The sequence below is a fragment of the Streptomyces sp. NPDC056452 genome (assembly GCF_042796085.1).
Lineage (GTDB): Bacteria > Actinomycetota > Actinomycetes > Streptomycetales > Streptomycetaceae > Streptomyces.
Window position 1 is genome coordinate 56,823 of record NZ_JBHTRI010000006.1, and the last position, 115,343, is coordinate 172,165.

Annotated in this window: 96 protein-coding genes, 1 tRNA gene, 1 pseudogene and 1 riboswitch (2 of these 99 cut by a window edge); of the genes and pseudogenes, 55 read left to right on the forward strand and 43 right to left on the reverse strand. The window is 70.5% G+C overall.

Going from position 1 to position 115,343, the window contains the following annotated elements:
• From ACFQ6X_RS08025 to ACFQ6X_RS08035, 3 genes and pseudogenes are all read right to left on the reverse strand, one after another.
• Nucleotides 1-2,613, reverse strand: the 5' portion of a protein-coding gene (locus ACFQ6X_RS08025; protein ID WP_383177622.1) for a caspase family protein. 1,905 nt of this gene lie to the left of the window's left edge; 2,613 of the gene's 4,518 nt are visible here — the first part of the coding sequence; the start codon lies at nt 2,611-2,613; the stop codon falls past the left edge of the window.
• Entirely contained in the window at nt 2,610-3,089 is a 480-nt protein-coding gene (locus ACFQ6X_RS08030; protein ID WP_383177625.1) for a hypothetical protein, read from the reverse strand. Before ACFQ6X_RS08030 ends, ACFQ6X_RS08025 begins: the two co-directional genes overlap by 4 nt.
• 151 nt (nt 3,090-3,240) lie before the next feature.
• A pseudogene (locus ACFQ6X_RS08035) lies at nt 3,241-3,408 on the reverse strand (SAM-dependent methyltransferase); the annotation flags it as partial.
• 257 nt (nt 3,409-3,665) lie between these two features.
• On the opposite strand from ACFQ6X_RS08035, the gene ACFQ6X_RS08040 reads away from it, so the two are divergent.
• Nucleotides 3,666-4,349 carry a DUF899 family protein gene (locus ACFQ6X_RS08040; RefSeq protein ID WP_383177628.1) on the forward strand — a complete coding sequence of 228 codons (684 nt, stop codon included), beginning with the start codon at nt 3,666-3,668 and terminating at the stop codon, nt 4,347-4,349.
• A 140-nt stretch (nt 4,350-4,489) separates the two neighbouring features.
• Here the strand turns inward: ACFQ6X_RS08040 and ACFQ6X_RS08045 are convergent, their stop codons facing one another.
• Nucleotides 4,490-5,767, reverse strand: a complete 1,278-nt coding sequence (locus ACFQ6X_RS08045) for a hypothetical protein (protein WP_383177631.1) — start codon at nt 5,765-5,767, stop codon at nt 4,490-4,492.
• Nucleotides 5,768-5,876: 109 nt separating this feature from the next.
• Complete coding sequence (locus tag ACFQ6X_RS08050) at nt 5,877-7,850, reverse strand: HEAT repeat domain-containing protein (protein ID WP_383177634.1); 1,974 nt, start codon at nt 7,848-7,850, stop codon at nt 5,877-5,879.
• Between the two features lie 304 nt (nt 7,851-8,154).
• Between ACFQ6X_RS08050 and ACFQ6X_RS08055 the strand changes: the two genes are divergently transcribed.
• The 3 genes from ACFQ6X_RS08055 (at nt 8,155) to ACFQ6X_RS08065 (ending at nt 10,432) form a co-directional block, all read left to right on the forward strand.
• The gene (locus ACFQ6X_RS08055; RefSeq protein WP_383177637.1) at nt 8,155-8,883 is read left to right on the forward strand and encodes a DUF4839 domain-containing protein; all 729 of its coding nucleotides are present in this window, start codon (nt 8,155-8,157) and stop codon (nt 8,881-8,883) included.
• 173 nt (nt 8,884-9,056) lie between these two features.
• Nucleotides 9,057-9,611, forward strand: a complete 555-nt coding sequence (locus ACFQ6X_RS08060; RefSeq protein WP_383177640.1) for a DUF6234 family protein — start codon at nt 9,057-9,059, stop codon at nt 9,609-9,611.
• Nucleotides 9,612-9,682: 71 nt separating this feature from the next.
• Nucleotides 9,683-10,432: a class I SAM-dependent DNA methyltransferase gene (locus tag ACFQ6X_RS08065; protein ID WP_383177643.1), complete on the forward strand. Its 750-nt coding sequence runs from the start codon at nt 9,683-9,685 to the stop codon at nt 10,430-10,432.
• A gap of 3 nt (nt 10,433-10,435) precedes the next feature.
• On the opposite strand, the gene ACFQ6X_RS08070 is transcribed toward ACFQ6X_RS08065, so the two are convergent.
• Nucleotides 10,436-11,251 carry an SAM-dependent methyltransferase gene (locus ACFQ6X_RS08070; protein WP_383177646.1) on the reverse strand — a complete coding sequence of 272 codons (816 nt, stop codon included), beginning with the start codon at nt 11,249-11,251 and terminating at the stop codon, nt 10,436-10,438.
• A 130-nt stretch (nt 11,252-11,381) separates the two neighbouring features.
• Nucleotides 11,382-11,978, reverse strand: a complete 597-nt coding sequence (locus ACFQ6X_RS08075; protein WP_383177649.1) for a TetR/AcrR family transcriptional regulator — start codon at nt 11,976-11,978, stop codon at nt 11,382-11,384.
• A gap of 109 nt (nt 11,979-12,087) precedes the next feature.
• Between ACFQ6X_RS08075 and ACFQ6X_RS08080 the strand changes: the two genes are divergently transcribed.
• On the forward strand, nt 12,088-12,516 hold the full coding sequence (locus ACFQ6X_RS08080) for a nuclear transport factor 2 family protein (protein ID WP_383177652.1): 429 nt from the start codon (nt 12,088-12,090) through the stop codon (nt 12,514-12,516).
• Between the two features lie 35 nt (nt 12,517-12,551).
• Complete coding sequence (locus ACFQ6X_RS08085) at nt 12,552-13,427, forward strand: NAD(P)H-binding protein (protein ID WP_383178153.1); 876 nt, start codon at nt 12,552-12,554, stop codon at nt 13,425-13,427.
• 52 nt (nt 13,428-13,479) lie between these two features.
• Here ACFQ6X_RS08085 and ACFQ6X_RS08090 read toward each other — a convergent pair whose 3' ends face one another.
• On the reverse strand, nt 13,480-16,008 hold the full coding sequence (locus tag ACFQ6X_RS08090) for an FtsX-like permease family protein (protein ID WP_383177655.1): 2,529 nt from the start codon (nt 16,006-16,008) through the stop codon (nt 13,480-13,482).
• Nucleotides 16,005-16,706 carry an ArsR/SmtB family transcription factor gene (locus ACFQ6X_RS08095; RefSeq protein WP_383177658.1) on the reverse strand — a complete coding sequence of 234 codons (702 nt, stop codon included), beginning with the start codon at nt 16,704-16,706 and terminating at the stop codon, nt 16,005-16,007. The genes ACFQ6X_RS08090 and ACFQ6X_RS08095 overlap by 4 nt, the downstream gene beginning before the upstream one ends.
• A gap of 197 nt (nt 16,707-16,903) precedes the next feature.
• Between ACFQ6X_RS08095 and ACFQ6X_RS08100 the strand changes: the two genes are divergently transcribed.
• Entirely contained in the window at nt 16,904-17,548 is a 645-nt protein-coding gene (locus ACFQ6X_RS08100) for an NADPH-dependent F420 reductase (protein ID WP_383177661.1), read from the forward strand.
• A gap of 543 nt (nt 17,549-18,091) precedes the next feature.
• Here the strand turns inward: ACFQ6X_RS08100 and ACFQ6X_RS08105 are convergent.
• The 6 genes from ACFQ6X_RS08105 to ACFQ6X_RS08130 all read right to left on the reverse strand — a co-directional run bounded on the left by ACFQ6X_RS08105 (nt 18,092) and on the right by ACFQ6X_RS08130 (nt 25,309).
• Nucleotides 18,092-18,364 (reverse strand): hypothetical protein, encoded by a 273-nt coding sequence (locus ACFQ6X_RS08105; RefSeq protein ID WP_383177664.1) that lies wholly within the window; start codon nt 18,362-18,364, stop codon nt 18,092-18,094.
• 107 nt (nt 18,365-18,471) lie between these two features.
• Nucleotides 18,472-23,076: a putative T7SS-secreted protein gene (locus ACFQ6X_RS08110; protein WP_383177667.1), complete on the reverse strand. Its 4,605-nt coding sequence runs from the start codon at nt 23,074-23,076 to the stop codon at nt 18,472-18,474.
• Complete coding sequence (locus ACFQ6X_RS08115; RefSeq protein WP_383177670.1) at nt 23,076-23,723, reverse strand: hypothetical protein; 648 nt, start codon at nt 23,721-23,723, stop codon at nt 23,076-23,078. Before ACFQ6X_RS08115 ends, ACFQ6X_RS08110 begins: the two co-directional genes overlap by 1 nt.
• On the reverse strand, nt 23,720-24,211 hold the full coding sequence (locus ACFQ6X_RS08120; protein WP_383177673.1) for an SseB family protein: 492 nt from the start codon (nt 24,209-24,211) through the stop codon (nt 23,720-23,722). Before ACFQ6X_RS08120 ends, ACFQ6X_RS08115 begins: the two co-directional genes overlap by 4 nt.
• Before the next feature lie 209 nt (nt 24,212-24,420).
• Nucleotides 24,421-24,831, reverse strand: a complete 411-nt coding sequence (locus ACFQ6X_RS08125; protein ID WP_383177676.1) for a VOC family protein — start codon at nt 24,829-24,831, stop codon at nt 24,421-24,423.
• A gap of 85 nt (nt 24,832-24,916) precedes the next feature.
• Entirely contained in the window at nt 24,917-25,309 is a 393-nt protein-coding gene (locus ACFQ6X_RS08130) for a helix-turn-helix domain-containing protein (RefSeq protein ID WP_383177679.1), read from the reverse strand.
• 127 nt (nt 25,310-25,436) lie between these two features.
• On the opposite strand from ACFQ6X_RS08130, the gene ACFQ6X_RS08135 reads away from it, so the two are divergent.
• A complete protein-coding gene (locus tag ACFQ6X_RS08135) occupies nt 25,437-25,817 on the forward strand; it encodes a hypothetical protein (protein ID WP_383177682.1) in 381 nt (126 codons plus the stop codon).
• Nucleotides 25,818-25,884: 67 nt separating this feature from the next.
• Entirely contained in the window at nt 25,885-26,472 is a 588-nt protein-coding gene (locus tag ACFQ6X_RS08140; RefSeq protein WP_383177685.1) for an Imm21 family immunity protein, read from the forward strand.
• Between the two features lie 64 nt (nt 26,473-26,536).
• Here ACFQ6X_RS08140 and ACFQ6X_RS08145 read toward each other — a convergent pair whose 3' ends face one another.
• Nucleotides 26,537-27,181: a YceI family protein gene (locus ACFQ6X_RS08145; protein ID WP_383177688.1), complete on the reverse strand. Its 645-nt coding sequence runs from the start codon at nt 27,179-27,181 to the stop codon at nt 26,537-26,539.
• Between the two features lie 199 nt (nt 27,182-27,380).
• Between ACFQ6X_RS08145 and ACFQ6X_RS08150 the strand changes: the two genes are divergently transcribed.
• The 17 genes from ACFQ6X_RS08150 to ACFQ6X_RS08230 all read left to right on the forward strand — a co-directional run bounded on the left by ACFQ6X_RS08150 (nt 27,381) and on the right by ACFQ6X_RS08230 (nt 50,055).
• The gene (locus tag ACFQ6X_RS08150) at nt 27,381-28,754 is read left to right on the forward strand and encodes a hypothetical protein (protein ID WP_383177691.1); all 1,374 of its coding nucleotides are present in this window, start codon (nt 27,381-27,383) and stop codon (nt 28,752-28,754) included.
• Between the two features lie 75 nt (nt 28,755-28,829).
• Nucleotides 28,830-28,902: transfer RNA gene (locus ACFQ6X_RS08155), tRNA-Gln, on the forward strand.
• Between the two features lie 368 nt (nt 28,903-29,270).
• Complete coding sequence (locus ACFQ6X_RS08160; protein ID WP_383177694.1) at nt 29,271-30,560, forward strand: cytochrome P450; 1,290 nt, start codon at nt 29,271-29,273, stop codon at nt 30,558-30,560.
• Entirely contained in the window at nt 30,557-31,780 is a 1,224-nt protein-coding gene (locus tag ACFQ6X_RS08165; RefSeq protein ID WP_383177697.1) for a cytochrome P450, read from the forward strand. Before ACFQ6X_RS08160 ends, ACFQ6X_RS08165 begins: the two co-directional genes overlap by 4 nt.
• Nucleotides 31,781-31,958: 178 nt before the next feature.
• Nucleotides 31,959-32,069: riboswitch (SAM riboswitch) on the forward strand.
• Nucleotides 32,070-32,118: 49 nt separating this feature from the next.
• On the forward strand, nt 32,119-32,529 hold the full coding sequence (locus tag ACFQ6X_RS08170) for a hypothetical protein (protein WP_383177700.1): 411 nt from the start codon (nt 32,119-32,121) through the stop codon (nt 32,527-32,529).
• A 277-nt stretch (nt 32,530-32,806) separates the two neighbouring features.
• A complete protein-coding gene (locus ACFQ6X_RS08175; protein ID WP_383177703.1) occupies nt 32,807-33,790 on the forward strand; it encodes an arabinan endo-1,5-alpha-L-arabinosidase in 984 nt (327 codons plus the stop codon).
• Nucleotides 33,772-35,256 (forward strand): family 43 glycosylhydrolase, encoded by a 1,485-nt coding sequence (locus ACFQ6X_RS08180; RefSeq protein WP_383177706.1) that lies wholly within the window; start codon nt 33,772-33,774, stop codon nt 35,254-35,256. The genes ACFQ6X_RS08175 and ACFQ6X_RS08180 overlap by 19 nt, the downstream gene beginning before the upstream one ends.
• Before the next feature lie 64 nt (nt 35,257-35,320).
• Nucleotides 35,321-36,118, forward strand: a complete 798-nt coding sequence (locus tag ACFQ6X_RS08185; RefSeq protein WP_383177708.1) for an ATP-grasp domain-containing protein — start codon at nt 35,321-35,323, stop codon at nt 36,116-36,118.
• A gap of 137 nt (nt 36,119-36,255) precedes the next feature.
• Nucleotides 36,256-37,347: a pectinesterase family protein gene (locus ACFQ6X_RS08190; protein ID WP_383177711.1), complete on the forward strand. Its 1,092-nt coding sequence runs from the start codon at nt 36,256-36,258 to the stop codon at nt 37,345-37,347.
• 191 nt (nt 37,348-37,538) lie between these two features.
• Entirely contained in the window at nt 37,539-38,546 is a 1,008-nt protein-coding gene (locus tag ACFQ6X_RS08195; RefSeq protein WP_383177714.1) for a LacI family DNA-binding transcriptional regulator, read from the forward strand.
• A gap of 191 nt (nt 38,547-38,737) precedes the next feature.
• Nucleotides 38,738-40,222, forward strand: a complete 1,485-nt coding sequence (locus ACFQ6X_RS08200; protein WP_383177717.1) for a hypothetical protein — start codon at nt 38,738-38,740, stop codon at nt 40,220-40,222.
• Nucleotides 40,219-41,268 (forward strand): AAA family ATPase, encoded by a 1,050-nt coding sequence (locus tag ACFQ6X_RS08205; protein WP_383177720.1) that lies wholly within the window; start codon nt 40,219-40,221, stop codon nt 41,266-41,268. Before ACFQ6X_RS08200 ends, ACFQ6X_RS08205 begins: the two co-directional genes overlap by 4 nt.
• Entirely contained in the window at nt 41,268-45,593 is a 4,326-nt protein-coding gene (fxsT, locus tag ACFQ6X_RS08210; RefSeq protein WP_383177723.1) for an FxSxx-COOH system tetratricopeptide repeat protein, read from the forward strand. Before ACFQ6X_RS08205 ends, fxsT begins: the two co-directional genes overlap by 1 nt.
• A gap of 96 nt (nt 45,594-45,689) precedes the next feature.
• Nucleotides 45,690-46,859: a hypothetical protein gene (locus tag ACFQ6X_RS08215; protein ID WP_383177726.1), complete on the forward strand. Its 1,170-nt coding sequence runs from the start codon at nt 45,690-45,692 to the stop codon at nt 46,857-46,859.
• The gene (locus tag ACFQ6X_RS08220; RefSeq protein WP_383177728.1) at nt 46,856-47,962 is read left to right on the forward strand and encodes a caspase family protein; all 1,107 of its coding nucleotides are present in this window, start codon (nt 46,856-46,858) and stop codon (nt 47,960-47,962) included. The genes ACFQ6X_RS08215 and ACFQ6X_RS08220 overlap by 4 nt, the downstream gene beginning before the upstream one ends.
• Nucleotides 47,963-48,063: 101 nt before the next feature.
• Nucleotides 48,064-48,252, forward strand: a complete 189-nt coding sequence (locus tag ACFQ6X_RS08225) for an aldo/keto reductase (RefSeq protein ID WP_329205552.1) — start codon at nt 48,064-48,066, stop codon at nt 48,250-48,252.
• Nucleotides 48,253-48,291: 39 nt separating this feature from the next.
• Complete coding sequence (locus ACFQ6X_RS08230) at nt 48,292-50,055, forward strand: HEXXH motif domain-containing protein (protein ID WP_383177733.1); 1,764 nt, start codon at nt 48,292-48,294, stop codon at nt 50,053-50,055.
• A gap of 57 nt (nt 50,056-50,112) precedes the next feature.
• Here the strand turns inward: ACFQ6X_RS08230 and ACFQ6X_RS08235 are convergent, their stop codons facing one another.
• The 7 genes from ACFQ6X_RS08235 to ACFQ6X_RS08265 all read right to left on the reverse strand — a co-directional run bounded on the left by ACFQ6X_RS08235 (nt 50,113) and on the right by ACFQ6X_RS08265 (nt 61,043).
• Complete coding sequence (locus ACFQ6X_RS08235; protein ID WP_383177736.1) at nt 50,113-50,823, reverse strand: hypothetical protein; 711 nt, start codon at nt 50,821-50,823, stop codon at nt 50,113-50,115.
• A 29-nt stretch (nt 50,824-50,852) separates the two neighbouring features.
• Nucleotides 50,853-53,072 (reverse strand): glycoside hydrolase N-terminal domain-containing protein, encoded by a 2,220-nt coding sequence (locus ACFQ6X_RS08240; protein WP_383177739.1) that lies wholly within the window; start codon nt 53,070-53,072, stop codon nt 50,853-50,855.
• Nucleotides 53,069-55,045 (reverse strand): beta-galactosidase, encoded by a 1,977-nt coding sequence (locus ACFQ6X_RS08245; RefSeq protein WP_383177742.1) that lies wholly within the window; start codon nt 55,043-55,045, stop codon nt 53,069-53,071. The genes ACFQ6X_RS08240 and ACFQ6X_RS08245 overlap by 4 nt, the downstream gene beginning before the upstream one ends.
• 14 nt (nt 55,046-55,059) lie before the next feature.
• Nucleotides 55,060-57,315, reverse strand: a complete 2,256-nt coding sequence (locus ACFQ6X_RS08250) for a WD40/YVTN/BNR-like repeat-containing protein (protein WP_383177745.1) — start codon at nt 57,313-57,315, stop codon at nt 55,060-55,062.
• Between the two features lie 89 nt (nt 57,316-57,404).
• Complete coding sequence (locus ACFQ6X_RS08255) at nt 57,405-58,328, reverse strand: carbohydrate ABC transporter permease (RefSeq protein ID WP_383178156.1); 924 nt, start codon at nt 58,326-58,328, stop codon at nt 57,405-57,407.
• A gap of 17 nt (nt 58,329-58,345) precedes the next feature.
• Entirely contained in the window at nt 58,346-59,368 is a 1,023-nt protein-coding gene (locus ACFQ6X_RS08260; protein ID WP_383177748.1) for an ABC transporter permease, read from the reverse strand.
• A 1-nt stretch (nt 59,369) separates the two neighbouring features.
• Nucleotides 59,370-61,043 carry an extracellular solute-binding protein gene (locus ACFQ6X_RS08265; RefSeq protein WP_383177751.1) on the reverse strand — a complete coding sequence of 558 codons (1,674 nt, stop codon included), beginning with the start codon at nt 61,041-61,043 and terminating at the stop codon, nt 59,370-59,372.
• A gap of 383 nt (nt 61,044-61,426) precedes the next feature.
• Between ACFQ6X_RS08265 and ACFQ6X_RS08270 the strand changes: the two genes are divergently transcribed.
• From ACFQ6X_RS08270 to ACFQ6X_RS08305, 8 genes are all read left to right on the forward strand, one after another.
• Nucleotides 61,427-64,285 (forward strand): glycoside hydrolase family 3 C-terminal domain-containing protein, encoded by a 2,859-nt coding sequence (locus tag ACFQ6X_RS08270; protein WP_383177754.1) that lies wholly within the window; start codon nt 61,427-61,429, stop codon nt 64,283-64,285.
• Between the two features lie 61 nt (nt 64,286-64,346).
• Nucleotides 64,347-66,614, forward strand: coding sequence for an alpha-xylosidase (yicI, locus tag ACFQ6X_RS08275; protein WP_383177757.1), 2,268 nt, complete (start codon nt 64,347-64,349; stop codon nt 66,612-66,614).
• Nucleotides 66,615-66,861: 247 nt separating this feature from the next.
• Nucleotides 66,862-68,394 (forward strand): aldehyde dehydrogenase family protein, encoded by a 1,533-nt coding sequence (locus ACFQ6X_RS08280; RefSeq protein WP_383177760.1) that lies wholly within the window; start codon nt 66,862-66,864, stop codon nt 68,392-68,394.
• 82 nt (nt 68,395-68,476) lie between these two features.
• A complete protein-coding gene (locus ACFQ6X_RS08285; RefSeq protein ID WP_383177763.1) occupies nt 68,477-70,048 on the forward strand; it encodes a GMC family oxidoreductase in 1,572 nt (523 codons plus the stop codon).
• The gene (locus ACFQ6X_RS08290) at nt 70,045-71,097 is read left to right on the forward strand and encodes a glycine betaine/L-proline ABC transporter ATP-binding protein (RefSeq protein ID WP_383177766.1); all 1,053 of its coding nucleotides are present in this window, start codon (nt 70,045-70,047) and stop codon (nt 71,095-71,097) included. Before ACFQ6X_RS08285 ends, ACFQ6X_RS08290 begins: the two co-directional genes overlap by 4 nt.
• Nucleotides 71,097-73,079, forward strand: coding sequence for an ABC transporter permease (locus ACFQ6X_RS08295; RefSeq protein ID WP_383177769.1), 1,983 nt, complete (start codon nt 71,097-71,099; stop codon nt 73,077-73,079). Before ACFQ6X_RS08290 ends, ACFQ6X_RS08295 begins: the two co-directional genes overlap by 1 nt.
• Before the next feature lies 1 nt (nt 73,080).
• Nucleotides 73,081-74,064: an ABC transporter substrate-binding protein gene (locus ACFQ6X_RS08300; RefSeq protein WP_383177772.1), complete on the forward strand. Its 984-nt coding sequence runs from the start codon at nt 73,081-73,083 to the stop codon at nt 74,062-74,064.
• A gap of 42 nt (nt 74,065-74,106) precedes the next feature.
• The gene (locus ACFQ6X_RS08305) at nt 74,107-74,901 is read left to right on the forward strand and encodes a hypothetical protein (RefSeq protein WP_383177775.1); all 795 of its coding nucleotides are present in this window, start codon (nt 74,107-74,109) and stop codon (nt 74,899-74,901) included.
• 51 nt (nt 74,902-74,952) lie between these two features.
• Here the strand turns inward: ACFQ6X_RS08305 and ACFQ6X_RS08310 are convergent, their stop codons facing one another.
• From ACFQ6X_RS08310 to ACFQ6X_RS08320, 3 genes are all read right to left on the reverse strand, one after another.
• Nucleotides 74,953-76,848 (reverse strand): ABC transporter ATP-binding protein, encoded by a 1,896-nt coding sequence (locus ACFQ6X_RS08310; RefSeq protein ID WP_383177778.1) that lies wholly within the window; start codon nt 76,846-76,848, stop codon nt 74,953-74,955.
• A gap of 61 nt (nt 76,849-76,909) precedes the next feature.
• On the reverse strand, nt 76,910-78,292 hold the full coding sequence (locus ACFQ6X_RS08315; protein ID WP_383177781.1) for a cytochrome P450: 1,383 nt from the start codon (nt 78,290-78,292) through the stop codon (nt 76,910-76,912).
• 84 nt (nt 78,293-78,376) lie between these two features.
• Entirely contained in the window at nt 78,377-80,161 is a 1,785-nt protein-coding gene (locus tag ACFQ6X_RS08320; RefSeq protein WP_383177785.1) for an ABC transporter ATP-binding protein, read from the reverse strand.
• A 103-nt stretch (nt 80,162-80,264) separates the two neighbouring features.
• Here ACFQ6X_RS08320 and ACFQ6X_RS08325 point away from each other — a divergent pair, with 103 nt between their 5' ends.
• Nucleotides 80,265-81,047, forward strand: a complete 783-nt coding sequence (locus ACFQ6X_RS08325) for a ThuA domain-containing protein (protein ID WP_383177788.1) — start codon at nt 80,265-80,267, stop codon at nt 81,045-81,047.
• Here the strand turns inward: ACFQ6X_RS08325 and ACFQ6X_RS08330 are convergent.
• The 3 genes from ACFQ6X_RS08330 to xylB form a co-directional block, all read right to left on the reverse strand.
• On the reverse strand, nt 80,993-81,844 hold the full coding sequence (locus ACFQ6X_RS08330; RefSeq protein WP_383177791.1) for a hypothetical protein: 852 nt from the start codon (nt 81,842-81,844) through the stop codon (nt 80,993-80,995). The genes ACFQ6X_RS08325 and ACFQ6X_RS08330 overlap by 55 nt on opposite strands.
• Nucleotides 81,844-83,121, reverse strand: a complete 1,278-nt coding sequence (locus tag ACFQ6X_RS08335; protein ID WP_383177794.1) for a VWA domain-containing protein — start codon at nt 83,119-83,121, stop codon at nt 81,844-81,846. The genes ACFQ6X_RS08330 and ACFQ6X_RS08335 overlap by 1 nt, the downstream gene beginning before the upstream one ends.
• Nucleotides 83,122-83,192: 71 nt before the next feature.
• A complete protein-coding gene (xylB, locus tag ACFQ6X_RS08340) occupies nt 83,193-84,674 on the reverse strand; it encodes a xylulokinase (RefSeq protein ID WP_383177797.1) in 1,482 nt (493 codons plus the stop codon).
• Nucleotides 84,675-84,909: 235 nt separating this feature from the next.
• On the opposite strand from xylB, the gene xylA reads away from it, so the two are divergent.
• Nucleotides 84,910-86,076: a xylose isomerase gene (xylA, locus tag ACFQ6X_RS08345; RefSeq protein ID WP_383177800.1), complete on the forward strand. Its 1,167-nt coding sequence runs from the start codon at nt 84,910-84,912 to the stop codon at nt 86,074-86,076.
• Nucleotides 86,077-86,167: 91 nt separating this feature from the next.
• Here xylA and ACFQ6X_RS08350 read toward each other — a convergent pair whose 3' ends face one another.
• Both ACFQ6X_RS08350 and ACFQ6X_RS08355 read right to left on the reverse strand, forming a co-directional pair.
• Complete coding sequence (locus ACFQ6X_RS08350) at nt 86,168-87,424, reverse strand: ROK family protein (RefSeq protein WP_383177803.1); 1,257 nt, start codon at nt 87,422-87,424, stop codon at nt 86,168-86,170.
• A gap of 70 nt (nt 87,425-87,494) precedes the next feature.
• Complete coding sequence (locus ACFQ6X_RS08355) at nt 87,495-88,292, reverse strand: IclR family transcriptional regulator C-terminal domain-containing protein (RefSeq protein ID WP_383177806.1); 798 nt, start codon at nt 88,290-88,292, stop codon at nt 87,495-87,497.
• A gap of 232 nt (nt 88,293-88,524) precedes the next feature.
• Here ACFQ6X_RS08355 and ACFQ6X_RS08360 point away from each other — a divergent pair, with 232 nt between their 5' ends.
• From ACFQ6X_RS08360 to ACFQ6X_RS08375, 4 genes are all read left to right on the forward strand, one after another.
• Nucleotides 88,525-89,481, forward strand: coding sequence for an ABC transporter substrate-binding protein (locus tag ACFQ6X_RS08360; RefSeq protein WP_383177809.1), 957 nt, complete (start codon nt 88,525-88,527; stop codon nt 89,479-89,481).
• 86 nt (nt 89,482-89,567) lie between these two features.
• Nucleotides 89,568-90,305, forward strand: a complete 738-nt coding sequence (locus ACFQ6X_RS08365; protein WP_383178159.1) for an ABC transporter permease — start codon at nt 89,568-89,570, stop codon at nt 90,303-90,305.
• The gene (locus ACFQ6X_RS08370; RefSeq protein WP_383177812.1) at nt 90,302-91,078 is read left to right on the forward strand and encodes an ABC transporter permease; all 777 of its coding nucleotides are present in this window, start codon (nt 90,302-90,304) and stop codon (nt 91,076-91,078) included. Before ACFQ6X_RS08365 ends, ACFQ6X_RS08370 begins: the two co-directional genes overlap by 4 nt.
• A gap of 74 nt (nt 91,079-91,152) precedes the next feature.
• Nucleotides 91,153-91,929 (forward strand): ABC transporter ATP-binding protein, encoded by a 777-nt coding sequence (locus ACFQ6X_RS08375; RefSeq protein WP_383178162.1) that lies wholly within the window; start codon nt 91,153-91,155, stop codon nt 91,927-91,929.
• A gap of 85 nt (nt 91,930-92,014) precedes the next feature.
• Here ACFQ6X_RS08375 and ACFQ6X_RS08380 read toward each other — a convergent pair whose 3' ends face one another.
• The 4 genes from ACFQ6X_RS08380 to ACFQ6X_RS08395 form a co-directional block, all read right to left on the reverse strand.
• Entirely contained in the window at nt 92,015-93,319 is a 1,305-nt protein-coding gene (locus ACFQ6X_RS08380; RefSeq protein ID WP_383177815.1) for a phytase, read from the reverse strand.
• 187 nt (nt 93,320-93,506) lie between these two features.
• Nucleotides 93,507-94,166, reverse strand: coding sequence for a DUF305 domain-containing protein (locus ACFQ6X_RS08385; protein ID WP_383177818.1), 660 nt, complete (start codon nt 94,164-94,166; stop codon nt 93,507-93,509).
• Complete coding sequence (locus ACFQ6X_RS08390) at nt 94,163-94,813, reverse strand: DUF3105 domain-containing protein (RefSeq protein ID WP_383177821.1); 651 nt, start codon at nt 94,811-94,813, stop codon at nt 94,163-94,165. The genes ACFQ6X_RS08385 and ACFQ6X_RS08390 overlap by 4 nt, the downstream gene beginning before the upstream one ends.
• A gap of 128 nt (nt 94,814-94,941) precedes the next feature.
• Entirely contained in the window at nt 94,942-95,364 is a 423-nt protein-coding gene (locus ACFQ6X_RS08395; protein WP_383177824.1) for a hypothetical protein, read from the reverse strand.
• 70 nt (nt 95,365-95,434) lie between these two features.
• On the opposite strand from ACFQ6X_RS08395, the gene ACFQ6X_RS08400 reads away from it, so the two are divergent.
• Complete coding sequence (locus ACFQ6X_RS08400) at nt 95,435-96,319, forward strand: phospholipid scramblase-related protein (RefSeq protein WP_383177826.1); 885 nt, start codon at nt 95,435-95,437, stop codon at nt 96,317-96,319.
• 63 nt (nt 96,320-96,382) lie between these two features.
• Here the strand turns inward: ACFQ6X_RS08400 and pcaD are convergent, their stop codons facing one another.
• The 4 genes from pcaD to pcaH are packed head-to-tail and all read right to left on the reverse strand — an operon-like array spanning nt 96,383 to nt 100,219.
• Complete coding sequence (gene pcaD / locus ACFQ6X_RS08405; protein ID WP_383177829.1) at nt 96,383-97,531, reverse strand: 3-oxoadipate enol-lactonase; 1,149 nt, start codon at nt 97,529-97,531, stop codon at nt 96,383-96,385.
• The gene (pcaB, locus tag ACFQ6X_RS08410) at nt 97,528-98,865 is read right to left on the reverse strand and encodes a 3-carboxy-cis,cis-muconate cycloisomerase (RefSeq protein ID WP_383177832.1); all 1,338 of its coding nucleotides are present in this window, start codon (nt 98,863-98,865) and stop codon (nt 97,528-97,530) included. The genes pcaD and pcaB overlap by 4 nt, the downstream gene beginning before the upstream one ends.
• Entirely contained in the window at nt 98,865-99,440 is a 576-nt protein-coding gene (gene pcaG, locus ACFQ6X_RS08415) for a protocatechuate 3,4-dioxygenase subunit alpha (protein ID WP_383177835.1), read from the reverse strand. The genes pcaB and pcaG overlap by 1 nt, the downstream gene beginning before the upstream one ends.
• Nucleotides 99,440-100,219, reverse strand: coding sequence for a protocatechuate 3,4-dioxygenase subunit beta (gene pcaH / locus ACFQ6X_RS08420; protein ID WP_383177838.1), 780 nt, complete (start codon nt 100,217-100,219; stop codon nt 99,440-99,442). The genes pcaG and pcaH overlap by 1 nt, the downstream gene beginning before the upstream one ends.
• 158 nt (nt 100,220-100,377) lie before the next feature.
• Here pcaH and ACFQ6X_RS08425 point away from each other — a divergent pair, with 158 nt between their 5' ends.
• The gene (locus tag ACFQ6X_RS08425) at nt 100,378-100,842 is read left to right on the forward strand and encodes a MarR family winged helix-turn-helix transcriptional regulator (protein WP_383177841.1); all 465 of its coding nucleotides are present in this window, start codon (nt 100,378-100,380) and stop codon (nt 100,840-100,842) included.
• 19 nt (nt 100,843-100,861) lie between these two features.
• Here ACFQ6X_RS08425 and ACFQ6X_RS08430 read toward each other — a convergent pair whose 3' ends face one another.
• Nucleotides 100,862-101,614: a VOC family protein gene (locus ACFQ6X_RS08430; RefSeq protein WP_383177844.1), complete on the reverse strand. Its 753-nt coding sequence runs from the start codon at nt 101,612-101,614 to the stop codon at nt 100,862-100,864.
• 127 nt (nt 101,615-101,741) lie between these two features.
• Between ACFQ6X_RS08430 and ACFQ6X_RS08435 the strand changes: the two genes are divergently transcribed.
• On the forward strand, nt 101,742-103,457 hold the full coding sequence (locus ACFQ6X_RS08435; RefSeq protein WP_383177847.1) for an FUSC family protein: 1,716 nt from the start codon (nt 101,742-101,744) through the stop codon (nt 103,455-103,457).
• Nucleotides 103,454-103,960, forward strand: a complete 507-nt coding sequence (locus tag ACFQ6X_RS08440; protein WP_383177850.1) for a MarR family winged helix-turn-helix transcriptional regulator — start codon at nt 103,454-103,456, stop codon at nt 103,958-103,960. The genes ACFQ6X_RS08435 and ACFQ6X_RS08440 overlap by 4 nt, the downstream gene beginning before the upstream one ends.
• A gap of 49 nt (nt 103,961-104,009) precedes the next feature.
• Here the strand turns inward: ACFQ6X_RS08440 and ACFQ6X_RS08445 are convergent, their stop codons facing one another.
• Nucleotides 104,010-104,810, reverse strand: a complete 801-nt coding sequence (locus ACFQ6X_RS08445) for an IclR family transcriptional regulator (RefSeq protein ID WP_383177853.1) — start codon at nt 104,808-104,810, stop codon at nt 104,010-104,012.
• A 430-nt stretch (nt 104,811-105,240) separates the two neighbouring features.
• Here ACFQ6X_RS08445 and ACFQ6X_RS08450 point away from each other — a divergent pair, with 430 nt between their 5' ends.
• From ACFQ6X_RS08450 to ACFQ6X_RS08475, 6 genes are all read left to right on the forward strand, one after another.
• Nucleotides 105,241-106,905 carry a sensor histidine kinase gene (locus tag ACFQ6X_RS08450; RefSeq protein WP_383177856.1) on the forward strand — a complete coding sequence of 555 codons (1,665 nt, stop codon included), beginning with the start codon at nt 105,241-105,243 and terminating at the stop codon, nt 106,903-106,905.
• A complete protein-coding gene (locus ACFQ6X_RS08455; RefSeq protein WP_329205480.1) occupies nt 106,902-107,309 on the forward strand; it encodes a roadblock/LC7 domain-containing protein in 408 nt (135 codons plus the stop codon). The genes ACFQ6X_RS08450 and ACFQ6X_RS08455 overlap by 4 nt, the downstream gene beginning before the upstream one ends.
• Entirely contained in the window at nt 107,306-107,674 is a 369-nt protein-coding gene (locus ACFQ6X_RS08460; protein WP_329205478.1) for a DUF742 domain-containing protein, read from the forward strand. The genes ACFQ6X_RS08455 and ACFQ6X_RS08460 overlap by 4 nt, the downstream gene beginning before the upstream one ends.
• A complete protein-coding gene (locus ACFQ6X_RS08465; protein ID WP_329205476.1) occupies nt 107,655-108,269 on the forward strand; it encodes an ATP/GTP-binding protein in 615 nt (204 codons plus the stop codon). Before ACFQ6X_RS08460 ends, ACFQ6X_RS08465 begins: the two co-directional genes overlap by 20 nt.
• 93 nt (nt 108,270-108,362) lie before the next feature.
• Nucleotides 108,363-109,925 (forward strand): cytochrome P450, encoded by a 1,563-nt coding sequence (locus ACFQ6X_RS08470; protein ID WP_383177861.1) that lies wholly within the window; start codon nt 108,363-108,365, stop codon nt 109,923-109,925.
• A gap of 76 nt (nt 109,926-110,001) precedes the next feature.
• A complete protein-coding gene (locus tag ACFQ6X_RS08475) occupies nt 110,002-111,348 on the forward strand; it encodes a 6-phospho-beta-glucosidase (protein WP_383177865.1) in 1,347 nt (448 codons plus the stop codon).
• 24 nt (nt 111,349-111,372) lie between these two features.
• On the opposite strand, the gene ACFQ6X_RS08480 is transcribed toward ACFQ6X_RS08475, so the two are convergent.
• Nucleotides 111,373-111,807: a hypothetical protein gene (locus ACFQ6X_RS08480; protein WP_383177868.1), complete on the reverse strand. Its 435-nt coding sequence runs from the start codon at nt 111,805-111,807 to the stop codon at nt 111,373-111,375.
• On the reverse strand, nt 111,801-112,259 hold the full coding sequence (locus ACFQ6X_RS08485; RefSeq protein WP_383177871.1) for an ATP-binding protein: 459 nt from the start codon (nt 112,257-112,259) through the stop codon (nt 111,801-111,803). The genes ACFQ6X_RS08480 and ACFQ6X_RS08485 overlap by 7 nt, the downstream gene beginning before the upstream one ends.
• A 205-nt stretch (nt 112,260-112,464) precedes the next feature.
• Here ACFQ6X_RS08485 and ACFQ6X_RS08490 point away from each other — a divergent pair, with 205 nt between their 5' ends.
• From ACFQ6X_RS08490 to ACFQ6X_RS08510, 5 genes are all read left to right on the forward strand, one after another.
• Nucleotides 112,465-113,325 (forward strand): helix-turn-helix domain-containing protein, encoded by an 861-nt coding sequence (locus ACFQ6X_RS08490; RefSeq protein ID WP_383177874.1) that lies wholly within the window; start codon nt 112,465-112,467, stop codon nt 113,323-113,325.
• Nucleotides 113,325-113,561 (forward strand): DUF397 domain-containing protein, encoded by a 237-nt coding sequence (locus ACFQ6X_RS08495; protein WP_030573999.1) that lies wholly within the window; start codon nt 113,325-113,327, stop codon nt 113,559-113,561. Before ACFQ6X_RS08490 ends, ACFQ6X_RS08495 begins: the two co-directional genes overlap by 1 nt.
• 64 nt (nt 113,562-113,625) lie before the next feature.
• Nucleotides 113,626-114,435, forward strand: coding sequence for an SAM-dependent methyltransferase (locus ACFQ6X_RS08500; RefSeq protein ID WP_383177878.1), 810 nt, complete (start codon nt 113,626-113,628; stop codon nt 114,433-114,435).
• A 59-nt stretch (nt 114,436-114,494) separates the two neighbouring features.
• A complete protein-coding gene (locus ACFQ6X_RS08505) occupies nt 114,495-114,944 on the forward strand; it encodes a YchJ family protein (RefSeq protein ID WP_383177881.1) in 450 nt (149 codons plus the stop codon).
• A gap of 44 nt (nt 114,945-114,988) precedes the next feature.
• Nucleotides 114,989-115,343: the 5' portion of a GNAT family N-acetyltransferase gene (locus ACFQ6X_RS08510; protein WP_383177884.1), read on the forward strand. The gene runs 230 nt beyond the window's last position; only the first 355 of its 585 coding nucleotides appear in the window; it begins with the start codon at nt 114,989-114,991; its stop codon lies beyond the right edge, outside the window.

Genomic DNA, 115,343 nt, shown 5'->3' on the forward strand with positions numbered 1-115,343 from the left:
CGAAATCGTGTCGTCCGGGCAAAGCGCGGCGAGAGTCCGCCCGTCCGGGCCGCCGAACGAAACCGTGTTGGCGTCGCAGTCCAGGCGGGCCAGTGCTGTCGACCGGGAGGATCTGTCGTTCACGTCCCACAGCGTCACGGAGTCCTCCTCGAACGAGGCGAGGGTCCGCCCGTCCGGCCCGAGAGCAGTTCCGGTCGCCTCGGACGGCAGCAGGACGGAGCCGCGGAACGGGCTCTCGGTGAGTGTCTGGAACATGCTTCGCCGGGCGTCCGCTCCCGGCCGCAGCGCGTGGGCGGCCAGGCCCAGCGTCAGCGAACTGCGCGGATCGGTGTCCCGCAGACTGTCCGCCTCCGCCAGCAGCGCACGGTAGGTGGCCAGTTCACGCTGGGCCTGGGCGGTGTTGCGCTGCTCCTCCGCCCTGCGCTCCTGGCGCAGGGCCATCGCGGCGAACCCGGCCGAGGCGAGCACCGCGACCACCAGGGTGACGACCGCGGCCTTCAGCACTCTGAGACGGCGCCGCTCACGCTGCTCCGTGCGGCGCTCCGCCGCCTCGCTCTCGGCCAGGAACAGGCGCTGCGTTTCGGTCAGCCGTGCACGGTCACCGGGAACGCGCAGATCCAGCGCGTTCTGCAACCGGCTGCCGTGCAGGAGGAAGGCCGAATCGCGCCCGGAAGCCTCCCATTCCTCTGCGGCGACACGCAGCCGTTGTCGCTGCAGCAAGGCCGCCGCGTCCTCGGTGACCCAGTCCCGTAGCCGCGACCACGCGCGCAGCAGGGAGTCGTGGGCAATCTGCGCAGTGTCCTCGTCGACGGTGATCAGCCGGTCCGTCGCCAGCCGGTCCCGTACGTTCCGGGCACTCGCGGGCAGCCCGTCCAGCAGGGAGGCGAGAGGGATCGGATGCCGGATCACCGCCCCCGCGCCGTTCGGGGGCAGGTGCACCATGCGCAGCAGCAGTTCCCGCAGCACCCACTGATCCTCGGCGGCCAGCTCGTTGTAGAGATTCTCCCCGGCCCGGGCCATCGATTTCCAGATGCCGCCGGTGGCGTGGTAGCCGGCCAGGGTGAGCCGGGCACCGGCGCGCCGCAGCCAGGTCTCGCGCAGTGCGTGTGCGAGGAACGGCAGCGCGCCCGTCCCGTTGTCACCGAGCCGGCCCTCGCCGAGGTCCTGCAGCAGCCGGTCGGTGAGTCCGACATCCAGCTGCAGACCGCCCGCGAGAGCGGGGCCCTCGATCGCCGCCCGCAATTCCTCTTCGCTCATCGGCGGGGCGTTCAACTGCCCGTTCCGCAAGGCCCTCTCGAGTGCGGAGTCGGCCAGACAACTGCCGTAGTGGTCCGCGCGGAGTCCGAGGACGACCTGCGGTCGCGGGCCAGGCCCGTCACCCACCAGAGCGTCGATGAACGCGGCACGCTCGGCGCCGTCGGTGCAGTGGGTGAACACCTCCTCGAACTGGTCGACCACGAGCAGCCGACACGCCGTTCGCCCGTCGCGCGGCGGAAGGAAACGGCCCCGCTCCAGCGCTCGACGCACCTTCGGGACCCGGCGCCCCGTGGCGCGTGCCCAGGCCTCGGCCAACGCGGCCATCGGGTGGGATCCGGGTGCGGGCAGCAGTAGCGCCGGCCACGGAACCCCTGCTTCGTCGGACGCGTGCCCGCGTGCGAGTCCGGCCAGCAGGCCGGCCCGCAGCAGGGACGACTTGCCCGCCCCGGAAGCGCCGACGACGACGACCGGACCGCTGTCGCGCACAGCGATCAACAGCCGCCGCACCAGGTCGTCCCGGCCGAAGTAGTGAGCGCTGTCCTCGGTCCGGAACGGCTCCAGGCCGGGATACGGGCAGGGAAGGTCGGCGGGCGGTTCGACGCCTGCCTCGTCGTCGGGGACGTGGTAGGCACGGTTGCGTACGAGGGCCAGAGCACCCAGAGTTCCCTCGCTCTGCCGGGTAGGCCGCACCCGCGTATCGTCGGCGAACTGGCGCGTCAGCGCGGCGTGCAGACGGTCGGCAGTCAGCCACAGCGGACCAGTCGGGTCGCCGTCGGTGAGCAGCCGCAGGAGCCGGCCGCTGAACAGGGTGTGGCGTTCCGCCTCCGGAGCGAACGACGCCGCGTAGAGGGAGGCCGATGTGAGCAGAAAGCTGCCTCGTGGTTGGACGGACACGAACGGATCCGGTGTCCCGCCGCCACTCGGCCGCTCCGCGATGCCTGAGAAGCAGCAGTCCAGCACCACCAGAGAGCCGTGCGCCGCCTCACCCAGCAGGTCCCGCACGGTGCGGTAGGGCACCGCCCCGGCGACACTGTGGGCCGACCGGCTGAAATGAGTGGCCAGGTACAGCTCATCGCCGGGCCCGAGCAGACCGTGTCCGACGTAATACAGCACCACCGGCCCCGTCGCGTCCGTCACTGCCGCTTCCACGGCGGCCACCACTTCGGTGGCGTCCGCGCCGGCCGGGACCCGCGTGACGCTGCCGACGTCCATACCGCATGCGTCGAGCAGTGCCTGCCGCAGATCATCCAACGTCGCGTCCACAGAGCTCAGTTCGGGGAGCTTCGAGCCCTTGTGGAACGTACCGGTGCCGATCAGTACGGCCCGGGCACCGCGTGCCGCCAGGCCGTCTGTCACCGTGCGGGGTCCTCAGGCGATCGCTCCGGTGCGCTCTGCCCTTCCCCCGGCGGCGCTTCCGCCGGCTCCGGCCGTGGCGGCAGTTCCGGCCGTGCCGCCGGCTCCGGCGGTGGCGTCAGCTCCGGCCGTGCCAGCCGCTCGGCCAGCTCGGCGAGTTCCTGGGGGCTCAGGCTGCGGGCCTGGCGTGTACTGATGGTGATCGAGGTGCCGTCCGCCCGGGTCACGGTGACCGTGTGGTTGCCGCGCCGCGTCTGCACCCAGGCGACGATCGCCCCGGCGAAGACCGCCGCCACCCCGCCCGGCTCCAGAAGGGCCACGAGGGCATCGGTCGCGGGCCCCATGGTCCCGGGCCGCGGCTCCGTCGACTCCCGTCGGACGCGGCCCCGCAGCTCCGGCTCGTTCAGCAGCCATCCCCGCAGTTGCTCCTCAACGGCTCCCGAAGGTCCTTCCGCCCGAACGGTCATGACGGTGTGCATGTCTCCCCCTCACTCTGCGCCCAGGCGTTCACCCACACCCACGGACGCCCCTGGAGGATCTGAGGCTACTCAGCCGGGCACCAGCGCTGCAGGGGATCACCGACGCCCGCCCCGAACCTTTGCCGCCCCATCGCATTCGCCCCTGGGCCGTGCCGCCCGCACCGATCTCCCAGCACCGCATGCCGGCACCGATCTCGAGCCGGTCGACGTGCCGGAACGTCACCGGATCGAACAGCTCGGCGAGGGCTCCGAAGCGGATACCCGCCTCCGACTGTTTGTTGTCCAGCAGGTGGCCGCGATCGCTGTCGTCCTCAGTCACCCGGCGATTCTCGGCAGACGGCCGCAGAGCGGGCTCGGCCCAGCCGCCAACCCCGTGATCTGTGCGTTTACCCCCAGCAGGTACCCCTTGCGCTCGCACGACGGCGGCCCACTCGCGGATGCACACCGGCCGGTCCTTGCTCGACTGTCGGTGGACCCGGAGCGCCCATAAACTTGGTGGCCTGGTTCGAGACGCGGGGACCGGGATCGCGGGAGCCGGTCCGGGCCACCGGAAGGAAGGCTACCCAGGAGGACGCGATGCCGCGGAAGACAAGGCCGGCGGGGGAGACAGCGGAGCACATCGCCGCCCGCGAAGCCCTGCGCCAGGCCGAGATCGACCTCATGCGCCAACGCGAGAAGGTCGCGGCCCAACGCCGGGCGCTGCCGCCGGGGCCGCCCGTCGACGACTACGTGTTCATCGAGGGCCCCGCCGACCTCGACGCCGGCGACACACCGGTCCGTGAGGTCACCCTGAGCGAACTGTTCACCGCCCCGGGGCGCCCGCTGATCGTCTACCAGTTCATGTACGGCAAGCTGCAGACCGAGCCCTGCCCGATGTGCACGATGTGGATCGACGGCTTCAACGGCATCGCCCCGCACATTGCCCGCAAGGCCGACTTCGTGATCGCCGCAGCCGCCGACCTGCCCGCCCTGCGGCAGCACGCCCGCAACCGCGGCTGGCACCGGCTCCGGTTCCTGAGCTGCGGCGACAGCACGTTCAAGTACGACACGGGCAGTGAGGACGAGGACGGCGAACAGGAATCCACCGTCTCCGTCTTCACTCGCGACGACGACGGCACGATCCGCCACTTCTACTCCGCCCACCCACGGATGTCCGACGACGTCGACGAGCGGGGCATCGACCTCCTGGCCCCCGCGTGGCACCTCCTCGACCTGACTCCGCGGGGCCGCGACGGCTGGGAGCCGAGCCTCGACTACTGACGGTTCCTTACGGCTGAGCGTGAACGAGTCCTGCAGTCGGTAGTCCAGGAATGGCGTGACGCCGATCGCCGAAGCTGTCCATCCAGGAGCGACAACAACACGTACCGATTCCCCGAAATGCGGGGCAGCTCATCCGGCAATCAGAGCCCTCGTCGGTGTTCGCGCACGTATGTGTAGCCCCGGGGCAGCTCGTGAGGGCCTGCCAACCCGGCTGTGGCGTGGTCGTGCCGGTAGGCGGCCTTCGCCTCCGTACTGGCCTCCTTGCCGAGATGACCGATGCGCATCAGGTGTCCGGCAACCCGATGCTCGCTCACGTCCGGAGTGGACACGTTGGCAGCCGCTTCGATGTCCTCCTGCTTGGCCGGGCGCATGGCAGGGACGAAGCAGAGCAGCGAAACGGACGATTCACCGTCGCGGGCGGGAAAGCGGAGGATGCCCCCAGCCCCGAGACTGCCCACGGCCCTGCTGAGTTCGCCTACGGACAGCAGGCGCTGAATGGCTGCACGGATCCTGCCTTCTGAAGGAGGGCTTGGTCTGCTGCGTTCGCCGGTGTTCCTGACCAGGGCCTCGTCCGGGAGGAAGGCCCTGCCCGCCTTGTCCAGGTAGCCGAGTTCGCGCAAGGTGAGCAGGACGGCTTCCTCGACTTGGTCGCTGCGCACACGCGAGGGCGCCAAGTCGCGCGTCATGATCCGAGGGTCGTAGTCGAAGCGGACGAAGTACCCGTCGACGAGGCGCGGTTGCTTCAGTGGGACGAAGAGGAGACGGACGTTGGTCCAGAGGTCCCACCGCACCGAGACGCGCGCGCCCGGCAACACGGGGCGGGGCCAGTCGAAATCGACAAGTGCAGCGGGCAGGGGCTGCAGTTCGGGCTGCACATCGTAGGGCTCCCAGAGGCTGCGGCTGAGTCTGCTGCCGCCGCCCTGCCAGAACTTGACGTGGAGTGCACGCTGCGGCAGCCCTCGGGCCATCTCTTGCGGTACCGGCAGGACTCTTCCGGCTATGTGCTCGGCGCGTACGGTCAGTTTCCACTCGACGGACTTGTCGGTGTGGACGATGTCGTACGGCGCATGGCCTTCCGGTTCCTCGATCCTGAGTCGGGCGCCGTTCGGCCTGTCCAGCGGGTCCGGCACCACCTCCGGCAGGGTCTGCTGGGGTGCAGCTCCAAGCGGTGCAGTGGTCTGCTGGGGTGCAGCTCCACGCGGCGCAGCGGACTCGCCGGAGCCGACGGCACTGGCAACAAGCTGCCCGTAACAGCCGTTGCAGAGCAACTGGTTGGGGTCCTTGATGTCTGTTGCGACGAGCTTCGAGGCTTTGCGCTCGTGACAGTGCGAGCAGATGAAGGAGGTCGCTGACTCCAGCCGATAGAGCTGCAAACCGCCCTTCGGCGGAAAGGTTTTCACGATCTTCGCGTTGAACACTGAGAGGCCCCCCGACACGTTCCCTACCCACCCTCATCGTACGAGCCCGTCCGCGAGGACGACGCTGAGTGGTGACGGCCACCTCGTCCCGATCGCGATACCTGGCGCGTCAGTCGCACGCGGCGAGCAGCTCGCTGGCGGCGGTGCTGAAGGATTCGTCCTGAGTGAAGCCCCGCCAGCCGCCGCTGCTGCGAAGCCGCTGATCGCGTGCCGGTACACCACGCACGAGCTCGACGGCGGGCCGGGCGGCGCCGCCGATTCGTGTCAGGTAGCGCATTGCGGGGAGCATCACCGGCAGGCAGGTGCCCTCGGCGAGCCCGCGCAAGGCCGTCATCAGGGCCGGTACGGTGACTTCGGTGTCACCGGTCACAGCCCACAGGGCGTGCGCTGCTTCGATACGGGTCCAGGGCTCGGCGGCGGAGGTCATGGTCCGGAGCCGGTCCGCGTAGGGGGCGGCGTGCGTGCCCAGGTCGGCGAGCATCTGCAGGGCAGGGCGTGGGAAGCCTCTCTCGGTGACGGTTCCTCCAAGTGCTTCCAGGGCCGGGCCGGGGTCGCCACCGACCTTCCAGTAGGCCCAGGCCGCGAGTTCCGTGTGTGCCCCGTGGGCGGCAGCTCGGGCCGACAGAAGTTCCAGCGCCCTGTTCCCGGCTCCGCCGATCCCTGCCAGCGCTCTCGCTGCCGCCGGCCAGGTTTGGTCGTTCTCCAGCAGGCCGAGCAGTTGTGGAACCGCCGCATCCGCAGCGGAGCCCCAGTCCGCCAGTACCGTGCAGTACGCGTTGAGTACGTGGTCGTCCGTAGCGGTATCGAGCCGCCCGCAGATCATGGGAAGGAGCAGTCCGGCATGGTCGGGAAGGTGGCCGACGACCTCATGGAGCGCGGGGAGGACCGCGTAATGCCAGTCGGCGGATGGGTAGTGAGCAGAATTGGAAGCGAAACCGGATCCTGGGTGAGCCGCCGCATCGATCAGGCCCGGCACGCAGCGAGGGTCGTTCATCCGGGCCAGCGCCCACACGGCTGCCTCGGCGACGGTCTCCCCTCTGCGTGTGGTCCGGGCATCGGTGTCGCCGATCAGCGCGGCGACCTCGTCGGCGTGAGCCGCGGCCGCCGGACCGAGGCAGGCCAGCAGCTCGGCCGCCCGGAAACGGACCTCGGCGGCGGGATCGTCCAGCCGTGCGACGAGGCGTGGAAGAAGCGCGGTGGTCGGTGAGCGCCACTGCGCCAGCAGCCCGCCCGCACGGGCCAGGCCGCCGATCCGCTGCTCGACGTCGGGGTGGTCATCCAGCAGGCCGAGTGTGAAAGAAGGAGAGGGGCCGGTGAGCAGCGCAGCCGTCCAGTGGTGAACACCCTGTACACCGGTCTCCACCGTGCTGGTGTGCTGCCACAACTCGACGCTCGGATCCCGTACCGCTTCCAGCAGCAGGCCCAGCTGTTGCGCCGGAAGGGCCGGGTCGGCCGGGGTGATCGCGTGCACCGCTGCCAGGCGTATCTGCGCCTCCGGAGCATCGAGCAGTTCGCGGAGCAAGTGGCGGACCCCGGTGCCGTGTTCGCCGGCCGGCTCCTGGAGCGCCGCTCGGCCGAGTGCGAGGATCAGGTCAAGACGCGTCGCCGGATCGTCCTCCGCCTGCCAGCGCCGTAGCAACGCAGGCAGAGTGAGCTCACCGGGACTCCCGCAGGAGCCGATCACGTCGGCTGCGGCTCGCCGTATCTCAGGCTCAGGGGCGTCGAGCAGGATCAGCACCTCCGGCAAGGCGCGCTCCCATGCCGATGGCCAGCCGGGGTCCACCCACTTCTCGGCGACCAGCCCGGCCTCGGACACCAGCCTCGACACGAGTTCCAGCAGCGTGCGCCGGCTCGGCACGTCCGGTGTCGCGGCCAGGCGCAGCAGAAACGGCAGCGTGGCCGGGGCGGCGGAGCAGATCCAGCCACCCTGATGGAAGAGGTGGTTGAGGAGGTCGTCCGCCGCGATCTCCGCATCTTTCGGATCCGGTCCCGCGCACCGGCGCAACAGGCCGGGCACGTCCTCGGCGGACCCGTAGTTGTGCCTCAGCGCTGCCCAGTCGATCAAGTCCACTTCCGTCCACATGCGCGCGACCCTACGTCGGATGGGCAGCCGTCGTCGCAGGGGAGGTGGTCCGTACCGGCAGAGAGTTCACGCTGCTCACCTCGTTGCCACGCTCGACGTTCCGCGCCACGCCATGGTGCACGCTCCTGCCTTCCGGCCGGGTACGGGCGGCGCATCGGCCCTCCGCGCGGAAATGAGGTCCTGCAGATCTCCGTCATGGAGCTGGGCGCGGACCACATCCGGTCGGGATGCCGAGTGACTGGCGAAGTCCCTTATGATCGCGAGGCAGTTGGTACGAAAAGTCCATCAGGGGGCGCGGAGCGGCATGGCCGACGAGATCAAGTACGAGTACAAGACCGTGAAGACAGTTCGCGGCACCAACGGCTTGGTGATCTCGAAGATGCAGAAGGACGGCTGGGAGCTCGTGGAGCAGGCCCAGGGAACGCTCCGCTCCACGCTCGACTTCCGCCGGCCGAGGAAGCCGCGGCCCTGGCTCCTGATCGGCACGGCGGCCGCCGTCCTTGTGATCCTGGCCGTCGTCATCGGCGTTGCCTCTGCACTCGGCAACGGAGGCGGGAAGAAGGACGAGTCGGACGGCGCGACTGCCGCTGCGAGCGAGACGAAGCCTTCCGCGACGCCGACTCCTACGGCGGCCGAGTCGCCTGCCGTCGAGGTGATCACACCTCAGGACAACCCGGCGTTCGCAGCGTTGCTGGAGGCGGATTCCTGCGACGACGCGAACCTGGACTTCGCGACCAGCCACGAGGGCCGGACGGTCGCGTTCGACGGCTCGATCGTGAACATGGCGCCGCACGGTGACTACGACACCCGTTACGACTTCCTCCTGGGCCCAGGCGACAAGGGACCGAACACGACGGTCGGCCCCGCCTTCACGTACGAGGACGTCAACATCTCTGAGCTGAAACTGACCGGCGAGAAGACCCCCGCCACCGTGGGCGAAGGCGACACTTTCCACTTCGTTGCGGAGGTCGGCGAATTCAACGCGGACCAGTGCCTCTTCTTCCTTGAACCGATCTCGACGGAAATCCGGTAGTCGAGGGCGTCCGGACCATCATGGACCCGAGTACGCGACCCAGTCCGCGCCGAAGGCCTGTGTTCCTGGCTTAGCCACCGGTCGTTGCCGCTCTCGCGCACGGGAGGGCACAACTCGGTCTCGCCTTGACGGACGGTGGCGTGGAGTGCGTGGTTCCATACGAAGGTTTGTTCATGACCACAGAACCGGGCTCCGGCACCCCGCTCCTGCCGGGGGTCGCGCACCCTCTCCCGGATGCCCCGGAACCCGGCGGCAACACTCTCGGGGGCGGGTGCCTGACCGTGCTGGCCCTGATCGTCGAGATCCCTGTCGCCTTCCTGATCGCCCTGTCGCTGGGCATGCGGGGCTGGGCCCAGTCGACGAGCCAGAAGATGGAATCGCCGGGGCACGTCGGACCGCCCCCGATGGACTGGGTTCCGGTCCTCTGGCTCGGCGCGTTCACTCTGGCGGTCCTCGTGGTCGCCGGGCTGTTTCTGCGCTCCGGGCATCCGATCGCGGGGGCGGTCCAATTGCTGGTCGGTGCCGTCGTACTGGCGGCCACGATCGCGGTGGGGACGACCGAGCACGAGCGGGCCCATCCTGCGCCGCTGCCGCAGTGCCCGACGCGGGCCGGTGTGCCGTGCGCCCCGCAGGATCCTGGTGCCCCGCCTGCGAACGACCGAGGTTCCCAGGGGCATCAGTGCCGCAGCGGCGGCAACAGTGACGAATGCGCGGACAGCGGCCGCTGATCGGTTCAGGCGGGGACGTAGCGCGAAATCCGGTGGCTAGCACACCACGCCGCCTGGCAGCCTTCGGCCGCATGGACCCGGACGTGTGGAACGAACAGGTGGCACTGGGCTACGACGAGTCATCGGCGCACATGTACACGCCCGAAGTCCTGGGCCCCACGGTCGATTTTCTCGAGCGCCGTGCCGGTCAGGGCCCGGCGCTGGAGTTCGCGGTGGGAACCGGGCGCGTCGCGCTTCCGCTGAGTGCGCGGGGCATTCGCGTCGCCGGGATCGAGAAGTCGGAGCCGATGGCCCGGGAGCTCGCCAGGAGGCCTGGTGGCAGCGATGTGGCGTTGACTGCAGGAGACATGACGACCTGCCGGGCGCCGGGAACGTTCAGCCTGGTCTACCTCGTCTACAACGCCATCACCTGCCTGCTCACCCAGGACGAACAGGTCGCGTGCTTCCGTAACGCCGCGCGGCATCTGGGGCCGGGCGGCCGGTTCGTGATCGAGGTCTTCGTCCCCGAACTCCAGCGGCTGCCACCCGGCGAGACCGCACGCCCGTTCCACATCGGCGAGCATCACGTCGGCTTCGATACGTACGACCTGGTGAACCAGCAGTTGGTCTCCCACCACTACACGATCGTCGACGGCCAGGGTTCCACTTTCCTCTCGCCCCACCGCTATGCCTGGCCCTCCGAACTCGACCTGATGGCGAAGCTCGCCGGGCTGGACCTGTCCGGACGGTGGGCCGACTGGAACGAGGCGCCTTTCACCGCGTCCAGCAGGTCACACGTCTCCGTATGGCAGAAGCCGGGAGGCCGTTCCGCGGAACGGTGATCGTCAGGGCTTGCGGGCCAGGCCGCCGTGCTCGCCGATGGGCTCCGGGGTGGGGGCGTCGGGGCTCGGGCGCCAGAGCGGGACCGAGACGACCCCGGGCTTCAGGAGTTCGAGGCCGTCGAAGAACGCCTCGATCCTGTCGACGGGGCGCAGGAAGTAGGGGACCGCACCGGTTTCGTTGTAGGCGTCCTGGGCCTGTTCGTAGTCGGCGTCGGTGCCCCGTGAACCGTCGTTGATGGAGAGGTAGCTGCCGGACGGCAGTCCGTCCATCAGGCGGGTGACGATGCTGCGCGCCTGGTCGTAGTCCGCGACGTGGCCCAGGATGTTGCTGAGGATCAGGGCGGTGGGGCGGGTGAGGTCCAGCGTCTCGGCGGCGACCGCGAGGATGCGGTCGGGGTCGGTCAATTCGGCGTCGATGTAGGCGGTCGCTCCCTCGGGGGTGGAGGTGAGCAGGGCGCGGGCGTGCGTGAGCACCATCGGGTCGTGGTCGACGTAGACGATCCTGGCCTCGGGGGCGAGTCGCTGGGCGACCTCGTGGGTGTTGTCCTCGGTCGGAAGGCCGGTACCGACGTCCAGGAACTGCCGGATGCCCGCCTCGGTGACCAGGTGGGTGATGTTGCGGCTCAGGAAGGCGCGGCTGCTGCGGGCGATCGTGACGATACCGGGGAAGACGGCGCTGTACGCGTCGCCGGCTGCCTCGTCGACGGGGTAGTTGTCCTTCCCGCCCAGCCAGTAGTTCCAGATCCGGGCGGAGTGCGGGACCGACGTGTCGATCTTCTGCTGCGCCGCCGGGCCGGGCGTTGTCGCGTGGTCCGTCATGGGTACCGTCCGTCTTTCAACCGAGGCGTGAACACTGAACACTTCAGCGCACCTACGACTCAACAGTACCGACACGCACACCAGTTCAGGTCCGCGGTGCTCTGCTGCCCGCGCGGGTCCGGGGCTACGGTCAGTCGTCGCTGTCGTGGTCGTCGGACAGGACCTTCGATACGTACGCAGCCAACTGTGACCTCATCAGATCCGCCGTCAAGTGCTCCTGGCCCGCCAGGTGTTCGACGAGGTCGGCGCGCGTCGCGGCCAGCAGGGCGTGGGCCGCGAAGTCGCCGGACGGGACCGAGGGGATCTGCCGCAGCGTGTCCCGGAGCGTGCGGTGCCACCACGTGTAGTGCTCCGCCCGGTAGGGACTGCCGCTGCCCGCCTCCTCCAGGGCCAGGGCGAGGTGGCGGTTGTCGAGCTTGAAGCGGAGTACGGCGTCGAGCAGGGCCGGTACGCGGTCGTGCGGCGGGGTCGAGGGGCCGAGCGGCGGCGGGCCTGAATCCACGGCGTCGCGCAAAGGCTGGATGCGGGCCTCGTACAGGGCCTGGATGAGGCCGGTGCGGTCGCCGAACCGGCGGAACAGCGTGCCCTTGCCGACTCCGGCAGCCGCCGCGACGTCGTCCATGGAGACGCTGCGAGGGCTCCGACTGCTCGCGAAGAGGTCGTCGGCCGCAGCGAGGACGGCCTCGCGGTTACGCAGGGCGTCGGCGCGCTCTTTGCGTTGGGTCATGACCTCTCCTCTTGCTGAATCCTGCCGGACCTTGATAAACGGACTGGCGGTCCGTATAGTTTCAACTGTTAAGCGGACTTGCAGTCCACATTCTAGGGGTGGCCGTCCGATGAGTGAAGTCATGAGCCCTGAGCGCCTGTACCGCCACAGCCTGCGGCTTCTGCTGGACAAGGACATCGACGGCTGGGTCGCGCTGTGCGACGACGACGTGGTGTTCGAGTTCCCGTACGCGCCGGACGGGTTCCCACCGCGGCTGGAGGGCAAGGCGGCCGTCGCCGCGTACATGCGCGACTATCCCGACTCCATCGACCTGCGGGAGATCCCGCAGCTGGAGATCCATCTGCTGCGCGATCCGGACACCCTCGTCGCCGAGTGGCGCGGCGTGGGCCGCATGGTCGCCTCCGGGGCTCCTTACGAGATGCCGTACGTCGCCGTCGTCACGGTCAAGGGCGGCCGCATCACCCACTACCGCGACTACTGGAACCCCCTCGCCATCCCCGGCTCCCCGGAGCACCTGAAGTTCGTTCCCACCACGTGAGCGTGGAGGGAGAGGAAGAGGAAGTGGAGGAGACAGTGACTCCCGCTGCATCTGTACTGGTCACCGGAGCGACCGGCAACACGGGCAGCCGTGTCGCCGCCCGGCTCTCCGCGCTCGGCCACGCCGTCACCCTGGCCTCCCGCCGACCCGCCGGGACGGCGGCCGGTGCGCACGAGGCCCGGTTCGACTGGTACGACGCCGAGACCTACGGTCCCGCACTGCGGGGTGTCGACCGTGCCTATCTCGTACCGCCCATCGGGGATCCGCAACCCGCCGCCGTCATGCTGCCCTTCCTGGAGCAGGCCCGCGCGGCAGGGGTGCGGCGGGTCGTGCTGCTCAGTTCCTCGGCCATTCCCGTGGGCGGACCCGGTGTCGGGCGGGTGCACGAGCTGCTGGCCGACGGGCTGTTCGGTGAGTGGGCCGTGCTGCGGCCCAGTTGGTTCATGCAGAACTTCACCGGCCTCCACCCGCATGCCGAGAGCATCCGCAAGGAAGGCGCCGTGTCGAGTGCGACCGGGAGCGGAAGAGTCGGATTCGTGGACGCCGACGACATCGCGGAGGTTGCCGTGAGGGCCCTCACCGACGTGGAGTCACCGGATACGGATCTGGTCATCACCGGTCCGGAGACGCTGAGTTACGACGAGGTGGCGGCCGTCATGGCCGAGGTCACCCGGCGACCCGTTGCGCACCGGCAGCTCACGTACGAGCAGATGCGCGACCGTCTGGCCGCCGACGGGATTCCCGAGGAGTTCGCCGCGATGCTGGCAGGGATGGACCTGGCCATCGCCGACGGTGCGGAGAACCGTGTCGCCGGGACCGTCGAGCGGATGACCGGCCGGCCTGCCCGCACGTTCCGTGCGCATGTGGAGAGGGTGTTCCGGGCGGAGCCGGGGTGTGGGCCGGAGGCGTAGAGCCGGTGGGCACCCGCTCTACGCCCGGCCACCGTTGCACCCGTGCCGGACGCTATTCCCTGGCCGTCGCCACGGTCACTGCCGGAACCCGCAGGGCGACGCGTCCGGGCACAGCGGTCGCGATGAGCGCGAGCACTCCGGCTCCGGCGACGACTGCGACGTAGACGAGAGGCGCGACGGTGGGCGCCGCCCGGCCCGTCATGCCGACGCTGAACGCGGTCAGGATGGCCAGAGCGATCGAGCTGCCGAGCGTGGTGGCCAGGAGAAGCACGGACAGAGCCTCGATACGCAGCATGCGCAGCACCTGGCGGCGTGTTGCGCCGGCGAGCCGCAGCAGTGCGAACTCCCGGATGCGCTCGGAGACGGACATGGCGAGTGTGTTGACGACGGCGATGGCCGTGAAGGCCAGGACGAGCCCCATGGCGATCAGGTTCAGCTCGGCGGCGGACTGCTGGCGTTGCGCCAGCAGGGTGTCCGCGGCGGCCGGTGAGAGTGCCGTGAGGCCCGGGAACTGCCTCAGTGTGGCCGCGACTTCTGCCTGCGTGCGGTCCGTGCCGACCAGGAGGGAGGTGGAGAGCGGGTTGTCCACGTGGCGTGCGACCAGTTCGTGCGCGAGGGTGAGGTCACCGAAGCCGAGGCCCCTGGCGTAGACGGCGGCGACGGTGAGGGTGGCGGGTGTGCCGTCGCCGAGTGTCAGCTTCAGGGTGCTTCCGGGCTTCACATGGAGTCGATCTGCCGCCAGTTCACTTACGGCGACAGTGTTCTGCGTGAGCCTGTCGAGCGAGCCGGCGGTGATGTCCGGGTCCCAGGTGCGGGAGAGGCCGGCCGGAGTGAGGCCCTGGGCCGTGTACTTGTCCAGGCCGACCCTGACCGTCGTACCGACCACTTCGGTGACGACGTCATCGTGCGTACGCAGTCGGTGTGCCGCCTCGGACGGGACGCCCGGCCCCTGGGAGGTGACGACCCAGTCGGCGCGGATGCCCTCGCGGGCCTCGGTGCGGGCGGCGTTGCCGAGCGTCGGCTGTCCGAAGAGCACCGTGCAGGTCATGCCGACGAAGAGAGTGAGCGGTGTGACGACGGAGGCCATACGGACGGCGTTGCCGCGGAGGTTGGCGGTGGCGAGTCTGCCGCCGTGGCCGGTCAGCCGCAGTGGTCCGGCGAGCAGAAGGGCTGCTCCCTTGACCAGGAAGGGCCCGAGGAGGGCGACGGAGGCGGACAGCACGACGACCGCGAGGAACGTCACCGGAGTCGAGGCGGGCTCCGTGTGCAGGACGCCGAGCAGGGCGACCAGGACGACTCCGCCGGTCATGAGCAACAGGCCGGCGACGAGGCGGCCCCACGCGGGCCGGGTGGACTCGACCTGGGCCTCGGCGAGTGCCTCGGCCGGCCGGATCCGGGACACGCGGCGGGACGCGATGCGTGCGGCGGCCCAGCCTCCGAACAGGGTCGCGACGACGGCGGCGAGCAACGGGAACACGCTGACGGTGTGCTGGAGGGTGGCGGGCACGGCGCCCAGGCTGATGAACCTGCTGTGCAGCCACCCTCCGAGCGGAAGCCCCATTACCGCTCCGGCAGTGCCCGCGGCCGCTCCGACGATCAGGGCCTCGCGTCCGAGCAGGCTGCGGATCTGCCCGGAGGTGGCGGCGATGGCGCGGAGCAGGGCGAGTTCGCGGTGGCGCTGCTGGACGGTGAGCGCGAACGTCCCGACGACCACGAGGACCGCGACGAGCAGTGAGGTGCCGGCCATCGCCCCGCCCATGCTGACCAGCTTGACGCGCCCGGCCGCGGCGTCCAGGAACTCCACCGGCCCCCGCGCGTCGCCGGTACTGACCTGGGCGCCGGTGCCACGCAGCGCCTCGGTCACGGTACGTGCGAGCGGTCCCGTACCCGTACCTGCGTCCGGGACGACGCCGAAGGCGGTGACCTGCCCCGGGCGGTCGGCGAGGCGGCGGGCCTCGGCGGCGGAGAAGAAGAGCGACGTCTGGTGGCGAACGGCTGTGGCGGGGGAGGCCACACCCGATACGCGGTAGGAGCGCGGGGCCTGCGTCGACTGGATGCTGAGGTGGTCCCCGGGTTCGAGGCGGGCGCGCTCGGCGAGGTAGCGGTCGATGACGACGTCGGTGACGGCCGTGGGGGCGGTGCCTGCGGTCAGCCTGTACGGGGTCAGCTCGGCAGAGGCCCAGTCGTGCCCGTACGCGGCCCGGCCGCCGGTACCGCCCGGGGTCAGTGGCTCGGCCAGGAAGGTCAGTTCGGGGATGACGCGGCTGACGCCGGGAGTTCCGGCGAGGGTCTGCCCGATGTCTGCGGGGAGCCAGGCACGTTCGGCGATGGGTTTGGCCTTGTGCTTGCCCTTGGTCTTGCCCTTCTTCTGCTTGAGGGTGGTCCGGTGGACGTTCTGGTCGGCGGACACCATGACCGGAGCGCCGGCGTAGCGTTCGGTGCGGATGGTGCCGCGCAGTCCCGTCTCCAGGAGGGTGCCGCACGCGGTGATCATCGCTGCGGCGCACATGAGGGCGACGAAGGAACCGGCGAAGCCTGCCTTGCGGGCGCGCACGGTCTTCAGGGCATAGCGCAGCATCATGAGGGGTCCGTCTCTCCGCTGTGGGATACGTGGGCGTCTTCCCGGCCGGCCCCGGTCGCGCCGCCGCCGGCCGTGGGCTCGGGAGCGGGGAAGGCGAGGAACCGCGTGAGCAGGGTGCGCGCGCCGGGCGGTGTCTCGGCCTCGGGCCGCTTGTACCGGTTGAGGAGGGCGATGTACTCCTCGAAGAACGCGTGGAGTTCGGCCAGTGTGAGCCGAACGGTGCCGCGTGAGTACGGGAACGCGTCCGCCCAGGGGCCGTCGTCCGCGACTCGCTGGAGCCGCTCGAAGAGGTCCAGGTCGGCGGCGTACGCGTGGTGGTTCAGCTCGTCCATGACGTGCCGCGTCTCAGGGCTCTGACGGCTGCGCGGCGGGAAGCGGCGGTCGCCGGGGACGGCCCGCCACCAGCGCTGCCGGCGCCCGGATGCCGCAACCTCCGCCCCGTCAGTGGAGTCCGCCTCCTCGGCGAAGCCGTACCTGGCCAGCTCGCGCAGGTGGTAGCTGGTCGACCCCGTGTTCAGCCCGAGGGCCCGGGCGAGCATCGCCGACGTGGCGGGGCCGTGCAGGGTCAGGTGCTCCAGCACACGCTGACGGCGCGGCTGGGCGAGCGCCTTGAGCGCGGCGAGATCACCGATCTCGACGGGCGCCGGGGACGGACGTTCCGGTTCTGCGGGCTGAGGTGCACCGGGTTGCTGTGGCATACGTACACAGTCGTCTGTGCACAGGTGTCTGTGCATTGCGGCAACCCGGCGTCCTGTGTGGGGGGTTATCCCTACCAGCCGGGCCGGGCGGGGCCGGGCGGGGCCGGGCGGGGCCGGAGACGTAGGGCTGATGGGGGAGTGCAGACCGGTCCTCGGGACGAGGCGACGGCAGGGCGGGCCGTCATAGCGTCACGACCATGAGAATCGGAATCTTAGGAACGGGCAATGTAGGGCGGGCGCTGGCCATGGGCTGGACCCGGGCGGGACACGACGTCGTACTCGGGTCGCGGCGGCCCGACAACGCGCGGCTGCGACCGGAACTGGCGTCAGCGGCGGGGAACGACATCCCGGTCGTGGACACGGCAGCGGCCGTGGCCGGTGCGGAGGTGGTGGTCAACGCGACACCGGGCACCGCGTCCGTAGAACTGCTCGCGGGAGTCGGCGCGCCTGCCCTGGACGGCAAGGTACTGATCGACGTCGCGGTCGGCTTCGGCGAGGACGGCTCGCTCTCGCACCCCTTGGAGAGCCTGGGCGAGGAGATCCAGCGGACGTTCCCGGACGTACGGGTCGTCAAGACGCTCTGCACAGTCGACGCCCGGCTGATGGTGGCACCGGACTCAGTTGAGGGCCCCAGCACCCTGTTCCTGTCGGGCGAGGACGCCGCGGCCAAGGCCACGGCCGTCGCCCTGCTGAACGACCTGGGCTGGCCCTCGGACTCACTGCTCGACCTCGGCGGCATCACCACCGCACGCGGCCAGGAGCACTACAGCCTGCTCTTCATGGGGATCGCCGAGGCTCTCGGCTCTTATGGCTTCGGGGTGCGGGTGGTGCCGCAGGTCTGATCCAGGTGGGCTGTGCGCCTCACACGCCGGCCTCACCAGGAACTCGCTCGACTCACCCGACCAGGACACGTACAGCCCGTCCCTGGCTCGGGTGCGTCGCAGTCCTGGTTGAACCGGGCGCTGAGCCCGATCTCGGTCGGCGCAGTCGGCTGTCGAGCCAGCCCCGTATCCGAGAGACGAGCGCGTCGAGTTCGGCAATCTCCGACGCGCCGCCGAACACCGATGGACCGCTGCCGTGCGGCGCCGAGGAGCGTCTCCTTAGGGGGCGTCGTTTGGCACCACTGTTGAGCTCCTCTCCGAGCTCGTGCCGCCCGGCGATCGGCTGTTCTGGCATTGCCCCGTGAGTGCATGCGCTGATGGCCGACGCGTATAGGTGCGCGGACCCGACGCACCCGACAGGGGCACGCCTCTCCGGGTGCGATCCTCAGTCCAGCGAAGCCGAGGGTGTGAGGGCAACGGAGAGGGCCCCCGCTCGGTCTCAGTGCCATCGAAACCCGTAAGGTGCGACGACCCGAGCGCCTGATAACAGAGCAGAGGTCATGTTCAGACGATATAAGGATAGATATCAATGCCATCGGCAATGACTTCCACGAACACTCCGGCCTGCAAGCGTTGCGCGTTCGACGGAGCGTCGATCAACATTATGTCTGTTCCGATTCGGATTCCAGCCACGCCGTCTTCATCCAGAGATTCGAGCTCGCCCCTGATGAGGACCGAACCCTTCTGGTAGTCGCCGAGGATCGCGGCGTTCCCCTCCGTTTTTGAAATGGATTCAATATCTCCTGGAATGTCGAACTCAACCACATGCGTGCCCATGGTAGGAGCACCCTTTCCGCGCCATCTGCCCCAGGCCCTACCGAGCGGGCAAGTGAAAGCGACAAACGTCCCTGACGTGTCAATTAGTTCTTCGACCCTGATGTCCATTACTTCAACCCAAGGGGTACTCGAACCATCGTATTGTCAATAATCCAGGTGTTTGTTGGTGATATGAAGGTCCACGTCTCCTTGTGGAAATGGAACCTCGTGGGCTTGCTATTCATTTCATGATCTCCGAGTCGGATGCTGCGACCCCCATCGGCTGATACTAGTCGATCCGGGTCCGGTAGGCCCGTTCGGGGGTGAATGTTCGTGTAAGGGCCCTCGCCGAGAAATTCTTCCCATTCCGCCATCGCCTGGTGCGGTTTGCGGGGTCTCGGGTCTTTCACCTCGGGTGTTGTTATTACTTTCTCCTGGGGTGGGCAGGAGAAAAGTCCCAAGGGGTCGACTTCTCGATTTGGGTTGTTTACGTAGGTCGCGTTATTAAATGATGGAGCGAGACCGAGGGGATCGGGGGTCAGATAACGGGCGGTTTCTGAATCATAGTGCCGATGGAAATTGTAATGGAGTTGCGTTTCTGAATCGAAGTATTGGCCTGGGTGACGCAGCGGGGTGTATGCGGTACTCGTTGCCGTCCACGCAGTCATCCCCCACAGCGTGCTGCGCGTTCTCCAGGCAATTTCCCCCGCCTCGGTGACCAGTTCGGTAGGTGAGCCGACGAGATCTGTGATAATCGAGAAAAAGCGTTCGTCGACGACCTTCTGTGGCAGGTCGGAAAGAAGTACGCGCTCCGTTTGGGCCAGAGGGTGCAGTCCCTGGTGCTCCCAGGTAAGAGCAATTTGGGTTTGGCGGGCTTCAAGCTCCGAGACTTCCTCGCACAGGATTGCTCCATCCCAGGTGAACGTGACGCGATCGAGGACGGTCACGCCGTCTTCCGCCAGCCGCTGCTTTGCCGTGCGTCTGCCAAGCGCGTCGTATTCGTAGCACCACATGGTGCCGTCCGGGGTGATGACCGAGCGCAAGCGGTCTTCGGAATCCCACGCGTAGCGCCAGGCTTCGGGCTTGCGCGAAAGGCGGGTTTTCTGGCGGAGGGTGACGCGGCCCAGTGGGTCGTGTTCGTAGCGGACGTTGCCCGCGCGGGTGATAGCAGTGCCTGCGTATTCTCGGGCACCGACTGCTTCTTGACCGGGGTGGGTTGCGGGCCAGGAGGCGCCGGTTTGGTTTCCTGCTGCGTCGTAGGCGTAACGCTCGGTCCAGTTCGTGGCGTGGACGGCCGTAACCCGTCCGTTTGGGTCGAGGTCGAAGGTGCGGGTGCCCCTGAGCTGATCAGCGAGGGCGACAAGGTTGCCGTCGGAGCGGTAGGTGTACTCGCGCCGTTGGATGCTGCATCCCGCCATCCCGGTGACTTGTTGATCGGTGAGGCGGCCGAGCAGGTCGTACTGGTTGCTGAAGGAGACGGAGTCGCCGAGCCGACGCGTGATCTCCTGCCCGCCCGCGTCGTGCTCGAAGGTGATGGTGCGCCCGGATGTGGTGAGAGAGACACGGCGACCTGCGGTGTCGTAGGTCCACGTGCTCGTGACCCTGCTGGGTGTGGTGCGCCCGGTGCGGCGTCCGAGCTGGTCGTACTCGTACGTCATTGTTCGGCCGTTGACCGTCTCGGACCGGAGACGTCCGTGCCGGTCGTGGAGGTAGGTGATGGTGGCGTCCGCGTTGACCGCCTCCGCGAGCTGGTCTGAGAAGTCGTAGGCGAAGGTGGTGACTGCGCCAGCGGCGTTCTTGGAAACGATCCGGTCCAGGGCATCCCGCTCGAAGCGGATGGTCTGGCCAAGGGCGTCGGTGCGAGCGGTCAAACGCCCTGCCACATCCCGCTGGTAGGCCAGGGCGCGGTTGTCGAAGTCTGTTTCGGAGGCGAGGTGCCCGGCGGCATCGTAGGCGTAGTTCCAGGTCATGCCCTGGGGGTTGAGGACCTGGGTAAGGCGGAGTTCGCGGTCGTATGCGAACTCGTAGCGCACGCCGTCCGGACCAGCTCGGGCGGCCAAGAGGTCGAAGTGGGTGTACTCAAAGCGGGAGACGGCGCCCATGGCGTCGGTGTGGGTGAGGCAGTTGCCCTCACCGTCGTACGTCCAGGACTGGGATGTGCCGTCCGCGTCGATGCGCCGCGATAGTTTGCCCTCAATGGTCCATTCGAGGCGGGTGATCGCACCGAGGGGATCGGTGAGCGAAGCAGGGCGGCCGAAGGCGTCCCTCGTGACCTGATTGGTTGCGCCGAGCGGGTCCGTGATTTCGACGGGAAGGCCAGCCGCGTTGTTGCGGATAAGGGTCGTGTTGCCGAGAGCGTCCGTCACGGAGGTCGGGTGACCGGCCTCGTTGTACGTGGTCCGGGTCGTGGCGCCGGCCGGGTCGGTGACGGCGAGGCGGTTGCCGCGCTCGTCGTACTCCTGGCGAACCACGGTGCGGTCCGGGTTAGTGACGAGGATCGGCAGCCGCAGGTTGTTGTACTGTGCGGAAGTTTCGCGGCCGTCCGGGCGTACTGCGGAAATCGGCTGTCCGGCGTCGTCGTATGCGAAGCGATTGGTGCGGCCGAGCGGGTCCGTGCGGGACAGAAGGCGGTTGTAGCGGTCGCGTTCGAAGCGGGTTGTCGCGCCCAGCGGATCGGTCTCGGCAACCACTTGGTAGTTGTCATTGACAACGTAGCGGTGGACGGCCCCGCTGCTGCTGGTGACGGTCGTGACACGCATCCCGCTCTCGGGATCCGTGCCGTCGTAGTCCAGCCGCAAGGCCATGTGGCCTGCGGCGCCGCCTTCCGCTATGCAGCGGTTCTGGTCGTCGTAGGTGTACTCATACCGGCTGTCGTTGGTGTCGGTCCAGGAGGTGACCCGGCCACGGCCGTCATAGGCGAACCGGAGCGGGAGCCCTGACGAGTTGATGACCTCGGTGAGATGGCCGTCGGTGTAGCGGTAGCGGAGGATCTCCTGGTCGGTACCATCCGCGGCAGCCCCTGTCAGGTGGAGTGCGGTGATCCGGCCCTCGCTCGTCGTGAGCTTCAGGTGATAGCCGCCACCGTGGACGATCGAGGCCGGTGCTCCGGTCTCGTCGTGCTCGAACTGGATCCAGTTGCCGTTGCGGTCGTCGATCTGTACCAGGAGTGCGATGTCTTCAGCAGGGCGCGGGCTGAAGTGCCGTACACGGCCGCTGTCCGGATCGGTGATCGTGTAGTCCCCGGCGGTGTCCAGATCGAGTGGCCAACGCGGGCCGTGACTCGGCATGACCGGCACACCTGGCGCGGGGTGCGGATAGGACAGCAACAGACCGTCCTCGCACACGAAGATGATGCCCTGGGAGTCGATCTCCAGCCGCTGGTCGGCCGTGGAAGACCAGGAGGGCCCGAACCAACGGCCCGCACGGTAGTCGGAGGCCACCCGGCGACGGAAGATCAACGGGAGCGTTCCCGGTAGAGCGATGTCCGTCTGTGGCAGGTACATCGTTCCGGTGGCCAGATCTACCGGATCCGTGGGGTCTTTCTCCACGCCCTTGTCAGGCTTCGATGTCTTCGCCGGATCGTCGACGCCCTTGCGGGCAGCACTTTCCGCCCCGTCCTTCAGCCCGTGGCGAACAAGGCCCTTGACGAAGCCCCCGCCCTTGGTGCCGACCAGCTCGGGGAGAAGTCTGCCGATGAATTCGGAGGGGTCTCCCTTGGCCGCGTCCCAGGCGTTCTTCAGCGCACGATCGGGGTTGGCGGCGGTGGACGCGAGGCCGGCGAGCGTCATGTTGACGCCCTTGTAGTACTCAGCCGGGTGGGTCAGGTTGTACGGGTCGGTGGGATTGACCGAGCGGACGAAGTTCACCAGCCCCGCGGTTCCCTTGATGACACCGGCACCGACGTGGGCGAGCTCGATGCTCTGGCCCACTCCGTAGTCGATGAGCTCCTGCTTGGCTCGGTCCAGGCCGGTCGGTTCCTTCGGGGCGTGGGCCATCGCTGCGGTGATCGCGCCCTTGGCCGCTTCGGCGGCCTCGTTGCGCGCACGCCGGGCGTGCTCAAGCATCTCCTGGGCATGCTGCCGCTTGGCGGCACCCGGATCGGAGAACGTCCCCGGATGGGGGAGCGGATGATCGGTGTTGCGGACCGCGTTGTACGCCTCCGCCTTCTCCTTGAACGCGGCAGCAGCCGTCTCGTAGTCCTGCTTGCCCTCCTTGTGGAGAGCGATCGCCTCACGGGCTTTCCCTTGCGCGCTGGTGACTGTCCCGGCGTACGTCTCCAGCGCCGTTGCGGCATCCTCGAACGCATCCGCCGCGCGTAGCCAGTCGGTGGGCAGGGTCTCGAACTTCGCCCGGAAGGCGTCGGCGGCCTCACCCTTCCAGTGACCGGAGTCGAGCCTCTTCATCCCGCCGCCGACGAGATCGAACGCCTTCTGGAAGTCCCGGAGGTTCTTCACCGCCGCGCTGATCTTCTCCGGCCTGCCATGGATCAGCTCGTTCGCTTCCTCGGTCTGGCCGAGTTGCTGCTCACCGACCTCTGCACCCAGCGAGGACGCGGTCTCGTCCCCCCAGTCCTCAACCTTGTCCGCCCACTCATCCGCACCGACCTTCTCCAAGCCGGAGCCGACAAAGTCGGTGCCCTTGTCGATCCCTGTGCCGACGATCTCCTTGCCCTTGTCGACCAGATTGCCGGCACCGTCGTAGAGGTCACCGCCGAGCTTTCCCCAGTCCACCATCAGCGACTTTCCCCCCATCGCGGCTGCTCAGCCTGATCGACCGTCTCCTGCGACGGATCGAGCTGCTCCTTGAGCCGCTCATCCGCCGCCGCCCGCACCGCAGGGTCCAGCAGCCCGTTCCGCTCCATCGAGTCGAGCGCGGAGTCCTCCACGTCGTAGGCGGTGTCCTTCCAGGTCTGGTTCACCTCGTCCTGGGCCTCGCTCATCGACTCCCAGCTGTAGTCCGGGTTGTCGTACGCGGACTGTGTGCTGATCGTGTCCCAGCTCTTCGTCTTGACCTCGTCCTCGGACAGGTGCGGATTCCCGTTCAGCGAGTTCACGCCGACCTTGATCGAGTCCTTGACGTACTGCTCCTGCTCCGCGTAGGAGCCCGCCGACAGGCCGACCCCGAGCGCGAAGCCGTTCCCTTTCTGAGTGAGGGCCCGCACACCCCACTCCCAGCGGTTGCAGAACGTCTCGAACTCCGACGTCAGCCCGCCATGCCCCAACTCAAGCCCCGACAGGGCGAGATCGGAGAATCCCCGGCCGGTCGATGCCTGGCCGATGAACCCGAGCTCTTTCAGCTCGGCATGCGCCAGATCGATCCCCTTCGCGATCGCAGCCAACGCCGCAGGCGGGACCTGGAGGTCAGAACTTTCCCCGCTCACTGCGTCCCCCCGAGATCCACCGCAACCGCATCCGGCACGATCCCCACCACCGGCGGGAACAACATCCCGCCGTCCACACTGCCCGCATCCAGGGCCACCCCCGCCGGGCCCGGCAGCATCGGCACCATCACATCCAGCAACCGCGCACCGAGAACGGTCCGGTAGGCCCACTCCCGCCCGGCCTCACCACGAGCCAGCGCGAACTGAGCCAACGCCTCTTCGTCGGAGAAGGCGCAGATCCAGCGAACGCCACCTTGGTCGGCGGACCACAAATCGCCGTTTGCATCGAGCGGAACCAGTACCGCCGTTCGCCGGAACTCACCCAGCAACGCAGCAAACTCTCGGCGAGCTGACAGCAGTTGATTCTTCTGGTTCTCCGCCGACGTAGCAGCGGGCACCTGTTCCTGCGGCCGGCCCGGCAGATCCGCCAGGTCTGCAAGCCGCGAGCGCCTCTGCTGCTCCGGTATGTCATCCCCACCCGTGGTCATGCGTAGGATCATCACACGCGTAAATTTCCGAGTGCAACGTGATACTGCCTACTGGCTGGAAACGCGCTTCTTCTGGCAGAAGACCTGTGGACACGGGCCCTGGCGCACGGCTTTGCTGCTGGGCTCGGCGGTCACCGGTCCAGGGCGGGGCGAGGGGTGCCGGTGGCGTGACCGCCGCCGCGATCCCGGCGCCCCGCTGCCCCGTTTCTTCAGGCCTTCAGCTGGGTGAAGCGGAGGTGGTTGCCGAAGGGATCGCGCAGGCCGCAGTCGATTCCGTACGGGCGCTCCGTCGGCTCATCGGTGAACTCCACGCCTCGGGCCAGCAGCGTCTCGTACGTCTTGCGGCAGTCGTCCGTGGTGAGGATGAGCGCGCTGCCCAGTGCGCCCTTGGTCAGGAGTTCGCGGACCTGCTCTGCCGTTTCCTCGGACATCGCCGGAGGGCCCGGCTTCTCCAGCAGGACCTGGCGGTCGGGGTGGCCGGGGACGCTGACCGTGAGCCAGCGCATGAAACCCATGTCGACGTCGGCGTTCACTTCGAGGCCGAGCTTGCCGACGTAGAAGTCGAGGGCCTCGTCCTGGTCGAGGACGAAGATCTGTGAGTGCGTGATTGCGTTGAACATGTGCATCACGCTAGTCGGGAGGCCGGGCGAAAACTTATCCAAAACTGCTCAGCCGTCGGCCCGGGTGGAGGGGCCGCACCGGCGTTCAGCCACTCGGCCGCGTCCACGCTTTCGTGAAGCACGTGGGTACGTTCATGGCCGCCGTCTCCTTGCGGTACGTCCTCGGCGAACGGCCGACGACGTCGCGGAAGGTGCGGCTGAAGGTACCCGTGCTGCCGAAGCCGACCTCGTAACAGATGTCCGTGATGCTGCGGTCGGTCTCCCGCAGCAGGAACATCGCGCGTTCGACACGGCGCCGCTGCAGATAGCGGTGCGGCGTCTCGCCGAAGGTGGCCCGGAAGGTGCGGGCGAAGTGCGCCGGTGACACATGGGCGATCCTGGCCAGCGCCGGTACGTCCAGTGGCTGCGCGTAGGCGCGGTCCATGGCGTCCCTTACCCGGAGCATGCGGCGATTGGTCTCTTCGGCGGTGCGGCTCACGGCGCCATCCCACCACAGGACTCCGGGCTTCCCGTCGACAGCTCAGCCGCTGATGGGCACGGCAGGCGCGAGCCGACCGGATGAGGTGTCCGACGACTCTGTCGTACCCCCTCAGTACGCTCGGACCATGAGTGTCTCTCTCTACTACTGCGCGAGCCGGGCGATGCCGCTGACGGATGCCGAGACGGCCGCGGTCGAGCGCATTGTCACCGCACACATGGCGTCCTTCCCGTACGAGGACCAGGAGAGTCTGTACCTGTACGACAGCGAGGACAGCCGACCGGACGAGGTGGTAGCCGGCTCCACCAAGATGCCGCTCGATCCTGACCGGGTGCTGACAGTGCTCGACCATGTGCTGGGCTCGGTCACCGAGTTGCGCCGTGCTCTCCCCGGAGCGGAGTGGCGCGTGCATCTGGACGACCTCGACGTCCCGTGGGAGGAGACCGAGGGTTACGCCTTCCCCGGCATGCGCGATGCGGACCTCGCGGCCGAACTGGGCGGTCTCTGAGGCCAGGTCCTTGCGGACTCGCATCCAGCGGCGCGGGGTTGTCAGTGGGTGGCGCCACACTCTCGGCATGAGCACTTCTTGGTCCGCCTCAGCCGCCACGTCCGACGCCGACCCTGTCTGGGTGGAGTCGATGGGCGGCCCTCTGGTCGTCGTTCCGGTCTCCGCGCTGGCTTCCTGGAACGGGTGCACCGAGGCCGGTGTCATCGTGGGGGACGCGAGCGCTCCGGACGATTACGACCGCGCCTGTGCGGTGGACGATCTGGCCGGCGTGATCGTCGTCGGCGACAGCGGGGCGCAGGCCCTTGTCCTGGCGGACGAGCCGGCCACCAGCTGTTTCCTGCCCGAGCATCGGGTCTTCCTGCGTTGGCTCGGCGCAGACTCCGAGGACGGGCTGAAGGCAGCAGCAGAGGCAGTCCTCGCGAACCCCGCCACCGAGTGGGAGGAGTGCGGCACGTGGGCGTCGGACGGCCCGGCCGTGCTCATGGACTCCGCGGAGGCGGGAGCCGATCTGGGCGTCGAGTATCCCGGCGGTGGGGTGCCCGCTCAGGCGCCGGTCCACCTGCCCGCGGGCCGCTGGACGGTTCGCGCCGTCCACACCGAGGCGGATGAGAGGAACTCGGTCGGGCTGGTCCAGTTGCTCCCCGTCGACGCCTGACCGGGGCAGTCGCTTCGTCCGGCTCGGGAAGCGGACCTGGCCACGAGCCTTTGGACTCCCTGGGTCAGCTCGTGGCGCGGATCGCGGCGATGTCGAACTGGAGGCGGAGCCTCTCGCTCACCATGGCGCCGCCCTCGGCCAGCCGCGCGTTGTACGTCAGGCCCCAGTCGGAACGGTTGATGGTGGTGGTGCCGTCGAAGCCGACGCGTTCGTACCCGAACGGGTCGGTCACGTAGCCGATGTAGGTGAGGTCCAGGACCACGGGGCGGGCGATTCCCCTGATGGCGAGGTCGCCCGTCATGCGGTAGACCTCCTTGCTCGCCATCTGCACAGCGGTGCTGGTGAAGGTGATCCGCGGGTGCCTCGCGGCGTCCAGGAAGTCTCGGCCGACCAGATGGGCGTCGCGCTGCTCCACGCCCGTGTCGACGCTCGCGGTGGCCAGTGCGATCTGGGCCCTGGAACGAGCCGGGTTCCGGCCGTCGAAGTAGAGGCGGCTCTCGTACTCCGCGAAGGAACCGCGCACCGTCGTCACCATGGCGTGCCGCACGGAGAATCCGATCCTGCTGTGCGCGGGGTCGATCATCCACTCTCCGGTGAGAGCCGCCAGGGCCGGATCCGGCACCACCGCAGCGGTGGGGGCCGTGGGGGCCACCGGGGCGGTCGGTGCCGCTGTGCGTCGGAGGGTGGAACTACGGCTGAAGAGGTTCATGATCATCTTGTTACTCGGGGGTAAGCAGCGCCCGCAAGGCCCGATGAGGAAACCCGACCATTCATGAGCAGACTTTCACAGGGTGGAGTTCCGGTCGGTACCATCGCCACGGAACGAACGACCTGCTGGTGGGAATCCGTGGTGGCGGCCTGCGGATATCCAGTTGGGCACGTGGCCGAGGAATGGCAAGGTGGCGCTCATGCCGTCGCCCACAGTCGAAGAAATCCTCCGTGAGCTGCACGCCTCGCTCATACTGCGCAGGCGTCCGGAGGATGTGGCCCGGCTCATCCAGGATCTGTACGCGGCCCAGGGCACCGAACTCGACGCGACCACGGAGGCGGCACTCGCGAAGGCTGCCGAGCATTCGCTGCGCAATCTCTGGCACGGTTACACCTCCATGCGCGAGGACTTCGCCCGCCCCGTCGGCGCGCAGCGTCAACTCACCCGTGTAGCAGGCCTGTTCACGGACGTCCCCGAGCTCGCCGACAGTGCGGGAGACGATCCGGACCGGATCGAGGCAGTCATCCGGCGTGCAGGCGGGTCCATAGGCCGCGCGTACGGACAGAACGACTTCGGCGTGGACCGTCTCGACCGGGCCGAGCGAGCTGCCGCCGGTCTCGGCGAGGTCTCCAAGCGCCAGTACAACAAGCGTTTCCGTCTCCTGCGCCGTACGGAGGCGAAGCTGGCGCGGCTGATTCACGAGCAACGCCGCCGCGAGGTGACCATGACGGGCAAGGGGGCGCTCGCCCACGCACTGCCGTACGGCCTCTTCGCCACGGATCCGGACACGGCGGCCTTCATCGCGTACTTCACAGCGCGGGGCTGCATGCGCAGTGTGTTCACCAACGGCCGGCAGCGCCAGGTCTACGACGAGGTCGCCGACGCCCTGTTCCAGCGCCTGCGCGCGCAGCCTGAGCGGACCTGCTGGTCCGCGGTCGCGCACGTGCATCCCACGTCGGAGGTGCTGGGCGCGGTGTCCGACGAGGACCTCACCCGCCTGCTGGTCCGGTGGAACGGCTTCCTGCGCCAGGTCGCGGAACTGTTGGAGGACGCCTGGAACCGGCATCCGTTGGAGCGCGACACGATGATCGTGCGCCGCGGCGACGACTCATCGACGTGGAACCAGGCCGCACAGGCGTGGAACGCGGCCCGGGCCCACTGGTTCGCGATCCTGTCCGAACTGGGCCAGGACAACATCCTGGATCGCGTCTGCCCGGGCAAGGTGCCCCGGCTGATGGCTGCCGATGTGGCGTACTGGCACCGCATGAGCGGCGGCGGGCTGCACCCTGACACCTACATCTGGGCCGAGCTGCCGTTGCCCTGGGAAGTGCTTCGGGGAGAGAGGGAATGCCCGCGCTCACTGGTCGAGGAAGTCTGCGCGCGGCATCGGATGGACCCGGTCGCCGGTGCCTGGACGGCTCCCAGGCCCACGGTCGAGGCTGTCGCCTTCCGCCGGACGCCCGAACTGGTCCACGGTGTCGCCGTGGGGGACCCGCTCATGGCCAGTGCCCTCCGGTCCGCCGGAGTGTTCTCCGGCAAGGGCAAACGCGCAGCGGCGAAGGAGTGGCTGTGATCGACGGCTACGGCTCCAGCACCTCGGGAAATCCGGTTGCCCGGGACGGCGCCCCCCGGCCATGATCGACGCGGCGACGAGGAAGCTCTGTGGAGGAGCGCCCGGCTCTGATCCCGGGTGGACGTAGGTTCGAATCCTGCCCTCGTCGCCGCCCTCGCTTCGCACCCGACCTGCTCAAACCGAACTTGGAATAGGCCCGTTGAGGCTTTCGGGAGTGCGCTCGTCGATTCCTCGCGAGCGAGCGCAGCAGCAACCAGCCGTCACCACTTCCCATCTGCCCGCCGGGCGCGGCGGCAGGTCCCGGCGCGCGCCGACCGACTCCGTACAGCCTCCCGGTACCCGGGAGCGCGATCCGTCCGTTTTCGATCATTCGTGAATCGATCCAGGTATGACGTGATCGTTAAAGGTCGGAAATCGGCGCGATTGGCGCCCGATGCTTCACCCAACCTCCTTATAGTGGTCCCGCGTTGATCGTATGGCCGCAACGCGCGAAGCCGTCTCCCAGGAGTCCGTACGATGACGACCCCTCGTCCGTCCGCCGCGCCCGCATCCGGCGGCGGCTGCCCCGCGCACGCAGCCACCGCTCCCGTACCGCTCAGCGGCCCGGAGTTCCACACCGCTCCGCAGGCCCTCTACCGGACCATGCGGCACGAGTACGGGCCCGTCGTGCCGGTCGAGCTCCCCGGCGGTTTCCCGGCCTGGCTGGTCGTCGGGTACCGCGAGCTCCACCAGGTCACCAGTGACGGCGAGCTGTTCCCGAGAGATGTCGGGCTGTGGAACCAGTGGGAGCACATACCCGAGGACTGGCCGCTGCTCCCCATGGTCGGCCGCCCCATGCCGTCCATCTACTTCACCGCGGGCGCCGAACACCGGCGGCATGCCGAGATGGTGGTGCCCGCGCTCGAGAGCGCCGATCCGTTCGAGATCCGGGGGCACTGCGAGCAGCTCGCCGACCGCCTCATCGACGACATCTGCAGCCGGGGCACGGCCGATCTCGTCGCCGAGTTCGCCGAACCGCTGCCCGTTCTCGTCCTCGCCCGGCTCGTCGGCTTCCCCGACGCCGAAGGAGCGGACATCGCCCGTGTCCTGAAGGACCTGGCCGACGGGGGGCCCGGCGCGCAGAAGGCGTACGGGCAGTTCGCCGAGCACATGCAGCGGCTCGTGGCGGTCAAGCGGGACGCTCCCGGGGACGACGTCACCTCCCGGATGCTCGCGAACCCGGAGCCGTTCACCGATCAGGAGTACGCGCTCGACCTCATGGCCATCACCGCCGCCGGCCATCTGACCACCGCCGACTGGATCGGCAACTCCCTGCGGCTGATGCTCACCGAGGACCAGTTCGCCGACTCGCTCTCCGGAGGCCGGCGCAGCATCGGCGACGCCATGAACGAGGTCCTCTGGGAGGAGAGCCCGACGCAGATCCTCGCCGGCCGCTGGGCGGTCCGCGACACCCAGCTCGGCGGACGGACGATCCGCGCCGGGGACATGCTGCTGCTCGGCCTGGGGGCGGCCAACACCGACCCCCTCGTACGCCAGGACCTGGGGTCCGACGGCGCGGCGAGGCACAGCAGCAACAGCGCGCACCTGGCCTTCAGCCACGGTGAGTACCGCTGCCCCTTCCCCGCGCAGGAGATCGCCGAGACCATCGCCCGTACCGGGATCGAGGTCATCCTCGACCGGCTGCCCGATCTCGAACTCGCCGTCCCCGAAAAGGACCTCGTCCGGCGGCCGTCCGCCTTCCTGCGCGGGATGAACGCGCTCCCCGTCCGGTTCGCTCCCGTACGTACGACAGGAGATCTGCTGTGAACTGCCCTCACGCGACCGTGGTCATCGACCCCATGGTCCAGAACCTCGACGGTGAGACCGAGCAGCTGCGCCAGGCGGGCCCGCTCGCGCGCATCGAGCTGCTGGGGGTCCCCGCGTGGACCGTCACACGCCACGCAGAAGCACGTCAACTGCTCGTCGACCCGCGGCTGGTGAAGGACCTGGACGCCTGGGGGCTGTGGAGGAGCGGGGAGGTCACCCATGCGTGGCCGCTGATCGGAATGATCGATGCCGGACGCTCCATGTTCACGGTCGACGGCGGCGAGCACCGGCGGCTGCGGACCAAGACCTCCCAGGCGCTCACCCCGCGCCGGCTCGAGGCAGTCCGCCCCGCCATCGAGAAGTTCACCGAGGAGCTCCTCGACGCCCTCGCCGAGCAGGGCAAGGACGGTGTCGTCGACCTCAAGGCCGTCTTCGCCCAGCCGCTGCCGATGCGGGTCGTCGGACTGCTGATGGGGGTGGACGAGGACCAGTTCCCGATGCTGACGAAGCAGTACAAGGCTTTCTTCTCCATGCTCACCCCGCAGGAGGAGCGGCTGGCACTGCTGCGGGAACTGGACGTCTTCTACACCGACCTCGTGCGCGAGAAGACGGCCCGGGCCACGGACGACCTCACCAGCGCCCTGATTCTGGCCGACGAGGGCGGCGAGCCCCTCACCGAGGAGGAGGTCGTCGGCAACCTCAAGGCCATGGTGGCCGCCGGGCACGAGACGACGATCGGGCTCATCCTCAACGCCGTACGCGCGCTGCTCGCCCACCCCGACCAGTTGCAGAAGGTGCTGGACGGGGAGATCCCGTGGGAGACGGTGGTGGAGGAGACGCTGCGCTGGGACACGCCCACCACGCACCTGCTGATGCGTTTCGCCACGGAGGACATCCAGGTCGGCGACCAGGTGATCGCCGCGGGAGAGGGTGTCGTCATCTCCTACCGGGTCATCGGACGCGATGCCGAACAGCACGGCGAGGACGCCGACTCCTTCGACATCACCCGCCCGACACCGATCCGGCACATGACCTTCGGTCACGGCCCCCACATCTGTCCCGGTGCCGCACTGTCACGGGTGGAGGCCGGCATCGCGCTCCCCGCCCTCTTCGCGCGCTTCCCCGCGCTCAAGCTCGCGATACCGGACGACGAGATCCGCAAGCTTCCGGTGATGACGCAGAACGACATGGAGGCCTTCCCCGTCCTGCTGCACGGCTGAGGCGCCGTGGACGAGGAGAACCTGCGCACGGCAAGAGATGTGGACGCGTAAGGGCGGGGCGGCGTCGTGCCCGTACGCGGGGCGGTGTCGTGCCCGTACGCGGGGCGGCGGCGCGCCCCTGCGCGGGGGTGGTGTGCGGGCCCCCGACCTCCTCCCGGCTCCTGTTACGCTTTTGACGGGTCATGAGTTCCAGTGGAAAGCCCCGGCTCGCTGGACGGCACCCCGCTCCGCTGCGGGTGCTCCGGGTGACGACCCGCCCCGCGCGGCACCGTGCGGGGAACAGCGGACCACCGGGGACGGGCCCCCGGGGTCCAGGACCCCGGAAGGCGACCACAGCCATGCTCCCTCACCTCATTCACCACGACGCCTGCTCGCGGTACGCGCCCGGCCACCACGTGCACTGGATCCATGCCAAGAAGTGCGTGCAGGAACCCGGCCAGGCCGTGGAACTCCTGCTGACCGCGGGCGATGTCCGCGACGACGGCTGGCTGGTGCTGCGCGCGGCCTTCGAACACCCCGGCGGCCTCCCCGAGGTATGGATGCACGCCCCCGCCGATCTGCGGGAGTTGCTCACGGACCACCGCGGCCGCGTGTACTGGCTGCCCCGCTGGCACGCGCTGCGGTTCGTCGGCCTCGGTGGTGAGGCGACCGGCCTCGTGAACGTCGGAACCGAGGGCGGTCCGCTGTGCGGGACCACCGCGCCCGATCCGCAGCACACGGGCCGCGGGAACTTCACCTACGGGCTGTAGCCAACAGGCCCCGGAATCAGTCGCGTTCGGCCGGTACCGCCCGATCCGGGCGGGCCGGTCCGTTCGCGATACCGGACGGAGTCCGGGTTTTCGTCGAATACGTGCTCAATCCGTTGACGCAAGACGTGTTCGATTCTACGGTCCCGTCCTGGTCGACCGTCCGAAGTTACGGGCGTCGTTCGATCAGCCGAACAGATGAATGTCATGCGCATGGCAACCTCCTGTCCCCTCGGTGACGACTGCCGGGTACCCCGACACGACCGAAGAAGGTCTCCTGATGAGCCGCATCCCGAGAAGAATCCGGCGAAGGACCCTCGCCGCCCTGCCCGCCGCACTCCTGCTGGCGCTCGTGCCGACCAGCGCGTCCGCGTACCCCAACCCCGGTGTCGTCAACGGCGACATCGTCGTCCACGACCCCTCCATGATCCGGAGCACGTCCGGCCAGTACCTGCTCTACTCCACCGGCGAGGGCCTCCAGCTCCGCACCTCCACCGACCGCACCGCCTTCGGCCGGTCGGGCAACGCCTTCACGACGAAGCCGAGCTGGTGGAAGAACTACTCGTCCGCATCGGACCCCTGGGCCCCGGACATCTCCTACCGCGGCGGCAAGTACCTGATGTACTACGCCGTTTCGTCCTTCGGCTCGAACACCTCGGCGATCGGCCTCGCGGCCTCCACCACCGGCCAGGCGGGCAGCTGGAGCGACTACGGGATCGTCCACACCTCGAACTCGTCGAGTGACTACAACGCCATCGACCCCAACCTCTTCGTGGACGACGACGGCAAGTGGTGGCTGTCCTTCGGCTCCTGGTGGACCGGGATCAAGATGATCCGCGTCGACCCGTCGACCGGCAAGCAGTACGCCGGAGACACCGCACGCCGCTCGCTCGCCTCCCGCCCCACCGGAACCAAGGCCGTCGAGGCGCCCTCCATCGTGAAGCGCAACGGCTACTACTACCTCTTCGCCTCGTACGACACCTGCTGCGCCGGCACCAGCTCCACGTACAAGATCAAGGTGGGCAGGGCGACGAGTGTCACCGGGCCCTACTACGACCGCAACGGCGTCAACATGCTCAGCAACGGCGGCACCCCCGTCATGGAGTCCCACGGCCGGTACATCGGCCCCGGCGGGCAGTCCATCCTCGCCGACTCCGACGGTGACCTGCTCGTCTACCACTACTACGACGGCCAGGACAACGGCACGCCGAAGCTCGGCGTCAACCTACTGAACTGGAGCAGCGGATGGCCCGTCGCCTACTGACCCTGCTGAGCGCCCTCCTGCTTGCCCTCGCGCTCGGGCAGCCGGCCGCCACACAGGCCGCGCCGTCCGAGACGTCCTCCGTGCAGGCCGCCGAGGGGCGTCCGTACACCAACCCCGTCAAGGCGCAGAAGGGAGCCGACCCCTGGATCTCCTACCACGACGGCAACTACTACCTGGTGTCGACGAGTTGGACCGACGTCATCACCATGCGCAAGTCGCCGACCCTCGCCGGGCTCGCGACCGCGCCGAGCGTGCAGGTCTGGAAGGGCGACGCCTCCTCGCGCTGCTGCAACATCTGGGCACCCGAGCTGCACTACTCGGGCGGCCGCTGGTACCTCTACTTCGTCGCCGGGCAGAACATCGCCGACTACAACCCCACGCAGCGGGTGCACGTGCTGGAGAGCGCCGGTACGGACCCGATGGGCCCCTACACGTACAGGAACCAGCTCGGCAGCACCTGGATGCTGGACCCGAGCGTGCTCACCCTCAACGGCTCGATGTACCTGCTGGGCAGTGCGAGCGGCGGCGGGACACAGAACCTGGTGATCGCGCCGATGTCGAACCCGTACACGCTCAGCGGGTCGTTCTCGACGATCTCCACGCCGACGTACGACTGGGAGAAGTCGGGCGGCACGGTGAACGAGGGCGCCGAGGTGCTCCAGCGGGGCGGGAAGACGTTCATCGTCTACTCCGCCAGCGGCTGCTGGACCCCCGACTACAAGCTCGGGCAGCTCACCCTGACCGGATCCAACCCGCTCTCCGCCTCCTCCTGGACCAAGAAGTCCACCCCGGTCTTCCAGCGCAACAACGCCGCCGGGGTGTACGGGCCGGGGCACAACGGCTTCTTCACCTCGCCCGACGGCACGGAGAGCTGGATCGTCTACCACGCCAACGACTCGGCGTCCGAGGGCTGCGACAACGGGAGGACCGCGCGGGCACAGAAGTTCACCTGGAACAGTGACGGGACACCGAACCTCGGCACGCCCGTCGCCCTCGGCACCACCCTGGCCGGGCCCTCGGGCGAGAGCGCGGCCACGCCGACCGCGTACACGGTGGTCAACAGGGCCACCGGAAAGTGCCTCGACGTGAACGGTTCCTCGACCGCCGACGGAGCGAACGTCCAGCAGTGGACGTGCAACGGCGGCACGCAGCAGAAATGGCGCATCGAGGACCAGGGCGACGACACGAGCCGCCTGGTCGACGTCGCTTCGGGCAAGGTGCTCGACACGGCGGACTGCTCCACCGCCGACGGCGCCGACCTGCGCCAGTGGTCGTGGCTGAACAACACCTGCCAGCGCTTCGGCCTCGTCACCACGGCGGCCGGCGGCTGGGTGCGCATCGTCAACCGGGCGAGCGGGAAGGTCGCCGACGTGGCCGACTGCTCGGCCGCCGACGGTGCGGACGTACGGCAGTGGTCCTGGCTGAACAACAACTGCCAGCAGTGGAAGCTCACTCCGGCAACCTGAGGACCTGGGGTCCGGGCCGCGCCCGGACCCCAGGGTTCCTGCGCCGCGAGAGGCCCTGGGCTGCATGCGTATGGTCCCTCTCCTGGCGCTCGCCCCGCACCGTTCCACCACGGCCGGGCTCCTGGCAGAAGCGGCGCGCGAACGTGGCATGGAGGTCGTGATCCTGTCCCGCGACGGGATTCCGGACCGGCTGCGGGGGAGCGGGAGCACGCACTACTACGGCGGCCCGCACTTCGCCTCCGATGCTGCCGGGCCCCTGGGGCTGGCACTCCTGGAGCCGGACGAGGGCTGGCTGGACGCTCTGCCGTACGCATTCACCGGACGCAGGATCAAGCGCGTCACGCTGTCCCAGGCCCGCCGCGAGAAGAGCCCCGTCTTCGTGAAGCCGCCCACCGACAAGAGCTTCCCGGCCGCGGTGTACGAGGACGGAAGCGCGCTCCAGGTGCTGACGCCCCGGAGCGACCCGGTGGTCCAGGTCAGTGAAGTGGTGACCTGGGCACAGGAGTTCAGGCTCTTCCTGCTCGACGGGGAGATACGGACCGGCTCCCAGTACGCCACCTTCGGCCGGCTGGACGCCGCACCGCTGGAGGGGCACCCGGACGAGGGCAGGATCCGGGACTTCGCGGGGCGGCTGACCGAGGCCTGCGGGGCCACGCTCCCCAGCGGGGTGGTGGTCGACATCGGGCGGATGCGGGGGCCGGGCGGCCGGGACGCCGAGCGGTGGGCGGTGGTCGAGGCCAATATGGCCTGGTTCAGCACCGGGTACGCGGCCGATCCGGCCGGTGCGCTCGACGTGGTGCTGCGGGCCGCGGGACCCCGCGGGCAGGTCCTCGGGCGGGACGCGCGGTTCTGCAGGCCCTGAGGCAGGGCGCCCGGCCCCGGCCCCGAACCGGCCGGTGACGCCACGAGCCGCGGGTCGCGGGTCGCGGCAACCTTTCGGGGCGCGGCGGCGACTACCTCCCGGAACCCCCACCTCTTCCCCACGGAACGGATCAAGCCATGGCAGCGAATCGACATGCCGCGCTCCGCCGAGGACGGCGCACCGGACTCGTGGCGGCGGCAGCGGCGACGGCGCTCGCGGCGGTCCTCCCGGTACAGGCGTACGCAGAGGCCTCCGGTGCGGCGGCCGCGGCCGCCGCACTCACCGTCGCCAAGGACGGCACGGGCCAGTACACCACCGTGCAGGCCGCCGTGAACGCGATCCCGGCGGGCAACACCGCACGCGTCATTGTCTCCATCAAGCCGGGTACCTACCGCGAGACGGTGAAGATCCCCGCCACCAAGCAGAACGTCACGCTCCTGGGCAGCGGATCCGGCCGCGGCGACACCGTCATCGTCTACAACAACGCCTCGGGCACGCAGAAACCCGACGGGTCGGGCACCTACGGGACGAGCGGCAGTGCCACCGTCGCCGCCGAGGCGGACGGCTTCCAGGCCCGCAACCTCACCGTCTCCAACGACTTCGACGAGGCCGCGCACCAGAACATGAGCGGACTGCAGGCCGTCGCCCTGCGCACCGCCGCGGACAAGGTCTTCCTCGACTCCGTGATCGTCACCGGAGACCAGGACACCCTGTTGCTCGACTCCGCGTCCAAGGCGACGCTCGGCCGTGTCTACATGACCAACTCCTACGTCGTCGGCAACGTCGACTTCATCTTCGGGCGGGCCAGCGCGGTGATCGACAAATCCGTCATCACCCTGAAGAAGCGATGGGACGGCAGTTCAGCCGGCTACATCGCCGCGCCCAGTACCGCCGCGGACCGCAAGGGCTTCCTGATCAACAACTCCACCGTCAACGGGGACGTCTCCGCGGCGAGCTTCTACCTCGGCCGGCCCTGGCACGCGGGCGGCGACGCCTCCCTCGACCCGATGGCCACCTTCCGCAACACCACGCTCAGTGCCGCGATCAAATCCGCCCCGTGGACCGACATGAGCGGCTTCTCCTGGAAGGACGACCGATTCGCCGAGTACAAGAACACCGGGCCGGGCGCGGGTTCGGCGAGCAGCAACCGGCCGCAGCTCTCGGACTCCGGGGCCGCGGAGCAGGAGACCGCCGACTGGCTGGCCGGGTGGACACCGTCGGCATCCTGAGTCACGGTGTGCTGGACGGAGCCGGGGATCGCATGATCGAAGCGCTTCGATGCCACTCTGGACAGTCCCTGTGAGCGAGTCTAGGCTCCACGGTGTCTATGCATGTCAGAGTGTAAAGGGAACCAGGAGTGGACGCTGTCGAAGCGCTTCACCAGGTCTCCTTTCGGTCCTCATCTGTAATGGAGAGCTGAATGGTCACGCTTGCCGAGGTCGCCCAGCACGCCGGAGTCTCCGCGAGCACGGTGAGCTACGTCCTCAGTGGGAAGCGGTCCATCTCCGCCTCCACCCGGGAGCGGGTGGAGCACAGCATCCAGCAGCTTGGCTACCACCCCAACGCCGGGGCGCGGGCCCTCGCCAGCAGCCGGTCCAACATCATCGCCCTGATGGTGCCGTTGCGCACCGACATGTACGTGCCGGTGATGATGGAGATCGCCATCGCGGTCGCCACGACCGCACGGACCCACGGCTACGACGTCCTCCTCCTCACCGGGGAGGAGGGGCCCGCCGCCGTCCGGCGGATCGCGGGCAGTTCGCTCGCGGACGCGATGATCCTGATGGACGTCGAACTCCACGACGAGCGGCTCCCGTTGCTGCGGGAGTCCGGGCGGACCGCCGTCCTCATCGGCCTGCCCGCGGACACCGCCGGACTGACCTGCGTAGACCTCGACTTCGAGGCCACCGGGGCGCTGTGCGTGGAACACCTCACGGGGCTCGGACACCGCGAGATCGCGGTGATCGGTGAGGCCGCCGCCGTCTACGAGCGGCACACCGGTTTCGCCGAGCGGACGGTGGACGGGATACGGGCCAAGGCGCAGGAGTCCGGGGCCAGGGTCCTGCACCGGCCCTGCGAGGGCGGGTACGCGGCGATGGCCGGCACCCTGGGCCGGATCTTCGACGAGCGGCCGGGCACGACCGGGTTCATCGTGCAGAACGAGGCCGCCGTCGAGCCGCTGCTCAACCTGCTTCAGCAGCAGGGCCGCGCCGTGCCGGAGGACGTGTCCGTCGTGGCCATCTGCCCCGAGCAGGTGGCCGCCCAGGCCTCCGTGCGTCTCACCTCGGTCGCCATTCCCGCACAGGAGATGGGCCGCCGTGCGGTCGAACAGGTGGTGGCCAAGCTTGCGGGCCGAGGCACGGACGAAGTGGAGCTGTTGGTACCGGAGTTGACGGTCCGCGCGAGCACCGGACCGGTTCCGGCCTGAGCGGTGCCGGGTCGCCTCACCCGTTCGGGTGGACGGTCTTCCGGCGCTCCGCGGTACGCGCGGGGCCTGCGGCGGCATAGGGGTCAACGGGGCTGGGAATGAACCTGGTTGCTCAAGATTCGGCGTGATAACTTCGCGATCAGTTGTGGATGATGATCCGGCTCGGCGGGGGTTGGTCGGTGGTGGCACATGTGCCGCAGAGGCCTGGGGAGGCCGATGCGTTCCTGATCAGGTCCCTGGTCGATGAGTTATGCGAGCTGGACTTCGTGCGCGATCCCGACCAGTGCGTTCTCTTCGTCGCCTATGTGAGCAAGCAGCTCGGCGTGGAGATCACCTACCTGCGGAGGAACCCGCGGGTGGAGATGCTGTCCCTCGTCATGATCGTGGTCAAGCGCGTGCGGGGTCTCGACGCGCTCGTCGACGGAGTGAGCGTCATCGCCGGCCGGGACTACTCGGCAGGGCTGGCCCGGCTGGTGGACATCGGCATGCCGGACGGGGCGGTGGCCGACCTGTCGGCGGAGTTCGACGACATCGCGGTGGAGCGGATCCGGCGGCTGCTCGCCGATGCGCGGACTGCCGACGAAGGCCGTCTGCACGCGGTCCTCGTCCACGAACTGGGCATCGTCGACCTTCCCTACGGCCAGTCACCCTCCCAGCGCTTCGACTACCTGCGCGAGCGCAACGCCCAGGCCGACGGCTTACCACCGGCCCTGGTGCTGGTCGAGATCACGGCACTCCAGGTGCAGCCGGCACTCCGCGAACAGCTCAGGGACTGGTCGGACCGATGGGCCCGGGAGGCAGGCCCCGAGGCCGTGAACGCCCTGGCCGACCGCAGGCGCGCGATCGCGGCTCTGCCGGTGTCCGATCCGGATGTGGCACGTTGCCTCGTCGTGATGGTGGAGCCCGCCGACGACAGTTCGGCCGATGTCTTCGTACGCCATTGGGTCAACCCTGCCCCGGGCTACTGGGAGCCGGTGGCCGGGCGCATCGAACGAGCGACCCTGGACACTCTGGCGCCTGCTGTCGGGCGCGCGATCGACGGCGGCGGATCACGCTGGGCGGGCGTCGCGAAGGACGAGAACAACCCGCCCGTGCAGGTCGAGTTCGTACTGCCCTTCGAATTCCTCAACCTCGACATGGCGCGGCTCGAACTGGGTACGCGGACTCGTGTCCCACTGCCGATCGGTCTTCGTTACCATATTCATCTGCGGAGCCTCGAGCGCATGAGGGACCGCAACACCGAGGAGCTCGGGCGCTGGCGGGCCCGTTGGAAGCAGCTCAAGGAGTCCGGTGCGGCCCAGGCCCACCGCTGGCAGGGGGAGCAGGGCGGCCGGCTCGACATCTGGCGTGCCGACCTGGAGGCGAACCCGCGGCTGACCGCGGTCATACTCGATGTTCCCGCCCTGCCCGACCGCGGTCTGGAAGCACTCATCACCGCAATCGAACTGGGAGTGGGCCTTGCAGCCTGGGACCGCAGACCTGAGAGCCCCGACCTGTCGGGTGAGGTACTGGCTCTGCTGCTCGCCAGTCCTCCGTCTCAACTGTCCGCGAGAATAAGTCAGTTGCGTAAAGACGCCGAGCGGCTGGGTCGCGACAGCCTGTCGTTGGGTAAGCACATTGCGTTCTTCTGGGACGACCCCAACCGCCTGGTCGACTGTGAGGAGTTGACAGCATGACCGAGCAGGACACGGCAGCGCAGCCTGTCACGCCGCTTTCCTGGAGGGTGTTCCACGCAACGGGGCAGCCCCCCGCGGGCGGGCTGCCCGAGCTTCCGGCGCCACCCCCCTGGAGAGTGTTCTCCGGAAGCCCGCTGCAGGACGCGCCGCCCGACGACGCCCAATCGGCGCTGCGCCGACTGGGTATCGTGCAGGAGGGCCCTCAGCTGCGCGACGAGGCGATCGACGCGGTCAATGCCGCCCTCCTCCTGCGACGTCCCCTGCTGATCACCGGGCCACCCGGTGTCGGCAAGTCGACCCTCGCCTATCTCATCGCACGGGAACTGGGCCTCGGCCGGGTGCTGCCGTGGAGCATCGTGAGCCGCTCGACCCTCCGCGGCGGCCTGTACGAGTACGACGCGATCGGACGGGCCCAGGCCATCGCCGCCTGGCGGGCGGGCGGCGACGGCGGGCCGGGAGAGGCCGGCAGTGCTCCCGACCTCGGGGACTTCCTGACCCTCGGCCCGCTGGGAACCGCGCTCCTCGCGTACGAACGGCCACGGGTCCTGCTCGTCGACGAGCTGGACAAGAGTGATATCGACCTGCCCAACGACCTCCTCCACGTACTGGAGAACGGCAGCTACGAGATTCCGGAACTGGTGCGCGCCGGTGCGGCCGACGTGTCCGTCTTCACCGACGACCCCCGCAGCCGGGCCGTCATCGAGTCCGGCCGCGTCGAGTGCTCCGAGTTCCCCGTCGTCGTGATCACGAGCAACGGCGAACGTGAGTTCCCGGCCGCGTTCCGGCGCCGCTGCCTGCCTCTGGAGATGCGCCCGCCCAGCCGCGAGCAGCTCGTCTCCATCGTCGTCAGCCACCTGCGCAGGCGGCCCGAGGGAATCGAGGCTCTCGTGGACGACTTCGTCAGGCGCCTGGACGGCGGCGGCACCCAGTCGGTCGATCAACTGCTGAACGCCGTGCAACTCACCACCGCTCATGGATTCCGGGCCGACAGCGACGGGCGTAAGCTCGTCGAGATGCTTCTCCGCGACCTCTCGAAAGGCCGCTGATGAACGGCTCGCCACGGGAACGCGCCCCGGACTCGACGGCCACGTCGAGCGGCACCGCCACCCATGACACGGACGGCGACGCGAGCTGGCGGGACCTCGGGGACGGTGTCTGGCTGGCGGCTGCGTGGCGCAGGGCGGGCCGGACCTCGCACGGGGATGCGGAGGCCACCCCGGAGGGCTTATCCGCCGAGCCGGAATCGCTTCCCGATGTCGATGCCCCGCCTTCGGACACCGGCGTGCAGGACGTCGTGCCCGCCGGGGCCACCGATGTCGACGCCCGGAACCTGGAGCTGCGCACCATCGAGGAGACCCGGGCCGGCCGGCCGGAGGGGCAGCTCCCCAAGTCACCGCGGCCCGCACGGCGCGCGGTGCCGCTCCGCCTGGCCAAGGCCCTGCGCGGGCTCGGCCGGCGTGTGCCGTCGCGGCATCTGAACCGGCTCGACGAGGCACGCACCGCCGAGAACGGTCTGGCCGACGGACTGTGGATCCCCTATCTCGAACCGGTTCAGGAGCGCGCCTTCGACCTGATGCTGCTCGTGGACCGGGCGCCCACCATGCCCGTCTGGGGCGGCACCGTACGCCAGTTGGCCGAGGAGGCCGTGCACAGCGGCGCCTTCCGTGACGTCCGTACGGTCGAAGTGTCCCTGCCCGGCGGGGGCGCTCCCGTACTGCGCTGGCCGGGCAACCGCCACGCCGACCCCGCGGAGCTGCTCGACGGCCGCGGGGCGCGGTTGTTCCTCGTCGTCACCGACGGACTGGCCGCCGGCTGGGCGGAGCGCGGAGCCGACGAGCTCATGGGACGGCTCTCCGCGGCGGGTCCCACGGCGCTCGTCCATCTGCTGCCCCCCTACCTCCGGCACCGGTCCTCGGTCTACCCCTTCAGGGCGCGGCTCGACGCCGCGGGGTTCGGCGCGCTCAACCGGCACTTCCTCTGCCATCCTCCGCACGGCGGGCCCGAGCGGAGCCACGTCCTGCCCGAGACGGGCGACGGCTCCGTGGCCGTACCCGTTCTCAGCCTCCGCCCCGGTTCGTTCCGCGCCTGGGCCGACCTCGTCACCGGCGAGCGCGGGGTGCGTCGGGCCCTGCCCGTCGTCCTGGCCGGCGCGATGGCCAAGGGCGTGTCCGCGCCCGGCCTCCGGACCCCCAGGATCGACGGACCCCGCGCGGCGGCGGACGCCGTACGGAGATTCATCTCGCTGGCCAGTCCGCTCGCCCAGCAGCTCGCGGTCCTGCTGGCCGTGGCGCCGATGCGCTTCGACGTCATCGAGGAACTGCGCGACCGGGCCTTCCCCGAGTCGGGCCCCGACCATCTGGCCGAGATCATGATGGGCGGCCTGATCGACTGGGAACGGGACGACGAGGACGGCCCCGACTTCGCCGACGGAGTACGCGAAGCACTGCTGGCCACCAGTAACCGCACCCAACTGGCCCGCGCCGTCGGCCTGCTGGCGGAGTCCCGGGCCAGTCAGGCGCAGGGCATCCGGCTCCGGGCGGCGCTGCGCGACCCCGCACAGGCGGCGCTCCCGGACCGCGAAGGCGGTCAGGCGTGGCTGCGCATCGAACTGGCCGTCCTGCGCGCCCTGGGAGGTCTGCCGTACAGACGCCGGGCAGTGCGCCTGAACGACGAACTGCTGCGCGGCGCGGTACCGGCAACGGAGGCGACCAGAGATGATAAAGAGGCCTTTGATGTGAATGACAATGCCCCCGCACCCCGGTCGCGTCCGACCGTTCCACCAGGAGGATCCGTGTCGCCCCAGACACCCGTAACCGTTGAAGAGGATGCCCGGAGGGCCGAGCAGGGCGGGGGAGCCTCAGCACCGGAGCTGCGCTTCGTGCGCACCGGCCAGCCGAAGATCATGGGCAACGTGCCCCCGAAGAACCCCAACTTCACCGGGCGCGAACGTCTTCTGGCGGCAGTCGAGAGGCAGTTGCAGGAGGACGAGACCACTGCCGTCCTCCCGCACGCGCTGCACGGCACGGGCGGGGTCGGGAAGTCGCAGATCGCCGTGGAGTACGTGTACCGGCACAGCGGCGAGTTCAACGTCATCTGGTGGATCCCCGCGGAGCAGGAGAACCTGATCCTCGGCGCTCTGGCCGACCTCGCGCGCAGGCTCGGCCTGGAGGTGGGCCCGCAGGCGAACGCCGCGGTGCCCGCCGTGCGTGAGGCTCTCCGTACGGGCAAACCCTTCGACAACTGGCTGCTGGTCTTCGACAACGCCGAGAACATCGAGACGGTGCGGTCCTACTTCCCCAACGGCGGCCCGGGGAAGATCATCGTCACCTCGCGCAACCGCGAGTGGGAACGCGTCGCCACACCCCTCAGCGTCGACGTCTTCGACCGGACCGAAAGCGTCGCGCTCCTCCAGCGCCGCGCGCGCGGTATGAGTGCCGAGGACGCGGGCAAACTCGCCGAGGCGCTGGGCGACCTGCCGCTCGCCGTCGAGCAGGCGGGCGCCTGGCACGCCGCGACGGGTATGCCGGTGAACGAGTACATCCGCCTGCTGGAGGAGCGCCGGCCCGAGATCCTCGAACTCGACCCCTCCCCCGACTATCCGCTGCCGGTCGCGGCCGTCTGGGACATCTCTCTGGGGCGCCTCTCGCAGGACAACCCCGCGGCACGGCAGATCCTCGAGATCTGCGCGTGCATGGCACCGGAGCCCATTCCGCTCAACCTGTTCAGGGGCGGCCGCAACGTCCAGATCACCCCGGAGCTCGACCCGGTCCTGCGCGACCCGCTGCTGCTCGCCCGCGCCACGCGTGACCTCAGCAAGCTGTCCCTCGTCAGGCTGGACCACAAGACCGCCACCCTGCAGATGCACCGGCTGATGCAGAACGTGATCGTGGCCAGGATGGATCCCGAGGAGCGGGCCAGGATGACGCGGGCCGCCCACCTGCTGCTCACGACGGCCAAGCCCGGGGCACCCGCTTCCGCGGACCAGTGGCCTGCCTACCAGGCGATCCTGCCCCATGTGATCGCCTCCGGAGCGGTGACGAGTTCCGATGCCTGGGTCCGTGACCTGGTGTACGACATGGTGTTCTTCCTCTACTACTGGGGCGCGCACGAGTCCGGCGCGGCGCAGGCCCGGCTGGCGTGGTCGGCATGGCGCGCCGAGTCCGGGGACGAGGATCTGCACGTCATCAGGATCACCAAGCTCCTCGGCTTCTACCTGAGGCTTCTGGGACGGCCCGACGAGGCGGTCGTGCACAACGAACGGGCTCTGGCGATCTCGCGCGGTGCGCAGATCCCGGACGAGGAACTCATCGACTCCATGTGGCAGATGGCGGGTGCGCTACGCCACCGGGGAGAGTTCGAGCAGGCGCGTGAACTCGCGGAGGAGGCGTTCACCCGGGCCAGCGACCTGTTCGGCCCCGAGGACCCCACCACCTTGAGTGCGGCGCACGACTACTGCATCGCGCTGCGGCTGAACGGCCGCTTCACCGGTGCGCGGGAGATCGACGAGGAGACGGTACGCCAGCGCGAGCTGCTGTACGGCCCGGCGAGCGGGCTCACCCTCAACACCTTGAACGGGCTGGCCATCGACGTACGCGAGGCCGGTGACTACCTGGGCGCGCGTGAGCTGCAGGAGTCCACCTACCTCTCCTACGTGACGCACTTCGGCGAGACGAATGCCGCCACCCTCCGGGCCTCTCTCAACCTTGCCGTGTGCCGGCGCAGGGCGGGTGTGGTCGAGGGAGGCTCCGCGCTCGCGGAGCAGATCCTCGAACGGTTCACCACCCGCTACGGCCTCAACAACACGGATGCCATGGGCGCCGCTGTCCACACCTTGGTGGAACGGCGGCTGAACGGCGACCTCACGGGCTCCCGCGAGCTCGGCGAGCAGGCGCTCGCCGCCTATCGCAAGGTGCTCGGGGAGCAGCACCCCTACACACAGTTCGTCAAGGTGAACCTGGCGGCGACACTGCGGGCGCAGGGGGACGTGGACAGGGCAGAGACCCTGGACGTCCAGGCGGTGCAGTTCCTGGAGAGCACCCTCGGCAGGACCCACGTCAGCACCCTCACGGCCGCGTTGTGCCGGGCCAACGACCATTACGCGCGGCTCGATTTCGCCCAGGCGAAGGCCGCCGACCAGGACGTCCTCCCGACGCTCACCGAGGCCGCGGGCGCCGACCACCCGCTGACTCTCGCCTGCACGGCCAACCTCGCCCTGGACCACCGTGGTCTCGGGGAGTCGGCGGAGGCCGACCGGCTCAACTCGACTGCAGTCGCGGGCCTTTCCCGTGTCCTCGGGGACAACCACCCCTGGCACACGGCCGCCAGACTGCACCAGCGCATCGAATGCGACATCACGCCGCTGCCGATGTGAGGCGGCAGCGCGGCTGAGGGAGGGCCGTCGGCCCGGTCCGCCGCCCGAAAGAGTGGCGGACCGGACCGACGGCAACACGGCAACGGGGGCGGACACATGACCACGGTGGTCTTCACACACGGCACAGGTGTGCGTGAACCACACCTCACCACACTGCTCGAACAGGTCACATCGGGGCTGGCGGCAACAGCTCCTGGCGCTCACCTGGTCGCCTACCGCTGGGGCGAGCGGTACGGCGCCCGGCTCGCCGCGGGCGGCGCGAGCATCCCGGAGGGCCCCGGCAGCGGGACGGGCCGCGGCGCCGGGCACCCCGACGAGCAGGGTGAGGAGGTGGAGGAGTGGGCCCGGCTGTACGACGACCCGACCGCCGAACTCGCCACGGCGGCGGCCGGAGCCACCGTGCGCGTCACGGCGCCCGGCGCGGCCTTCCCGGACGAGCGGCCCAGAGCCCTCCTGCTCGACGTGGCGGCGCACGGCGAACCCCTGGCCGATCCGCTCGGTCCAGGACTCCCGCAGGCTGCGGCCCGGCTCGCGCGCGACCCCCTGCTCGCGCCCGCGGCCGAGGCACTGGACCCGGACACGCTGGCCTGGGTGCTGGCGCGTGCGCTGGCCGCCACCGTCATCGCCGCGGCAGTCGAGGAGGACAGCCCCGTGCAGGGCGGCGGAGATGCCCGGGACGCTGCCGTCGGGGCCCTCGCCGGGCGCCTGGGCGCGGCTCCGGCAGGCACCGGGCGCGGCCCGCTGCTCCGGATGGCGGGGAAGCCGCTCGTACGACTCGGCTCCCGCTACGCGGTGCGGCGCCGCCGCGCTCTCACGGACGCTGCGCACCCGGCCGCCGGTGACATCCTCAAGTACCTGGCCCGCGGTGAGGACATGCGCCAGGGTCTGCGGGAGCTCGTCGCCCCGCTTGAGCCACCCGTGGTCCTGCTCGGCCACAGTCTCGGTGGCATCATCTGTCTCGACACCCTGGTATCGGGCCCCCTGCCCGGCGTCGAGCTGCTGGTCACCGTCGGTTCGCAAGGCCCCTTCCTGTACGAGACCGGCGCGCTGCCCACGCTCGCGCACCCGGATCCGCTCCCCGGCCACGTCCCGCCGTGGCTGAACCTCTACGACCGGCGCGATCTGCTCGGGTACGCGGCGGAGCCGCTCTTCGCCGGCCGTGCCCACGACATGGCCACCGACAGCCGGCAGCCCTTCCCCGTGGCGCACAGTGCCTACTGGACCGATCCGGCCGTCTACCGCGCCATCGGGGAGCGCCTGCCGTGACCCGGAGGCCTGTGGAACCGGAGCGCATCGTCGCCCTGGTGATCGGAATCGAACAGTATGCGGCCGGCGCGGACTGGAACCTCCCCGGCCCGGTGAGGGACGCCCTGCGCTTCCGCGACTGGCTGCTGGCCCGCGGTGTTCCGGAGGCCAACATCCTGCTCCATCTCGCACCGCTGCCCGGCACGGAGCCGGACCTCCCGTACCGGCCGGCCGACCACGACACCCTGCGACGCGCGTTCGTCACCGACATCCCCGCCCGCAGCGGTGACGCGCTGTGGGTGTGGTGGGGCGGACACGGTGTCCTGGACACGGACGAGCACCTGCGCCTCTACTGCGCCGACGCCACCGTGGCCGACCGGCGCAACATCGACGCCGAGTCCGCCCGCGGTGTGCTCAGGAGCGACGCGGTGACGGGATTCGGACGGCAGATGTGGATGATCGATGCCTGCCGGACCTTCGACGAACGGCACCACTTCCCCCAGTCGCTGCCCAGCGAGCGGCTGCCGACCGGGCAGCGGGTCGAGGCGCACGAGCAGATCCTGATGTTCGCGACCGGCCGGGGGCAGCGGGCGGCCAACGATCCGGTGCGCCGGCTCGGCGTGTTCTCGGACATCGTTCTGGACGAGCTGCCCGCCGATCCGCTGCCGGATCCTGAAGCTCTCTTCGAGGCCGTACGAGTGAGGATGAACGCTCTCCGGGCGGCAGGCGGCATCGACGGGCTCCCCGGCATCCACCTGATCCGACCGGAACGGACCGAGACCGTGCCGGGCGTCCTGCCGGCAGCGTCCGGCCCCGGAACCGCGTCGGCGGGCAGTCTCCTGGCCCGGCTGATCGAGGCCCTGCTGGCGTATCCGCTGATGAGCGACCGTGACGAACGCCAGGCACTGGTCAACGAGTTGCCCGCAAAGGTTGTCGAGCGGATGCCGAGGCACCCGATGCCGCGCACGGATGTGATCGGGATCGTACGCACACTCAGGGCGCAGCCGGACAGGCTGTGGGAGTTGTACGACGCGGTGACCCTGCTCGACGACGAACCCGGCCGGGCCGCCGAACTGAAGTCGGCCGTACAGGACTTCGTGGCGGGACCCGGGCCCGGAATGTGATCGGCTGGCGTGATCACACGGGTTTCGGGAAGGGGTCTCAATCATCATGATGGAGTAAACGGTGGCATCCTGTGCCGCCGCTCGCGAAGGGGGAGCGCGCCTTGTACCAGCCGGTACCCGCCGACGGCACACCCGATCACCTCGAGTCGGACCTCATGGATCTGACCTCCGTGCGCGTCGCCGATCTGCGACTGGTCCCGGACCCCGACATGGGGCCACGACTGCTCGCGGAGATCCGCCGCGCGCGCAGCAACGCGATGGGCGGATCGGAACCAGGGCGGGCCGAATAGAGCCCGTCCGCGCACCATCCGTCCACGACAGGGAGCGATGTGTACGCCCCGATCCGTATGCCGGGCCCGTTGTTCGACGAGATCGCCGCAGGCGGCGGCTCGCCGGAGGCCATCGCGTTCCTGGTCCAGGGCGAACGGACCCGCCGCCTGCTGCTGCTGCGTGAGCTCCTCGACCTGTTCGACGCGGATCCCGGCATCCTCGCCCCGCTGGACGCGGGGACGGTCTGGCCCACCCTGGAGGCCGCCGCCGAACAAGCACCCGAACCGGTCGAGGAGCTGCTGCTGAGCCCTCAGGTCGGCAGCTGGCTCGCCCACACGCTGCGCCGACTGCACGGAACGGCGTCCGGGCCGCCGCTGTGGGCCGATGCCGGGCAGATCGCGGTCGTGGCCGCGACGGCGGCCGTTCACGCGGGCACGGACACCGAGTTGCTCCTGCCCGCCCGGGGGCGGACCATCAGCCTGCCCGGACTCGGCCTGGTACGCCTGCCGCGTCCGGACAGCGACGATTTCCACGCGGTACGCACCGTGGTGTCCGGCGGATCGCTCACGGTCGCCACCGGCGACGGGCCCGACGTCGTCGTACTCCCGCTCACGGATCCGGAATCGGCACAGTGGCTGCCCGTGCACAGACTGGCCGCGGGGCACGGAACCCGCTCCGTACAGCTCGACGACCTCGACCCGTACCGTGATCTGGACGAGCCGATCGCCCCAGGCCGTCTCGACCCCGCAGAACTACGGTCCTGGCAGGTCCTGTTCCATGACGCCGTGGCCATCCTGCGGCGCGGCGGCACGGGTCCCGGCGGGCTGCGGCCCGAGGACGTCAGCCGGATCGTCCCCTGGCGCGCCCAGGACGGTGCGGCCGGGCTCCCGGTGCCGGCTGCCGGGCTCAGTGCCTCGACGGGTGACGCATTCGCCTCCATGGTGATGGCCCGTCCCCAGGACGGCCTTTCCCTGGCGGAAACCCTCGTCCACGAGTTTCAGCACAGCAAACTGGGGGCACTGCTCCACCTCTTCCCGCTGATGGAGGACGACCGCTCCGAGCTCTACTACGCACCCTGGCGCGCCGATCCACGCCATCTGCCCGGCCTCCTGCACGGCGCCTACGCCTTCGTCGGCGTCACCGGCTTCTGGCGTGACCGGATCGGGGACACCGCGGCCGACCCGGACGGACGGGCACCGTTCCTGTTCGCGCTGCGCCGCCTGCAGACCCGTATGGTGCTCCGCACCCTGGCCACGCGCGGACAGCTCACGGGTCCCGGACGGCGACTGGTCACCCGGCTGTCCGGGACGGTCGACGGCTGGCTGAGGGAACCGCTGGAGCCCGCGACCGAGGCCAGGGCCCGGGCGGCGGCGGTCAGCCACCGGGTGGAGTGGCGGCTGCGCAACCTGCGCTGCGCGGACGGTGAACGGGACACCCTCGTCAAGGCGTTGCGCTCGGGCGCCGATCCGGTGCCGGGCGGTGACCCGCTGGTCGCCCCGGACGCGGGCGGCGGGTACTGGCAGGACGACCGGGGCCGGCTGTACATGCGAAGGGAACCCCGTCGCGGGCCCGTGCCGACGGCCGACGAGCTGCTGACCGCGGGAGACACGGAGGCCGCGAGCGACGCGTACGCCCGACAGCTGAGGGGAACCGGACCGCTCGACCGGCACGCGCTGGCGGGCTGGCTGCTCGCGCACACGGAACTGCATCCGCGCGACAGACGCCTGCTCGCCCGACCCGAGCGCTTCGCGGCGGTGCTGGAGGCGGGGCGGCCCGAACGCTGGGCACAGACGGCCCGATGGCTGGCACGCACGGGGGAGTAGCGGAGCCGGAGCCGGCCCCCGCCAGAGGACCGGCTCCTTGGCCTGTGCGGATCAGGATCAGCTGGAGGAGACGCCGAATCCGTTGGTCACGAAGTCCAGACCGCCCGGCGACGAGGTGATCTCGTAGCCGAACTGGACGTCACCGATGGTCTCGTTGCCCCACCAGCCCTTGGTGTCCTTGATCCACTTCAGGATCGGCAGGATGTTCACGGTGCCGGACGAGGAGTCCGAGGTCCGCAGGAACGAGAAGACCTGGTTGGCGCCGTTGTCGCCCTTGTAGACGGCCCAGGTGTGGCCGCCCAGGGTCACGTTGCCCTGCGAGGTGCCGAGCGGGCCGACGGCACCGTTGTAGTTGACCCAGAGCATCACTTCGTAGTCGTAGTCCGTGTCCCAGATGTCGTACGACGTGTTGTAGGCGCCGGAGGACGGGACCGTGACGTTGTAGTTGCTCGTCAGCGACGACAGCGACGTGATCGGCTTGTTCACGATCTTCTTGGCGTTGGGGTACGACTTGATGCCGCCGGTGTTGGGGTGGTCGGCCCAGACGCCCCAGTTGCTCGAGGAGTTGGCCCAGACCGTCTGCGCGCCCGCTCCGGAGCCCCAGATGTTGTTGTAGAGGATGTAGCCGTCGGACGTGGTGTAGTTGCCCCACTGGTCCGACGAGGACCAGATCACGGCGTGAGCCGGTGCCGCGGCGAAGCCGATCAGGGCGGCCGCCGCTGTCACGGGGGCCAGCAGGAGCCTGGTCAGGGTGCGTCGTTGTGCCATGGTGTCCCTTCCATGGGTGGGGGGAATCGCTACCGCGGTCTCAGGGTGAGGACGCGGTCCACGCCGGCCGTGAGGACCAGCGGAGCCTCGGGGGTGTCGGCGCCGGTCTCGACGAGTACGAGCCCGTGTCCCGGGCGTACGTCGACGCGGGCGTCGCGGGTCGGGTGCAGGACCGCCGTCGCGCCCCGGGCGGACCAGCTGAGGTCGAGCCCCGCGCCGAACCGGGTGCGGACGCCCCGGAGTTCGCCGGCGGGGCAGGTCCCGGGAACGGCGGGAAGAAGGACCAGGCGGGCGGGCGTCGACTGGACGAGGGACTCGATGACGGCGGCCGGCAGCGCGTGCGCCGCGTCCGCGTTGTAGACGTTGCGCGCCGGATAGTGCGCGCTCATCAGCGAGTCGTGGAAGAAGTCGCCCGCCAGTACCGCGTCCAGAGCGGCGGACACCCGGGACGCGTCCCGGAGCCGTGCCGCGATCAGCGCATGGTGGAGATGTCCGTGGGCGGAGTCGTTCTCCGAGCCCCGCAGTTCCAGGGCGCGGTGCGCGGCAGCCGCCTGTCGCGGTGTGTCGTACGGGTTGATCTCGTCCAGCGGCCACACGGGGTAGAGATGGCTGAGGTGACGGTGGTCGTACGTCTCCTCCAGACCCGGCCACGTCCACTCGGCCAGTGCCCCGTCCTTGTTCACCAGATAGCCGGGGAGCCGGGCCGCGAGCTCCCGCCAGCGGCCCGCGGAGGGGTGGCCGGAGGCGCGGTCGGCGGCCGTGGTCAGGGCGTGGCGGGCCGCGGCGATGTCCATGGTGGCGTTGACGGTGCCCCAGCTCGCGTTCGCCGGGCGGTTCTCGGGTGAGTAGGACGGCACGATCGCGACGCGGCCGTCCCGGTCCTCGCGGGTGAGGAAGTCCTCGTAGAACAGGGCCGCTTCGACGAGCGCGGCGGTCAGGCGCGGATCCGTCGCGCCGCTCGTCACCTCGGCGTGTTCGAGCAGCGGCTGCAGCAGCCAGTCCGCTCCCGCCGTCCACAGATGCAGCGGATAGGCGCGCTGGTAGTGCCGGGTATGGCCCGACTCGCCGTCCGTATGGGACGGGGCGACGATCCCCCGGGCACCGAAGATCGCGCGCGCGTTGTCCTGCCAGTGGCCCAACTGGGCGTGCACCAGTGCGGCGTGGGCCTCGGTGACCTCAGGCAGGTCGGCCGTGGCGGCCGAGGAGATCTGGAGGTTCAGGTTGGCGTTCGTGGTGAACGCCCCCGACCACGCGGTGTCCCAGTCGCCGGTCCACAGCCCGGTGAGCCGGGGCGGCAGCAGCCCCGAGGAGGAGAGCAGATGGTAGCGGCCCGCCGCGAAGAGGCGCTCCAGGAGGGCCGGACTCCGGGGGCTGCCGAGCAGCTCGCTGCCTGGCAGCCCCCGGTCCTGGACCGCGTCCCGCAGCGTCAGTGTCGTGCGCCCGAACGCCTCGCGGTGCAGCGGCTGATGGCGGGCGAGCAAGGTGGCGTAGTCCTCGTCGGGCAGAGCCGCCCACAGGGCGCCGACGTCGAGGTGGCCGACCCCGCGCCGGACCCGGGTCGCCAGTGTGAGGCTCCGCGCCCCCTCGACCCGGATGCCTTCGCCCGCGACGGACACCTTGCCGCCGTCCACCGTGGCGACGGTCACCCCCGTATAGGTGCGGTCACTGCCCGGATAGCCCACCCGCAACGCCAGCTTGGCGCCGTCCGGGGTCAGCACGGTCGAGCGGCCGACCGCCAGGTGCGCCGGAGCGCCCGGCAGACCGTGGTCCAGGACCAGGTCGGCCGTCAGCCCGAGATCCGTGATGTGCTGGACGATCACGTCGTCGGCCCTCGACACGAAGACACGGCTGCGCCAGGCCTCGTAGGAGGCGTTGACCTCGCCCGTCGTGAAGTCGACCTCGCGCCGGTAGCCGGCGACCGCCTCGTGCAGCCCCCGGCTCCGGCGGACGCGGGTCTGGAACGCGGGATGGAAGGGTTGCACCCACGCCAGCGGACGCCCCGCCCCGAACTCCTCGGCCGCCGTGGTGTCCCCGGAGAGCAGCGCGTCCTGGAGGCGGCCGAGCCGGTCCGCGAGCTCGGGCGGCCGTATCCCCTCGCTGCCGTTCGGCCGGACCAGGGTGTGGTGGTTGACGATGACCCGGTCGTCCGCCGGATCGCCGTACACCATGGCCCCGTGATGGCCGTTGCCGCTGAGGAAGGCGTCCTCCCAGCGGGCGGCTGGGCGCGGCTCCCACGTACCGTCGATCATGCGGAGGCGTCTCTGAGGACGGCCACGCCGTACCGGCCCAGTTCCACCTTGCCGTCGGTCTCGGTACCCGTGAGGAGATCCGTGTGCCGGCCCGGAACCATGACCGTCACGGTGGACCGGCCGTGGTGGAGCAGGAAGAGCAGGGAGCCGCGGCGTACCGCCTCCACCCCCGCCGGCAGCCCCTCGAGCACGGGGCGTGCGCCCGACTTGGCCGCCACCCGGCCCAGCAGTTCGCGCAGGGCCTCCGGCTCGGGCAGCGTGGACACGTACCAGGCCGTGCCCTTGCGGAGCACCGCCGGCAACCCGTCCAACTCTCCGCCCCGGTAGGCGGAGACCGTCTCCGCCCTGCCGTCGGACTCCAGCTCCTCCGACCACAGGCTGCCGCTGAAGCCGTCGCACTCCACCGATGCGCCCGCGTCCAGCGGCCACCACTCGTGCACCGTACGGATCCCGAGCAGTTCGCGCAGCCGGCTGTCCATGCCGCCCGGCCTGATCCGGTCGTCGGCGTCCGCGATTCCGGTGAAGAACCCGCAGACGAGGGTGCCGCCACCCCGCACGTAGGAGACGAGGTTGTCGATCGCCGCATTGCTCAGCAGGTAGAGCTGCGGGACGACGACCATGCGGTAGGCGGTCAGGTTCGCCTCGGGGCGGGCGAACTCCGTCCTGGTCCCGTTCTCCCACAGTCCCCGGTGCCATGCCCGCACCACATCCGGGTACGACACGAGCGAGGACGGCCGGCCCTCCTGGGTGCTCGCCCACCACGCGTCCCAGTCGTGCAGCACCGCGACCTCGGCGGGTACCGCTGTGCCGGTCACCTCGCCGCCGATCAGGGCGAGTTCGGCTCCGAGCTGCTTGATCTCCCGGAACACGCGCCCCTGTTCGCCCGCGTGGGTGAGCATCCCGGAGTGGAACTTCTCCGATCCCTGCCGGGACTGCCGCCACTGGAAGTAGCAGACGGCATCCGCGCCCCGGGCCACCGCCTGCAGCGACCAGAGCCGGTTGAGGCCCGCGGGCTTGGGGTGGTTGACCCCGCGCCAGTTGACCGGGCCCGCCGCCTGCTCCATCAGCATCCACGGGCCCGAGGCCTGCGAGCGCGTCATGTCGGCCAGCATGGCGTTGTACTGGCCGCCCTGCGGGTCCTGGGGGTCGGGATAGATGTCGACGGAGACGACGTCCTCCTGCTCCGCCCACGCCCAGGCGTCCTGGCCCGACCACAGCGGCATGAAGTTGGTCGTCACAGGGATGTGCGGGGTGTGCCGGGCGACGATGTCCCGCTCGGCGATGTAGCACTCCATCAGGGCGTCGGAGGTGAACCGCTTGAAGTCCAGCACCTGCGCCGGGTTCTTCATGTACTGGGCGCGGCGGGGCGGCAGGATCTCCGACCAGCTGTCGTAGCGCTGGCTCCAGAAGGCCGTCCCCCACGCCTCGTTGAGCGCGTCGAGGCCGGGGTGACGGGCGGCAAGCCAGCGGCGGAAGTGGGCAGCCGTCCCGTCGCACCAGCAGTGCGTGCAGTACTCGTTGTTGATGTGCCACACGGTGAGCGCCGGATGATCCGCGTACCGTGCCGCGAGGTCCTCGGTGATCGCGGCGGCGTAGCGGCGGTAGACCGGCGAGCTCGGGCAGAAGTGCTGCCGCGAGCCGTACGAGACCAGTGTGCCGTCCTCGGCGCGCGGCAGGGTCTCCGGGTGCAGAGCGCCCATCCACGGCGGCGGCGACGCCGTCGGGGTGGCGAGGACGACACCGATGCCGTGCGCGTGCATCAGGTCCATCAGCCGGTCCAGCCAGCCGAACTCCCTTGCACCGCAGCGTGGTTCGATCTTCGCCCAGGAGAAGACGCCGACGGTGACGGAGTTGACCCCGGCCTCCTTCATCAGCCGGGCGTCGTCGGCCCATACCTCCTCGGGCCACTGCTCGGGGTTGTAGTCGCCTCCGAAGAGGATGCGGCCACGGGTGGCGTCGTGCAGGGACGGCATGGACGTCTCGTTCCTCATTCGGGGTCCGCGTACTGGATGCCGCGGCCGTTGGTGCCCAGGTACACGCGGCCGTGGATGCGGGGGTCACCGGTGATGACCTCACCGGTCCACCCCCATTGGTGCGAGTCGTCGTTGATGCGGACCCAGGTCCTGCCCGCGTCGTCCGAGCGCAGTACGGCGACACCGTCGTGCGTGGCGGACACCCGTCCGGTCTGGAAGACCGCGGGGTAGGGGGAACGGCCGCGCCGCTTCGGCCCGGCGGCGGCCCTGCCGAATCCGAGAGCGTGCGAGGCCTGGCAGCCGGCCACCGCGGTGAACGTCAGCCCGCCGTCGGTCGAGCGCAGCAGCCCGTTGTCCTTGGCCGACAGCCACAGGTCGCCGGAGCGGCCGGGCGCGGCGGCGATGCGGAACTGCACATCGCCCGAGGGGAGTCCGGAGGCGCCCCGGGTGAAGGTGACGCCCTCGTCCACGGAGACGAACACGGTGCCGGTGTCCGTGTCGTAGACGTAGAAGCGGGCGGGGTCGAGCGGGTCGGCGACCGGGGCGCCGCCCTTGGGGAACGTGGAGATCTCGGCCCAGGTGGCGCCATCGTCCGTGGAGCGGTGTGCGGCGTACTTCGTGCCGTCCCAGCGGATGAAGGACCACAGGAGCGTCGCCCCGTCGGCGGAAACCGCCACCGGTCCGGGAGCGGACGCGGCGATCGCGGGCTGGGCGGCGAACGGCTGCCAGCTCGCGCCCCCGTCGTGCGAGTACGCCCCTGCCGAGTCCGAGCCGGACGGCCAGCCCGTCCTCACGACGTACGAGGGTCTGAGCGCGGCCAGGGCGAGTCCCGTGGCCGTCCCGAAGACCGGGTTCGACGCCATGCCCCGCGAGGGGGAGGCGGTGAGGGAGTCGTGGTACATCACACCGATGTCACCGAGCCCGCTCAGCAGCCGGGCGCCCGACGGAGGTGCGATCAGCTGCCGCACCGCCGACTCCTCCAGGCCTCGGATCTCCGGCGCCCAGCGCACCAGGTCGCGCGTCCCGAAGATCGTCGCCCCGGTGCCGTACACGAGGTGCTCGGAGTCGAACGGGTCGACGGCCACGGCCTGGATCCACCAGCCGAACTTGGGGGTCTCACCGCCCCACTTCAGATAGGGCGTCTCCGACGCGTCCAGGACCGCCGTGTCCTTGAGCGAGGTCCAGCTCGCGCCGCCGTCCGTGGAGCGGAACAGGGTATCCACCGGCCCCCACCGGTTGTTCGTGGAGACGACGACCGTGCCGGGACGGGTGGCGTCGACCGCGACCCCGCCGTAGCCGAACGCGTCTGCGGCAGCCGGCGCTACCGGGGTGACGTCCGTCCAGGTGCCGGTGACCGTGTCCAGCCGGTGCACCGAGCCGTCCGTCTGGTTGTTGGGTCCGGGGCCGTTCGCGTAACTCACGTACAGCGCCCGGGTTCCGGCGTCGTACGCGGCACGGATCGGCACCTTCGACGAGGCCGTGCCGGCGGACGGCTGCCCGGGAACGGGCTCCCAGCCGCCGGAGGCGGCCGTACGGTACAGAGCCGTCCCCCCGTCACCCCAGCCCGCGTACACCGTGCGGCCCGCCGCCACCAGCAGCGTGACGCCCTGGCCGCTCGGCGACGCGGCCGCCGGGAACGAGGTGTCGGCGGCCCAGGTCGTCCCGCGGTCCGTGGAGCGCAGCAGCCCGTCGTGCCGCGTGCCGAGCCAGAGCGTCTCGCTGTCGCGCGGGTCGACGAGGAGCCGTTCGCCGGCGCCCCGGCCGTCCTCGTTGGCGCCCAGCCGTACCGTCAGGTCCGTACGCGCCCAGCTGGCACCCCGGTCCTCGGACCTGAGCACCGCGCCCGGACCTGCCCACGACTGCGCGTAGGTGCCGAGCGCCAGGTACAGCCGGTCCGGGTGGGCCGGATCGACGGCCATGGCCTCGACACCCAGCAGATTCCAGTCGTCCCAGCCGAGGTGGTCGGTCAGCGCCGTCCAGCGCGCCCGGTTGTCGTCCCACCGGTAGGCACCGCCGATGTCCGTACGGGCGTAGGCCAGGCCCCGGACGGCCGGGTGGAACAGGATGCCCGTCACGAAACCGGTCCCGCCGATCGCCGCCGTACGCCAGCGGTGCGGCTGGGACTTCCTGGGCCGCGCGGCCGCAACGGCCGGGGCGGCCAGGGGCAGCGCCGCGGCGGCTGTCACCGCGGCAGCACCGGCGAGCACGGTGCGGCGCCGGGGCGCGTTCTCCTGTGCGGGTTCGGGCTGCGGGACGGACGAAGCGCGCATGACGAACACACCTTCGGGTGGGAGTGGTGGAGTCCTGCTGTTCGGGAGTTCGGGAGTTCGGGTCGTGCGGGGAGTTCGGCGGGGCGGACTCAGCCCTTGATCGCGCCCGTGAGCATGCCTTCCTTGAAGTGCTTCTGCACGAAGGGCGAAAGGACCGCGACCGGCAGCAGCGCCAGCACCATGACCGCCATCTGGATGGCGAGCGGTGACAGATGACCCGTGTTGATGACCTGGGCCAGGCCGGTGGGCCTCTCCTGCTTGATGACCAGCTGGTTCATCACGTTCTGGAGCGGGAGCATGTCAGGGTCGCTGAGGTAGATCGACGCGTTGAACCAGGCGCTCCAGTAGCCGACCGCGTAGAACAGCGTGATCACCGCGATGACGGCCCGCGAGAGCGGCATCACGATCTGCCACAGGATGCGGACGTCGCCGGCCCCGTCGATACGGGCGCTCTCGATGAGCTCCTGCGCGGTGCTCATGAAGAAGGCGCGCAGGACCAGGATGTTGAACACATTCAGGGCACTCGGGAGGATCAGCGCCAGGTACGAGTCGGTGAGGCCGAGCCCCTGCACCACCAGATAGGTGGGAATCAGGCCGGCGCCGAAGAACATCGTGGCCAGCATGAACACCAGCAGCGGCCGGTGCAGTACGGACCCGGTGCGCGAGAGACCGTACGCGCACATGATCGACACCGTCATGCTGAAGAGCGTCCCGACGACGGTCACCCCGATGCTGACCAGCGCCGCCCGGGTCACCTGGCCGCCGCCCAGCAGCTCCTGGTAGGCGACGAACGTGATGCCGCGGGGGATCACGACCAGGCCGCCGGTCTCGGTGATGGTCCTCACCGAGGACAGGCTGGTGACGACGACGACCCAGAGCGGGAACAGGACGCCGAGGCAGACCAGTACGAGGACCACGCCCTTGGAGGCGAGTCCCGCCTTCGACGGCTCCTCCTCCCACGCCGGACGCAGACGGCCGCGCGTTCCGGGCTTCACCCCGGCGATGCCGGTGATACCGGCGAGCAGGCTGCTCACTTCTTGTACACCCCCTGCTCGCCCATGAGATGAGCGACCTTGTTGGCCCCGAGGACCAGCAGCAGACCGAAGATTCCCTTGATGATTCCGACGGCCGCCGCGTAGCTGAAGTTGCCGTAGGTGATGCCGACGTTCCAGACGTAGGTGTCGAGGACTTCGGAGGCTCCCGGGCCGACTGCCGTGCGCTGGAGCAGGATCTGCTCGAAGCCGACGGTCAGTGCGTTGCCGACCTGGAGCACGAGCAGCAGGGCGACGACCGGGCGCAGGGCCGGCAGCGTGATGTGCCACATCCTGCGCCAGCGGTTCGCGCCGTCCATCGCGCTCGCCTCGTACAGGTCGGGGCTGACGGAGGCCAGGGCGGCCAGGAAGACGATGACGCCCCAGCCGGCGTCCTTCCAGATCATCTCGAAGGTGATCAGGAACTTGAACAGTCCGGGGTTTGTCATCAGGTCGATGCCGTCGTGACCGTGGTCGCGCAGTGTCTGCGCGATCAGCCCCGCGCCGCCGAACATCTGCTGGAACACGGTGACGACCAGGACCCAGGAGAAGAAGTGCGGCAGGTACAGGATCGCCTGGGCGACCGCCCGGACCCGGGGGCGCACGAAGCTGTTGATGAACAGCGCGAGCAGGATCGGGGCCGGGAAGAACAGGGTCAGCTGCAACAGGAAGATCACCAGCGTGTTCTGCAGCGACGACCAGAACAGCCGGTCGTTCACCATCTGCTGGAACCACTCGAGGCCGACCCACGGGCTCTGCGCGATCGACTGGAACGCGTTGTCCGCGATGTACGGGTCGTAGTCCTGGAAGGCGACGACGTTGCCCGCCAGCGGGATGTACGCGAAGACCAGCAGGAGCAGCATCGCCGGCAGGGTCATCAGGATCAGCGTGCGGTCCCGGCGCAGCCGGTGACGCAGGGTGATGCCCCCGGCCTCCCGGCGCTTTCGGCGCTCCGCCCCGCCCGTCTTGACCGGCGGCGTCCGTGTTGCTCGCGCGCGCCGGTCCTCTGTGCTCAGTGACATGTCAGGAGGCCGACTCACCGGTCTCGTCGAGCAGCTTCTTGTACCAGTCGCGCAGCTTGTCGCCGCCCTTGGTCTTCCAGTCGGAGACGTTCTGCTGCATGTCGCTGATCTTCTTGCGGCCGCGGACGATGTCCTTCTCCAGGTCCTCGAACTGCGAGTTGAGTTCGGCGTACCGGGCGGGCTCCTGGATCTGCATCCCGTAGAAGAGCGGCTTCTTCACGTGGGCGCCCTGGCGCTGCTGCCACTCGACCATGCCCTTGGCCACGTCGGGCTGGTCGGCGAAGGCCCGGAAGGGAGCGGGGGAGGCGATGTACTCGTACGTCGCGAAGACCTGGTTGTTGCCCAGCTCCGTCTTGGTGAGGACACCGTCCTTGAGGGTGTGGTGGGTGCCCTCGACTCCGTACGCCCGCAGACGCTGCTCCTTGGTGCCGTACGGGGCGGCGGTGTAGTTGGCGAGCGCCAGGATGTCCTCGATGGTCTTCTTGTCGGCCTTCTCGTTGATGAAGCACCAGATGTTGGAGGGCGACGCCGCGTAGAGGACGGGGGTGCCGCCGTCGTGGGCGAAGATGTCCATCGCCGCCATCCTGAACTTCGGGTTGTCCAGGCGCTGGACCGCGGTCTTGCCGTACCAGTCGGAGATGTCGGCGTTGTACATGAGGACCTTGCCCGAGGCGAAGACGTTGCCCAGGTCCCCCTGCTCGGCCTTGGCGTCGGGGTGCACGAAGCCCGCCGAGTAGAGCGAGCGCGACCACTCCAGGGCCTCGAGGTACTCGTCCGTCTCGTAGCGGTTGACCAGCTTGCCGTCGACGAGCTTCCAGTAGTACGGCTTCTCCTGCAGCACCCCGAAGAAGTTGTACGCCGACCACGTCATGTCGGCGCACGCCCACACCTTGCTCTTCGGGGCGTTGATCTCCTTGCAGAGGTCGAAGAACTCCTGCGTGGTGGTGGGGACCGAGTAGCCCTTCTCCTCGAAGATGTCGGCCCGGTAGAACGGGGTGATGTTCGGCGTCGCCTCGGCCGGCATCGGCAGCCCGCGCAGCTTGCCGGCGAAGACCGCCCGCTGCCAGGCGCCGGTGGGGATGGCCGCGAGGTTCGGGTACGCCTTCACCTTGTCGCCGGAGAGGTACGGACCGAGGTCGGCGAACTTGTTGGCGATGGCGCTCGGTATCTTGCCGTTCAGTTCCCAGCCGGGGACGACGACGGCATCCGGGATGCTGCTGGACGCGAGGACCGCGCCGAGCTTCTGCCCGTAGGTGTTGCCGTCCTGGTTCTGCCACTTGACCTTGACGCCGGCGCCTTCGTCCATCGCCGTCCAGTACGGGTTGCCCTCACCCGGCGAGGTGCCCCACAGCGGTGCCAGGATGCTCAACTCGCTGCCCTTGCCGAGCTTCTTCGGCACGGAGACGGCGAGCTGAGCGGCGGGCAGCGCGGTGGTGAAACCGGCGGCCGAACCGTTCTTGCTGGGGATGTCCGGGGTGACCGCGTTCGACGGCACGTAGGCGGGAAGCACGTCCTTGAGCTTCTTGCCGGTGGTGGTGCCCTCGTTCTTCGAGCTGCTGCCCGAACCGCCGCAGGCGGCGAGGAGCGGGATCCCCCCGCCCACGGCTGCCGCGACGACCGCGGTCGAGGCGAGGAAACTCCTCCGGCTCGGGACGGAGGGGGAGTTCGGCGTCATTGCGTCAACCCTTCGTGGTGCACCAGGACAGTCCGGCGGTGGCAAGTGCCGTCCGGCTCCTGTGTCTGAGGTAAGCGGGCGTTACCGGCCGAGCCGGCAGCACTGCACCGGCTGAGGCGAAGCGGGTCGATCACGTGTGTCGTCGAAGCGCTTCGATGTTGCAGCGAGATTAAGTGAAGCCATCCGACCGCACAAGAGTCGGTTTCCAGATTCCTCGGACCTGTTTCCTAACTGTTTCCTGGTGGAACGAGCCCGGGAAGCCCGCAGCTCTGTGCTCGCACCCTTGACACCTGCGGATTGTGCACAGAGCATCGAAGCGCTTCGAAGATCCTTCGAAGCGCGCCTTCCCTGAATACCTCCCACCTTTCCAAGGGGACCCGCACGTGACGGACCATCCGCTTCCCTTCCGCGACCCGCAGCTGACCTTCGCCCAGCGCACCGCCGATCTCCTCGGGCGGCTCACGCTCGACGAGCGGATCGCGATGCTGCACCAGTTCGCACCCGCGGTGGAGCGGCTGGGCCTCGGGCCGTTCCGTACCGGACAGGAGGCCCTGCACGGAGTCGCCTGGATGGGCCCCGCCACGGTCTTCCCGCAGGCCGTCGGGCTCGGCGCGACCTGGAACGACGAACTGGTCCGGCGGGTCGGCGAGGCCGTCGGCAACGAGGTGCGGGCCAAGCGCGCCGAGGACAACCGGGTGGGGCTCAACGTCTGGGCCCCGACAGTGAATCTGCTGCGCCACCCGCTGTGGGGCCGGGGCGAGGAGGGGTACTCCGAGGACCCGGCGCTCACCTCCGCGATCGCCGTCGCCTACACCCGGGGGCTGCGGGGCGACGACCCCCTCTACTGGCGCACGGCCCCGGTCCTGAAGCACTGGCTCGCGCACAACAACGAGACCGACCGTGACACCGCCTCGTCCTCGGTGCGCCCGCGCGTCCTGCACGAATACGATCTGCGTGCCTTCCGCGGCGCGGTCCAGGCAGGTGCGGTGGCCGGTGTCATGCCCGCCTACAACCTGGTCAACGGCCGCCCCAACCACGTCTCCCCGCTCCTCTCGCAGGAGCTGCGCAGCTGGACCGAACAGCCGCTCGTCGTCTGCTCGGACGCGGGGGCGCCCTCCAACCTGGTCGACTCCGAGCACTACTTCGACACCCATGAGGAAGCCACTGCCGCCTCCCTGAAGGCCGGTGTCGACAGCTTCACCGACCACGGCCAGGACTCCGCCGTCATGACCGGACGCATCCGCGACGCGCTCGCCAAGGGCCTGCTCGACGAGGAGGACATCGACAACGCGGTCCGCAGGATCCTCGAACTGCGCTTCAGGCTCGGTGAGTTCGACCCCGAGCTCGACCCGTACGCGGCCGCCGCCGACTTCGACACGGCCGGGCACCGGGCCCTCGCGCTGGAGGCCGCGGAGCAGTCCGTCGTGCTGCTCCGGAACGACGGACTGCTGCCGCTCGAGCCGCGTGACGGCCGGACCGTCGCCGTCGTCGGGCTGCTCGCCGACGCCTGCAAGCTCGACTGGTACAGCGGCACACTCATGCACCGCTCGACCCCGCTCGACGGACTGCGTGAGCGGTACGGCGCCGAGAACGTCCTCTTCGCCGAAGGCGTGGACCGTGTCCGGCTGAAGTGCGCCGAGGGCTGGCTGAGGGTGCCCGAGGCCGGAGCGGCGACCGACGGCGAGGCCCGTGGCGCCGAGGGCGCCCTCGACCCCGCGCTCCTCGCCGGCCGCACCGATCTGCCGCCGCTGACCTGCGGCGGGACGGCCACCGAGCTCGCCCTCGTCGACTGGGGCGAGGGCGTCCTCACCTTCCGCACCGACGAAGGCCTGTATCTCTCCGTCGCCGACGACGGCTACGTACGGGCGTCCGCGGACGAGCCGGGCGGCTGGGTCGTCCAGGAGACGTTCCGCCTGGAAGCGGTGGAGGGACACGACGGCGGACACCGCCTTCTGCACATCGGGACGGGTGGGTACGTCACTGTCGCCGCCGACGGCGCAAAGGTTGCCGAGTCCGGCGAAAAGATTCCCGCGGCCCGCGCCACGGTCTTCGAGACCGAGACCGTCGAACGCGGTGAGGACGCCGTGGCCCGGGTCGCGGCGGCCGCCGACACGGTCGTCGTCGTCGCGGGGAACGACCCCCACATCAACGGCCGCGAGACCGAGGACCGTACGACACTCGCCCTCCCCGCCCAGCAGGACCGGCTGTGGCGCACCGCGCACGCCGCCAACCCGCGCACCGTCCTCGTCCTCACCTCCGCCTACCCGTACGCGGTCACCGACGCGGCGGCAGAGCTGCCCGCCCTGCTCTGGACCGCCCACGGCGGCCAGGCCGCGGGCACCGCTCTCGCCCGGACCCTCGCCGGCGACGTGTCCCCGGCCGGGCGGCTTCCGCAGACCTGGTACGCCTGCGACGGCGATCTCCCCGATCTGCTCGACTACGACATCATCGGCTCGCGGCAGACGTACCTCTACTTCGAGGGCACCCCGCTCTACCCGTTCGGACACGGGCTCGCCTACACCGACTTCACCTACTCCGCACTGAGGACGGTGCTGGAGGAAGGCGGCCTGCGGGTCTCGCTGACCGTCACCAACGACGGCGCCGTCGCCGCCGACGAGGTCCCCCAGATCTATGTCCGGGCGGCGGACTCCTCGGCGGACCTGCCGCTGCGCCGACTGGTGGGCCACCGCCGGGTGCACCTCGCGGCGGGTGCCGACGAACGCGTCGAGTTCCTCGTGCCCGTCGAGGAGCTGGGCCACTGGAGCGTGGCGCACGGCCGCTGGACCGTCGAGCCGGGCGCGTACGAGATCCTGGCCGGGGCCTCCAGCACCGACATCCGGCTCACCGCCACCGCGGTCGTCGACGGTGAGGGGTCCGGCCCGCGCCCCGTCGTGGAACGCGGGCTGGAGGCCGCCGACTACGACGAGCAGCAGGGTACGGAGATCCTCGACCGTACGAAGACGGCGGGCGACACCGTTGCGGCCGTCGAAGCCGTCGGCCAACTCCTCTTCCGGGAATGCGACTTCGGCGACGGCGTCCGGGGGATCACCGCGTCCGCCTCGGGCGCCGGATCCGTCACGGTGTCGGTGGACGGGCGGACCGCGGAGATCGTGGTCCCCGCCACCACGGGACCGTACGACTACCGCACCGTCGAGGCCGCGCTCGACGCCCGTGGGGTGCACGACGTGCGCGTCACCCTGCAGGGGTCCGTACGCCTCGCCGGACTCGGGTTCACCGCGTGACGACCGTGCCGCACGCCCCCGCCCCCCGACCGTTTCCCTGTGCCCCCGGCAAGGAGTCCTCATGAAGTTCACCGACGGCTTCTGGCTCATGCGTGAAGGCGTCCGCGCCTCCTACGCGACCGAGATCCGCGATCTGCGCGTCGAGCCCGACCGTTTCACCGCGTACGCCGCGGTCAAGCGGGTGGCCGCACGCGGCGACACGCTCAACACCCCTCTGATCACCGTCGACTGCTTCTCCCCGGCCGAGGGCGTCATCGGCGTACGCGTCACGCACCACGCCGGAAAGGCCCGGAAGGGGCCCGACTTCGCCCTCCTGGGCGGCGACAGCACCGCACCCGGCGCCCGTACCCGCAGGGACGGCGCGGTCACCGAACTCACCAGCGGACCCCTGACGTTGCGCATGGACGGCGACGGCCCCTGGGGCATGACCTTCCTCGACGCCGAAGGGCGGCGCCTCACCGGTGTCGATCCCAAGGGCACGGCGTTCGCCACGACACCCGACGGCGCCCACCACATGGTCACCCAACTGGCCCTGAGCGTCGGCGAGAACGTCTACGGGCTCGGTGAGCGCTTCACGCCGTACGTGAAGAACGGCCAGACCGTCGACATCTGGCAGGCCGACGGCGGCACCAGCAGCGACCTGGCGTACAAGAACATCCCGTTCTACCTCTCCTCGCGCGGCTACGGCGTCTTCGTCAACCACCCCGGCAAGGTCTCCTTCGAGATCGGCTCGGAGTCGGTCGGCCAGGTGCAGTTCAGCGTCGAGGACCAGTCGCTGGAGTACTACATCGTCGCCGGCCCGACCCCGAAGGAGGTCCTGGCCCGCTACACGGCCCTGACCGGCCGGCCCGCGCTGCCGCCCGCCTGGTCGTTCGGTCTCTGGCTCACGACCTCGTTCTGCACCTCGTACGACGAGGAGACCGTCACCTCGTTCGTCGACGGGATGGCCGAGCGGGACATCCCGCTCAGCGTCTTCCACTTCGACTGCTTCTGGATGCGCGAGTACCAGTGGTCGGACTTCCTGTGGGACCCCGAGGTCTTCCCCGACCCGGAGGGCATGCTGGCCCGGCTCAAGGAGCGCGGGCTGCGGATCAGCATGTGGATCAACCCGTACATCGCGCAGAAGTCCGTGCTCTTCGCGGAGGCCGCCGAACTCGGGTACCTGGTGCGGCGGCCCAACGGCGACATCTGGCAGTGGGACCTGTGGCAGCCCGGCATGGCGCTGGTCGACTTCACCGACCCGGCAGCCCGCGAGTGGTACAACAGCAAGCTGCGCGCGCTGCTCGACCAGGGTGTCGACTGCTTCAAGACGGACTTCGGCGAGCGCATACCGACCGATGTCGTCTGGCACGACGGCTCCGACCCCGAGCGGATGCACAACTACTACGCGCAGCTCTACAACCGGACCGTCTTCGAGCTCCTGGAGAAGGAGCGCGGAACGGGCGAGGCGGTGCTCTTCGCCCGCTCCGCGACGGCCGGTGGACAGCAGTTCCCTGTCCACTGGGGCGGCGACTGCTTCGCCTCGTTCACCGCGATGGCCGAGTCGCTGCGCGGCGGTCTGTCGCTGAGCCTGTCCGGCTTCGGCTTCTGGAGCCACGACATCGGCGGCTTCGAGGGCACCCCCGACCCGGCCGTGTTCAAACGCTGGCTCGCCTTCGGCCTGTTGTCCTCGCACAGCCGGCTGCACGGCAACGTCTCCTACCGGGTGCCGTGGGCGTTCGGCGAGGAAGCGGTCGACGTGACACGGAAGTTCACCCTGCTCAAGCACCGCCTGATGCCCTACCTGTACGGGGTGGCGGCCGAGGCCCACCGCACGGGCGTCCCGATGATGCGCCCCATGCTGGTCGAGTTCCCCGGCGACCCGGCCTCCCGCACTCTGGACCGGCAGTACATGCTCGGCCCGGACCTCCTGGTCGCGCCCGTCTTCACCGAGGACGGGGAGGCCGAGTACTACGTCCCCGAGGGCACCTGGACGTCGCTGCTCACCGGCGAACGGATCACCGGTCCCGCCTGGCGCCACGAGACCCACGGCTTCGACAGCCTGCCCCTGCTGGTCAGGGACGGGGCGGTGCTCCCGTGGGGCGCCGACGACCAGCGCCCGGACAGCGACTGGCTGGACGGCCTCACCCTGCGGGTGTTCGGTTCCGGTGACGGTGAGCGGACGGTCACCGTGCCGGACCTGACCGGTGCCCGCGCGGCGGCGTTCCGCGTGGTACGGGACGCCTCGGGCGTGCACGTCGTGGCGGAGGGCACCGACCGTCCGTACCGCGTCACCGTGGAGGAGTCCGGAGCGACGGGGGAGGGGACGGGGAGCGTGACAGTCCTCTGATCCGCCGCCCGCCCGCCCGTACGACGGCCCGCCGTCGGCCCCAGCCAGGGGCCGACGGCGGGCTTTTCCGTGTTACCAGGGGTACGGCAGTGAGTCATGTCACCCAGAGTGAATTTCTCGGCATACATTCCGCCGGGCCGGACAGGTGTCCAGGCCGCTGGTGCGCCCTCATCCCGGTGCACCCGCGCGGAACAGTGCTCGGCCGGACCGGTGCGGAGCGATTCAGGCACGGAAGGCAGATCACTACATGTCGGCTCACCCCTCGTCGGCTCATCCCGCGACGGTGCTGGACACCATCCACATCGACGGCGCCTGGCAGGCCGCGGCGTCGGGCGCGACGCGCGAGATCCTCGACCCTGCCGACGCCACCGTCCTGGCCCTCGTCGCCGAGGGCGGCCCCGACGACACCGACGCGGCCGTCGCCGCCGCCCGCCGCGCCTTCGACGACGGCCCCTGGCCGCACAGGCCGGTCGCCGAGCGCGCCGGGCTGCTGCGCCGGGTCGCCGACCTACTCCAGCGGGACCGCGAGGAGATCGCGATCACCGAGAGCCGCGACACCGGCAAGACCCTGGAGGAGGGGCGCGTCGACGTCGACGACGTGACCAACGCCTTCCGCTACTTCGCCGACCTCGTGATGAACGAGAGCGGCGGCCGGGTCGTCGACGCGGGCGACCCCGATGTGCACAGCGTCGTGGTCCACGAGCCCGTCGGTGTCTGCGCCCTGATCGCCCCGTGGAACTACCCGCTGCTCCAGGCCAGCTGGAAGATCGCCCCGGCGCTCGCCGCCGGCAACACCTTCGTGCTCAAGCCCAGCGAGGTCACACCGCTCTCGACCGTCCACCTCGTCCGGCTGCTCTCCGAGGCCGGTCTGCCGGACGGCGCGGCCAACCTCGTGACCGGCGCGGGCGACCCCGTCGGTGCCCGGCTCTCCGAGCACCCGGACGTGGACCTCGTCTCCTTCACGGGCGGCCTCGCCAGCGGTACGAAGGTCGCCCGGGCCGCCGCGCCCACGGTCAAGAAGGTCGCCCTGGAACTCGGCGGCAAGAACCCCAACGTCGTCTTCGCCGACGCGTGCGCCACCGACGAGGACTTCGACACCGCCGTCGACCAGGCACTGAACGCGGCGTTCTTCCACAGCGGCCAGGTCTGCTCCGCCGGGAGCCGGCTCATCATCCAGGAGTCCGTCTCCGAACGCTTCGTCACCGAGCTCGCGCGCCGCGCCGACGCGATCCGGCTCGGCCGAGGCACCGTGGACGGCGTCGAATGCGGCCCGCTCGTCTCCGCCCAGCAGCTCGCCAAGGTCGAGGCGTTCGTGGCCTCCGCCCGCGCGGAGGGCGCGATCGTGCGCTCGGGCGGCGCCCGCCCCGAACCCTCGGACGTACGGCCCGCGAGCGGGTACTTCTACCGTCCGACCGTCCTGGACGCCTGCCACCGGGAGATGCGGGTGGTCCGCGAGGAGACCTTCGGGCCGATCCTGACCGTCGAGACCTTCCGCACCGAGGAAGAGGCCGTCCGGCTCGCCAACGACACGGACTACGGGCTCGCGGGCGCCGTCTGGACCACCGACGCGGGACGCGCCCGACGCGTCGCGGGACGGCTGCGGCACGGCACCGTCTGGATCAACGACTACCACCCGTACCTCCCGCAGGCGGAGTGGGGCGGCTTCGGCAAGTCCGGTACGGGCCGTGAGCTCGGGCCCACCGGGCTCGCCGAGTACCGCGAGGCCAAGCACATCTACCAGAACCTCAACCCGCGGCCGCAGCGCTGGTTCGCGGGCTGAGCCGGTCGCCGTCCCCCGACGTATCCCCGGCTGTTCGCAGCACCACGCACACGCAAGCACCTTGCAGAAGGAGCAGTGACCGATGGCCCCGTCCTCCCGCACCGGACGCCCCGAACCTGTCGACTACGTGATCGTCGGCGGCGGCACCGCCGGCTCGGTGATCGCCTCCCGCCTCACCGAGGACCCCGACGTCACCGTCACGGTCATCGAGGGCGGCCCCACCGACATCGACCGCGACGACGTCCTCACCCTGCGCCGCTGGCTCGGACTCCTCGGCGGCGACCTCGACTACGACTACCCCACGACCGAACAGCCGCGCGGCAACTCCCACATCCGGCACAGCCGGGCCCGGGTCCTCGGCGGCTGCTCCTCGCACAACACGCTGATCAGCTTCAAGCCGCTGCCCGGCGACTGGGACGAGTGGGCCGAGGCGGGCGCCGAGGGCTGGGACGCGGCGTCCATGGACCCGTACTTCGCCCGGCTGCGCAACAACATCGTGCCGGTCGACGAGAAGGACAGGAACGCCATCGCCCGCGACTTCGTCGACGCGGCGCAGGCGGCGGCCGGGGTCCCGCGCGTCGACAGCTTCAACAAGAAGCCCTTCCACGAGGGTGCCGGCTTCTTCGACCTCGCCTACCACCCGGAGAACAACAAGCGGTCGTCGGCGTCCGTCGCCTACCTGCACCCGCACATCGAGGCCGGCGACCGCCCCAACCTCGAGATCCTGCTGGAGACCTGGGCGTACCGGCTGGAGTTCGATGGCAACCGCGCCACCGGCGTGCACGTGCGCACCGGGGACGGCGAGGAGGTGCTGCTGCGCGCGGCCCGTGAAGTCATCGTCTGCGCGGGCGCGGTGGACACCCCGCGGCTGCTCATGCACTCCGGCGTCGGACCTGCGAAGGACCTGAAGGACCTGGGCATCCCCGTCGTCCACGACCTCCCGGGCGTCGGCGAGAACCTGCTCGACCACCCGGAGTCGGTCATCGTCTGGGAGACCGACGGGCCCATCCCGGAGAACTCCGCCATGGACTCGGACGCGGGCCTCTTCGTCCGCAGGGATCCCGAATCCCGTGGCCCCGACCTGATGTTCCACTTCTACCAGATCCCCTTCACCGACAACCCGGAGCGCCTCGGCTACGAGAAGCCCGCGCACGGGGTGTCGATGACCCCGAACATCCCCAAGCCGCGCAGCCGCGGCCGGCTCTACCTCACGAGCGCCGACCCCGAGGTCAAACCCGCCCTGGACTTCCGCTACTTCACGGACGAGGACGACTACGACGGCCGCACGCTGGTCGACGGGATCAAGCTCGCCCGCGAGATCGCGAAGACCGAACCGCTGGCCCACTGGCTCACGCGCGAGGTGTGCCCGGGCCCCGAGGTGACCTCCGACGAGGACATCAGTGAGTACGCCCGCAAGGTCGCGCACACCGTCTACCACCCGGCCGGAACCTGCCGGATGGGCGCCCAGGAGGACGCCGCCGCGGTGGTCGACCCCCAGCTGCGCATCCGCGGCCTGCAGGGCATCCGTATCGCGGACGCGTCCGTCTTCCCGACCATGCCCGCCGTGAACCCCATGATCGGCGTGCTCATGGTGGGCGAGAAATGCGCCGAACTGCTCTCAGCAGCCCCGACCGCCGGAGGCGATGTCCGATGACCGAAACCAGTACCCCTGTGTTCAGCGTCCGCGACCTCTGGAAGGTCTTCGGCCCCAAGGCCGACCGCATCCCGGGCAGTGAGTACGCGGATCTGCCCGCCGCCGAACTGCGGGCACGCACCGGCTGCACCGCAGCCGTACGCAACGTCTCCTTCGACGTCAAGAAGGGTGAGGTCTTCGTCGTCATGGGCCTGTCGGGATCCGGCAAGTCCACCCTCGTCCGCTGTCTCACCCGGCTGATCGAGCCCACCAGCGGCACCGTCGCCATCGACGGCGAGGACGTCCTGGCCATGGACCGCACCCGGCTGCGCGAACTGCGCCGCCACCGTGCCGCGATGGTCTTCCAGCACTTCGGACTGCTGCCGCACCGCACCGTCCTGGACAACGTCGCCTACGGCCTGGAGATCCAGGGCCTCGGCAAGGCCGAACGCCGCGCCAAGGCGGCCGAACTGGTGGACAAGGTCGGCCTCACCGGTCTGGAGAGCCGCCGCCCGGCCCAGCTCTCCGGTGGCCAGCAGCAGCGCGTCGGGCTGGCCCGCGCACTCGCCGTCGACCCGTCCGTCCTCCTGTTCGACGAACCGTTCAGCGCACTCGACCCGCTGATCCGCAGGGAGATGCAGGACGAAGTCGTCCGGCTGCACAAGGACGAGGGCCGCACCATGGTCTTCATCACCCACGACCTCAGCGAGGCACTGCGCCTGGGCACCCGCATCGCCCTGATGCGCGACGGCGGCATCGTGCAGCTCGGCACCCCCGAGGAGATCGTCGGGTCGCCCGCCGACGACTACGTGCGCGAGTTCGTACGCGACGTACCGCGCGAACAGGTCCTCACCGTCTCCACCGCCATGCGGCCCCCCGCCGCCGGAGAGAGCGAACACGGCCCGGCACTGCGCCCCGAGGCCACCGTCTTCGAGGCCATAGAGGCGGTCGCCCGCTCCGGCGACCGGACAGCCCGGGTCATGGACGACGGCAGGCTGGTCGGCATCGTCGACCACGCCTGCCTGCTCGACGTGGTCGCGGGCACGGGGGCCCACGAGGTGAGCGTCTGATGGCAACCGCCCAGGCCGCCACCACGGCCGCAGCAGCCCCTCCGGGCAGCGGACCCCTCGCCGCCCTGCGCGGCCGCCCCGCACTCGGCAAGCTCCTGATCCTGCTGGCGGTCGCGGCAGTCGCCGTCCCGCTGCTCCACGCGCAGTGGGGCGGGGGCGTCTGGCCCGCCGCCCTGACCGTCGACCTGACCGAGCCGCTCGGCAAGGTCAACGACTGGATCATCGCCAACCGCGACAGCCACCCACTGTTCCTCTACTTCTTCGGCCACATCAGCAACGCCGTCGTCCTGTCCGTGCGCGGCGTCTACCTGGTGCTGCTCGCGCTCGGCTGGGCCGGTGTCACCGCCCTCGCCGCGGTCGTCGCCTGGCGGGTGGCCGGACCGCGGCTCGCGCTGACCGCCGCCCTCTGCTTCGGCGTCTGCGGACTGCTGGGCATGTGGGTGCCGACCATGCAGACGCTCGCGCTCATGATCGTCGCCGTGCTCGCCTCCGTGGTGCTCGGCATGCTCCTCGGGCTCGCCGCCGGACTGTCGGACCGCACGTTCCGGGTCCTGCGGCCCGTCCTGGACACCATGCAGGTGCTGCCCGCCTTCGCGTACCTGCTGCCCGTCGTCCTGGTCTTCGGCATCGGAGTGCCCGGCGCGGTGCTCGCGACCGTCGTCTACGCGGCTCCGCCGATGGCACGGCTCACGGCGCTCGGTCTGCGCGGCGCCGACTCCGGCGTCATGGAGGCCGTGGCCTCGCTGGGCGCGACCGGCAGGCAGCGACTGCTGACGGCGCGGCTGCCGCTGGCCCGCAAGGAACTGCTCCTCGGCCTCAACCAGACGATCATGATGGCCCTGTCGATGGCCGTCATCGCCTCCATCATCGGCGCCGGCGGTCTCGGCGACCGCGTCTACCAGGCGCTGTCCTCCGTCGACGTCGGTGCCGCGCTCGCCGCGGGCATCCCGATCGTGCTGCTGGCCGTCGTCCTGGACCGTACGACCGAGGCCGCCGGCCGGAGGATCGGCGCGGAACCCACCGGGCCCGTCGCCCTGCGCGGGCTGCGCGGCTGGGGACTCGCCGCGGTGATCGCCGCGGCCGTCGCCGTCGTCGGACGGTTCACCGGCGGCCGTATCTGGCCCGAGAGCGGGATCGTGGCCATCGCGGGCCCCGTCAACACCGCCAAGGACTGGATGGTCGACCACCTGTACACCGGTGTCCCCGTCATCGGCGGCACCGCCGACTGGGCCGCCCACTTCACCAGCTGGATCCTCAACCCGCTGCGCAGCGGACTGCAGGGCATGCCCTGGTGGTCGGTCCTGCTCGTCGTCGCCGCGCTCGCCTGGACCATCGGCACCTGGCGCACGGCGCTGACGGCCGTGCTGGCCATGGCGGCCATCGGGGTCCTCGGTGTCTGGGGGCCGTCGATGGACACGCTCAGCCAGGTCCTCGCCGCCGTCGCGGTCACCCTGGTCCTCGGCTTCGCCATCGCGATCGGCGCCGCACGCAGCCAACGCCTCGAACGGCTGCTGCGCCCCGTCCTGGACGTCTTCCAGACCATGCCGCAGTTCGTCTACCTCATCCCGGTCGTCGCCCTCTTCGGCGTCGGCCGCGCCCCCGCCGCCGCGGCAGCCGTCGTCTACGCCCTGCCCGCCGTCGTCCGCATCACCACGCAGGGGCTGCGGGGCGTCGACCCCGCCGCGATGGAGTGCGCCCGCTCGCTCGGCGCCACCCCCGGACAGCAACTGCGCCAGGTGCAGCTGCCGCTGGCCAGGCCCGCGCTGCTGCTCGCCGTCAACCAGGGCGTCGTCCTGGTCCTCGCGGTGGTCATCATCGGCGGTCTCGTCGGTTCCGGAGCACTCGGCTACGACGTCGTGTTCGGCCTCGCCCAGGGCGACCTGGCCACCGGCCTCGTCGCCGGTGCGGCCATCGTCTGCCTCGGGCTGATGCTCGACCGGGTCACCCAGCCCACCACCCGACGCCGCCGGAAGGAGAGCTGACATGGCTCGCACCCGTACCCGCGCACACCTGCGCACGTCCGCGACCGTCGCCTCGGCCGCAGCCCTGCTGGCCGTCACCGGCTGCGGAGCGGCGGACATGACCAAGCAGGCGTCCCCGTTCGCCGCCCCCGCCGACATCAAGACCGTCACGCTCTCCGTGCAGTCCTGGGTCGGCGCCCAGGCCAACGTGGCCGTCGCCCAGAAGCTCCTGGAGGACGAACTGGGCTACCGCGTCGACCTCGTCCAGACCGACGAGGTCCCCGCCTGGGACGCCCTCAGCCAGGGGCGTGTGGACGCCATCCTGGAGGACTGGGGCCACCCCGACCAGGAGAAGCTGTACATCCAGGACAAGAAGACCATCGTCCCCGGGGGCGACCTCGGCGTCACGGGTCACATCGGCTGGTACGTCCCCAAGTACTGGGCGGACGAGCACCCCGACGTCACCGAGTGGAAGAACCTCGACAAGTACGCCGACGAACTGCGCACCCCGGAGAGCGGTGACAAGGGCCAGCTGATGGACGGTTCGCCGTCCTACGTCACCAACGACAAGGCGCTGGTGAAGAACCTCGGCCTGGACTACAAGGTCGTCTTCGCCGGCTCCGAGGCCGCGCAGATCACCCAGATCCAGCAGTTCGCCAAGGAGAAGAAGCCCTTCCTCAGCTACTGGTACCAGCCGCAGTGGCTGTTCAACGAGGTGCCGATGGTCGAGGTGAAGCTCCCCGAGTACACCGACGCGTGCGGGGCCAAGGACCCGGCCGACATCGACTGCGCCTACCCGCAGACCCCGTTGCAGAAGTACCTCAACGCGGACTTCTCCAAGCGGGGCGGCGAGGCCGCGGCCTTCCTGAAGAAGTTCAACTGGTCGGAGAAGGACCAGAACAAGGTGTCCGAAATGATCGCCTCCGAACGGCTGGCGCCCGGCGAGGCAGCCGAGCGCTGGATCAAGGAGAACCCCGGCACCTGGAAGAAGTGGCTGGACCGGTGACGCCGCGCGGCCACCGGACCCCCGGTGGCCGCTGCTGCGATCATGGTGAGGACAGCAGAGGGCGCGACCGAGGGGGACGGGTTGATTTCCGAGCCGGAGATGGTGGGGGAGTTCGGTGCGGGCGAAACCCCTGAGGTGATGGGCGACTTCGACCGGGTGTCCGACAGCCCGCGGCGGAGGCCGTGGCTGTGGGCACTCGGCGGGGCGGCCATGGCGTCGGCTCTCTGGGCGGCGGCGCTGTTCTCCTACGGGGTGGGGGACCGGTCACCGGACCTGCACGGGTACCAGCTGGACCGCGATCCCTGCCCCTCGCTCCGGCTGAAGTCGACCGGCACGGCGATCGCACCGAGGGAAGCCGCGAACGCGACCGAGTCGGAGCTGTCGAAGCATGAGGCACTCGACCAGGTCACGTGCTTCATCCAGCTGAGGTCCCGGTCCGGGGAGGACCAGCCCGCGAGCGGCTGGTCCTTCGAGTACACCGTCGGGATAACCGTGGAACTGCACAAGAAGACCGACCCCGGCGCCGAGTTCGAAGCACGGCTGAGGACGGCCGGTCCCTGGATCGACCGTGAGGCGAAGCTGGAGAGCGTTCCGGACCTCGGCGGAACGGCGTATCTGAGGACCTCGGACGACGGTTACACCGACCTGTGGGTGCTCGAAGGCGGTGCGGTCCTCTCCCTGAGCCTCTCCGCGTCCCCGGAGTACTGGAGTGAGGACCAGGGGGAGATGGCCGGCGGGGACGAGAGCGGTGAGGAGCCGGACACCCCTGACCTGTCCCCTCACCACGCGGCCATGATCAGCGACATGCGCGACCTCATGTCCGGCCTCAAGAAGTGAACTCGGACCCTACGTCCCCCCGTACCTGAAACGCCTCCGGCCGGACGCCGGTCAGCCGGCCACGGGCCGGGCCGCCTCCTCGCTGCCCGGGCGCTCGAACTGGGTGCGGTACAGCTCCTCGTACCGTCCCCCGATGGCCAGCAGCTCCTCGTGCGTACCCCGTTCGGCGACCCGGCCCTCCTCGATGACCAGGATCAGGTCGGCGGCCCGCACCGTGGAGAGCCGGTGGGCGATCACCAGCGCGGTGCGGCCCTCCAGGGCTTCGGCCAGGGCCTCCTGGACGGCCGCCTCCGAGGTGGAGTCCAGGTGCGCGGTCGCCTCGTCGAGGATGACGACCCGCTGACGGGCCAGCAGCAGCCGGGCGATGGTGAGCCGTTGCCGCTCGCCGCCGGAGAGCCGGTAACCACGCTCGCCGACCACCGTGTCCAGGCCCTCGGGCAGGGATGCCACGAGGCCGTCCAGACGGGACCGGCGCAGTGCGTCCCAGATGTCCTCCTCCGTGGCCTCCGGACGGGCCAGGAGCAGATTGGCGCGCACCGACTCGTGGAAGAGGTGCCCGTCCTGGGTGACCATGCCGAGGGTCTCGCGGATGGAGTCGGCGGTCAGATCGCGCACGTCGACGCCGTTCAGCCGTACGGAGCCCGCATCGGCGTCGTACAGCCGCGGCAGCAGCTGCGCGATCGTCGACTTGCCCGCGCCGGACGAACCGACGAGCGCGACCATCCGTCCGGGCCGGGCGGTGAAGGAGACGTCGTGCAGTACCTGCGTACCGCCCCGTGAGTCGAGCGTGGCGACCTCCTCCAGCGAGGCGAGGGAGACCTTGTCGGCCGACGGATAGCCGAAGGACACTCCGTCGAACTCCACGGACACCGGCCCGTCCGGCACCCGGCGGGCATCCGGCTTCTCGGCGATGAGCGGCTTCAGGTCGAGGATCTCGAAGACCCGCTCGAAACTGACCAGGGCGCTCATCACCTCGACGCGGGCACCGGCCAGTGCCGTCAGCGGGGCGTAGAGGCGGGTGAGCAGCAGGGCGAGTGCGACGACCGCCCCGGGCTCGAGGCTGCCGCGCAGCGCGTAGTGGCCGCCGAGTCCGTAGACCAGCGCGAGGGCCAGGGCTGACACCAGGGTGAGCGCCGTGATGAACGTGGACTGGAGCATGGCCGTACGGATGCCGATGTCGCGGACCCGGCCCGCGCGGGCGGCGAATGCCGTGGACTCGTCCGCGGGGCGGCCGAAGAGCTTGACGAGGGTCGCGCCCGGCGCCGAGAAGCGCTCGGTCATCTGCGTGCCCATGGTGGCGTTGTGGCCGGCGGCCTCCCGCTGCAGCGCCGCCATCCGGGAACCCATCCGGCGGGCAGGGACGACGAACACCGGCAGCAGGACCAGGGCGAGCAGGGTGATCTGCCAGGAGATCGTGAGCATCACGGCCAGGGTCAGCAGCAGGGTGACGGAATTGGAGACCACACCGGAGAGGGTGCTGCTGAAGGCCCGCTGGGCGCCGATCACATCGTTGTTGAGCCGGCTGACCAGCGCACCGGTCCGGGTCCGGGTGAAGAAGGCGACCGGCATCCGCTGCACATGGTCGAACACGGCGGTACGCAGATCGAGGATCAGCCCCTCGCCGAGCGTGGCGGACAGCCACCGGGTGAGGAGGCCGAGCCCGGCCTCGGAAACGGCGATCAGAGCGATGAGCAGGGCGAGCCGCGTGACCGTCCCGGTGTCCCGGCCCTGCACGATCGCGTCGACGACGCGTCCGGCGAGCACGGGCGTGGCCACCGCGAGCAGCGCGGTGGCCACACTGAGGAGCAGGAAGCGCTGGATCCGCCCCCGGTGCGGCCGGGCGAACGCCGCGATGCGGCGCAGCGTCGCCCGGGAGAAGGGCCTGCGGTCCTGTTGCGCGTTCATCGTGCTGTGCAGCGATGTCCACGCCGTGACTTCCATGTCCATGCGAGTGCCTCCGGAGTCGGGTCCTACGCATGGAACGCTATGACCTCAAGTTAGCTTCAGGTCAACCCTGAGGGGCTCGGCGCGCCCGCACGGTCGCCATGACCTCCCGGTCCGGCTGCAGCGTCAGTGTCGGCATGGGGTTGATCACGCCCGGGTCCACCTCCAGTTCGAAACGGCGCGCCAGGACGGCGAGGACCAGAACCGCCTCGACCATCGCGAAGCGTGTACCGAGGCAGACCCGGGGGCCGCCGCCGAACGGATACCAGGCGTACTCATGGATCTCGTCCCCGTGCTCCGGGTCCCAGCGCTCCGGACGGAACACCTCCGGCCGGGGGAACCAGCGCTCGTCCCGGTGCGTGGCCCACTGGCTGCTCCACACGCGGGTGCCTTCCGGCATCGGAACGCCGCCGATCCGAGCCCCTTCCTTCGCGACGCCGGTGACGAGCCAGATCGTGGGGTACAGCCGCAGGGTCTCCTTCACCACCGCCTGGGCGTAGGTCAGTTGCGCGTAGTCGTCGATGCCGGGCTCCCGGTCGCCCAGCACCCGGTCCAGCTCCTCGGTGAGCGCCGCCCGTGCCTCGGGGTTGCGGGACAGCAGGTACCAGGCCCACACGAGCGTCGAACTGGTCGTCTCGTGCCCTCCGATGTACAGGGTGACCGTCTCGTCGCGTATCTCCTCGTCGGTGAGGTGCGCGCCGGTCTCGTCGACCGCGGTGAGCAGCCGGCTCAGCAGGTCGGGGCGCTCACCGTCCCCGTCGCGGTGGCGGGCCACCACCCGGCCGACCTCGGCGTCGATCACCGCGGCGGCCTTCTTGATCCTGGCCCGGCCGGGCGTCGGCACCCAGTCGGGCAGGATCGCGCCGAGGCCGCTGAACTCCTTGCCGATCTCCTGCTGGGCGATGTCCATCGCCCGGCCCATCGACTCCGCGTCCGCCGGGGTGTCCACCCCGAAGATGGTGCGGACCGCGATCTTCTGGGTCAGGGCCGCCATCTCCCTCTTGATGTCGATGCGTTCGCCCCCGGACCAGGTGTCCGCGAGGTCCACCGTGCAGCCCGTCATCGTCGACGCGTACGACTTCACCTGCTTGGGCCGCACCGACGGCTGCACCAGCGATCGCTTGCGCCGCCAGTCCGGACCGCGCGCGACGACCACGCCGTTGCCCATCACCGTGCGGAACGCGATCCCCAGCAGCGGCTGGTCGAAGGTGCGTTCCGTCTCGGTGAGCAGCTCGCCGATGCAGTCGGGGTCGGAGATGAACACGCACTTGTTGCGGCCGAAGCGCCAGCTCACCATGGACCCGTACCCGCGCAGCCGCTCGAAGAAGGCGAGCGGGTCCTTCCCGAACTGCGGCAGACTCCCCAGGAGGGGCAGTCCCTTCGGACCCGGTACGAGCGTATGGCCGCGCGGCTCGGCATCGACAGCCGCACCGGTTTCCGTGGACATGAGGGACTCCCGTCATCTGCCGTGTGGAGTACGTGAGTTGCTGAGGTTATCCCCCAGCCTGACAGGTGTTCGAACGTGACGGTCCTATGCCGGCCGCTTCGGCTGGAGCCCCGCGTACACCCCGCCCCCGACCACCAGCTCCTCGTGCGTACCCACCTCGGCTATGCGGCCCCGGTCCATCGCCACGATCCGGTCCGCCGCCCGGATCGTGGAGAGCCGGTGCGCCACCACGAACACCGTGCGGCCGTGCACCAGCCGGGCCAGCGCCTCCTGGACCAGCGCCTCCGACCGGGTGTCCAGGGCGGACGTCGCCTCGTCCAGAATCAGCACCCGCGGATCGCGGATCAGGGCCCGGGCAATGGCGAGACGCTGCTTCTGCCCGCCGGAGAGCCGTGCGCCGCGCTCACCCACGACCGTGTGGATGCCGTCGGGCAGTGCGTCGACGAACTCCAGCGCGTTGGCGTCCGCGAGCGCACGGCGGACCGCCCGCTCGTCCGTATCGCCCATGCCGTAGGTGACGTTGTCCCTGATGGTGCCCTCGAACAGGATCGACTCCTGCGGGACCACGGACAGGAACTGCCGGTAACTGCGCAGATCGAGCGTCGCCATGTCCGTGCCGTCGAGCAGGATCCGCCCCGATGTCGGCCGGATGAAGCCGATGAGGAGGTTCAGCACGGTCGACTTGCCCGCGCCCGAGGCTCCCACCAGCGCCACCGTCTCACCGGGGCGGGCGGACAGGGTGAAGTCCTCCACCGCGATGCCGCCCGAACCCTCGTACGCGAATCCGACCTGCTCGAAGTCGATGCGGCCTTCGACCCGCCCCACCAGGTCCTTGCCCGCGTTGTTCTCGAGGTCGGGTGCCTGGAGCACCTCGCCGGCCGAACGCACGGACTCCAGGCCCTTGCTGATGACCGGGGCCAGGCTCAGCAGCGTCGACATCGATCCGGTGAGGGTGGTGAAGAAGGCGCTCAGCATGACGACATCGCCCGCGGTGATCGGCAGCCAGCCGTGGTACGCGACGAGGGCCGAGCCCGCGAGACAGGCCACACCCAGGGAGTTCAGGAGGATCCAGGCGAGCGCGCCGAAGCGGCCGTTGAGCAGATCGAGGCGCAGACCCGCGAGCAGCACCTGGCGCAGCGAGCCGTCGACACGGCCCAGCGCCGCGTGCTCCAGGCCGTGGGCCCGGGTGATGGGGATCAGGCTCGTCATCTCGCTGACCCGCGCCGAGAGCTGCTCGACCTCCTGCCGGAACGACTCGTTGTGACTGCGCAGCCTGGACCGCAGTTTCATGACCAGGAGGGCGGCGAGCGGGACGACCACCAGGAACACCGGAAGGAAGGACGGGACCCGCATGGCGATGACGACGAGACCACCGGTCAGCGTGACGATGCCCGCCAGCCCCATGTCGGCGGACTGCTGGACCATCTGCTCGATGGTCTCCACGTCCCGCACCACCTTGGCCTGCAGGACCCCGGCGCTCGTCCTGGAGTGGTAGCCGATGGACAGCTGCTGCATCCGGCGGCAGAGCGCGTCGCGCAGCGAGGTGCCCATGCGCCGCACACTCCCGTTCAGGCAGCGCACGTACAGCAGGTGCAACGGGTAGTTGAGCACGAGGACGAAGAGCAGGGCGCCCGCGTTCGCCCACAGCTCTTGCTCCGGGCGGTGCTGGACGACGACGTCGATGATGTTCGCGGTGATCAGCGGAAGCAGCCAGATGGGGCTGTGCTTGACGATGAAGGCCGCGACACCGAGAGCGAGCCGGCGCCGGTCGGGGCGCAGGAGGTAGCCCAGGGTGCGGATGGGGTGTTCGCCCCGGTAGCGGTGGTCGAGGGCGGAGAGCTGCCGTGGCAGAGAAAGCGGTTGCTGCATACGATCAGCCAAACCCGGTCCGTCTCCCCGTGCAAGACCGTTTCGCATCATGGCGCACCGGGGCCGAAGAGCCGGCCGTGTCCGTTCGTCCGAGGAGCCGTCGATGCCCACCACCGGCCCGCCGGGCGTCCTGCTGTACACGCGCACCACCGACTACCGGCACGCATCGATCCCCGACGGCATCGCCGCGTTCCGGGAGCTGGGTGCGGAGCACGGGTTCGCCGTCGACGCGACGGAGAGCCCGGAGGTGTTCGAGAACGGCCTCGCGGCGTACGGGGCCGTGGTGTTCCTCTCCACCAGCGGCGACGTCCTCACCCCCGGGGGCCGCGAGGGGCTGCGGGCCCACTGCGCGGCGGGCGGCGGCTTCATGGGCGTGCACGCCGCGGCCTGCACCGAGTACGGCTGGCCGTTCTACGGCGAGCTCCTCGGCGCCCGCTTCGCACGCCATCCCGCGCTCCAGCCGGGCACCGTCCTCGTGGCGGACCGGGACCACCCGGCGACCCGGCACCTCGGGCCCCGCTGGGACTTCACCGACGAGTGGTACGACTTCCGGACGGTCCCGCGCGACACCGTGCGGGTGCTGGCCTCCGCCGACGAGTCCTCGTACGACGGAGGGGGCATGGGCACGGACCACCCGCTCGTCTGGACCCATGAGTACGGCGGCGCCAGGGTCTTCTACACCGCTCTCGGGCACACACGCGAGGCGTACCGCGACGCTGCGTTCCGGGCCCATCTCCTCGGCGGACTGCGCCAGGTGATGCCCGGACACGCCGGAGGGCCGCCGGCCGGGTCCTGGAGCCCGGGCCGGCAGCCCTCCGGTTGCGGAACGTGTCAGACGCCCGGGGGAACCCGGGACGGACGGCCGCCGCCGCGGGTCAGGCGGTAGCCGAACACGGCTGCCAGCGCCGCGAGTACGCCTCCGCCCACCGTCCACAGCCAGCGGTCGGTCCACCAGCCTGAGGTCCAGCCGTCCTCGGGCTCGCTGCCGAGCGAGACCCGGGGCTTGTCCGTGCCGTCGCCCGTGTCGGCGGCCTGTTCGACCGAGGACGCGCCCGGCACGAGAGGTTCGGCGAGTTCGCCGCCCACGTCGTGGGCACCGCCGCTGTCGACGGAGGTCACCTCGGTCTCGGCGTGGACCGGCAGGCCCAGGTCCTCCTCGGCCGCACCGACGACCGTCAGGCGCACGTAGTAGCTGCCGGGCAGCGGGTCGTCCGCCCACGGCTCGGACCAGGCCCGCACCGTACGCAGCACACAGGACAGCTCGACGGATTCCGCGTCCGCCTCCGCCTTCCTGGTCTGGTGGCCGTACATGCAGGCCTGGCGGCGGCGCAGCCCGTCGTACACATCGACCTGCCAGGTCGACGCACCGTGCCTGGCCGCGCTCTCGGGCAAGGTGACCTTCGCCCGGACGGTGGGGCGTTGACCGGTGTCGGCGGGGAACACCCAGTACAGGTAGTCGCCCGTGGAGGCGTCCGCGGTGGCGGTCATGTCCTGCTGGATCGCGGTGGCGGTACGGAACGTGGTGCCCGCCTCGGTAGGTCCGGCCCTGCCGTCCTCGGCGGGGCTCGCGCTCGCCGACGGGTCGTCGGCGACAGCACCGCCCGCCGAGGTGAACAGGGTGACTCCGGCGAGCAGCGCGACCGTGCAGGCGCGCATCACGGTGTTCCTGCGGGTGGTACGCATCAGTTGGTCCTCCATACGGCGACGCGCCAGCGTGAGATCCAGCCGGTCAGCAGGCCGGCGACCAGCCCGGTCAGGACCAGGACGCCCAGCAGCCACCAGCCACGGCCGAGTCCGAACGCGGCGGCGTCGGCGGCGTCGTCGGGCGCGGCCACCAGGTCGATGGTCAGCTCGACGGGCATGCCGGGGGTGGTCTTCACGGACGCGGGGGCCGAGAAGGAGTTACTGAGCTGGAGGCAGACGGTCTCGGCGGCGGGCTTCATGTCGCTGTCCGTGCCGTCCTGTTCGGCCTTCGGGTAGCGCAGGCCGGAAGAGATCACATCCGTACGCCCAGTGCCGGACTCCGCGCCCCGGACGATCTCGCGCCCGTGCACGGTCACCGCCCGCAGCAGCACGCCGTAGTCGTTGTTGACGGCACGGTCCGCGGCCACGCTCACCGAGGCACGCAGCTCCTCACCGGGCAGCACATCCACCCGGTACCAGCGGTGCTTGCCGAACTCCTGGCGGTCGGTGTACAGACCGGCCTTCAGCTGAGGGGCCGCGGAGCAGCTGCCCGCGCCCTCGGTCGCCACCGGGGTGACGACGGGCTCGGCGGCCCGGTCCACCAGCTGTTTGACGCGGCCGGAGAGTTCTTCGGTGTGCTGGACGGCTGTGTAGGTTCCGCCGGTGGCCTCGGCGATGCAGGTCAGCTGCTGCCTGATCTTGGCGTTGGGCACCAGGCCCAGCGTGTCGATGACCAGGTGGATTCCACGGGCCGCGATGTCGCGCGCGACCTCGCACGGGTCGAGCGGGCCGCAGGTGTCCTCGCCGTCGGTGATCAGGACGATCCGCCGGGTGGAGTCGCCGCCTTCGAGGTCGTCGGCCGCGCCGAGGAGGGCGGGGCCGATCGGGGTCCAGCCGGTCGGCGCCAGTGTGGCGACCGCGGCCTTGGCCTCGGTGCGGTCCAGGGGCCCGACCGGGTAGAGCTGCTTGGTGTCCTTGCAGCCGGTCTTCCGGTCGTCGCCCGGGTAGTCGGCGCCGAGCGTCCGGATGCCGAGCTGGACCTCCTCGGGGACCGCGTCGAGCACGTCGTTGAACGCCTGCTTGGCGGCGGATATCCGGGACTGGCCGTCAATGTCGCGGGCACGCATGGAACCGCTGACGTCAAGGACCAGTTCGACCTTGGGCGATGCGGGGGAGGAGGGTTCGTCGGCGGCGGCCGGGAGCGCGGTGCCGAGCCCGGCGGCCAGGGTGGCGAGCAGCACGCACACCCCGGCCGTCAGCCGTTTTCTTGTGATCATCGCCGGATCCTATTGAAGATCCGCAGTCATCCCCAAAAGCAGTCGGCGGGACGCCTGTTCACCTCACGGGCTCAGCCGCCGAGCAGCGGCCCGGACGCCCGTCCCAGCACCGAGCCGACGCGCTCCCACGTCTCCGTGTCGCGTTCCACGGGCGGGAGTTGAGTGTCCTCGGCCTTTTCGTTCCAGTGGCTCGCCACCGCGACGGGGTCCCCGCCGCCGGCTGCCGACGCGGCGAGAGCCGCCGCGCCGAGTGCGACCAGTTCGCCGCTGCCGGGCACGATCAGAGGCCGCCCGGAGAGGCGGCGCACGGTCTCCACCCAGGTACGGCCCTGGGCGCCGCCGCCGATGAGACGCAGCGGCCGGCCGGCGACATCGGGGTCGGCCGGGTCCAGACCGCACGACCGCAGCAGTTCGTCGAGCGCGCGCAGCACGGTGAAGGCCGCGCCCTCGTAGGCGGCGCCCAGCAGTTGCTGCGGGGTGGTGTCGTGCCGGAGGCCGGTGAGGAGACCGGACGCGGTGGGCAGATCCGGGGTGCGTTCGCCGTCCAGATAGGGGAGGAGCACGGTCGCGCCGCCCGGCGTCGCGTCGTCGCGGTGCAGGCCGAGCAGGGTGGCGACCTTGTCGACGGCGAGGGTGCAGTTGAGCGTGCAGGCCAGCGGGAGGTACGTGCCGTCCGCCGCGGCGAACCCGGAGAGGGCCGTGGACGCGGGCCTGGCCCTGGACGCGGCGAAGACCGTGCCGGAGGTGCCGAGGCTGAGGACGGGGTGGTCCAGGAGGCCGGCGCCGCCGAGGCCGAGGCCTACGGCGGCGGCCATGTTGTCACCGGTTCCGGCTGCGACGGCGATCCCGGCCGGCAGGCCGAGGGACTCGGCCGCGGCAGCCGTCAGCGAGCCGATCCGGGTCGCGCCGGTGGCGGCGACCGGGGGCAGCAGCGAGGCGTCCAGGCCGAGCAGGTCCAACAGCTCGGGGTCGTACGCGCCGGTGGCGGTCGAGTACCAGCAGGTGCCCGAGGCGTCGCCCGGGTCCGTCGCGGCCGTGCCCGCGAGCCGCTCGGTCAGGAAGTCGTGCGGCAGTCGTACGGCGGAGGCCGCGGCGGCGTTCGCCGGATCGTTCTCGCGCAGCCACTGCCACTTCGACGCGGTCATCGCCGCGACCGGTACGGAGCCGGTGCGGGCGGTCCAGGCCTCGGGTCCGCCGAGCGCGGCGGTGAGGGCGGCGGCCTGCGGGGCGGAGCGGGTGTCGTTCCACAGCAGGGCCGGGCGGAGCGGGCGGCCGGTCTCGTCGAGGACGACCAGACCGTGCTGCTGGCCGGCCACGGCGATACCGGTGACGGCGGACGCGGAGAGCCCGGACTCCTTGAGCCCGGCGGCGACGGCGTCGCACAGGGCACGCCACCAGACCTCGGGGTCGCTCTCGCGTGCCCCGCCCTCGCCGGTGACCACGTGCGGGGCGCGGCCGACGGCGAGCAGCTCGCCCGTCTCGGCGTCGGTGACGGCGGCCTTGGTGGACTGGGTGGAGCTGTCCACGCCGATGACGACGGTACGCGGCGGCATGGGCTACCTCTTCTCGTGCAGGGATTCCGGTCGTACGCAAGGGGTCGCGCAGATTTTGGTTGTGCGACAAACAAATTACGTGATCGATGGCGCCGGGAACAGAGGCGGCCCCCGTTTCGTCGTCCGAGGGGTTACGTCGGCGGGGTGCCCCGTGCATGATTAGTCATGCGACTGAACAAATTGATCCGGCCGGACGGCCGGTGCCGGACCCGACGCATGCGAAGGCGGACAGACGATGACGGAACGCTTCACGCCCACCCCTGCGGACAAGTTCAGCTTCGGCCTGTGGACCGTGGGCTGGCAGGGCCGCGACCCGTTCGGTGACGCCACCCGGGCCGCGCTCGACCCGGTCGAAACCGTCCAGCGACTGGCGGAGCTCGGCGCCTACGGTGTGACGTTCCACGACGACGACCTCATCCCGTTCGGCTCCACGGACACGGAGCGCGAGGGCCACGTCAAGAGGTTCCGCCAGGCTCTGGACGCCACCGGACTCATCGTGCCGATGGCCACCACCGACCTCTTCAAGCACCCCGTGTTCAAGGACGGCGCGTTCACCGCGAACGACCGCGACGTGCGCCGTTACGCGCTGCGCAAGGTCATCCGCAACATCGACCTGGCCGTCGAGCTGGGCGCCACCACCTATGTGGCCTGGGGCGGCCGTGAGGGCGCCGAGTCCGGCGCCGCCAAGGACGTCCGCGTGGCGCTGGACCGCATGAAGGAGGCCTTCGACCTGCTGGGCGACTACGTCACCGAGCAGGGCTACGACCTCCGCTTTGCGATCGAGCCGAAGCCGAACGAGCCCCGCGGCGACATCCTCCTGCCGACCATCGGGCACGCGCTGGCCTTCATCGAGCGCCTGGAGCGCCCGGAGCTGGTCGGCGTCAACCCGGAGACCGGCCACGAGCAGATGGCGGGCCTCAACTTCCCGCACGGCATCGCCCAGGCGATGTGGGCGGGCAAGCTCTTCCACATCGACCTCAACGGCCAGTCCGGCATCAAGTACGACCAGGACCTGCGCTTCGGCGCGGGCGACCTGCGTCAGGCGTTCTGGCTCGTCGACCTGCTGGAGAGCGGCTACGAGGGTCCGCGCCACTTCGACTTCAAGCCGCCGCGCACCGAGGGCTACGACGGTGTCTGGGCCTCCGCCGCGGGCTGCATGCGCAACTACCTGATCCTCAAGGAGCGCGCCGCGGCCTTCCGCGCCGACCCGGCCGTGCAGGAGGCCCTGACCGCCTCCCGCCTGGACGAGCTGGCCCTGCCCACCGCGGCCGACGGCGTCGCGGGGCTGCTCGCGGACCGCTCGGCGTACGAGGAGTTCGACGTCACCGCCGCGGCCGAGCGCGGCATGGCGTTCGAGGCTCTGGACCAGCTCGCGCTGGACCACCTGCTGGGCGTGCGCTGACGACGGCCGTGCACGGGGGCTGCCTCGGCCCCGTACGGGGCGGGCCCAGCCGTACGGGGGCGGGCCCGCCCCGTCCCCGTACAGCCGGTGGTCAGGCCTGCGGCGGGGCGGGCCGTGCGTACGCCACCGGATCCGCCAGCACGTCCTGCACCACCAGTGCCGCCGCGCCCCGCGCCGCGTCACCCGCGACGGACGACGCGCGCAGCCGGCCGCTGCCCCGCGACCACAGGCCCGACACCACGCGGCCCGTGAGCTCGTCGTCGGCCGGCGGCGAGAGCCACGGCATCAGGCTCCGGTAGATCCCGCCGAGCACCACCGCGTCCGGGTCGAAGAGATTCACCGCGCCGGACAGGACGCGCCCCAGCATCAGGCCCGCCTCGGCGATGGCGGCGAGCGCCCGGGCCTCGCCGGCCTGTGCGCGGCGCTCCAGCTCCATCACCCCGGCGGCCCCGCCGCCGGCCTCCTCGATCCCTGCCGAGCGGAGCAGCGCCGTCTGCCCGGCGTACTGCTCGAGGCAGCCGCGCGAGCCGCACCGGCACTCCGGACCGGCAGGGTCCAGGACCACGTGCCCGATCTCCCCGGCGAACCCGTGCGCACCGCGCAGCAGTTCGCCGTCGAGCACGAGGGCGCCGCCGACACCGATCTCGCCCGTCAGATACAGAAAGGTGCGGACCGTACCGAGCCCGCCGAACCACAGCTCCGCCAGCGCCGCCAGGTTCGCCTCGTTCTCCGAGCGCACCGGCAGCTCGGGCGCTCCGGGGCGCAGTCCGCTCAGGGCCTCGGCGAACAGGTCCTCCGCCGCGACCCGGTTCCAGCCCAGGTTGGGCGCCTGGCGGACCGAACCGCCCGAGACGAGTCCCGGCAGTGCGAGCGTCGCCCCGACCGGGTACAGATCCTGCTCCCGCGCCGAGTCCAGGGTGCGCGCGGCGATCGCGGCGGCCCTCGCCAGCACCTCGCCGGGCGGGGCGCCGCGGTTGTCCAGGTGCTCGGTCTGCCGGACACGTCCCGTCCCCGCCAGGTCCACGACGCACACCGACACATAGTCGATGTTGATCTCCACGCCGAGGCCCGCGGGACCGGTGCGGGCCACCTTCAGGGCGGTGCCTGGGCGCCCCGCCTGCCCGCTGAACGTCTTGCCGGACTCGGTGACGAAACCGCTGTCCAGCAGCTGCTCGACGAGGGAGGACACCGCGGCCCTGGTGAGCCCCACCCGGGCGGACACCCCGGCCCGGGTCGCCTCGCCGGCCTCACCCTCGTCCCGTACCGCGCGCAGCACGAGGCTCAGGTTGTGGCGTCGCACCGTGTCCTTGTCCGCCTTGGACCCCAGCGGTGTGAGGTAGCTCTTCATATCGTCGACGAGCCTATGCGATCGCGTACGTGCGTACGGACCTCAGGAGAGTTCGTCCGGCGGGCCGCGGTCAGCGGGTGCGCGCGGCACCCTGCGGTACGACCCTGAGGTCCGCCTCGATCCGGGCGGCCGTGGCCAGGAGCGGCGGCAGCAGGTCGCGCCGGATCGAATCGACCGAGTTCCGGCTCGCGTGCACGGGGATGTTCACCGCCGCGACCACTGTCCCCTCCCGGTCCCTGACGGGAGCCGCCACCGAACGCAGCCCCTCCTCCAGCTCCTGGTCGACGATGGCGTGGCCCTGCCTGCGGACACGGCGCAGCTCGTGGAGCAGCAGGTCGGGCCCCACGACCGTCCGGTCCGTGAAGGGTTCGATCTGCGCACGCCGCACCCGGGGCCCGATCTCGCTCTCCGGCAGGTGCGCGACGAGTACCCGGCCGACCGACGTCACCAGGGCGGGGAACCGGGTGCCCACCGTGATGGACGCCGTCATGATCCGGGTGGTCGGCACCCGTACCAGGTAGACGATGTCGTCCCCGTCCAGCACGCACAGCGACGACGACTCGCGGACCTCCGAGACGAGCCTCTCCAGATGGGGCTCGGCCACATGGGGCAAGGAGTAGCTGGAGATGTAGGCGTAGCCCAGTTCGAGGACGCGGGGGGTGAGCCGGAAGAGCCGTCCGTCGGTGTGCATGTAGCCGAGGTCGACGAGTGTCAGCAGGAACCGGCGGGCCGTGGCCCGCGTGATGTCGCAGACCCGCGCCACCTCGCTCAGGGTGAGCTCCGGACGGTCCGCGTCGAAGGCGCGGATGACGGCGAGGCCGCGCTCGAAGGACTGCACGAAGTACGGCTCACGTGCCTGCCCGTCCATCGGTCGCCCCTCTGTCGCGAGAGCGCGCACGACTGTGCGCCAGGTGCACGCTAGGGGGCGGCCACCGAGGCGTCAATGGACCTGATGCCTTCTCAGAAAGCAGCTGTGCCAAGGCAGAAGGGTCCGTGCACGGTGGTTGACCCCTCTCGGCGGGCAGCCCTATGTTCCCACCGGGAACCACTGTGCGTTCCCCGCACGCCATGTCGAGCGCCACCACCACTCCGGGGGCACCATGCGTCGTCTGCTTGTCGGGTTCACCGCCGCGCTCCTCGTCTCCACGACAGCGGCCTGTGGATCGTCGGACCCGTCCACCCCGTCGAAGGGCGGGAAGGCCGCCGTCAAGGTCGGAGTCATCCCGATCGTCGATGTCGCACCCGTCTACCTGGGCAAGGAGAAGGGCTTCTACAGCAAGCGGGGCATCGATCTGACGCTCGTGGGCGCCCAGGGAGGCGCGGCGATCGTGCCCGGTGTGGTCAGCGGCCAGTTCCAGTTCGGCTTCTCCAACGTCACCTCCCTGATGATCGCCGCCGACAAGAACGTCCCCGTCAAGGCCGTCGCCAACGGTGTCGCCTCGACCGGCAAGGACGGCGGGGACTTCGCGGGCATCGTGGTGAAGGGCAACAGCCCGCTGAAGACCGCCAAGGATCTCGAGGGCAGGAAGGTCGCCGTCAACACCCTCAAGAACATCGGTGACACCTCCGTGCGCGAGTCGGTCCGCAAGGCCGGCGGAGACCCCTCGAAGGTCGCATTCGTGGAGCTGCCCTTCGACCGGATGCCGGCCGCGCTCGACGGCGGACAGGTCGACGCCGCCTGGGTCGTCGAACCCGCGCTCGCCACCGTCAAGGGCAAGGGCGGCCGTGTCATCGCGTCCAACTTCGTCGACCTGGCGCCGGACCTGACGGTCGCCCTCTACTTCACCTCGCAGCAGTACGCCCAGAAGAACCCGGAGCTGGTGAAGAAGTTCCAGGAAGCGACCCGGGAGTCCCTGGCCTACGCCGACAGCCACCCCGACGAGGTCCGCAAGGTCCTCACCACCTACACCAAGATCCCCGAGTCGACGCTCCAGGCGATGACCCTGCCCGAGTGGCCGGCCGAACCGAACCGGGCATCCCTCGGCACCCTCGGCCGGCTCGGCGAGCGCGACGGTCTCCTCTCCGGCACCCCGGACCTGGACGCACTCCTGCCATGACGACCGACACCCCGACGAAAACTCCCACGGCACGCGGCCGAGGAGTCCGGCAGGGGCCGGTCGACGCCGCACTCGGCCTCGCCGGAATGGCCGGCTTCCTCGCCCTCCTCGAAGTCGTCCCGCGCACCGGCCTGGTGTCGCCCGACTACCTGCCGCCCACCAGCCGCATCGCCGTCGCGCTCGCGGACGAACTGGCCGACCCCGCGTTCTGGACGGCGCTCGGCGACACCCTCACCGGCTGGTCCGTCGGCCTGCTGATCGCCACGGTGCTGGGCGTCGCCGCCGGAACCGTCATCAGCGGCGTCCCGTACCTGCGCCGCGCCACCGCGTCCACGGTCGAGTTCCTTCGCCCCATACCCTCGGTGGCCCTGATCCCCCTCGCCGTCCTGCTCTACGGCACCGACCTGCGCTCCACGCTGCTCCTGGTCGTCTACGCCGCCTTCTGGCAGATCCTCGTCCAGGTGCTGTACGGGGCCCAGGACGTCGACCCGGTCGCCGACGAGACGGCCCGCAGCTACGGCCTCTCCGCCCGGGCACGCATCCGCCATGTCGTGTGGCCCACCGCCCTGCCGTACGTCATGACCGGCATCAGGCTCGCCGCCTCCGTCGCGCTGATCCTCGCCGTCACCGCCGAACTCGTCATCGGATCCCCGGGGCTGGGCGCACGGATCGCCGTCGCGCAGACCTCGCAGGCCGTCCCCGAGATGTACGCCCTGGTGGTCGTCACCGGTCTGCTCGGCCTGATCGTCAACGTCGGCGCGCGCGCCGTGGAGCGCCGGGCCCTCGCCTGGCACCAGTCCGTCCGCGGCGAGGCGGCCGTATGAGGCGCGCCCTCGCCCAGGTGCTGTTCGCCCTCGGGCTGCCGGCCGTTCTGCTTGCCGTCTGGTGGGTGGCCTCCGACGCGAGCACCCAGGTCTACTCGCCGCCCCTGCGCACCATCCTCACCGCATTCGGAGACGTCTGGACGGGGGACCGGATCACCGCCGACGTCCTGCCCAGCATCCTGCGCCTGCTCGCCGGATTCTCCGTCGCGGCCGTCCTGGGAGTGACCGCCGGGATCGTCATCGGCTCCTACAGGCGGGTGCGGGCCGCGACCGAGCCCGTGCTCGAATTCCTCCGGGCCGTGCCCCCACCGGTCCTCGTCCCCGTCATCATGCTGTTCGCCGGGATCGGGGACACGATGAAGATCTTCGTCATCGCGAGCGGCTGTGTCTGGCCCGTCCTGCTCAACACGGTCGAGGGTGTGCGGGCTGTCGATCCCGTCCTGAGCGAGACCGCACGTGCGTACGGCCTGCGGGGCGGCATCCGCCTCCGCCATCTGCTGCTGCGCTCCGCAAGTCCCCAGATCTTCACGGGACTTCGGCAGGCACTCTCGATCGGGATCATCCTGATGGTGATCAGCGAGATGTTCGCGGCCAGCAACGGCCTCGGCTTCGCCGTCGTGCAGTTCCAGCGCAGCTTCGCCATCCCCGAGATGTGGAGCGGCATCCTCCTGCTCGGCCTCCTCGGCTTCCTGCTCTCCGTGCTCTTCCAACTCGTCGAACGCCGCGCCCTCGCCTGGTACCACGGTCTGCGCGCGTCCCGGAGGCAGCCGTGAACGAACCGGTGACCGAGCCCGTGAACGAACTGAAGGACCCCGTGAAGGACCCCGTCGTGAAGGGACCGCAGCACATGCTCGATGTACGGGGCCTGCACAAGGTCTACGAGGGCCAGGGCCGCCGCGTGGAAGCCGTACGCGATCTGACCTTCACCCTCGCACCGGGCGAACTGGCCTGCCTGGTCGGCCCGTCCGGCTGCGGCAAGACGACCCTGCTCAAGTGCGTCGGCGGACTGCTCACGCCCACGTCCGGCGAGATCCACCTGAACGGCACCCGCGTCACAGGGCCGCCGCCCGGAATGGCCGTGGTCTTCCAGGAGTACGGGCGCAGCCTGTTCCCGTGGATGCGGGTACGGGACAACGTCGGCCTTCCCCTGCGGCAGAAGAGATCACTGGACAGGGCGCGGCGGCACCAGCTCGTCGAGCGCTCCCTCGCCGCGGTCGGTCTCGCGGACGCGGGCGGCGCCTATCCCTGGCAGCTCTCCGGCGGTATGCAGCAGCGCGTGGCGATCGCGCGGGCCATCGCCTACGAGCCGGAAGTCCTGCTGATGGACGAGCCGTTCGCCGCCGTGGACGCCCAGACCCGCGCCGATCTGGAGGACCTGGTGCGGGGGCTCTGGCAGGAGCTCGGGATCACCGTCCTCTTCGTCACGCACGACATCGACGAGGCGGTGTACCTGGGGCAGCGGGTGCTGGTCCTGTCCGGGGCGCCGACCGTGGTGCGGGAGCAGGTGAAGATCGATCTGCCCGAGGAGCGGGACCAGTTGACCACCCGTGTCCTGCCGCGCTTCGCGGAGCTGCGCACCCATGTGTACGAGCAGATCCAGGCGGCGAAGCGGGGGGAGACATGAGGCCGCTCCCGGCGGGCCGCGCGGGGCGGCGACGAGGGACGCGACGGCTCCCGCCGCCGCGTCCCTCCCGTGATGCCCGGCGGTCCTACATGTCCGCCGCGTCGGTCACCGCACCGAGGTCGACGAACTTGAATCCGGTGGTCTCCCGGCCTTCCTCGCCGCCCGACCCGGATGTCTCGTGCCCGTCCTGGACCACCAGCAGGCCGCGCGGGTAGCGGGCGCCCAGCGGCTCGTTCAGCACGGCGGCACCGTCGCACTCCTCACTGCCGTCGAGGTCGGCCGACACGGAGGTGATGCGGAACCCGCCCTCGTACTCGTTGTGCTCGGACACCTCGCGGTCGTACAGGGCGAAGGTGTTGTCGCCCTGGCTCGACGCCATGAGGTAGCCGTCGCCGTCCGCCTCCCTGAAGAGGGTCAGACCCTCCACGTCCGCGGCCAGTCGCTTGCCGCCGAAACCGGGGTCGGTGCCGGGCGCGCACTCCTCGGTCCCGGGGTCGTAGGTCCCGGGGACGCCGTACTCGCGGACCTTGTCGACCAGGACCGGGCGCCCGTCGAGACCGGCCGGGACGCGCCAGATGCCGACGTCCTCCTGGCCGGCGTAGAGCACACCGTTCGCCGGGTCGACGACCATGCCCTCCACCTGCGGCAGCTCGCCCGGCTCACCGCACGGGGTCCACGACGTGCCGTCGGGGAGCCGGAAGGACGAAGGGAGGGTGAGGGTGCGCACCGTGCGGTAGCCGACCGTGCCCGCGGCCGTCGGCCGCAGCTCCAGCAGCGCCAGCTCGGTGGCGTTGCGCCGGCTGACGACGGCGTACGAACGGCCCGTGCCGCGGTCCTGCCAGGCGGCCAGACCGTACGTGGTGCGCTGGTCGTTGATCTCGGCCTGGTCCGCCGAGAAGACCGGGGCGGCGGCCGGGTCCGTGATGTCGGTCAGCGGCTTGCCGGGGCGCGAGGGGTCGATGCGGTAGATGCGGAGGCGGTCGTTGCCCCGGTCGCTCACCACGGCCACGTCGGCACGGCCGGCCGGGGTGCGCAGTCCCGTGACGAGGTCGACGTTGTTGAACCGGCCCGGTGCGTCGTCCTCGGTCGCGGGCGACGGCGCCGGAATCGACTGGACCAGGGCGGCGTCGAGTCCGTAGACCCGGAGCCCGCCCTCCTTGGCGGTGGCGACGACCAGGCTGCGCCCCGGGTCGGCCGGGTTGCGCCAGATCGCCGGGTCGTCGGCGTTGGCGTTGCCGCCCGCCGCGTCGTCGTACAGCGCCGTCGTCTCCGACGTCGCCCCGACGGCCGGCAGGGACCGTGCCTGTGCGGGGGACAGCGGGGCGAGGGTGATCAGTGCCGTACCCAGGAGGGCGGTGACGGTCAGACGCGAGGAGCGGTGCATACGCACGGATGCTTCCTGTCGTGAGAGGGACATGTCCATGACTCGTCAGGAAGTGTCGGGTGACGGGGCGGTGCTCCGGTGTCGGGTTGATGAGCGGGGCATGGGCGGGAGGTGAATTCGCGCCCCGGCCGTGCGACGGCCGGGGCCCTGGCGGTGGTGCGCCACCGGGCCCCGGCCTCCGCTGCCCGCGGCCTCAGGGCTGTGCGCCCCGGGCCTTCAGCATGTCCGCCATGAGCGCGATCTCCGACTCCTGGGCGCGGGCCATACCCGCCGCCAGGTTCCTGATCTCCTCCGTGCCCGCCGCGTCCGCCGCGGCCTGCGCCATCTCGGCGCCCGCGCGGTGGTGGACGGTCATCAGCCGGAGGAACTGCACCTCGGCGTCCCTGCCTTCGGCCGCGCGCAGCCGGTCGAGCGCGGTGTCGGTGGCCATGCCGGGCATCAGGGCGCCGTCGGCCGCGGGTGCGGCGGTGTGCCCCATCCACGCCATCGGCGGCCGGTCCGAGCTCTTGGGCCGGCCCCACGTCTCCAGCCAGCCGAGCATCATGCCGCGCTGGTTGGCCTGCGTGTTGATGATGTCGTACGCGAGCCGCCGTACGTCCTCGTCGTCCGTGCGGTCCCGGACGATGAACGCCATCTCCACCGCCTGCTGATGGTGGATCGACATGTCCCGGGCGAACCCCACATCGGCCGAGTCCTCCGCGGGGGCGGACGCCCCGGAACCCGACGAGGCCTGCCCCGACGGGGACGCCGAGGACGGCCGTACGACCATCAGCAGCACCAGACCCACGGCCACCAGGAACACCACGGCGCCCGCCGCGACCAGCGATCGGGGGGCGCGCACGGGTGAGGTCACTTCGCGATCCCGCCGCTGCAGGCGGCACCCGGCTCCGGGGTCTGCGCACCCTGGACGTACTTGGTGAAGAACTGCCCGACGCGTGCGTCGGTGGCGCTCTTCACCGTGACCTGCTTGCCCCAGGCGCTGAGAACCAGCGGATCCTTCTGATCGGCCACCGGGCTCATCAGGGAGTACGGGGTCTTGGACACGCGCTCGGCGAGCGCCTCGACGTCGGCGCCCTCGGCCTTCTCGTTGTACGTGACCCAGACGGCGCCGTGCTCCAGGGAGTGGACCGCGTTCTCCTTCGGTATCGCCTCGGTGTAGACGTCGGCGTCGCAGTTCATCCAGACCGGATTGTGGTCACCGCCGACCGGCGGGTTCATCGGGTAGTCGACGGGCTTCTCGACGTGGTTCTGCTCCAGCTTGTCCCAGGACCGCTCACCCGTGACGGGGGAGGTCTTGGCCTTCTCCTCGGCCTTGTCCTGCTCGTCGGCGGCGGACATCAGGTACCCGCCACCCGCCACGAGTGCGGCGACCACGGCGACGGCGGCGCTGATGGTGATGATGCGGCTGCGGCGCTCGCGGGCCCGTTCCTTGCGGCGGGCCTCCTCGAGCTTGGCGCGGCGGGCGGAGGCAGGGCTGTTCTGGTTCTTGGCGGAAGCCATCTCGGGTCCTCGGGTTCATCGGGTTCACGGGGAACGGAACGCAGGCGCGGGACGCGCGCGATGCGGGGGAACGAGGCAGGGCAGTCCCCTCGGCGCCGTACGCGGCGGCGGGGAGGGAGCCCGGCCTCCTAGATCCGTTGGACCTGCAGACGGAGATGATCGACGGCGCCCGCACCGTCGTTGGAGGGCCCCCGGATGGCCGCGGCGCCGGTGAGGGGGCCGGCCGGGGGCAGGGCCGAGGTGCAGGGGAGGGCGGCGGGTGCGCCCGGGCCCGGGAGCACGACGGCCGTCGAGTGGTCCGTCACGCCGTGGCAGGAGCTGCCGAGTCCGCGCTCGCCCGGGGCGTCGGCCGTGACGACCGACAGGGATGCGGCGGGCACCGGGGTGAAGGCCCGGACGGCGGACGCGGCAGGTACGTCGGCGCGGGGAGCGGCCGTCACGGACGGCGAGCAGCAGAAGAACACGGCCACGAGGACGAGCACCCAGCCCAGCACGACGGACGGGGTGACTCCGCCCCGTCGCCGGTCCGTCCGCTCAGTCCGCCTGGTCATCGCCGCCATCGTACGGGTGCGTGAAATTTCAATGAGTGTGGCCCACAGCTTGGCAGGATAGTGTGCCCCGGTGACGACGCAATCGAACATACCTGCGGGTTGGCATCCGGATCCCCATGGCGCGCCCCAACTGCTGCGCTACTGGGACGGCTCGCAGTGGACCGAGCACACCCATCCGGCCCAGGCTCCCGCCGCCGGCCAGGCTCCCGCCGCCGGTCAGGCCGCCGTGCAGCCTCAGGCCGCGGTGCCGCAGCAGCAGGCGGCCCCCCAGCAGCAGATGGCCCCGCAGCAGCAGGTTCCCCAGCAGCAGGTACCTCAGCAGCAGGTGGCCCCCCAGCAGGGTGCTCCCGGCGCCGGGTCGCTGTTCAACCAGCAGGTCCTGGTCGTGAACCAGAAGGCCAAGCTGATCGAGGTCACGAACGAGTACCGCGTCTTCGACCAGCAGGGCAACACCGTCGGTTCCGTCGTCCAGGTCGGACAGAGCGCCTTCCGCAAGGTGCTCAGGTTCGTCTCCAGCATCGACCAGTACCTGACGCACCGGCTGGAGATCCGCGACGCCTACGGTCAGCCGCAGCTGCTCCTGACCCGGCCGGCGAAGTTCATCAAGTCCCGGGTCGTCGTGCAGCGTCCGGACGGACAGCCCGTCGGTGAGATCGTCCAGCAGAACGCCATCGGGAAGATCAACTTCGCCATGATGGTCAACGGCCAGAAGGTCGGCGCCATCAAGGCGGAGAACTGGCGCGCCTGGAACTTCGCCATCGTCGACCACAACGACGCCGAGATCGCCCGGATCACCAAGACCTGGGAAGGCCTCGCCAAGACGATGTTCACCACGGCGGACAACTACGTGCTGCAGATCCACTACCAGCTGCCCGAACCGCTGCTGAGCCTCGTCGTGGCGACCGCCCTGACCGTGGACACCGCACTCAAGCAGGACGCCCGCGGCTTCGGCTGACCAGGCCCTGAACGCCCCGCCCGCGCACACCCGGTGCGGGGCGGGGCGTTCTGCCGTGCCGCGTCACGCCCGGACGTCGTCCGGGCCCGCCATGTCCTCCAGCACCCGCTCGGCGACGGCGAACGCCGCATTCGCCGCGGGGACCCCGCAGTAGACCGCGGTCTGCAGGAGGGCGGCACCGATCTCCTCCGGGCCGAGCCCGTTGCGTACCGCCGCGCGGACGTGCATCGCCAGCTCGTCGTGGTGCCCGTGCGCGACGAGGGCGGTGAGGGTGATCAGGCTGCGCTCGCGCCGGGACAGCGTCGGGTCGGTCCAGATCTCGCCCCAGGCGTAGCGGGTGATGAAGTCCTGGAACCGGGCGGTGAACGGCGTCGTGGCGGCCTGCGCCCGGTCGACATGCGCATCGCCGAGCACCTCGCGCCGCACTTCCGTTCCGCTCCCGCGCTCCGCGGGAGCGAAGTGGGCGCGCATGGACTCCCGTACGGCCTGGGGGCGCTCGGCCGGTGCCAGGTGCGAGGCGTGCGGCAGCTCGACGAGCGTCGCGCCCGCCACCGCGTCTGCGATCTCCCGGGCGTGCGCGGGCGGGGTCGCGGGGTCCTCGCGGCCCGCGATCACCAGCGTCGGCGCCCGCACCTGGGAGAGCCGGGAGCGCAGATCGTACGAGGCGAGCGCGTCGCAGCACGCGGCGTACGCCGCGGGGTCGGTGCCCAGGAGGTCGTCGAGCAGCCCGGGTGCGGTGAACCCGGGGGTGAACCAGCGGGCCGCGGCGCCCTCCGCGACCGGGCCGATGCCCTCGGCACGCACACGGGCGGCCCGCTCGCGCCAGGCGCCGGGGTCGCCGAAGCGGGCGGAGGAGCAGACCACGGCCAGCCGGTCGATCCGCTCAGGACGGTGTACGGCGAGCCAGAGCCCCACGGCGCCGCCGAGCGAGACCCCCGCGTACGAGAACCGGTCCAGGGAAAGCGAGTCGGCCAGGGCGAGGACCAGTCCGGCCAGATCCGCGACGTCGGCCCCCGGTCCGATCAGCCCGGCGGGCGACCCGCCGTGTCCGGGCAGGTCCCACCGCACGACGCGGTGGGACGCGGAGAGTTCCGGCGCGACCCCGTCCCACAGAGCGGTGGACGTGCCGAGCGACGGGCCGAGCAGGAGCGGGGGAGCCGAGGCCGGCCCCTCGGCGCGGTGGTGCGGAAGGCGGGCGGGAGTCGTGGTCATCGGCGCTCCAGAGCACGGTCGGTGAGCGGACCGGCTGCGCCGGTGTACCGGGCCGGGTCGGTGAGTGCGGTGAGGTCCAGACCGGCGAAGGCGGGCTCGCCGGCCAGCACGTCCGCGAGGGATCTGCCCTCGTCCCGGGCGCGCCCGGCAGCCCCGGCCAGGATCTCCCCGGCGCGGGACCGGCCCACCCGGCCGGCGGCGACCGCGGCCAGCCGCTCCGAGACGATCAGCCCGCCGGTGACCGGCAGATGGGCCCGCATCACGGCGGGGAGAACCCTCAGCCCCTCGGCGAGTGCCGCGGCATCGCAGGCGGCCCCGCCGACCAGCCGCAGCAGGTCCCGCAACGGCTCCCACTCGGCGTGCCAGGCGCCGGCCGGCCGCTCGTCCTCCGCGGCGAGCGAACCGTAGAGGGTGGCGGCCGGGCCGGGAGCGCGCCGGGCGGCGGCGGCGATCAGGGTGGCGCGGACCGGGTTGGCCTTGTGCGGCATGGCGGACGAGCCCCCGCCCCGTCCTTCCGCGACTTCTCCGATCTCGGTACGGGACAGGACGAGGACATCGGCCGCCGCCTTGCCGAGAGCGCCCGCCGTGAAGGCGAGCGCACCTGCCAGATCGGCGATCGGGGTACGGAGTGTGTGCCAGGGCAACAGCGGCTCGGCAAGCCCCAGTTCCCGTGCGTACGCGGCGACGAGTGGCAGCCCCGCATCGCTGCGGCCCTCCGGGGAGAAGGCCCCGAAGGCGGCCAGGGTGCCTGCCGCGCCGCCGAGCTGGACGGGCAGCGAGTCGCGCACCGCCGTCAGCCGGTCCCGCGCGTCGAGCACCAGCGACCGCCAGCCCGCCGCCTTGAGACCGAACGTCGTGGGTACGGCGTGCTGGGTCAGGGTGCGGCCCGGCATGGGTGTGTCGCGGTGTGCGGCGGACAGCTCCTCCAGCGTGTCGGCCGTCCGCCGCAGGTCGTCGACGACGAGCGCCAGGGTCCTGGCCGCCACCAGCATCGCGGCCGTGTCGAGGATGTCCTGACTGGTCGCGCCCCGGTGCACGTACGGGCGGACATCCTCCTCGACCGCCGCGGTGAGATCGGCGACCAGGGGGATCACCGGGTTGCCGCCGGACCGGGCCCGCAGCGCCAGATCCCGCACGTCGAAGCGGTCCGCGTCGGCGGCCGCGGTCACCGCGCGGCCCGCCCCGGCGGGAGCGAGGCCGCAGACCGACTGGGCGCGGGTGAGCGCCGCCTCGGCATCCAGCATCGCCTGCAGGAAGGCACGGTCACCGGTGGCGGTCTCGGCGGGGGAGCCGGCCCGGCCGGGGGCGAGAAGCCCGGCATCACTCTCGTACATCAGCTGAACTCCAGAAAGACCGTCTCGCCCTCGCCCTGGAGACGGATGTCGAAGCGGTAGGTACGCGGGTCCGTGTGTGTCGCGATCAGTGTGGCGCGGCGCTCGGGCTCCAGCGACTCCAGCAGCGGGTCCGCGGTCCCCGTGCCCCGTTCGAGCAGGTCCGGGAGGTAGACGCGGGTGTGGAGGTGGTGCAGCAGACCACGGGCGAAGAGTGCGACACAGAGGTACGGGACGCCGCCGGGCGGCAGGGTCCGCACGGCCCAGTGCCCGTCCGCGTCGGTCGGCACCCGGCCGAAACCGGTGAAGTCCACGCCGTTGCGCCCGATGACCCGGCCGGTGGCCGGATCACGGCGGAGCGACCCGGGGCGCCCGGCACGCGAACCGTCCGGAGCGGGCTGCCACGTCTCGACGACGGCGTCGGGAACGGGGGCTCCGCTGCCGTCGCGCACGACGCCGTGCACGGTGACCGTGTCCGGGTGGCCGGCCGGGGCGATCTCGCCGCCCCCGGTGAAGGGCAGCGCGTATCCGTAGAAGGGGCCCACGGTCTGGGACGGTGTCGGGGGGAGGTACGTCATCAGGCGCGGCCTTCCTCGGTCCAGGTGGCGCCCGGACCGTCGAGGACGATGTCCCAGCGGTAGCCGAGCGACCACTCGGGGACGGACAGATCGTGGTCGTACGACGCGACGAGCCGCTCACGGGCAGCGGAGTCCGTGACCGAGCGGAGTACCGGGTCGTACGGGAAGAGCGGATCGCCCGGGAAGTACATCTGGGTGATCAGCCGCTGGCTGAACGCCGTACCGAACAGCGAGAAGTGGATGTGCGCGGGGCGCCAGGCGTTGACGTGGTTGCGCCAGGGGTAGGCGCCCGGCTTGATCGTCGTGAACGCGTAGCCGCCCTCGTCATCGGTCAGGCAGCGTCCGAAGCCGGTGAAGTTGGGGTCGAGCGGAGCAGGGTGCCGGTCGAGCTGGTGGGCGTACCTTCCGGAGGCGTTGGCCTGCCACAGTTCGACGAGCTGCCCGCGCACCGGGCGTCCCGCGCGGTCCAGGACCCGGCCCTGGACGGTGATGCGCTCGCCGAGCGGTTCGCCCAGGTGCTGCGCGGTCAGATCGCGGTCCAGCGCGGTGACGTCGGTGACGCCGAAGGCGGGTCCGGACAGCTCGACCGCCTCGGGGTCGCGGACGGGGACCGGCGGGCGGTGCGGATGGCGGTAGTGGCTGCTGCGGTACGGGGGGTAGTCGCGCGGCGGATGGTGCGCGCCCGCGGGGGCGGCCGCCTGGATCCCGGCCACCTCGGAGTCGATCTGCTGCTGGCTCAGCCCGTCGGGCAGCGGGCGGGTGGTGTCACGTGCGGTCATGTCACGGCTCCGTGAGAGTTGCGGCTCGGCCGATAATGCTCAGTACACTGATCAATGTGCGATGGGAGTGAAGCTAACCAAGGCGAGTTGTCGCGGTCAAGAGGCTCAGTACACTGTGTATCTCAGCGAAGAAGAGAAGCGCAGAAGAGGGCGGTGCCGTGTCCGCGGTCGACCTGAGCAGCCATCCCGGGCATCTGGCCCGGCGACTTCAGCAGGCGCACCATCTGCTGTGGAACACCATGGTCTCGGAGGAGATCACCTCTCCCCAGTTCGCCGTGCTCAACGCCCTGACCGCCGAGCCGGGGCTGGACCAGCGCACGGTGGGGGAGCGCGTCGGGCTCGACCGGTCCACCGTCGCCGAGGTGATCACCCGGCTGCTGCGCCGGGAGCTGCTGGACAAGGTGCGCGACCCGCACGACGGGCGGCGCTTCCTGCTGCGGCTCACCGACGACGGCGCCCGTACGCACCGGAGGCTCGCGGTGCGTACGGGGCGGATGAACCAGGTCTTCCTCGGCCCGCTCTCCGCCGATGAGCAGCAGCTGCTCCTCGACCTGATGCGGAGGGTGTCGGACGCGGCGGAGAGCCTGCGGGCGCCGGAGGACGTCCGGGCCGCCGGAGGTTGAGGGCGCGTGTGCCCGTGCGTTACGGCGTGTGGATGCCGAACGCCGCCGCCTGCGGATCGCGGAGTACGGCGATCCACCGCCCGCCCGGCAGGCGCATCGGCGGCATGAGCTGGTCGCCGTGCGCGCTCAGGGCGGTGGCGGCCGTCTTCTCGACGTCGGGGACCGCGAAGTAGGGCAGCCAGTGCGGGGGCGTCTCCTGTTCCTCCTCCCCGCTCATCGCCATCATGCCGCCGAAGTCGGCACCGTCCACACCCCAGTGCGTGTACTGCTCCGAGGCGTTGACCGTCCAGCCGAACACGGCCGGGTAGAAGGCGAGCGCGCCGGCCGGATCGGGTGTGCGGAGCTCGGCCCAGCCCAGCGTGCCCGGTTCGCCGAAGCGCGACGTGCCGGCGAAGGCGCGGGCCTGCCAGAGGGAGAACACGGCGCCCGAGGGATCGGCGACCACCGCGAACCGGCCCTGGTCGAACACGTCCATCGGCCCGATCAGCAGCGTGCCCCCGGCCGAGCGCACGGCGTCGGCCGTGGCGTCGACGTCCTCGGTCGCGAAGGACACGGTCCACGCGGGCGTCTGCTCCGGCCGGTAGGAGGGGGTGAGCGCGGCAACGGCGTCCTCGCCGAGGCGCGCCATCGTGTACCCGCCCGCTTCGGGGCGCGGGTCGGTCTCGGACCGCCAGCCGAACAGTGCGGCATAGAACGTCTGGGCGGCAGGAACGTCCGAGGTGCTCAGCTCCACCCAGCAGGGGCGACCGGGGACCGGTTCGACGAGCGTCATGCGATTCCTCCAGGGGCGAGCGGCAGGGCGCGTTCACGGCTGCTGTGCAGAACGCTATGGCCGCACGGTCGAGGGGGCTACCTGGGAAGGATTCGTTTACAGGTGTAATACCTGTTAACGTATTCAGGTGAGTGATACAGCAGTGCGCCCCCGGAAGCCGTCCGTCCGCAGGCTGCCGGTGACCGGCACCCTGCGGCTGAACAGCCCGGCGGAGATCTGGTTCAAGCCCGCGCTGAGCGTGGTGGTCGCCTCGGCGGCGCCGAATCTGCTGCTGTACTCGATGGACCGCCTCGACCTCGTGATGTACACGATGGCCGGCTCGCTCTGCGCGCTGTACGGGCACAGCCTGCCGTACGCGCGCAGGGCCCACACCGTCGTCCGCGTCGTCCTCGGCATGGTCGCCGGCCTCGCCGTCGCCCTGCTCGCCGCCTCGGCCACCGACTCGACCGCCGTGCTGATCACCGTCGGCGCGCTGCTCGCGGCCGTGCAGAAGACCTTCTGCGACGCCTCAAGGATCGGCCCGCCCGGCAACCTGATCTTCACCTTCGTCACCTCGGCCGCGCTCTTCGCTCCGCAGGAGCCCGGACAGATCCCCGGGCACCTCGCCCTGGCGCTGGCGGCGGGAGCCTTCTCCTGGCTGGTCGCCGTCGGGCCCGCACTGTGGCGCAGGGAAGGCCCCGAGCGACGCGCCACCGCCCGCGCACTCGACGCCGCCGCTGCCTACGCGGCCGGGCCCGGCCCGCGCACCCGTCATGCCGCGGTCGCCGCCGTCCACGCCGCCTGGCAGTCGCTGCTCGCCGCCGGTCGCCCCACCCCGGTACGACAGGAACTCGAACGTCTGGTGGTCCACGCGGAGCGGACCCTCGCCGGTACGCCCGCCGAAGGCTGCGACCCCGCTCCCGGCTCCGCTCCCGGCCCCGCAAAACTGAGCGCATGGGCGACGACGACGCGGGCACGCGGGCCGGTGCCGAGCCCTCCGCCCGCCCCCGGCACCGTCGATCAGCTCTTCGGAATCGGTGCCGAACGGGCGGGGCGGCGGACCGGACGGGGGAGGCGCGAGGCCCGGCGCGCGCTCCTGCGCGCACTCGCCCCCGGCTCCCCGGTCCTGCCGATCGCCCTCCGTACGCTGATCGGCTGCGCGTTCGCCGGCTACGCGTCCTCGGCACTCGGCGTGGGCCATCCGTACTGGGCCATCGTCACCGCGGCGTCCGTGTACCAGCCCAACGTGACGCTCTCCTGGAGCCGGGCCGTACAGCGCACCGTGGGCAACCTCGTCGGCGTCCTGGTCTTCGCCGCCGTCGTCCCCGTCGCCCGGATCGGTCCGCTCGCCCTCATCCTGTGCGTCCTGGCGTTCAATTTCGCCGCCGAGGCCCTGATCACCCGCAACTACTGGCTCGGTTCCATCGCCGTCACTCCGATGGCCCTGCTCGTCATGGAATTCGCGGACACCCACCCCGCCGGAGGGCTCATCGCCGACCGTGCCCTGGACACGCTCGTGGGAGCAGCGGTCGGACTGCTCGTCGCGATCGCCGTCCCCAACCGCCGTGCCGCGGGCCGCGTCGAACGGGCCCTCACCGCAACCGCGGAGGCGCGCGGCCGCGCCGAGGACCTGATCGCCGACCTGAACTCCGACGACCTCGCGCTCGACCTGGCCCGCAGGCGGCTGACGTCCTGCCTCGTCGAACTGCGCGACGCCGGTGACATCGCGGCGGGGGAGTGGTGGCAGCGCGCCCTGCCCGAGGAGGAGATGCTGGCGGCGGAGCACGCGGGACACCGTACGCTCGCGGCGACAGCACAACGGCGGGGAGCGAGCACCCCGCCCCCGGAGAACGGAGCGGTGTGACCGACGACATCGTGGCCTCGGTGGTACGGCAGTGGCACGCCGTCAATCCGGAGCTCGACACCGGACCGATGGAACTCATCGGCCGCATCAACCGATGTGCCGCCCTCCTCCAGCAGGCGGAGGACGCGCCGTTGCGCGCCGCGGGACTGACCCGTGCCGAATTCGATCTGCTGGGCGCGCTGCGCCGCACCGACCGTGAGCTCACCCCCGGGGACCTGGCCCGCGAGACCTTCTCCTCCGGCGCCGCGGTGACCAAGCGGCTCCGTGCCCTGCAGGAGAGCGGCCTGGTCGACCGCCGCGGCGACGACCGGGACCGCCGGGTCGCCCACGTCCGGCTGACCGGCGAGGGCCGCGAGCTGGTCGACCGGCTGCTGCCCCAACAGCTCGCCTACGAACGCACCGTCCTCTCCGGCCTCGACGAACGGACCCGTACACGGCTCAGCGGTCAGCTCAGCGAGCTGCTGGTGCAGCTGGAGGGCCGCATCGGCGGATCCCGCCGCTGACCCGCGCGGTGGCCGCGCCGGTCATCGCAGCCGGCCGCGCGCGGGCCGGTCAGGCCGCCTCCACGGGCGGTGGTGCCACCGACTGCCGCAGCTGCGCCGCCCGTTCGGCGAGTGCCGCGTCGCCGCCGCGGTCGGCGGGTGCGGACGCGCTCAGGGCGAGCCGGTCGCGCCGGCCAGGTACGGCCAGGGGTACCGCGACGGCGTTCAGGCCCAGGACCGACTCGCCCCGGCTGAAGGCCCTGCCGAGCTCACGGACCTCCGCCAGTTCGGTCAGCAGCCCGGTCCGGGAGACGAGGGTGTGTGCGGTGAGCGCGGGCAGCCGCTCCTGCGGGTAGAGGGCGCAGACCTGGTCGACGGTCATCCGGGAGAGCAGCACCTTTCCGGCGGCGGTGGCGTGGGCGGGGTGGGCCCGCCCCGTCTCCAGCATCACGCGCACCGGGTGCGGGGACTCGCGGCCGTCGGTGACGATCACCTGATCCCCGATCAGGGCGGCGCTCTGCACGGTCTCCCCGGTGCGCCGCACGGCTTCGTCGAGTACGGCTCCCAGCCGCGCGCGCACCTGCGTGCCGAAGCCCGCCGGCCGGCCCAGGCGGAACAGCTCCGGCCCTGCCTCGTACCCCCGGCCCGAGGGGTCGCGGACCGCGAATCCGCGGCCCTCCAAGGTGCTGAGCACGCGGTGCGCGGTGGACCTGCCGATACCCAGGCGACGAGCGGCTTCGGAGACGGTGAGGCTGTCCTGTGTGAGGAACAGCTGCATCAACCGGAGGCCGGTGTCCAGCGATTCGATGGTGTAGCCCCGTGCCGCCGGCACCGCCGCGGAGACCTCCCCGTACATCCGTCCGTCGATCACGAATCTGCTCCTTTCGATCTGATTCGATCGCATGTGCCCTTGTCCCGCCCTGCGGTATTCAGGGTTTCGTGTGCGTCTCGAATACTCGCCCGCATGTGCGTTTCGAATGCGTCGCTTCGGCTTTCCGGCGCGCACCGCACGAGCGGTCTGCCGGCGGGGTGTCCCGCACAGAAGGACGCAGGGGTCTGGTTTCGGCCGATTCCCGCATTCCGTTACTCCCTGCGCACGCACGACGGCGTTGAGTGCAAAACCTGGTGAGTGTATTACCGCCGGAGTGCTCGTGCAGGGGGTTGGGCGAATATGCCGAAGCGCTGTTCTGATCTGGCTAGGCTCACGCTCAGTGAAGTCGAGTTGATATGAATTCGAGCACTTGTTCACAGCTGTCCGTGCAAGTGCGTATACCTGCCGAATCAACCGCCAGAGGTTTTAGATGGTTCGTGTTGAATCACCGCCGACAAACAGAGACATTCCCGTTGTCCGCGCCGCGCTGTTGCCCGTACTGCTGATGGCCTGCGCCACCACCGCCGGTGCGGTGCCGCTGACCGGGGACGCGCGGACGGCAGTCGTCTGGTGCGGTGCGGTCGCCACGGTCGTGGTCGCCGTGCTCGCCGTCGCTCTCAACCGCCGCCGCCGCGCGATGCGGGTCCAGCGCGCGGAGTACGAACAGCGCATCGCCTTCCTGGAACACCGCCTCGCGGCCCACGACCAGGAGACCGTACGGCTGACCAAGGAGCTCCTGCCCGCCGCGATCCGCCGGCTGCGCGCGAGCAACTCGCCGCAGGAGGTGATGCGCGACGTCGTCGACGCGGACGAGACCTACCGCAACCTCCCCAAGGCGCAACGCGCCCTGGTCCTCCAGGTCCTCGACATCATCGACAACGAGGAGGCGATGCGTGACTCCGCGCAGCGCGCCTTCGTCAGTGTCGCCCGCCGCGTCCAGGCGATCGTCCACCGACAGGCCAGTGAGCTGCGGGAGATGGAGGACCATCACGGGCGCAACCCCGAGGTCTTCGACGACCTGCTCCGCATCGACCACGGCACCGCGCTGATCGGGCGGCTCGCCGACTCCATCGCCGTGCTCGGCGGTGCCCGCCCCAGCCGCCAGTGGCCCAAGCCCGTACCGCTGTTCAGCGTGCTGCGCGGCGCGATGTCCCGGATCCTCGAGTACCAGCGCGTCGACCTGCACTCGATCGCCAAGGTCGCCATCGTCGGCACGTCCGTCGAACCGCTCATCCACGCCTGTGCCGAACTCCTCGACAACGCGACCCGCTACTCCCCGCCCCAGACCCGGGTGCACGTCACCGCGGTCGAGGTGCAGACCGGCATCGCCATCGAGATCGAGGACGGCGGCGTCAGCCTCAGCGAGGAGGCCCGCGCCAGGGCCGAGAACATGCTCGCCCAGGCCCAGGCCGGCATCAACATGAACGACCTGGGGGAGTCCCCCCGACTGGGCATGGCCGTCGTCGGCCGGCTCTCGAGGATGTACCAACTCCAGGTCTCCCTGCGGCAGTCCGCGTACGGCGGTGTCCGCGCCGTTCTCATCGTGCCGCGCGACATGATCACCACCGGGCCCGCTCCCGGTATCGCGCACGGCATCGGCGCCACCTCCCGGCCCCAGAGCTCGCTCGACATGTCGCAGCTCCAGCACGTCGTACCGCCGCCCGGCAAGCGCAGGGCACGCCCCGCGGCCACCGGACCCGTACCGTCGGTCGGCGCGCCCCTGGCCGGATCCGCGTCCGCAGCGGGATCCTCCTCCGCGTCCGCCTCGCGTCCCGCCGCCGCGGCGTCCGCGATGGGTGAGGACGACATCGTGGTCACCGAGTGGACCGAGGGCGGGCTTCCCCAGCGCCGCAGCCGCGGTCGCGCCCCGCTCGGCTCGCACAACCTCCCGCAGCAGCACGCGGCTCCGGCCGCCGAGCCCGCCGCCGGAGCGCACAACGGATCGGGCGGGCACGGCGGCGGACGGCCGGGCGGACAGGAACCGCCGCCCGGTCTCTGGCTGGAGGCCTTCACCCAGGCCGTCAACGGCGTGCCTCAGGAACCGAAGACCGGCGAAGACTCTGACGATGCGTGGGACAAGGGAGACCTGAAGTGATCCAGCAGCGGGGAAACATGGACTGGATGCTCAAGGAACTGGCCGACGACGTACCGAGCATCCACCAGATCGTGGTGCTCTCCTCGGACGGCCTGCGCATCGCCCGGCACGGCGGCGACCCCGACGTGGCCGACCGCCTCGCGGCGGCCTGCGCAGGACTGCAGAGCCTGGCAGCCGCGGTCGCCACCGAGATCCCCTACAGCGACGGCCTGATGAAGCTCGTCGTCATCGAGGTCACCGGCGGATTCTTCTACCTGATGGCCGCGGGCACCGGCGCGTACCTCGCGGTGCTGGCCGGTGAGACCGTCGACGCCGGACTGGTCGGAGCCCGCATGCGGGACATGGTCGTCCGGATCGGAGCCCACCTGACGAGCCCGCCCCGACATGACGGGCAGGCCGGATGAGTGCTCCCCGACGAGAACGCCGAAAGGCCGATCCGGCACTGAACGACCCGGAACGGCTGTATGTGATCACCGGCGACACCGACGGTGAGAGGGCGGCGCTCGACCTGGTCACCATGGTCGTCGCGCAGGCCGAACCGTCGCCCACGGTCCAGCCCGAGCAGGCCGCGATCCTGCGGCTCTGCAGGGCGCCGTTGTCCGTCGCCGAGATCTCGGCCTATCTGAGCCTGCCCTTCAGCGTGGTCACCTCCCTCCTGACGGAACTCCTGGCGACCGAACTGATCGAATCGCGCGCGCCCATCGTCCGCGCCGCACTTCCGGACCGGTCCCTCCTCGAAGCGGTGATGCATGGACTTCAGAAGCTCTGACACGATCACGGGCCCCCGCAGCGAGGACGTCCTCCCCACCACGGCCACGGCCGCGGTGAAGGTCGTCATCGTCGGAGGCTTCGGGGTCGGCAAGACGACCATGGTCGGCTCGGTGAGCGAGATCCGGCCCCTGACGACCGAAGAGACCATGACGCAGGCCGGCGTCGGCGTGGACGACAACGTCGGGGTGGAGAGCAAGACCGCGACGACGGTCGCCATGGACTTCGGACGGATCAGCCTCAGCGAGGAACTGATCCTCTATCTGTTCGGCACCCCCGGCCAGGAACGCTTCTGGTTCCTGTGGAACGGACTGTTCGAAGGAGCACTCGGAGCCGTCGTCCTGATCGACACCCGCAGGCTCCAGGTCAGCTTCGACGTGATCGGCCGGCTGGAGGAGCGCGGTGTGCCCTTCGTCGTGGCCGTCAACACCTTCCCCGACGCGCCCCACCACCCGGTCGAGGCGCTGCGCAACGCCCTCGACCTGCCGGACGAGGTTCCGATAATCGACTGCGACGCCCGCCTGCGTGCCTCCAGCCGCGATGTGCTGATGACCCTGATGCGCTATCTGCACAGCCTGGCCGTTCCCCTCGCCTGACGGCGGTACGCGGCTGCCCCAGGCCCCCACCTGTGCGCATCCCGTTCCGCACCCCCCGCGCCCGACCTTGGAAGCCCGATCCCTGGAGCGACTGTGACAACCCCCTTCCACTACGAACCCGGAGCGGCCACGGGGCCGGTGCCCCCGCCGGAGTGCCCGGCCCACGGGATGGGCCGAGGACCGGGCGGACTGCGCCGGTTCTACGGGCCCGAGGCGGAGAACGACCCCGCGGGCCTCTACGACAAGCTGCGTGCCGAACACGGCGCGGTGGCACCGGTGCTGCTGCACGGGGACGTACCCGCCTGGCTCGTGCTCGGCCACAGCGAGAACCTCCACATGACCAGGACGCCCTCGCAGTTCTCCCGTGACTCGCGGCGCTGGAGCGCGCTGCAGGACGGCAGTGTCGCTCCGGACCACCCGCTCGCCCCGATCTTCACCTGGCAGCCGGTCTGCGTGTTCGCCGACGGCGACGCCCATGAACGACTGCGCGGCGCGGTCACGGACAGCATGGCGCGGATCGACACCCGCGGCGTCCGCCGGCACGTCAACCGCTTCAGTAACCGGCTCGTCAACGACTTCTGCCAGAAGGGCTCCGCCGAGCTCGTCGGCCAGTTCGCCGACCATCTGCCGATGATGGTGATGTGCGCGATCTTCGGCATGCCCGAGGAGTACAACGACCGGCTGGTGCAGGCCGCCCGCGACATGACCCGGGGCACCGCCACGGCCGTGGAGAGCAACGCCTACGTGCTCTCCGCGCTGACGAGGCTCGTCGAGCGGCGGCGCGTCGCCCCTGACCACGACTTCGCCGGCTGGCTCGTCGAGCACCCCGCCGGGCTCAGCGACGTGGAGGTCGCGGAACACCTGCGGCTCATCCTCATCGCCGCGTACGAATCGACCGCGAACCTGATCGCCAACGTCGTACGCATGGTGCTGACCGATCCGCGCTTCCGCGCCCGGCTCAGCGGTGGGCACATGACCGTGCCGGAAGCGGTGGAGCAGACCCTGTGGGACGAGCCGCCGTTCACCGCCGTCTTCGGCCGCTGGGCCGTGGGCGACACGGAGCTCGGAGGCCAGCAGATCAAGGCGGGTGACGCCCTCCTCGTCGGGATCGCACCGGCCAACACCGATCCGTCGGTCCGGCCCGACCTCACCGCCAACATGGAGGGCAACCGCGCCCACCTGGCCTTCAGCGGCGGCCCGCACGAATGCCCCGGCCAGGACATCGGGCGTGCCATCGCGGATGTCGGGGTCGACGCCCTGCTGATGCGGCTGCCCGACCTCGAGCTCGCCGTCGACGAGAGTGAGCTGGACTGGATCGGCAACATCATGGGCCGCCATCTGGTGGAGCTGCCGGTGAAGTTCGCGCCGAGCCCGCAGCAGGAGGTCGACAAGGACCCGCAGACATCGATGTCGGCCAGGCCGCGGCCCCGCACCGACTGGGAGGTGTCGTCCCCGGCCGTTCCGAGGCCCGCGACCGTCGGCGGGCCGGGACCGCGACCCGGCTACGCCCCCGGCGCGGGCCCGGTTGCCGAACCGGCCGCCGTGCACCGGGACGAACCGTCGGCCGCACCGGTCGCCGCCCCCGCGATTCCCGCACAGCGGAGCGGGCCGACGAGGATCTGGCGGGCCGTGACCCGCTGGTGGAACGGCTACTGACGCATCGGACGCCCCGGGCCTCCCGGCCCGGGGCGTCGCGCCCCGGGCGGCAGCCGCCCCCGTACCATCGAGCAGCGTGAAGCTGACAATTCTTGGCGGTGGCGGATTCCGTGTGCCCCTCGTGTACGGGGCGCTGCTCGGCGATCATGCCGAGGGCCGCGTATCCAGGGTGACCCTGTACGACACGGACACCGGCCGGCTCACCGCCGTCGCCAGGGTCCTCGCCGAACAGGCCCGCGGCATCCATGACGCGCCCGCGGTCGTCGCCACCGACGACCTCGACGAGGCCCTGCGCGGTGCGGACTTCGTCTTCTCGGCCATCCGCGTCGGCGGCCTCGAAGGCCGCGCCGCCGACGAACGCGTCGCGCTCGACGAGGGCGTCCTGGGCCAGGAGACGGTCGGAGCCGGCGGTATCGCGTACGGGCTGCGCACCGTCCCCGTCGCGGTCGAGCTCGCCCGGCGCATCGCCCGGCTCGCACCGCACGCGTGGGTCATCAACTTCACCAATCCAGCTGGCCTGGTCACCGAGGCCATGTCCCGGCACCTCGGCGACCGGGTCATCGGGATCTGCGACTCGCCGGTGGGACTCGGCCGCCGGATCGCCCGTGTCCTCGGCGCCGACCCGGACCGGGCGTGGATCGACTACGTCGGGCTCAACCACCTCGGGTGGGTCCGCGGGCTGCACGTCGAGGGCCGCGACGAACTCCCCCGGCTGCTCGCCGATCCGGCGCTGCTGGGTTCGTTCGAGGAGGGCAGGCTGTTCGGCCCGGACTGGCTGCGCTCCCTCGGTGCCGTTCCCAACGAGTACCTGCACTACTACTACTTCAACCGGGAAGCGGTCCGCGCCTACCAGGAGGCCGAACAGACCCGCGGCGCGTTCCTCCGCGACCAGCAGGAGGGCTTCTACGCGCGCATGAAGGACCCTGCCGCACCGGCGCTGACCACCTGGGACCGCACGCGCGCCGAACGCGAGGCGACGTACATGGCGGAGAACCGGGACGTGGCGGGGGCCGGCGAACGCGAGGAGAGCGATCTGGGGTCCGGCGGCTACGAACAGGTCGCGCTCGCCCTCATGCGGGCCGTCGCCCGTAACGAGCGGACCTCGCTGATCCTCAACGTCCGCAACCGCGGGACCCTCTCGGTGCTCGACCCGGACGCCGTCATCGAGGTGCCCTGCCTGGTCGACGCCAACGGCGCCCACCCCGTCGCCGTCGACCCGCTCCCGTACCACGCGGTCGGCCTGGTCACGGCGGTCAAGGCCGTGGAACGCGCGGTCCTCGAAGCGGCGGAGACAGGTTCACGCGCCGCGGCCGTGCGGGCCTTCGCACTGCATCCGCTGGTCGACTCCGTATCGGTGGCCCGCCGCCTCGTCGACGGGTACACCCGGGTCCACCCGGGGCTCGCCTACCTCGACCGTCCCTGACCCGCTCCTCCAAGGACTCCGAACTCAGGGAGCGGGTACGGCCCTCGGTCGGCCGGCCGGTGCCCAGGACGGTGCGACCCCGGTGACCTGGCAAACCATGAGGAAAAGCGGAATGGGCGGCGTATAGGGCGTACGGCTGTCCGGTGCGTGGATCAGCCGGGGGCGGCCGGCCGGAACGTAGGCGCCGGTGGCGTACGAAGCCTGTTCCGGCCAGTCCAGATCCAGGTCCGAACCCGACGGCACGATCCACCACCACTGGTCCGCGTCGGCGAACACGCACCCGGCGCGGGGCAGATGTGACATCAACCGGAATCCGTACCGCGCGGGCACGCCCACGGCGTCGCAGCCGAGGCTCGCCGAGAGCGCGGGCGGCAGCGGCAGCTTGACCCGGCCGTCGGCGTCCTCACCGATCCGGGACCTACGGGCCCCGAGGAACTGGGACAGGGCGTTCTTCAGCATGGCTGCTCCGAGCTGTGCGGCAGTTCCGCCCAGACGATGCGGCCCGATGCGTTTCCCGTGTCGTACGAACCCCAGGCGGCGCTCATGGAGTCGACGAGCAGCAGTCCTCGTCCGTGCTCGTCGTCGGCCTGCAGCGACAGCCGTGGTCCGCCCGGCTGGTGTCCCTGGTCCTGTACGGATATGCGCAACCGGCCGTCGGCGCAGCGGAGCTCGCAGACGACGCGTGCGCTGGCGGTGTGCACCACGGCGTTGGTGACCAGTTCGGAGACGATGAGGACCGCGGCGTCGTAGGCGTCACCGCTCAGCCGCCACTCGGCCAGCCGGGCCCGTGTCAGCCGCCGCGCACCCGCCACCGATTCGGGGTGCGCCGACAGCGCGAAGCAGTAACGGAGCGCTTCCGTCCCGGGGCTGAGGTCCACGAGCCGGGGGATGAGCGCACTGCCAGGTGCCACGACCAATTCCTCACAGTGGGGGCTGCGTCACGCTTCGCACCGTGGTGGATCGAGGTCGGGCGCGACAACGTGAACTGGTTCACCCCCAACTCTCCCTCTGACATGAACACTTGGCAAGAGGCACTCTGAAAAATTCAGAGTGCCTGTGTCCATGGAGCCATGCGCATGGCACACTGCTCGCAAACAGCGCATCGGGAGGTCTGAAGTGAGCGAACCGCGGTCCGCCCCGACCGTGGGCCAGGTCGTTCTCGGCAAACGTCTGCAGGATCTGCGGGAGCGCGTCGGTCTGAGCCGCGACCAGGCTGCCAAGGTGCTTCGTGTCGCTCCCGGGACGATACGCAGGATGGAGACGGCCGAGGTCGGGCTGAAGATCCCCTACGTCCAGCTCCTCCTGAAGGCCTACGGCATCGCCGATGACGAGACCGACGCCTTCGTCGAGCTCGCGGAGGAGGCCAACAAACCGGGCTGGTGGCAGCGCTTCCACGATGTGCTGCCCGACTGGTTCAGCATGTACGTCAGCCTGGAGGGCGCCGCGAGCCTCCTGCGCACCTACGAGCCGCACTTCGTTCCCGGTCTGCTCCAGACCGAGGACTACGCGCGCTCCGTGATGCGTACCGGAGCGGTCGGCCAGACCAGGCCCGAGGACATCGAGCGCCATGTGGCGCTGCGGATGGAGCGGCAGTCGCTGCTCACCAGGGAGGACGCGCCGAAGCTGTGGGTGGTCATGGACGAGACCGTCCTGCGCCGTCCCGTCGGCAGTCCCGAAGCCATGCGGGGCCAGATCGACCGGCTGCTCGAGGCGACGGCCCTGCCCAACGTGACGCTGCAGATCGCGGAGTTCGCGACCGGCCATCACCCGGGCACCTACGGGCCGTTCGTCCTCTTCCGCTTCGCCGTCCCCGAACTGCCCGACATGGTGTACAGCGAGTACCTGACCGGCGCCGTCTACTTCGACGCGCGCCCCGAGGTGGCTTCCTACCTCGAGGTCATGGACCGTATGGCGGCTCAGGCCGCAACTGCACAACGCACGAAGGAAATCCTCAGGGACTTCCGCAAGGAGCTGTGATGAACCATATATACAACGGCATGCCGGCCGCCGATCTCGGCTCCGAAGGCTGGTACAAGCCGTGGAGCGGTGGTAACGGGGGCAACTGCATCGAGGCCATGAAGCTGGCCGACGGCAGAGTGGCGGTCCGCCAGTCCGCGGATCCCGACGGCCCCGCCCTCATCTACTCCAACGGCGAGATCGCCGCCTTCATCCAAGGGGCCAAGGCGGGTCAGGCCGACTTCCTTCTCACCTGACATACCGCCATATACCCTCGCACCACCTGCTGTTCGCCGTTACCGCCGACCAACGGAGCGCGCCATGACCGGGATCGAGCCCCCAGCCATCGAGATCGACACCAGTAAGCCGCATCCCGCGCGAATGTACGACTGGTTCCTCGGCGGCAAGGACAACTATCCGGTCGACGAGCAGATGGCCAAGCAGCTCCTCGCGCTGGACTCCCGCGGCCGCGACATGGCCCGGGTCAACCGGGCCTTCATGCACCGTGCCACCCGCTGGCTCGCCGAGAACGGCGTACACCAGTTCCTCGACATCGGTTCGGGCATACCCACCGAGCCGAACCTCCACCAGATCGCCCAGCAGGCCGTCCCGGCCGCGCGCGTCGTCTACTGCGACAACGACCCGATCGTGCTCGCGCACGCGGCGGCCCTGCTGCGCTCCACCCCCGAGGGCGCCACCGAATACATCCAGGCCGACGCCCGCCGGCCCGAGTCCATCCTGGAAGCGGCCGGCAAGGTCCTCGACTTCACCGAGCCGATCGCCCTGTCACTGCTCGCGCTGCTCCACTTCCTGGACGACGAGGACGGCGCCGCCGAGCTCGTCGACCGACTGGTGGAACAGCTCCCCTCCGGCAGCTACCTGGTGCTCTCGCAGACCACGGGCGACTTCAACCCGGAGGGCGCCGCCCAGGCCCGTGCCATGTACAAGGCGCGCGGCATGACCCTGCGGCCCCGCTCGCGCGCCGAACTCACGGAGTTCTTCCACGGGCTCGAGCTCGTGGAGCCGGGCGTCTCGCTCTCCGCCGACTGGCATCCGGAGCTCGGCGAGGTCATCGACGTCCCGGGCGACGAGCCGATCCCCGGCTACGCGGGCGTGGCGCGCAAGCCCTGACGGCGGGACCCGCCGCCCCGGTCCGGGAGGCACTCCGGAAGGCGGGTCACAATGGAGGCATGTCACGACGTCCCTCACGCCCGCGGCGAACGGTCGCCCCCGGAGCCGGTGCCCCGGAGATCACCCCCGCCTCCCCGTGCCCGTGCGGCCTGGGGGCCACCTACGGGGACTGCTGCGGCCGCCTGCACGCAGGCACGGCCAAGGCCCGGTCCTGCGAGGAGCTGATGCGCAGCCGGTACACGGCGTTCGTCGTCCGCGACGCCTCGTACCTGCTGCGCACCTGGCACCCCGACACCCGGCCGCCCGCCATCGACTTCGACCCGGCGATGCGCTGGGCGGGCCTGGACATCCTGGACACGGCCGAAGGCAGCGCCTTCCACTCCACCGGCACGGTCACCTTCCGCGCCCACTACACGTACGACGGCAGTCCCGACTCGCTCCACGAGCAGAGCCGCTTCGTCCGCCACGAGGGCTTGTGGGTGTACTCGGCCGCGGTCTTCGTCGACTGAGAAACCGTTGTACGCGGCCGCGCCGCCGCCCGTACGATCCGCGCATGAGCGAGGACACGACGGACCCGGACGACGCACGAGCACGCTGCTGGCGCGGCCGGAACCTCGCGTTCACCCCGCTGGAGATCGAGGACGCCGAGCTCATCCAGCACTGGCGCTCCGACCCGGCGGCCGCACATGAGACGGGTGCCTGGCCCACCTCGCTGTACGGGCTCCGCGAGCGCATCGAGCGCAACCTCGACGACGACTCACGTGACGACTTCCTGGTCCTCCTCCCGGACGGCACCCCGATCGGCCTCATAGCCCTGCACGACCAGCAGCCGGCCGACAGCACCGCCGAGGCATATCTGATGCTGGCCCCCGAGCACCGGGCCAAGGGCCACGGCGTGGCCGCCCTCG

Coding starts and splice junctions, on each gene's coding strand:
- ACFQ6X_RS08375 (WP_383178162.1), top strand. CDS start 91,153: ATGCTCGATGTACGGGGCCTGCACAAGGTCTACGAGGGCCAGGGCCGC.
- ACFQ6X_RS08250 (WP_383177745.1), bottom strand. CDS start 57,315: ATGCGCGCTTCGTCCGTCCCGCAGCCCGAACCCGCACAGGAGAACGCG.
- ACFQ6X_RS08310 (WP_383177778.1), bottom strand. CDS start 76,848: ATGGACATGGAAGTCACGGCGTGGACATCGCTGCACAGCACGATGAAC.
- ACFQ6X_RS08325 (WP_383177788.1), top strand. CDS start 80,265: ATGCCCACCACCGGCCCGCCGGGCGTCCTGCTGTACACGCGCACCACC.
- ACFQ6X_RS08245 (WP_383177742.1), bottom strand. CDS start 55,045: ATGCCGTCCCTGCACGACGCCACCCGTGGCCGCATCCTCTTCGGAGGC.
- ACFQ6X_RS08285 (WP_383177763.1), top strand. CDS start 68,477: ATGGCCCCGTCCTCCCGCACCGGACGCCCCGAACCTGTCGACTACGTG.
- ACFQ6X_RS08105 (WP_383177664.1), bottom strand. CDS start 18,364: ATGGGCACGCATGTGGTTGAGTTCGACATTCCAGGAGATATTGAATCC.
- ACFQ6X_RS08195 (WP_383177714.1), top strand. CDS start 37,539: ATGGTCACGCTTGCCGAGGTCGCCCAGCACGCCGGAGTCTCCGCGAGC.
- ACFQ6X_RS08140 (WP_383177685.1), top strand. CDS start 25,885: ATGAGCACTTCTTGGTCCGCCTCAGCCGCCACGTCCGACGCCGACCCT.
- ACFQ6X_RS08175 (WP_383177703.1), top strand. CDS start 32,807: ATGAGCCGCATCCCGAGAAGAATCCGGCGAAGGACCCTCGCCGCCCTG.
- fxsT (WP_383177723.1), top strand. CDS start 41,268: ATGAACGGCTCGCCACGGGAACGCGCCCCGGACTCGACGGCCACGTCG.
- ACFQ6X_RS08300 (WP_383177772.1), top strand. CDS start 73,081: ATGGCTCGCACCCGTACCCGCGCACACCTGCGCACGTCCGCGACCGTC.
- ACFQ6X_RS08350 (WP_383177803.1), bottom strand. CDS start 87,424: ATGAAGAGCTACCTCACACCGCTGGGGTCCAAGGCGGACAAGGACACG.
- ACFQ6X_RS08080 (WP_383177652.1), top strand. CDS start 12,088: ATGAGTGAAGTCATGAGCCCTGAGCGCCTGTACCGCCACAGCCTGCGG.
- ACFQ6X_RS08075 (WP_383177649.1), bottom strand. CDS start 11,978: ATGACCCAACGCAAAGAGCGCGCCGACGCCCTGCGTAACCGCGAGGCC.
- ACFQ6X_RS08290 (WP_383177766.1), top strand. CDS start 70,045: ATGACCGAAACCAGTACCCCTGTGTTCAGCGTCCGCGACCTCTGGAAG.
- ACFQ6X_RS08125 (WP_383177676.1), bottom strand. CDS start 24,831: ATGTTCAACGCAATCACGCACTCACAGATCTTCGTCCTCGACCAGGAC.
- ACFQ6X_RS08060 (WP_383177640.1), top strand. CDS start 9,057: ATGACCACAGAACCGGGCTCCGGCACCCCGCTCCTGCCGGGGGTCGCG.
- ACFQ6X_RS08180 (WP_383177706.1), top strand. CDS start 33,772: ATGGCCCGTCGCCTACTGACCCTGCTGAGCGCCCTCCTGCTTGCCCTC.
- ACFQ6X_RS08295 (WP_383177769.1), top strand. CDS start 71,097: ATGGCAACCGCCCAGGCCGCCACCACGGCCGCAGCAGCCCCTCCGGGC.
- ACFQ6X_RS08355 (WP_383177806.1), bottom strand. CDS start 88,292: ATGGACGGGCAGGCACGTGAGCCGTACTTCGTGCAGTCCTTCGAGCGC.
- ACFQ6X_RS08120 (WP_383177673.1), bottom strand. CDS start 24,211: ATGACCACGGGTGGGGATGACATACCGGAGCAGCAGAGGCGCTCGCGG.
- pcaH (WP_383177838.1), bottom strand. CDS start 100,219: ATGACCGCACGTGACACCACCCGCCCGCTGCCCGACGGGCTGAGCCAG.
- ACFQ6X_RS08150 (WP_383177691.1), top strand. CDS start 27,381: ATGCCGTCGCCCACAGTCGAAGAAATCCTCCGTGAGCTGCACGCCTCG.
- ACFQ6X_RS08505 (WP_383177881.1), top strand. CDS start 114,495: ATGTCACGACGTCCCTCACGCCCGCGGCGAACGGTCGCCCCCGGAGCC.
- ACFQ6X_RS08065 (WP_383177643.1), top strand. CDS start 9,683: ATGGACCCGGACGTGTGGAACGAACAGGTGGCACTGGGCTACGACGAG.
- yicI (WP_383177757.1), top strand. CDS start 64,347: ATGAAGTTCACCGACGGCTTCTGGCTCATGCGTGAAGGCGTCCGCGCC.
- ACFQ6X_RS08145 (WP_383177688.1), bottom strand. CDS start 27,181: ATGAACCTCTTCAGCCGTAGTTCCACCCTCCGACGCACAGCGGCACCG.
- ACFQ6X_RS08320 (WP_383177785.1), bottom strand. CDS start 80,161: ATGCAGCAACCGCTTTCTCTGCCACGGCAGCTCTCCGCCCTCGACCAC.
- ACFQ6X_RS08365 (WP_383178159.1), top strand. CDS start 89,568: ATGGCCGGCTTCCTCGCCCTCCTCGAAGTCGTCCCGCGCACCGGCCTG.
- ACFQ6X_RS08305 (WP_383177775.1), top strand. CDS start 74,107: ATGGTGAGGACAGCAGAGGGCGCGACCGAGGGGGACGGGTTGATTTCC.
- ACFQ6X_RS08465 (WP_329205476.1), top strand. CDS start 107,655: ATGGACTTCAGAAGCTCTGACACGATCACGGGCCCCCGCAGCGAGGAC.
- ACFQ6X_RS08090 (WP_383177655.1), bottom strand. CDS start 16,008: ATGATGCTGCGCTATGCCCTGAAGACCGTGCGCGCCCGCAAGGCAGGC.
- ACFQ6X_RS08390 (WP_383177821.1), bottom strand. CDS start 94,813: ATGGCTTCCGCCAAGAACCAGAACAGCCCTGCCTCCGCCCGCCGCGCC.
- ACFQ6X_RS08135 (WP_383177682.1), top strand. CDS start 25,437: ATGAGTGTCTCTCTCTACTACTGCGCGAGCCGGGCGATGCCGCTGACG.
- pcaD (WP_383177829.1), bottom strand. CDS start 97,531: ATGACCACGACTCCCGCCCGCCTTCCGCACCACCGCGCCGAGGGGCCG.
- ACFQ6X_RS08095 (WP_383177658.1), bottom strand. CDS start 16,706: ATGCCACAGCAACCCGGTGCACCTCAGCCCGCAGAACCGGAACGTCCG.
- ACFQ6X_RS08265 (WP_383177751.1), bottom strand. CDS start 61,043: ATGACGCCGAACTCCCCCTCCGTCCCGAGCCGGAGGAGTTTCCTCGCC.
- ACFQ6X_RS08110 (WP_383177667.1), bottom strand. CDS start 23,076: ATGGTGGACTGGGGAAAGCTCGGCGGTGACCTCTACGACGGTGCCGGC.
- ACFQ6X_RS08185 (WP_383177708.1), top strand. CDS start 35,321: ATGCGTATGGTCCCTCTCCTGGCGCTCGCCCCGCACCGTTCCACCACG.
- pcaG (WP_383177835.1), bottom strand. CDS start 99,440: ATGACGTACCTCCCCCCGACACCGTCCCAGACCGTGGGCCCCTTCTAC.
- ACFQ6X_RS08215 (WP_383177726.1), top strand. CDS start 45,690: ATGACCACGGTGGTCTTCACACACGGCACAGGTGTGCGTGAACCACAC.
- ACFQ6X_RS08160 (WP_383177694.1), top strand. CDS start 29,271: ATGACGACCCCTCGTCCGTCCGCCGCGCCCGCATCCGGCGGCGGCTGC.
- ACFQ6X_RS08360 (WP_383177809.1), top strand. CDS start 88,525: ATGCGTCGTCTGCTTGTCGGGTTCACCGCCGCGCTCCTCGTCTCCACG.
- xylA (WP_383177800.1), top strand. CDS start 84,910: ATGACGGAACGCTTCACGCCCACCCCTGCGGACAAGTTCAGCTTCGGC.
- pcaB (WP_383177832.1), bottom strand. CDS start 98,865: ATGTACGAGAGTGATGCCGGGCTTCTCGCCCCCGGCCGGGCCGGCTCC.
- ACFQ6X_RS08055 (WP_383177637.1), top strand. CDS start 8,155: ATGGCCGACGAGATCAAGTACGAGTACAAGACCGTGAAGACAGTTCGC.
- ACFQ6X_RS08190 (WP_383177711.1), top strand. CDS start 36,256: ATGGCAGCGAATCGACATGCCGCGCTCCGCCGAGGACGGCGCACCGGA.
- ACFQ6X_RS08070 (WP_383177646.1), bottom strand. CDS start 11,251: ATGACGGACCACGCGACAACGCCCGGCCCGGCGGCGCAGCAGAAGATC.
- ACFQ6X_RS08335 (WP_383177794.1), bottom strand. CDS start 83,121: ATGATCACAAGAAAACGGCTGACGGCCGGGGTGTGCGTGCTGCTCGCC.
- ACFQ6X_RS08030 (WP_383177625.1), bottom strand. CDS start 3,089: ATGCACACCGTCATGACCGTTCGGGCGGAAGGACCTTCGGGAGCCGTT.
- ACFQ6X_RS08050 (WP_383177634.1), bottom strand. CDS start 7,850: ATGTGGACGGAAGTGGACTTGATCGACTGGGCAGCGCTGAGGCACAAC.
- ACFQ6X_RS08100 (WP_383177661.1), top strand. CDS start 16,904: ATGAGAATCGGAATCTTAGGAACGGGCAATGTAGGGCGGGCGCTGGCC.
- ACFQ6X_RS08370 (WP_383177812.1), top strand. CDS start 90,302: ATGAGGCGCGCCCTCGCCCAGGTGCTGTTCGCCCTCGGGCTGCCGGCC.
- ACFQ6X_RS08240 (WP_383177739.1), bottom strand. CDS start 53,072: ATGATCGACGGTACGTGGGAGCCGCGCCCAGCCGCCCGCTGGGAGGAC.
- ACFQ6X_RS08430 (WP_383177844.1), bottom strand. CDS start 101,614: ATGACGCTCGTCGAACCGGTCCCCGGTCGCCCCTGCTGGGTGGAGCTG.
- ACFQ6X_RS08450 (WP_383177856.1), top strand. CDS start 105,241: ATGGTTCGTGTTGAATCACCGCCGACAAACAGAGACATTCCCGTTGTC.
- ACFQ6X_RS08315 (WP_383177781.1), bottom strand. CDS start 78,292: ATGTCCACGGAAACCGGTGCGGCTGTCGATGCCGAGCCGCGCGGCCAT.
- ACFQ6X_RS08260 (WP_383177748.1), bottom strand. CDS start 59,368: ATGTCACTGAGCACAGAGGACCGGCGCGCGCGAGCAACACGGACGCCG.
- ACFQ6X_RS08330 (WP_383177791.1), bottom strand. CDS start 81,844: ATGCGTACCACCCGCAGGAACACCGTGATGCGCGCCTGCACGGTCGCG.
- ACFQ6X_RS08170 (WP_383177700.1), top strand. CDS start 32,119: ATGCTCCCTCACCTCATTCACCACGACGCCTGCTCGCGGTACGCGCCC.
- ACFQ6X_RS08500 (WP_383177878.1), top strand. CDS start 113,626: ATGACCGGGATCGAGCCCCCAGCCATCGAGATCGACACCAGTAAGCCG.
- ACFQ6X_RS08480 (WP_383177868.1), bottom strand. CDS start 111,807: ATGCTGAAGAACGCCCTGTCCCAGTTCCTCGGGGCCCGTAGGTCCCGG.
- ACFQ6X_RS08460 (WP_329205478.1), top strand. CDS start 107,306: ATGAGTGCTCCCCGACGAGAACGCCGAAAGGCCGATCCGGCACTGAAC.
- xylB (WP_383177797.1), bottom strand. CDS start 84,674: ATGCCGCCGCGTACCGTCGTCATCGGCGTGGACAGCTCCACCCAGTCC.
- ACFQ6X_RS08235 (WP_383177736.1), bottom strand. CDS start 50,823: ATGGCACAACGACGCACCCTGACCAGGCTCCTGCTGGCCCCCGTGACA.
- ACFQ6X_RS08040 (WP_383177628.1), top strand. CDS start 3,666: ATGCCGCGGAAGACAAGGCCGGCGGGGGAGACAGCGGAGCACATCGCC.
- ACFQ6X_RS08205 (WP_383177720.1), top strand. CDS start 40,219: ATGACCGAGCAGGACACGGCAGCGCAGCCTGTCACGCCGCTTTCCTGG.
- ACFQ6X_RS08395 (WP_383177824.1), bottom strand. CDS start 95,364: ATGACCAGGCGGACTGAGCGGACGGACCGGCGACGGGGCGGAGTCACC.
- ACFQ6X_RS08280 (WP_383177760.1), top strand. CDS start 66,862: ATGTCGGCTCACCCCTCGTCGGCTCATCCCGCGACGGTGCTGGACACC.
- ACFQ6X_RS08495 (WP_030573999.1), top strand. CDS start 113,325: ATGAACCATATATACAACGGCATGCCGGCCGCCGATCTCGGCTCCGAA.